72 protein-coding genes are annotated in these 85,553 nt (G+C 40.8%); 38 read left to right on the forward strand and 34 right to left on the reverse strand.

What is annotated here, in order from left to right; translation table 11 throughout:
* Together BM266_RS12680 and rocD are read right to left on the reverse strand one after the other, a co-directional pair.
* Nucleotides 1-278: transposase (locus tag BM266_RS12680; RefSeq protein WP_139220641.1), on the reverse strand; the 278-nt coding region annotated here is incomplete at its 3' end.
* Between the two features lie 87 nt (nt 279-365).
* Nucleotides 366-1,610 (reverse strand): ornithine--oxo-acid transaminase, encoded by a 1,245-nt coding sequence (gene rocD / locus BM266_RS12685; protein WP_093410477.1) that lies wholly within the window; start codon nt 1,608-1,610, stop codon nt 366-368.
* A gap of 166 nt (nt 1,611-1,776) precedes the next feature.
* Here rocD and rlmD point away from each other — a divergent pair, with 166 nt between their 5' ends.
* The 3 genes from rlmD (at nt 1,777) to BM266_RS12700 (ending at nt 4,503) form a co-directional block, all read left to right on the forward strand.
* On the forward strand, nt 1,777-3,207 hold the full coding sequence (rlmD, locus tag BM266_RS12690) for a 23S rRNA (uracil(1939)-C(5))-methyltransferase RlmD (RefSeq protein WP_093410349.1): 1,431 nt from the start codon (nt 1,777-1,779) through the stop codon (nt 3,205-3,207).
* 95 nt (nt 3,208-3,302) lie between these two features.
* A complete protein-coding gene (locus BM266_RS12695) occupies nt 3,303-3,833 on the forward strand; it encodes a DUF6452 family protein (protein WP_093410352.1) in 531 nt (176 codons plus the stop codon).
* Complete coding sequence (locus tag BM266_RS12700; protein ID WP_093410354.1) at nt 3,799-4,503, forward strand: DUF6048 family protein; 705 nt, start codon at nt 3,799-3,801, stop codon at nt 4,501-4,503. The genes BM266_RS12695 and BM266_RS12700 overlap by 35 nt, the downstream gene beginning before the upstream one ends.
* Nucleotides 4,504-4,690: 187 nt before the next feature.
* On the opposite strand, the gene BM266_RS12705 is transcribed toward BM266_RS12700, so the two are convergent.
* A complete protein-coding gene (locus tag BM266_RS12705) occupies nt 4,691-5,842 on the reverse strand; it encodes a THUMP domain-containing class I SAM-dependent RNA methyltransferase (RefSeq protein ID WP_093410356.1) in 1,152 nt (383 codons plus the stop codon).
* Between the two features lie 178 nt (nt 5,843-6,020).
* Between BM266_RS12705 and BM266_RS12710 the strand changes: the two genes are divergently transcribed.
* The 3 genes from BM266_RS12710 to BM266_RS12720 all read left to right on the forward strand — a co-directional run bounded on the left by BM266_RS12710 (nt 6,021) and on the right by BM266_RS12720 (nt 8,301).
* Entirely contained in the window at nt 6,021-6,689 is a 669-nt protein-coding gene (locus BM266_RS12710) for a ZIP family metal transporter (RefSeq protein ID WP_093410358.1), read from the forward strand.
* Nucleotides 6,690-6,691: 2 nt separating this feature from the next.
* Nucleotides 6,692-7,120, forward strand: coding sequence for a DUF4268 domain-containing protein (locus BM266_RS12715; RefSeq protein WP_093410360.1), 429 nt, complete (start codon nt 6,692-6,694; stop codon nt 7,118-7,120).
* Between the two features lie 164 nt (nt 7,121-7,284).
* Nucleotides 7,285-8,301: a glycosyltransferase family 4 protein gene (locus BM266_RS12720; RefSeq protein WP_093410362.1), complete on the forward strand. Its 1,017-nt coding sequence runs from the start codon at nt 7,285-7,287 to the stop codon at nt 8,299-8,301.
* 661 nt (nt 8,302-8,962) lie between these two features.
* Here the strand turns inward: BM266_RS12720 and ltrA are convergent.
* Nucleotides 8,963-10,225: a group II intron reverse transcriptase/maturase gene (gene ltrA, locus BM266_RS12730; RefSeq protein WP_093410366.1), complete on the reverse strand. Its 1,263-nt coding sequence runs from the start codon at nt 10,223-10,225 to the stop codon at nt 8,963-8,965.
* A gap of 107 nt (nt 10,226-10,332) precedes the next feature.
* Entirely contained in the window at nt 10,333-10,527 is a 195-nt protein-coding gene (locus BM266_RS12735; protein ID WP_093410368.1) for a hypothetical protein, read from the reverse strand.
* Between the two features lie 422 nt (nt 10,528-10,949).
* Here BM266_RS12735 and BM266_RS12740 point away from each other — a divergent pair, with 422 nt between their 5' ends.
* The 3 genes from BM266_RS12740 (at nt 10,950) to BM266_RS12750 (ending at nt 13,232) form a co-directional block, all read left to right on the forward strand.
* The gene (locus BM266_RS12740) at nt 10,950-11,195 is read left to right on the forward strand and encodes an AbrB/MazE/SpoVT family DNA-binding domain-containing protein (protein WP_093410370.1); all 246 of its coding nucleotides are present in this window, start codon (nt 10,950-10,952) and stop codon (nt 11,193-11,195) included.
* Entirely contained in the window at nt 11,186-11,509 is a 324-nt protein-coding gene (locus BM266_RS12745; protein ID WP_093410372.1) for a type II toxin-antitoxin system PemK/MazF family toxin, read from the forward strand. The genes BM266_RS12740 and BM266_RS12745 overlap by 10 nt, the downstream gene beginning before the upstream one ends.
* A gap of 463 nt (nt 11,510-11,972) precedes the next feature.
* Nucleotides 11,973-13,232: an acyloxyacyl hydrolase gene (locus tag BM266_RS12750; protein ID WP_175494808.1), complete on the forward strand. Its 1,260-nt coding sequence runs from the start codon at nt 11,973-11,975 to the stop codon at nt 13,230-13,232.
* A 99-nt stretch (nt 13,233-13,331) separates the two neighbouring features.
* On the opposite strand, the gene BM266_RS12755 is transcribed toward BM266_RS12750, so the two are convergent.
* Nucleotides 13,332-14,519, reverse strand: a complete 1,188-nt coding sequence (locus BM266_RS12755) for an acetate/propionate family kinase (RefSeq protein WP_093410376.1) — start codon at nt 14,517-14,519, stop codon at nt 13,332-13,334.
* A gap of 4 nt (nt 14,520-14,523) precedes the next feature.
* Nucleotides 14,524-16,617 carry a phosphate acetyltransferase gene (gene pta / locus BM266_RS12760; protein WP_093410378.1) on the reverse strand — a complete coding sequence of 698 codons (2,094 nt, stop codon included), beginning with the start codon at nt 16,615-16,617 and terminating at the stop codon, nt 14,524-14,526.
* Between the two features lie 212 nt (nt 16,618-16,829).
* Here pta and BM266_RS12765 point away from each other — a divergent pair, with 212 nt between their 5' ends.
* The 3 genes from BM266_RS12765 (at nt 16,830) to BM266_RS12775 (ending at nt 19,156) form a co-directional block, all read left to right on the forward strand.
* Complete coding sequence (locus BM266_RS12765; protein ID WP_245760443.1) at nt 16,830-18,032, forward strand: CapA family protein; 1,203 nt, start codon at nt 16,830-16,832, stop codon at nt 18,030-18,032.
* 175 nt (nt 18,033-18,207) lie between these two features.
* The gene (locus BM266_RS12770) at nt 18,208-18,456 is read left to right on the forward strand and encodes a hypothetical protein (RefSeq protein WP_093410380.1); all 249 of its coding nucleotides are present in this window, start codon (nt 18,208-18,210) and stop codon (nt 18,454-18,456) included.
* A 10-nt stretch (nt 18,457-18,466) separates the two neighbouring features.
* On the forward strand, nt 18,467-19,156 hold the full coding sequence (locus BM266_RS12775; protein ID WP_093410382.1) for an aspartate/glutamate racemase family protein: 690 nt from the start codon (nt 18,467-18,469) through the stop codon (nt 19,154-19,156).
* Here BM266_RS12775 and BM266_RS12780 read toward each other — a convergent pair.
* The 3 genes from BM266_RS12780 to azu form a co-directional block, all read right to left on the reverse strand.
* Complete coding sequence (locus tag BM266_RS12780; protein WP_093410384.1) at nt 19,153-20,211, reverse strand: hypothetical protein; 1,059 nt, start codon at nt 20,209-20,211, stop codon at nt 19,153-19,155. The two genes, BM266_RS12775 and BM266_RS12780, sit on opposite strands and share 4 nt — an antisense overlap.
* Nucleotides 20,212-20,526: 315 nt before the next feature.
* Nucleotides 20,527-22,413, reverse strand: coding sequence for a phosphoglycerate dehydrogenase (gene serA / locus BM266_RS12785; RefSeq protein ID WP_093410386.1), 1,887 nt, complete (start codon nt 22,411-22,413; stop codon nt 20,527-20,529).
* Between the two features lie 296 nt (nt 22,414-22,709).
* Nucleotides 22,710-23,246 carry an azurin gene (gene azu, locus BM266_RS12790; RefSeq protein ID WP_093410388.1) on the reverse strand — a complete coding sequence of 179 codons (537 nt, stop codon included), beginning with the start codon at nt 23,244-23,246 and terminating at the stop codon, nt 22,710-22,712.
* A 222-nt stretch (nt 23,247-23,468) separates the two neighbouring features.
* Here azu and BM266_RS12795 point away from each other — a divergent pair, with 222 nt between their 5' ends.
* The gene (locus BM266_RS12795) at nt 23,469-25,577 is read left to right on the forward strand and encodes a M3 family metallopeptidase (protein ID WP_245760445.1); all 2,109 of its coding nucleotides are present in this window, start codon (nt 23,469-23,471) and stop codon (nt 25,575-25,577) included.
* Nucleotides 25,578-25,655: 78 nt separating this feature from the next.
* Here BM266_RS12795 and BM266_RS12800 read toward each other — a convergent pair whose 3' ends face one another.
* From BM266_RS12800 to BM266_RS12810, 3 genes are all read right to left on the reverse strand, one after another.
* Entirely contained in the window at nt 25,656-26,255 is a 600-nt protein-coding gene (locus tag BM266_RS12800; protein ID WP_139220642.1) for a hypothetical protein, read from the reverse strand.
* 179 nt (nt 26,256-26,434) lie between these two features.
* Entirely contained in the window at nt 26,435-26,854 is a 420-nt protein-coding gene (locus BM266_RS12805) for a nucleoside-diphosphate kinase (RefSeq protein WP_093410394.1), read from the reverse strand.
* Nucleotides 26,855-26,911: 57 nt separating this feature from the next.
* Complete coding sequence (locus tag BM266_RS12810) at nt 26,912-27,949, reverse strand: alkaline phosphatase D family protein (RefSeq protein ID WP_093410396.1); 1,038 nt, start codon at nt 27,947-27,949, stop codon at nt 26,912-26,914.
* Between the two features lie 83 nt (nt 27,950-28,032).
* On the opposite strand from BM266_RS12810, the gene BM266_RS12815 reads away from it, so the two are divergent.
* Genes BM266_RS12815 through BM266_RS12825 form a run of 3 tightly spaced genes read left to right on the forward strand, consistent with a single transcriptional unit; the run spans nt 28,033 to nt 30,728 of the window.
* Nucleotides 28,033-29,049, forward strand: coding sequence for a DHH family phosphoesterase (locus BM266_RS12815; protein ID WP_093410398.1), 1,017 nt, complete (start codon nt 28,033-28,035; stop codon nt 29,047-29,049).
* On the forward strand, nt 29,046-29,603 hold the full coding sequence (gldI, locus tag BM266_RS12820; protein WP_093410400.1) for a gliding motility-associated peptidyl-prolyl isomerase GldI: 558 nt from the start codon (nt 29,046-29,048) through the stop codon (nt 29,601-29,603). Before BM266_RS12815 ends, gldI begins: the two co-directional genes overlap by 4 nt.
* A 3-nt stretch (nt 29,604-29,606) precedes the next feature.
* A complete protein-coding gene (locus BM266_RS12825) occupies nt 29,607-30,728 on the forward strand; it encodes a peptidylprolyl isomerase (protein WP_093410402.1) in 1,122 nt (373 codons plus the stop codon).
* 63 nt (nt 30,729-30,791) lie between these two features.
* Here the strand turns inward: BM266_RS12825 and BM266_RS12830 are convergent, their stop codons facing one another.
* A complete protein-coding gene (locus BM266_RS12830) occupies nt 30,792-32,252 on the reverse strand; it encodes an aminoacyl-histidine dipeptidase (protein ID WP_093410404.1) in 1,461 nt (486 codons plus the stop codon).
* Between the two features lie 124 nt (nt 32,253-32,376).
* Here BM266_RS12830 and BM266_RS12835 point away from each other — a divergent pair, with 124 nt between their 5' ends.
* The 16 genes from BM266_RS12835 (at nt 32,377) to BM266_RS12910 (ending at nt 54,413) form a co-directional block, all read left to right on the forward strand.
* Nucleotides 32,377-33,471 carry a DUF3810 domain-containing protein gene (locus BM266_RS12835; RefSeq protein WP_093410406.1) on the forward strand — a complete coding sequence of 365 codons (1,095 nt, stop codon included), beginning with the start codon at nt 32,377-32,379 and terminating at the stop codon, nt 33,469-33,471.
* A 65-nt stretch (nt 33,472-33,536) separates the two neighbouring features.
* Nucleotides 33,537-36,506, forward strand: a complete 2,970-nt coding sequence (locus BM266_RS12840; RefSeq protein WP_093410408.1) for an amidohydrolase family protein — start codon at nt 33,537-33,539, stop codon at nt 36,504-36,506.
* Nucleotides 36,507-36,518: 12 nt separating this feature from the next.
* Nucleotides 36,519-37,820 carry an amidohydrolase family protein gene (locus BM266_RS12845; RefSeq protein WP_093410410.1) on the forward strand — a complete coding sequence of 434 codons (1,302 nt, stop codon included), beginning with the start codon at nt 36,519-36,521 and terminating at the stop codon, nt 37,818-37,820.
* Nucleotides 37,821-37,908: 88 nt separating this feature from the next.
* Nucleotides 37,909-38,718 (forward strand): TrmH family RNA methyltransferase, encoded by an 810-nt coding sequence (locus tag BM266_RS12850; protein ID WP_093410412.1) that lies wholly within the window; start codon nt 37,909-37,911, stop codon nt 38,716-38,718.
* Between the two features lie 18 nt (nt 38,719-38,736).
* Nucleotides 38,737-39,972, forward strand: a complete 1,236-nt coding sequence (locus BM266_RS12855; RefSeq protein ID WP_093410414.1) for a M48 family metallopeptidase — start codon at nt 38,737-38,739, stop codon at nt 39,970-39,972.
* A 38-nt stretch (nt 39,973-40,010) separates the two neighbouring features.
* A complete protein-coding gene (locus tag BM266_RS12860; RefSeq protein WP_093410416.1) occupies nt 40,011-42,221 on the forward strand; it encodes a RelA/SpoT family protein in 2,211 nt (736 codons plus the stop codon).
* Nucleotides 42,222-42,244: 23 nt separating this feature from the next.
* A complete protein-coding gene (locus tag BM266_RS12865) occupies nt 42,245-42,700 on the forward strand; it encodes a Fur family transcriptional regulator (protein ID WP_093410418.1) in 456 nt (151 codons plus the stop codon).
* A gap of 12 nt (nt 42,701-42,712) precedes the next feature.
* Entirely contained in the window at nt 42,713-43,984 is a 1,272-nt protein-coding gene (locus BM266_RS12870; RefSeq protein ID WP_093410420.1) for an adenylosuccinate synthase, read from the forward strand.
* A gap of 164 nt (nt 43,985-44,148) precedes the next feature.
* Complete coding sequence (locus tag BM266_RS12875) at nt 44,149-46,020, forward strand: OstA-like protein (RefSeq protein WP_245760444.1); 1,872 nt, start codon at nt 44,149-44,151, stop codon at nt 46,018-46,020.
* Entirely contained in the window at nt 46,017-47,213 is a 1,197-nt protein-coding gene (locus BM266_RS12880) for an aspartate aminotransferase family protein (protein ID WP_093410422.1), read from the forward strand. Before BM266_RS12875 ends, BM266_RS12880 begins: the two co-directional genes overlap by 4 nt.
* A gap of 91 nt (nt 47,214-47,304) precedes the next feature.
* Nucleotides 47,305-48,702 (forward strand): tetratricopeptide repeat protein, encoded by a 1,398-nt coding sequence (locus BM266_RS12885; RefSeq protein ID WP_093410424.1) that lies wholly within the window; start codon nt 47,305-47,307, stop codon nt 48,700-48,702.
* A 40-nt stretch (nt 48,703-48,742) separates the two neighbouring features.
* On the forward strand, nt 48,743-49,681 hold the full coding sequence (locus BM266_RS12890) for a polyprenyl-phosphate transporter (protein WP_093410426.1): 939 nt from the start codon (nt 48,743-48,745) through the stop codon (nt 49,679-49,681).
* On the forward strand, nt 49,668-50,696 hold the full coding sequence (locus BM266_RS12895) for a DUF368 domain-containing protein (RefSeq protein ID WP_093410429.1): 1,029 nt from the start codon (nt 49,668-49,670) through the stop codon (nt 50,694-50,696). Before BM266_RS12890 ends, BM266_RS12895 begins: the two co-directional genes overlap by 14 nt.
* Nucleotides 50,693-51,424, forward strand: a complete 732-nt coding sequence (locus tag BM266_RS12900; protein WP_093410431.1) for a shikimate dehydrogenase family protein — start codon at nt 50,693-50,695, stop codon at nt 51,422-51,424. Before BM266_RS12895 ends, BM266_RS12900 begins: the two co-directional genes overlap by 4 nt.
* Nucleotides 51,425-51,539: 115 nt before the next feature.
* A complete protein-coding gene (locus BM266_RS12905; protein WP_093410433.1) occupies nt 51,540-53,774 on the forward strand; it encodes a DUF349 domain-containing protein in 2,235 nt (744 codons plus the stop codon).
* Between the two features lie 12 nt (nt 53,775-53,786).
* Nucleotides 53,787-54,413: a class I SAM-dependent methyltransferase gene (locus BM266_RS12910; RefSeq protein WP_093410435.1), complete on the forward strand. Its 627-nt coding sequence runs from the start codon at nt 53,787-53,789 to the stop codon at nt 54,411-54,413.
* On the opposite strand, the gene mazG is transcribed toward BM266_RS12910, so the two are convergent.
* The 6 genes from mazG to BM266_RS12940 form a co-directional block, all read right to left on the reverse strand.
* Nucleotides 54,414-55,187: a nucleoside triphosphate pyrophosphohydrolase gene (gene mazG, locus BM266_RS12915; protein WP_093410483.1), complete on the reverse strand. Its 774-nt coding sequence runs from the start codon at nt 55,185-55,187 to the stop codon at nt 54,414-54,416.
* A 224-nt stretch (nt 55,188-55,411) separates the two neighbouring features.
* Nucleotides 55,412-55,714, reverse strand: a complete 303-nt coding sequence (locus BM266_RS12920) for a hypothetical protein (RefSeq protein WP_093410437.1) — start codon at nt 55,712-55,714, stop codon at nt 55,412-55,414.
* A 363-nt stretch (nt 55,715-56,077) separates the two neighbouring features.
* Nucleotides 56,078-56,911 carry an endonuclease/exonuclease/phosphatase family protein gene (locus tag BM266_RS12925; protein ID WP_217648160.1) on the reverse strand — a complete coding sequence of 278 codons (834 nt, stop codon included), beginning with the start codon at nt 56,909-56,911 and terminating at the stop codon, nt 56,078-56,080.
* Between the two features lie 360 nt (nt 56,912-57,271).
* The gene (locus tag BM266_RS12930; RefSeq protein ID WP_093410439.1) at nt 57,272-57,910 is read right to left on the reverse strand and encodes a class I SAM-dependent methyltransferase; all 639 of its coding nucleotides are present in this window, start codon (nt 57,908-57,910) and stop codon (nt 57,272-57,274) included.
* 132 nt (nt 57,911-58,042) lie between these two features.
* Nucleotides 58,043-59,077, reverse strand: coding sequence for a hypothetical protein (locus tag BM266_RS12935; RefSeq protein WP_093410441.1), 1,035 nt, complete (start codon nt 59,075-59,077; stop codon nt 58,043-58,045).
* Complete coding sequence (locus BM266_RS12940) at nt 59,070-60,041, reverse strand: ribose-phosphate diphosphokinase (RefSeq protein WP_093410443.1); 972 nt, start codon at nt 60,039-60,041, stop codon at nt 59,070-59,072. Before BM266_RS12940 ends, BM266_RS12935 begins: the two co-directional genes overlap by 8 nt.
* A gap of 1,365 nt (nt 60,042-61,406) precedes the next feature.
* Here BM266_RS12940 and BM266_RS12945 point away from each other — a divergent pair.
* The 4 genes from BM266_RS12945 (at nt 61,407) to BM266_RS12965 (ending at nt 66,060) form a co-directional block, all read left to right on the forward strand.
* Nucleotides 61,407-62,804, forward strand: a complete 1,398-nt coding sequence (locus tag BM266_RS12945; protein ID WP_093410445.1) for an outer membrane protein assembly factor BamB family protein — start codon at nt 61,407-61,409, stop codon at nt 62,802-62,804.
* Between the two features lie 2 nt (nt 62,805-62,806).
* Complete coding sequence (locus BM266_RS12950) at nt 62,807-64,033, forward strand: DUF5018 domain-containing protein (protein WP_093410447.1); 1,227 nt, start codon at nt 62,807-62,809, stop codon at nt 64,031-64,033.
* Between the two features lie 186 nt (nt 64,034-64,219).
* Nucleotides 64,220-64,936 carry a TlpA family protein disulfide reductase gene (locus tag BM266_RS12955; RefSeq protein WP_093410449.1) on the forward strand — a complete coding sequence of 239 codons (717 nt, stop codon included), beginning with the start codon at nt 64,220-64,222 and terminating at the stop codon, nt 64,934-64,936.
* A gap of 458 nt (nt 64,937-65,394) precedes the next feature.
* The gene (locus BM266_RS12965; protein ID WP_093410451.1) at nt 65,395-66,060 is read left to right on the forward strand and encodes a class I SAM-dependent methyltransferase; all 666 of its coding nucleotides are present in this window, start codon (nt 65,395-65,397) and stop codon (nt 66,058-66,060) included.
* Between the two features lie 26 nt (nt 66,061-66,086).
* On the opposite strand, the gene BM266_RS12970 is transcribed toward BM266_RS12965, so the two are convergent.
* The 3 genes from BM266_RS12970 to BM266_RS12980 all read right to left on the reverse strand — a co-directional run bounded on the left by BM266_RS12970 (nt 66,087) and on the right by BM266_RS12980 (nt 69,177).
* The gene (locus tag BM266_RS12970; protein ID WP_093410453.1) at nt 66,087-68,048 is read right to left on the reverse strand and encodes a DUF2779 domain-containing protein; all 1,962 of its coding nucleotides are present in this window, start codon (nt 68,046-68,048) and stop codon (nt 66,087-66,089) included.
* Nucleotides 68,049-68,131: 83 nt separating this feature from the next.
* On the reverse strand, nt 68,132-68,893 hold the full coding sequence (locus tag BM266_RS12975) for a DUF5995 family protein (protein ID WP_093410455.1): 762 nt from the start codon (nt 68,891-68,893) through the stop codon (nt 68,132-68,134).
* Between the two features lie 35 nt (nt 68,894-68,928).
* A complete protein-coding gene (locus BM266_RS12980) occupies nt 68,929-69,177 on the reverse strand; it encodes a peptidoglycan-binding domain-containing protein (protein ID WP_175494809.1) in 249 nt (82 codons plus the stop codon).
* Nucleotides 69,178-69,556: 379 nt separating this feature from the next.
* Between BM266_RS12980 and BM266_RS12985 the strand changes: the two genes are divergently transcribed.
* A complete protein-coding gene (locus BM266_RS12985) occupies nt 69,557-70,777 on the forward strand; it encodes a patatin-like phospholipase family protein (protein ID WP_093410459.1) in 1,221 nt (406 codons plus the stop codon).
* A gap of 20 nt (nt 70,778-70,797) precedes the next feature.
* Here BM266_RS12985 and BM266_RS17140 read toward each other — a convergent pair whose 3' ends face one another.
* From BM266_RS17140 to BM266_RS13030, 10 genes are all read right to left on the reverse strand, one after another.
* Nucleotides 70,798-70,938: a hypothetical protein gene (locus BM266_RS17140; RefSeq protein WP_175494810.1), complete on the reverse strand. Its 141-nt coding sequence runs from the start codon at nt 70,936-70,938 to the stop codon at nt 70,798-70,800.
* A 70-nt stretch (nt 70,939-71,008) separates the two neighbouring features.
* A complete protein-coding gene (locus tag BM266_RS12990) occupies nt 71,009-72,049 on the reverse strand; it encodes a PepSY-associated TM helix domain-containing protein (RefSeq protein ID WP_093410461.1) in 1,041 nt (346 codons plus the stop codon).
* Nucleotides 72,050-72,093: 44 nt separating this feature from the next.
* Nucleotides 72,094-74,448 carry a TonB-dependent receptor gene (locus BM266_RS17495; RefSeq protein WP_093410463.1) on the reverse strand — a complete coding sequence of 785 codons (2,355 nt, stop codon included), beginning with the start codon at nt 74,446-74,448 and terminating at the stop codon, nt 72,094-72,096.
* Nucleotides 74,449-75,144: 696 nt separating this feature from the next.
* Nucleotides 75,145-78,225, reverse strand: a complete 3,081-nt coding sequence (locus tag BM266_RS13000) for an efflux RND transporter permease subunit (RefSeq protein WP_093410465.1) — start codon at nt 78,223-78,225, stop codon at nt 75,145-75,147.
* An 18-nt stretch (nt 78,226-78,243) separates the two neighbouring features.
* Entirely contained in the window at nt 78,244-79,746 is a 1,503-nt protein-coding gene (locus BM266_RS13005) for an efflux RND transporter periplasmic adaptor subunit (RefSeq protein WP_093410467.1), read from the reverse strand.
* A gap of 15 nt (nt 79,747-79,761) precedes the next feature.
* A complete protein-coding gene (locus tag BM266_RS13010; protein ID WP_093410469.1) occupies nt 79,762-80,046 on the reverse strand; it encodes a hypothetical protein in 285 nt (94 codons plus the stop codon).
* Nucleotides 80,047-80,062: 16 nt separating this feature from the next.
* Nucleotides 80,063-81,247 (reverse strand): TolC family protein, encoded by a 1,185-nt coding sequence (locus BM266_RS13015; RefSeq protein WP_093410471.1) that lies wholly within the window; start codon nt 81,245-81,247, stop codon nt 80,063-80,065.
* Between the two features lie 72 nt (nt 81,248-81,319).
* Nucleotides 81,320-81,700 carry a hypothetical protein gene (locus BM266_RS13020; protein WP_139220643.1) on the reverse strand — a complete coding sequence of 127 codons (381 nt, stop codon included), beginning with the start codon at nt 81,698-81,700 and terminating at the stop codon, nt 81,320-81,322.
* Between the two features lie 406 nt (nt 81,701-82,106).
* Nucleotides 82,107-84,272 (reverse strand): TonB-dependent receptor, encoded by a 2,166-nt coding sequence (locus tag BM266_RS13025; protein ID WP_093410474.1) that lies wholly within the window; start codon nt 84,270-84,272, stop codon nt 82,107-82,109.
* A 33-nt stretch (nt 84,273-84,305) separates the two neighbouring features.
* Nucleotides 84,306-84,629, reverse strand: coding sequence for a DUF6660 family protein (locus BM266_RS13030; RefSeq protein WP_093410475.1), 324 nt, complete (start codon nt 84,627-84,629; stop codon nt 84,306-84,308).
* A gap of 268 nt (nt 84,630-84,897) precedes the next feature.
* Here BM266_RS13030 and BM266_RS13035 point away from each other — a divergent pair, with 268 nt between their 5' ends.
* On the forward strand, nt 84,898-85,140 hold the full coding sequence (locus BM266_RS13035) for a hypothetical protein (RefSeq protein WP_139220644.1): 243 nt from the start codon (nt 84,898-84,900) through the stop codon (nt 85,138-85,140).
* A 136-nt stretch (nt 85,141-85,276) separates the two neighbouring features.
* Here the strand turns inward: BM266_RS13035 and BM266_RS13040 are convergent.
* The coding region (locus BM266_RS13040) for a transposase (RefSeq protein ID WP_139220645.1) at nt 85,277-85,553 on the reverse strand (277 nt) is incomplete at its 5' end.

An 85,553-nucleotide genomic window follows, 5' to 3' on the forward strand; every position in this document is an offset into this window, starting at 1 on the left:
ATAAAGTGAACATTCTCCCGCAGGGCTTGTTCAATTTTTCGGGAAGAATAAATGTTGCGTAAATAGGCATAGATAACAACTTTGAGAAGCATCCGCGGATGATAGCTTGAAGTGCCACCACCTTTATAGCTCTTCTCCAAAGCAGAGATGTCTATATGATCAATAATTGTATTTACTATTCGTACGGGATGATTCTTGGGAACTAAATCATCATAACTGGGAGGAAGAAGACTTAACTGGTCCTGTTGGTAAGTCTTGTATACTACTTTGCTGCTCATGCTTAAAAATAAACATGATCACTTAATTATACAAAAAAGAGGCTGCCTTTTTAGACAGCCTCTTCATTATAAAATCATAACAGAATTTTACTTTTCAAATTCCTTAAGAGTAGTAGTAATTATATCAACACAATCTCTTAGTTGTTCCTCGTTCATCACCAAAGGTGGCGCAAAACGAATGATGTTGCCGTGGGTTGGTTTTGCCAGGAGCCCGTTTTCTTTTAGGGCCATACAAATATTCCAGGCAGTATCTCCTTCAGGGGAATCGTTGATAACGATGGCGTTCAAGAGACCTTTTCCTCGTACCAGGTCTACAATTTTTGAATCCCTAATGTAATCATTAAGCAATCTTCGGAAGAGTCCCCCCATTTTTTCGGCATTTTCTTCAAGTTTTTCATCCCTTATTACTTCAAGTGCTGCAGTAGCAACAGCTCCGGCCAATGGATTTCCTCCAAAGGTAGAACCATGTTGTCCCGGTTTGATCACTTCCATCACCGTATCATCGGCCAAAACAGCAGATACAGGATATACTCCGCCTGAAATCGCTTTTCCGAGGATAAGGATATCGGGTTTTACTTCTTCGTGGTCTACCGCCAGTAATCTTCCGGTACGGGCGATGCCAGTTTGCACCTCATCGGCGATAAACAACACGTTATATTTTTCACAGATTTCTTTTGCGCGTTTCAGGTAACCTTCCGAAGGCACAAAAACTCCGGCTTCACCCTGAATTGGCTCCACCATAAATCCTGCGATATTTTTATTGCTTTTCAGCGTTTCTTCCAGGGCTTCGAGGTTATCGTAAGGAATCTTCAGGAATCCGGGAGTATAAGGTCCAAAGTTTTTTCTGGCTCCTTCATCATTGGAGAAAGAGATGATAGTAGTTGTCCTTCCATGGAAATTATTCTCGCAAACCACGATCTGGGCCTGGGTTTCCTCTACACCTTTTTTCTCATAAGCCCATTTTCTGGCGATCTTAATAGCGGTTTCAACCGCTTCTGCACCTGTATTCATAGGCAGCAGCTTGTCGAAATTAAAATATTCTGAAGCAAACTTCTCGTAAGGCCCCAACACATCGTTGTGAAACGCGCGGGAAGTCAGCGTAAGTTTAGCTGCCTGATTGCAAAGCGCCTCAACTATCTTTGGGTGACAATGCCCCTGGTTTACCGCAGAGTAAGCTGAGAGAAAATCGTAGTATTTCTTTCCTTCTACATCCCACACATGCACGCCTTCGCCACGGCTTAAAACCACAGGCAGCGGGTGATAATTATGTGCTCCGTACTTGTCTTCTAATTTAATCGCTTCTTCTGAAGTTGAAATTTTGGTTAATGGCATTTTAAATAATTTTATATTACTTTTTTGCAATTCCTTCTTTAAGCTGAAAGACTTCAGATTCGGAGAGAAATCATCCAAATTTTGAATTCCTGCAAATTACTAAATGTTTCCTGAATTTTTCAAAAGCCGGGCTAATAAATCTTAGCAATTATCCTATTTTTGCGCTATGGCAAGAAGGAATAAAAACAAGCTCTTTGAAGCTGTTGAAGTTATAGATGCCGGTGCTAAAGGCAAGAGTATCGCCAAGGCCCCGGACGGAAAAGTAATCTTTATAGACAATGCAGTTCCCGGCGATGTCGCCGATGTGCAAACCACTAAAAAACGCCGTGCCTTCTACCAGGGCACCGCGGTTAATTTCCATACTTTATCTGATAAACGCACCGAGCCGGTATGCCAGCATTTCGGGGTTTGCGGAGGCTGCAAGTGGCAGAATATGGAATATACGTACCAACTGGAATACAAGCAGAACGAGGTATTAAATAACCTGCAGCGCATAGGAAAGATCGAGTTACCGGAAGTCACTCCTATCCTGGGCAGCAAAGAGATATATTTCTACCGGAATAAAATGGAGTTTTCCTTTAGTGACAGCCGATGGCTTACTATAGAAGAGATCCAGAGCGGGAAGAACATTAAGGATAAGAACGCTTTAGGTTTTCATATTCCGGGGATGTGGGACAAGATCCTGGATATTGAAAAATGTCATTTACAGGAAGACCCCAGCAATGCGATTCGGAATTTCGTAAAGGAATTCGCTACAGAAAACGACCTTCAATTCTTCAATACCCGGGAACAGAGTGGCTTGTTGCGTACCCTGATGATACGTACCACTTCTACCGGAGAACTTATGGTATTGATTCAGTTTTTCAAAGAATACAAGGTAAAACGGCAGTTGCTTCTGGATGCCCTGGCCGAAAAATTTCCGGAGATCACTTCGCTTCAGTATGTGATCAACGGAAAAGGGAATGATACCATCTACGACCAGGAGGTTATTTGTTATAAAGGACGCGACCATATCTTTGAGGAGATGGAAGGCCTTAAATTCAAAATAAACGCGAAATCCTTTTACCAGACCAACTCGGAACAGGCTTACGAACTTTACAAGGTTACGAGAAACTTTGCCGATCTAAGCGGAGATGAACTGGTTTACGATCTTTACACCGGGACAGGAACCATCGCCCAGTTTGTGGCTAAAAATGCTAAAAAGGTAATCGGAGTTGAAGCAGTTCCGGAAGCTATTACAGATGCCAAGGAAAATGCCGAACGTAACGGAATTACCAACACCGAGTTCTACGTTGGGGATATGAAGAAGGTCTTTACCGAAAGCTTTATTAATGAACACGGGCATCCTGATGTTATCATCACCGATCCGCCGCGGGACGGAATGCATAAAGATGTGGTAGCCCAAATAATTGGTATCTTGCCAAAGCGAATTGTGTATGTGAGTTGTAATTCGGCTACCCAGGCGAGGGATCTGGCAATGCTGGACGATTATTATAAGGTAACTAAAGTGCAACCCGTAGATATGTTTCCGCAAACTCACCACGTAGAAAATGTGGTATGTTTAGAAAGCCGGCCGGGAAGCTCCCGGAGGCAATAAGGGGTGAAGTTTAGGCTAATGTTTAAAAGCATTTGGCAATCTGCCGGATGCATACACGGATAAATCTCAACCTAATAAGGCTAATATATGTTTAGATGAAAAAGGTCTTTTTAAATATCATTTTTGTTGGCTTAGGAATATTTTTTGTTTCTGGCTGCCAGCGTGATGATCTATGTCCTGCCAGCACCAACACCACTCCCCTGCTTATCATAAAATTCTTTGATGTCCAAGAACCGGAAGAAACCCGGTCTCCTACTAATTTACGCGTTTGGGACCAGGAAAGAGATACCATTCTTCTCAACAGGGTAAATGTTGATAGTATCGCAATTCCGCTAAAAACCTTTGAAGATAACACCGAATATGCATTTACCATAAATGCCAGGGAGATCGATGAAGATGAGGATGAGGATGATCCAAATATCCTTATCCCAAACACCGATATTTTAAGATTCACCTATGGCCGGGAGCAGGTTTATGTGAACCGTGCCTGTGCTTATAAAGTGATTTATTCCGGCCTTAGGCTGAACATAGACGCCGGCGACGATGAGCCCTGGATTCAAACCTATACTATAGAACAAACCGAAGTTGAAGATGAAACAAACCGCCATATCTCTATTTTCTACTAGCCTGATCTTTTTGCTGGCAACAGGCTTTTTGTTCGCTCAGGAACCTACAGCCCTTGATACCATAGATCAGCGGGAAAAATACGGCATACGGGTAGGAACCGACCTTAGCAAACTGGCCCGTAGTTTTTTTCAGGATGATTATGATGGCTTCGAGATCATGGGGGATTACCGGGTATATGATAATTTCTATGCCGCGGCCGAAATCGGGACGGAAAGCCTTCCTTTTTCTGAAGATAATATCAGCGTGGTCTCTACCGGTCAATATGTCAAAATCGGGGTAGATTACAACGCTTATGAAAACTGGACCGGGATGGAGAATATGATCTTTGCCGGTTTGCGTTATGGGTTTTCCACTTTTAAACAGGAGTTACACGAATACACCATTTACAACACTTCCCAATTTTTCGGACCCGATGTGCGAAATGAAATGATAGAAAACAGCGGACTTAACGCCAGCTGGATAGAATTAATTGGAGGTTTGAAGGTTGAGATCCTTAACAATCTTTATCTCACGGCGAATGTCCAGGTAAAACGCAGGCTTTTTCAAAAAACGCCGAATAACTTTGACAACCTCACCATTCCCGGCTTTAACCGTACTTACGACGATAGTAACTTTGGGGTGGGTTATGGTTATGGAATTTCTTATCTGATCCCTATTTATAAGAAGTAGTCGTTAGTCTTTTGCCTTTAGACGGTAGAGGGTTCTCGGTTGTGGGTGGTTTTTCTCTCTATTCTCCTTCTAATTCCCTCTTTTCACTCTACATAATCCCTTAATTTCTAACACCCAATCAGGATGAAATCCTGGATCAGGTCCGGGATGACATGCGAATTAAAAACTAAGGACTAAAGACCAAAAACTACATTCGCTTTCGTTTTTTGGTTCCAGGGTAGATCTGGTATTTTAGAAGCTTAGACTCCAGGGCGCCGTTGTATAGTTTTATTTTTCTTGAGGGTCGCAGGCCTACGTGCTTAAGAGCTTCCAGATTGGAGGTGATAAACCAGGCATCGGTATCGGGGTAGCCTTGTTTAAGGGTGTCTCCTATAGCTTTGTAGAAAACAGGCATATCTATATCCAGCCTTTCGCCATAAGGCGGATTAAATACCATATGAAGATGCCGCTCTCCTTCTTTTTTAGATTCGAAGAAATCCTGTCTTTCCACTTTTATGAATTCTGAAAGATTAGCATTTTCAATATTATCTATGGCCTTATGTACGGCTGATGGTGCCTTATCGTAGCCTTTAATGCTGAAGTGGAATTCCCTCACCTTTTTAAGCACAGAATTTTCTATTTGTTCAAACAGGGCTTCATCCCAGTCTTTCCATTTTTCGAAGGCGAATTCCTTTCTATTCAGGTTTGGCGGAATATTACAGGCGATCATTGCCGCCTCGATGAGAATGGTTCCGCTTCCGCACATGGGATCCAGGAAATCGCATTGACCATCCCATCCTGAATGCAGTAACATCCCGGCGGCCAGAACTTCGTTGATGGGGGCGATATTGGTAGCAGTTTTATACCCTCGTTTATGGAGAGATTGCCCGGAGCTATCGAAAGAAACATTACAGAAGTTTTTTTCGATATGCACATTGATGCGCAGCGTAGGGAAATCGAGATCTACATCGGGGCGTTTTCCGAATTTATCCCGAAATCGGTCTACGATAGCATCTTTGGTTTTTAGGGAAATATACTGGGAGTGCGTAAAAATTTCAGAGTGAACGGTAGCATCGATAGCCAGGCTATCGTCTACGCCCATAAATTCTTCCCAGGGCAGCGCATAGATGTTTTTATAGAGTTCTTCTTCAGAATTGATCCTGAAGCTGCGATAAGGTTTCAGGATCTTAATGGCGGTACGCAGGCAGAGATTTGCCTTATACATAAAGCCCAGGTCGCCGTAAAAGCTCACGTTTCGGGTGCCTTCTTTAATATCCATAGCACCAAGACTCAGCAATTCTTTAGCCAGAATTGGCTCAAAACCATACATGGTCTTGGCTATCATTTTAAAATTATCCATATCGCTTTTTTAGAGATGGCAAAAATACATTAATTTTGGCGGATGTGCCGAAGAACGGGAAAGGAATGAAAGGGCTGTATCTTTTACATTTTAAGCAGCAGCTAGAGAGAAAAATGGAGTCGGTGCCGCGTAATTTTCAGGAAATAAACCGACAAACATCTAGCATATTCAGCAATTAATGATCTACTTACTACCCTTAGTTTCGGTTCTTATCGGCTATATTATTTCACGTTTTATGAATCCGGGAACTTCTACCGGGTTTAAATTACTGCTGAGCTTTAGTGGGGCTTACCTCCTATCGGTAACCGTTTTTGAATTGCTGCCCGAAGTTTATGCAGAAGCAATAGACGGGATTGGCATTTATATCATGCTGGGCCTATTACTGCAGATCCTACTGGAATTTGTTTCCAAAGGGGTGGAACACGGGCATTTGCATACCACCGATAAAAGCACCGCTTTCCCCTTAATGTTACTGGTAAGTCTTAGTATTCACGCGCTCCTGGAAGGTGTGCCGCTTGATGAAAAAGGACATTTATTGCACGGAGTGGTGATCCACAAGATTCCGGTAGCCGCAATTTTGTCGGTTTTCCTGATACATTCAAAACTTGCCAAATGGAAGGTTTTTCTGTTTTTGGGGATCTTTGCGCTTATGACTCCGCTGGGTAGCTTTTTAAAGATGAATGTTCCGCTTATCGAAGAGAGTTCGGTGTATCTTAATGCGATAGTGATAGGAATTTTTCTGCACGTCTCCACCACAATCCTTTTTGAAGCTTCAAGAAATCATAAGTTTAACGCCTCGAAATTGTTGGTGATCGTTGCCGGTATCCTGCTGGCCTATTTTATATAAGAATGTTCAGTAAGGAAGAAAGTAAAAAATTACGGCAGCAGTTCTGGACAAGTTTCGGGATAGTTTACAGGACGAAGTGGATTCTCTATGATACCAAACAGAAGGAGATTCAGCTTAAATTCACCTTCAACCGCAAATTTGCGCAGGTCTCCCTGGACGTTATCGACCCCGATGAACTCTTTCGCGCCTATTATTTTGAAAAACTGCTTAGCTTAAAGCAGATCCTCAGGAATGAATATCTACCGGAAGCCATCTTTGAAGAAGATTATGAACTGCCCGAAGGAAAGACGATTTCCAGGGTTTATGTGCAGCTGGACGGGGTGAATATTCACAACCGGCAGCAATGGCCCGAGGTGATGAAATTCTTAAATGAGCATATGCTTCAGCTGGAATCTTTCTTTGAAGAATACCGCGATTATCTTAGCGCGTAGAATCTTACGTCATTTTTAAAGGATAAGGGGCCCACATTCTCCTGGCCATAGCATTCAGAAAATTCTGCATTCTAAATTGTATCTTGCTGTAGTATTAACTGTGTTCTTAAGTTCTGCATAAACCTTACTAATCATTGTTTAATAATTTACACAAGGTATAGAAAATGAAAATCGCACTTCTATCTCCTATCGCGTGGCGAACGCCCCCGGTAAAGTACGGTCCCTGGGAGCAGGTTGCTTCAAATATTGCTGAAGGGCTTGTAGAGCGAAACATAGACGTTAGCTTGTTTGCTACCGGAAATTCCATTACAAAAGGCAAACTGGAATATGTTTCAGAAAATGCCTGGGCTGAGGATCCACAGATGGATCCCAAGGTGTGGGAATGTCTTCACATCAGCAATTTGATGGAGCAGGCAGGCAAATTTGATTTAATACACAACCACTTCGATTTTCTTCCGCTTAGCTATTCCAGGCTCATTAAAACCCCTATGCTTACCACCATACACGGGTTTTCTTCAGAAAAAATTCTCGAGGTCTATAAAAAATATAACAAGACAGGTTATTATGTTTCCATCAGCAATTCAGACCGTAGTCCGGAGCTTGATTATACGGCCACTGTGTATAATGGTATTAACGACAATGAATTTACCATTAAGGAAAGATCAGAAAATTATTTGTTGTTTTTTGGCAGAATTCATCCCGAAAAAGGTACTCTCGAAGCTATTGAGATTGCCAAAAAATCGGGACGAAGGCTGATCATTTCGGGCTTAATCCAGGACCAGGAATATTTTGACAGCAAGATAAAGCCGTTGATTAACAATGATGATATTGTATTTGTAGGCAATTCGGGGCCGAGGGAAAGAGATCAACTTATGGGGGGAGCTTATGCCCTGTTACACCCCATAAGTTTTAAAGAACCTTTTGGTTTAAGCGTAGCCGAAGCTATGATGTGCGGAACCCCGGTTATTGCATTCAACCTGGGCTCTATGCCTGAATTGATAGTTCACGAAAAAACCGGTTTTCTCGTGGATAACATTGCGGAAGCCGCAGAAGCAGTTAGTAGCATATCTTCGATAAGCAGAAAGTTTTGCCGGGAATGGGCGTTTTCAAAATTTAGCAGAAAAGAAATGATCGATGGCTATTTAGCGGTATATGAGCGCATATTAAACCCAGGAATGTAGCGCCTGATACCACGTATTATCTGGGCTCAAACACGAGGTGACCTAGTAGGTATTTAACAAATGATCAATAGCGTGCTAAGATTTCGGCCAACAAGCTTCCTTAAATTCTTAAGGGAATCGTATAAAAAGCAGCAAAACCTGCGTTTATCCCGAATTTATTTATGTTAAAAGTGTATATTGCTGCGGATATAACGAGTTGTAAGCCATTAATTGCCACTTATCCTTAATAAGGACTAATTAAAAAAGAGCCTTAAGCAATCTGACCAAATGAAACTCTTATGATTCCGACTGACCACGAATTTTCTCTACTTTATATGATGTATGGGATGTTATTAGCTTTTCTAATAATTAAGGCGATAACGTCTGACTATAAAATGCATCTTATATTTCTATCTATTTATACCGCCTTTTTAATATTTATCTTTTCCGACAGATCTAATTTTGAAGGCGGCAGCTCTTTGGGTGTTTTATTGCTGGGAGCATCTTTTGTGGGATTGCAATTATTGATAATTATAACTATTAAAATATACAAGGAACTAAGGAAGACCGCAAATTAAAAACGGCTTACAATCGAGTAGACGGCTCCGCCGTTAATTGACGGAGTGCGCCTCTCACACCACCGTACGTACGGGTCTCGTATACGGCGGTTCGATAATGGAACTTATCGATTATAGTATTCGATTAAACTAACATAACCTTTCATCTTTAAGCGTTTTATGGTAATGGTGGTACGCAAAATGGGACTTTGAGCTACCGCCCAGCCACCCATTCGGGTACGACTCCAGGCATAGGCTTGATCTGGATTAATTCCCAATCGAATAAGGTTTTTCCTCTTCCTCTCGGGCTTTTTCCAGTGATGCCAAATGCAATACCGTAAACGATTCCTTAGCCATTCTTCCAGCTTTTTAAGCTTTCCTTGAATGGATGCCGGTTTGAAGTAATTTATCCAGCCCCTTAGCAATAAGTTAATTCTGTGGATACGCTCTTCAAAGCTTGCAGGAATTGTCTTTTTGGTAATATATTTAAGTTTTGACTTAAATGTATCCCATTTGGATGCTTCTGCCACAAGCTGATACTTGGCCTTTTCTCTTTTCTTGTAGGTTGGTACAAAACCAAATCCCAGTACCTGAAAGGTTAAAGGCTTACGTATGCCACTTTTCTCCCTATTGATCGGGAGTCGGAGTTTGTCCCGAAGAAATTTGTAGATACTATTGCCTACGCGTTTCGCAGCGGGTTTACTTCGAACGTAAATACTAAAATCATCGGCATATCTTACATAGCGGTGCCCTCGCTTTTCCAGTTCTTTATCCAGCTCATTGAGCAGGATATTGGAGAGCAAAGGACTTAAGGGAGAACCTTGCGGAACTCCTTTTCTACGTTTATGCAATTTGCCGTTGATTTGTATCGGTGCTCTTAAAAATGATCGCAAAAGCTTCAGGCTTGCCCTACACTTTACCTTTTTGAATATCAGTTCTAATAGAATATCGTGGGCCACTTCATCAAAGAAACTCTTTAAGTCAATATCCACGATGTGCCTATAACCTGAATTTATATTTTCCAGGCTCTGTGCAACCGCCTGATGGGCATTGCGGTTTGGTCTGAACCCATAACTGTGTTTTTGAAAGTCTGGCTCAAATACTGGTTGCAAAACCTGATGTAATGCTTGCTGAAACACCCTGTCAACAACTGTAGGAATTCCGAGTAAACGTTTCTTCCCGTTGCTTTTTGGAATTTCCACACCCAGTATGGGAGACACCTGATATTCCCCTCGTTCTATCTGCCCGGCGTATTGTTTCCCGTGAGCTTGTAAGATAGATTGTAGTCCTGTTATTTGGACATTATCTATCCCTGCTGCTCCTTTGTTACGATACACCTGGCGGTAGGCTTGGTTTAGGTTCTTTTTACTTGTTAATTCTTTAATCATTAGTATTAAAATGGATTTGCTGTCTCGCTTGATCGAAGGCTATTATTCTATTGGAAGACTATCCGTAACATAAAATAACTCCAAGGTTCATTAAAGACCATTATCGTTCAGTCCTTCACCAGCCTATCAGGTGGCTGGCTACTACGACTTCGGCTGACTTCTCCACCAAGCCATCCCGTGGCTATGGAGATCTCCCCAGGTAAGAACATCTTCTTTCCCCTGATTCCTGCCGGATCTACTACTTCGGTATTCATTTCAGAAGAAATGTTTAGGACATCACAATGATGTGCTTGCTCATCCAACCTTGTAGCCTCAAATCCGGTTCCTGTTCGTCAGTACCAGGGTTTGTAGACCCGCTTCCTTCAGTTCCAACTTCACAGTTGGCAACCTTGCAGCTTACTAATGGTTCAGGGCGTCACCCCGGCCCATAAGGGACTTGCACCCTCTAGATTAATAATATATCTTCGATATATTAAAAGATGCCCATGCTGGGCACACACAGTATATAAAAACAATGCTAAAACCTGTCTCGAATTGAAAGTCGGTGCTCGCTTGCTTAGCGGATTGTGCTGCGCTGTTCCCTTCGGTCGGAACCTGCGGACAAGCAGGCTGGACAGCTCGCAGAGTTTTTATACGGGACGTTGTTATTAATACTCACAAAATCCGAACTTAATTTCATGAATTAATAAAAAGTAATAACTTTGTATTTACAAAATATAAAGTTATGGAAACTTCGATTATCAAAATTGGAAATTCAAAAGGACTAAGATTGAGCAAAACAATCCTCGAAAAGTATCATATAAAAGATAAAGTAGAACTGATTTTGGAAAAAGAACAAATCATACTTCGACCTATAGAATCCCCAAGAAAAAATTGGGAAGATAAATTCAAGGAAATGGCAGATAATAAGGATGATGAACTTCTTATGAATGATGTTTTTGAGGATGAAAACTTTGATGAATGGAACTAAAGCAATATTCAGTCATTCTCGTAAATCTTGATCCAACAGTTGGCAGTGAAATTAAGAAAACCAGACCTTGTGTAATTATTTCGCCAAACGAAATGAATAAATATTTGAGAACTATTGTGGTAGCTCCATTGACAACAAATCTCAAAAAATATCCAACCCGAATTTCGATCAAAAAAAATGACAAAAAAGGAATGATAGCAATTGACCAAATTCGGACAATTGATAAGCAAAGAATTATAAAAGTCTTTGATTCTCTAACCAAACCTGAGATTCGAAAATGTAAAGAAGTACTGAAAGAAACATTTGTAGACTAAAAAGTACTGAAACTCCAACCGCCTGACTGTTAAATTCAACTACGACAGAGGAAGGGCCTTTCAAAAATCAAGAAATTAAAACCAAATAAGACAAATCTGTATCTTAACCACCACAACTGTTGGTTATAAGGACAAAACTAAATTAGAAAATAATTCTTAGCTTTATAGAAATAGAAACCTTTCGAATCGATATATGAAATCCTAAAGCTAAAAAACTTCTTAAAGATCTGGCAGACTCCAATAAGGTCAAAGTTAAAAAGACTAAAGAACCTGACTTTTCTACAATTCTTACCTAGCTAAAATAAAAGAGGAAATTAGTCTCAAAGAAATCACCAGAGAAGTGCTAAGCGTGAGAAAATCACGATATGAGACCAGCATGCGTCTGGACCAAAAAATGGCAACGTACAGGAGTAGAATTATAAACCTGTGCCTATTCCTAATCCTGGTTGAAAAATATAAACAGATGAAAACTAAGAGAACTATTCCTGACACTAATCTTTGGATTAGCTTCATGATATCTAAAAACTTCATCGAAATAGGCTACTTAAATGCCGGAAGATGGAATCGGTCTTTAGCGAGGCAGGTATCGGCACGGCTATGGCTTTGGGTAGTTATTTCTTTTGCATGTGCTACACTCCAGGCTGTTGCCCAAACAGATACTGTAGCAGTAACAGAAAATACAGCTAAGCAGAAACCGCTTTTCTCGATTGGTCTGGGGGCACAGCATGGCTTTATTTTCGCACATTCTGAAGAGGTGCAAAATACCAGGGGAGCACGGCCAACCGGAATAGAAACTATACTTAGCTGGCAGCGCAACGATTCCGCTACCTATGCCCTCTGCCGATGCTATCCCCGTCAGGGAGTAATGCTGGCATATTACGATTACGATGTTGATTTATTGGGCAAAAGCGGCACCGCAGCTTACTTTCTGGAACCCACCTACCGGATTAACAACAGGGTGCTTTTCTCCTTTAAAGGCGCAGCAGGACTTTCGTACCTAACAAATCCATATGATAGCATCGCCAACCCCGGGAACCAGTCGTACAGCACCCACGTGAGTACTTATTTACTTGTTGGTGTCGGCGCCTGGGTAAGGCTATCAGACCGGTGGTGGCTCAACCCCAGTGTGAATTATCAGCACATTTCTAATGGGGGCAGCCGCGAACCGAACAAAGGCATAAACTGGCCCACTGCCGGAATTGCGGTAAGTTACCAGCCTTCCTCACGCCCATGGTACACCGGCACTCCGAGTACTGAAAAATACTGGAGAAACTATTCTACGCGCTACGATGTCGCTTTGCTGGGCACCATGCGCAATGGCTATGATGAAGCCGGTGATCGCAAAAAGTACTTACTGGGCGGGCTAGCGGTGCAGGCCGGAAGGCAGGTAAGTAGTCTGAGCATGCTCACGGTGGGAGCCGAAGCCTACCAGGATGAAGAACTGAAGGACAAACTTCGCAGAGAAGGACTTAATTCCAGTCCGGTGAAAGCGGGGTTGATGCTTGGGCACGAGTTTTTGTTGGGCCGGTTTCAGTTTAGCCAGCGCCTGGGCATATACGTGTTTGACCAAACACCTTACTACGACCGCATCTTTCACCGCTGGGGTTTGCAGTACCGCATAAACCGCCACTTCAGTGCAGGCTTTAATCTACTGGCCCACCGGCATATAGCAGAGTTTATAGACTTCCGGCTGGCCTATACTTTTCAAAAACGGGATAAATAGGAATCACGCAAACAGAATTATCCGGGATTATACGGGGGCAAACGTCAAAAAGAAAAGCCCGCGAAATCCGGCGGGCTTTTGATATAATATTTTCAATTTTCAGGAGATAAGTTCCAGGGTTTGCTGGGCGATCTCCAACTCTTCGTTGGTTGGAATCACGAGCACTTTCACTTTAGAGTCTTCCGCATTGATGTACCTCAGCTCTTTAGAGCGTTCTTTGTTCTTTTCCTCGTTCAGTTTAATTCCGAAGAAATCCATATCCCGGCAAACCAGGCCACGAATCACATCGCTGTTCTCCCCTATTCCGGCGGTAAACACTATTGCATCAACCCCATTCATCGCTGCGGCATAGGCCCCGATGTATTTTTTAATGCGATAGGCATTCATATCCAAAGCGAGCTGACACTGACGGTTTCCCTTTTCGGCCTGCTCTTCGATATCACGAAGATCACTATAGCCCGTTAGGCCCATCATTCCACTTTTATGGTGCAGGATGTCGCTCACTTCCTGTGCGGTATACCCCAGTTGTTCGATCATATAAAATATCACCGACTGGTCTATATCTCCGCTACGGGTACCCATTACAAGTCCGTTAACCGGTCCGAAACCTAAAGAGTGATCTATGCTTTCCCCATCTTTTACCGCGGTAATACTACAACCGTTACCAAGGTGCACACTAATGATTTTTGAGCTCTCTTTTTTAAGTTCCTTGTTCGCCTGTTGGGTAACATACTTATGGCTGGTGCCATGGAAGCCATAAACCTGAATGTGGTGATCCTCGTAAAAAGAGGTTGGGATGGCATACTGGGCAGCGCGGGAAGGAATAGTTCTGTGAAAAGCCGTATCAAAAACCGCTACCTGTTTTGCCTGCGGAAAAAGTTGCTCGGCTACCTCAATTCCTTTCAGGTTAGGTGGGTTATGCAAGGGAGCAAGAGAGAAATATTCCCTGATCTTGGCTTTCACCTTTTCATCGATAATGATGGTTTTGGAGAAAGTATCGCCTCCATGTACAACTCTGTGCCCTATCGCAGGAATTTCAGAAGCTTCTTTTATCACTCCTTTTTCTGAATCCATTAAAAGCCCTGTAATCGCTTTTAAGGCTACCGCGTGATCGGGAACTTCCAATTCCTTTGAAACTGTATTGTCAGCGCTTTTATAATGAAGCCTGGCGCCATTTAACCCGATGCGTTCTACAAGCCCTGAAGCCAGCACAGTCTCGTCGGGCATTTTTATAAGCTGAAATTTTAAAGAAGAACTCCCTGAGTTTATTATTAATATATTTTCCATTTGGTTAAATTCCTTGTGCCTGGATGGCTGTTAAAATTACCGTGTTATAAACGTCATCTACCGTACAACCACGGCTAAGATCATTTACCGGTTTGTTGAGGCCTTGAAGCATTGGTCCAATTGCCAGGGCTCCGGTTTCTCTTTGCACGGCTTTATAGGTGTTATTCCCTGTATTTAAATCTGGGAAGATCAGCACGTTGGCCTGCCCTGCAACCTCTGAATCCGGCAGCTTAGATTTTCCAATGCTTATATCCACCGCGGCATCATACTGGATAGGGCCTTCAATCTTGAGGTCTGGGCGACGGGATTTCACCATTTCGGTGGCCTCGCGTACCCGGTCTACATCTTCTCCTTTTCCTGAACTTCCTGAGGAATAAGAAAGCATCGCGATCTTGGGTTCGATTCCAAATGCGGCAGCACTTTCTGCTGAAGAAATGGTGATCTCAGCAAGTTCTTCGGCTGAAGGATTCGGGTTAATGGCACAATCTCCAAATACTGAAACCCTATCTTCCAAGCACATAAAGAATATGGAAGAAACGACCGAAACACCCGGTTTGGTTTTGATAAACTGAAGTGCCGGCAGGATAGTGTGCTGCGTGGTGTGAGCCGCTCCCGAAACCATTCCGTCTGCATGGCCTTTGTGGATCATCATTGTTCCGTAGTATGAAACATCGCTCATCCTGTCTTTAGCCATATCCATATTCACTCCCTTATGTTTTCTTAGTTCATAGAAGGTTTCCGCATAATCCAGGAAATTAGCCGAATTCACCGGATCGATGATTTTCACCTTGTCAAAATTAAGATTAAGCCCCAGTTTGGCTGCTGTTTTCCTGATAGTTTCTTCATCTCCCAAAAGGGTGATATCCACCAGGTCCATATTGATCAGTCGGGCTGCAGCAGTAAGGATCCTTTCATCGGTTCCTTCAGGCAGCACAATATGTTTCTTGCTCTGTTGCGCTCTTTTAACAAGATCATACTGGAACATCCTTGGGGTTCTTCCCTGAGGCTGATAATTAGTGAGTTTTTCTACTAAAGGATCAAAGGAAACATAACGCTCAAAAATGCTGATGGTGGTTTGTATTTTCTGAATACTGTCGGCGTAGATATTGGATTTTATGGCCCCCACCTTGTTGGTAACAATAAAGGTCCCTTCTTCTACCGAAATGATAGGCACAATATCTGAAAGTCCTTCGATAAGCTTTATAATAGATTTTTCAGGAGTTAGTCCACCGGTTAGGATGATTCCCGAAATACGCGGATAGTTACTGGAAATATTTGCCTGTAAAGCGCCAAGGATAATATCTGCCCTGTCGCCGGGGGTTATCACCAGGCTTTCGTTTTTCAGGGTATTCAGGTAATTGCGAAGCTGCATTGCTCCCACCCCGAAATTTCCGGTTTGGTTATCAAGAAATTCCTCCCCGAACAGGACTCTTCCATTGAGGGCTTTAAGAATTTCCTTCAGGGTTGGGTTGTTCAGGTTATCGATAAGCGGGATAGAGAATACGTGTACCTCTTCGGGTAAAAAACCGCGCATATTCTTTTTAGCCGGCTCCAGGTTCTCTTCCATTATTTTATTACTCACCATAGCCATAACCTGCACGTCTTTATCTTTAAAGGCACGGTAGGCCATTTGCTGGTTACCAAGGAGTTCTTCCCAGGTTTTATTCTGGCCGCTAACCACAATTATCACTGGGATACCCAGGTTTTTCGCGATCACTACGTTTACATCAAATTCAAATACGCTGCCTTCACCCGAAAAATCACTACCCTCTACCAGCACAAAATCAAAGTTCTCTTCGAGTTTTTTATACTTACTAATAATGGTATCGATCACCTCTCCGGCCTTACCTTCATTTCTTTTCTGAATAACCTCACCTCTGGTGTAAGCATAAGTATCTTCATAAGGGATTTTAAGATCGAAATAGCTTAAAACAGTGTCTATATGATTATCTTTTTCTCCCACGGGCATATCGTCGATAATAGGCCTGAAATAGCCTACTTTAACCATTTTCCCAAGCAGGGTACGCATAAGTCCAAGGCTGATCATCGATTTCCCGCTGTGGGATTCCAGGGTAGCAATGTATATTCCTTTGTTCATGATTTTTTATTTGTTGCACAAAAATAGGGTTTATAAAAAACCCCGACTGCTGTTGACTCTCAAAAGATCAGAAAAACTGATTAAAATCAAGTTTAACGCAAGTTAAAAGATTGTAAAAAATTGTGTGGGAAACTCTGAAAAAATGATTGAAATAGAATCTTAGTACTACAGATATTCTTATCTTAAGGGATGTGATTGAAAGGAGGTTCGGGATGAATAATTATCAAAGGGTGATGGTGTTGACAAGCCTGCTTTTATGGGCTGGAACTGCTGCAATTTCACAAAACAAGGAAGAAAAAGTGGGGATAGAGAATAAGATAATAAAGCTTTTCCTTAGTGGTGATGTGATGACCGGCCGGGGTATCGATCAGGTGCTACCCGCTTCAGTAGACCCAATATTGCATGAAGCCTATGTGAAAGATGCCCGGGATTACGTCTTACTGGCAGAACGTGAAAACGGAAAAATAAAACAACCGGTTTCCTATCAGTACATCTGGGGTGATGCCTTCAAGCTCTGGAAACAGAACGCCCCGGACCTGAAACTCATCAACCTCGAAACCAGTATCACCACCAGTAATCAGGCCTGGCCTGGAAAGGGTATTCATTACCGGATGCATCCGGAAAACCTAAAAGTTCTCACTACTGCCGGAATAGACCAGGTAAGTCTGGCCAACAACCATAGCCTGGACTGGGGTAGGAAGGGCTTAGAAGAAACAATGAAAAGTCTGCGGGGCGCAGGGATATCTTTTTCAGGAGTTGGGAATAACGAAAAGGAGGCAGCTAAAGCCTCAATCCTGGAAACGGAAAAAGGCCGGGTGCTTGTATTCTCCTACGGGATGCCGAACAGTGGAGTTTTTGACAGCTGGGCTGCGGGAACCAATAACTCGGGTGTTAACTATCTGCCGGGAATGAGCGAAAAAGAATTAAGCAGAATAAAAGAGGATATTGCGCGACAAAAACAAGCCGGGGACCTGGTAATTCTTTCTGTACACTGGGGAGGGAACTGGGGTTATGATATTTCGCAACGGCAGCGGGAATTCGCCCATCAACTTATCGATCAGGGAATCGTGGATGTTATTTTTGGTCATTCTTCGCATCATCCAATGGGAATGGAAGTATATCAAAACAAATTAATTATTTACGGCGCCGGAGATTTCATCAATGACTACGAAGGCATAAGCGGTCACGAAGAATACCGCGGCGACCTCAGCCTGATGTATTTTCCTGAAATAGATATGAACACGGGGCAGCTTATAAGCCTGGAAATGTATCCGATGAAGATCAAAAATTTCCGTTTACATCGCGCTTCTAAAAAAGATGTTAAGTGGCTTCAGAAAACCCTGAGCCGGGAAGGAAAAAGATTGGGTACCAGCCTTAATATGGATGATGAAAATGCTCTCTGGCTTCAATGGTAATTAAAAATTATGAAAAACCTCAGTTTTCCTGATTTTGCTCATAAAATTTCTACCAAAAATTTCTGAAATTGGATCCTGACAATAAATTAGGAAAACAGTGTAACCGCTGTTACAGTTCAAAACCGTATAAAATCCTATATTCAGAAGATGGTGTAACTCTCTAAATTCAGCAATCATGAAAGCCAACATAATCGTAAAAAACCTGAAGAATAACGGGGCCGCTCAGATGATATTAAAGAAGGTCTCAGTTATTCCAGGTCTCAGTGAAATCAATATCGATACAGAGCGCTCAAAGATCTCTTTCAATTACCAATCAGATGACGCTGTTTTCAGCCTTCTAAATACCTTGAAGAATCTGGGACATCCATATATTGCAACCCGCCGTTCCATGGCAGCCAGGTTAAATAATGAACTATTAACTTAATCAATAAATAATGAAATTACTGGGAATGATAGGAGGCACCTCCTGGCACTCTACTATTGAATATTACCGGCTGCTGAATCAGTTAGCCGGAGAAAGGATTGGCGCCGATCAAAATCCGCCGCTCTTACTATACAGCCTCAATATAAAGCTAATGCGCGAGCAAAATCTGAAAGCCATAAACAGCGCTTATCTTGAGATCGCGAAAAAACTGGAAGCTGCCGGGGCAGGCGCTATTATAATTTGTGCCAATACCCCACATATGGTTTATAGGTATGTTCAGCCTAAAATTAATATTCCCATCCTTCATATCGCTGACGCCGTTGGTATTGAGGCTCAGAAAAAAGGTTATAAACGCCTGGGGCTACTGGGGAACAAGCCTACCATGACCAAGGGATTTTTACAAAACCGACTCAAAGATATCTACAAAATTGAAGTTATTATTCCGGAAGATGAATACCTTGATGATTGCCACGGCTTCGTATCGAAGGAATTAACCCAGGGCAAATTCACCGACGAAGCCAGAACATTTTTCCTTAAACAATTAGAGAATCTTCAGCAGAAAGGCGCTGATGCCATTATTATGGGCTGTACCGAGTTACCCATCCTTATACCGCAAGACAAAACCAGTATTCCTTTATTGGAAACCACCGATCTGCATGCGCAGATGGCCGTAGATTTTATTTTTGAAGACGAGGATTAGTCTTCTCCAGGCCCAAACAAGTCGGGAGAATCTGAATTGCTGCAGGCCACCCTAAAATGATAGGGATCCAGAGCTCCTGGCCCGTCAAACAGCGCACGAACATCCGCATCGGTAATAACTCCTGCTCTTATGAGTTCTTCTTCAGAATTACCCAAACCTGGGAGCAGATTTATTTCCATATAATATTCATCAAGCCCGGGCGCATCAGGCAATTGCATACATAATGTTGTAGCACCATAAGTAGCCTCTTCATTCTCAAAATCATCTTCCACCCAAATCGCGTTTTCAAGTCCGTTGTATAAATTGTCAGCTTTGGGGTTTTCCGGGTCACCGCTGTACTTCCATACATCTACTGAAAAATGGGCTGAATGATGTCTTCCATTCTCATCACAATAATTTCCGAAGATGCAGAATTCGATAATCTCCACACCTTGAATATCAAAAAAGATATAGCCATAGCGATTAACAATTCGATCGTCGAAGCAAATTACATCAAGAGGTACATAAGGCTTACCCCCGGAATTCAGATTAATACTTAGCGGTAATGGATTATCTACCAGATTGGCAAGGTTCCCTGAAGTGTCGTCCATTCGTGGGGCAAGCCAAACTATGTCTTCGTTGGAGTCCAGTACGGTAGCATACTCCAACTGATAAGTTCCCGGCGGTAACTGTAAGGCGGGTGATTCCTCTGTAAAATAAACGGGTTGGTCGTTGTCTCCGTTTGGATCATTGAAAGGGATTTGGTTAATAGGAATGCGAAGCGGGGTATCCATATCCCCGAGCATTATATTCCCTTCCCGGGAAAGGACAATATCCAGAAACGCAGGAATTGCACTCACACAGTTTTGCGTGAAATCTCCCTGCTCCGGAGTGGACTCATTATTTTGAGTTTGCTGCCCGGACTCAAGGAATAGCAAATCATTGAGCATAGGACCAAACTGCAAATTAATAAGTTCTTCAGCTACCGGCAGCTCTTCACTTAGCTCAGAATCTGTGGTACAGGAATTTGTAATAATAAAAATGCAAAATGCGGTAAGAAGATATAACTTTCTCATTATTTCCAAATTGGTTTAGTTAGTTATAAACTTTCCAAAACCAGGCATTGGACAGGGAGATCGGGGTGATCTAAAATAGATGGACTGAAGAATAAATATAAGAGATATCTGCGGAAATGAATATGGGGGGTTTCCCGTGACTTTAGGAAGCAAGGCGGCTAGAACCATACATCTGAAATGCATCCTTTTAAAGATGTATGAACTAATTTCAATTAAAACTAATAGGTTGAATACAAAAAAAGTATTTAAAATCAGGCAATTAAAAAAGGCACAGAGTTCCGGGAATCCTGTGCCTTTATTGATAATGAATTATTTCTAATACAGAACCCTGAAACGAATCGTTCCTATTAATCCTTTCAGGTCTTTTATTACAGCCTTGTCATATTCTTTATCGATATCGGTAATCACATAACCTACTGTTTCGTTGGTTTTAAGATACTGTCCAACGATGTTAATGTCGTGGTCGGCCAGGATTCGGTTAATATCAGCTAGAATCCCGGGAACATTACGGTGAATATGAATTAGCCTGTGTGCATTTTTCAGCACCGGTAATTGCAGGTTAGGGAAATTTACAGAATTGGTAGTACTCCCTGTATTGATATATTCAATTATTTTCCCCGGAACAAAATTCCCGATATTTTCCTGGGCCTCCTGGGTGCTTCCACCTATGTGCGGCGTTAGGATCACATTGGGCAATCCCCGAAGTTCAGATTCAAACTCTTCGTTATTGGTTTTTGGTTCCTTTGGAAAAACATCTATCCCCGCCCCCATTACTTTTCCTGATTCTATATTCTCTTTCAGGGCCTTAATGTCTACAACGTGGCCGCGACTAAGGTTCAGGAAAATAACGCCATCTTTCATCTGGTTGAATTCCTCTTCCCCAATCATATTGAGGTTTTCCTTACGGCCATCTACGTGAAGTGTCACTATATCCACAGTATTCAGAAGTTCCTTAAGGGAGTTACATTTGGTTACATTTCCCAGAGGAAGCTTCTCCTCGATATCGTAATAATAAACATCAAAACCAATAGATTCAGCTACTACCGAAAGCTGGGCGCCGATATTTCCATAGCCTATAATCCCCAGCTTCTTGCCGCGGGTTTCAAAACTATTGTTAGCCGATTTTTCCCATTTCCCATCGTGCATCAATTTCATTTTATCGGGAAGGTTTCGCATAAGCAAAATGATTTCACCAATAGCTAGTTCCACCACCGAACGGGTATTGCTGAAGGGCGCATTAAAAACCGGGATCCCTTTTTTAAGGCATTCTTCCAGATCGATCTGGTTGGTGCCTATGCAAAAAGCCCCCACGCCGATAAGGCGGTTGGCATTTTTCAGAACTTTTTTGGTTAAGTGAGTCTTAGACCTTATCCCGATCACAGATACATCTTTGATCCTTTCGGCGAGTTCATCCTCATCCATAGCGCCGGGATGAACGCTTACATTGTAGCCCTCCTCCTTCATGATATCTACGGCGTCCTGATGCACATTTTCAAGTAAAAGGACGTTTATTCTGTTCTTAGGGTAAGAAATAGCTTTGTTCATATTATGTACAAATAAAAATTCATCGAGACTCGGGGTAATATGATCGGCTTTTTGGAGCACATTTTCCCGTTCCACATTTTCAGTAAAAGCATAAAATTTATTGGCCAGTCCGGAGGCCTTGATCTCATAGTCGGTATAACCATCGCCAATAACGTAAACATCGCCTTGAAGATTTAGGTGTTTTAATTGTTCAACCTTTCCGTTATTTGAAGATAAGACATTCCCGCGGTCAAAACCAATGATCTTCCCGTTCTGATCAAATTCGAAGGTATTAGCAAAAACGTTTTCCGGGCGTACTCCGTATTCCTTAACTATAGGAACAATAAACTCCTTGAAGCCGTTGGAGATAATATAAATATTCTCGTGATACTCTTCAAAGAACTGACGGTTTCTCACAAAAGAAGAAGAAACACGCTCCCGAAGGTTTTCAATTAAGGGTGGCAGATGATCTTCATGAGCTTTTAAAAGCTGAAGACGTTCCTCCAGGGATTTCCTGAAGTCTATTTCCCCTTTCATTCCAAGATCGGTTAGGTTTTCAACTTCTTTGAGGTTCTTTTCCTTTTCTTCATCCCTTGCCAGAGAAATCTCTCCCAATACATCAAGGGCTTCTACCTGGGTAAAGGTGCTGTCAAAATCAATAACTATATGCCGTTCCATTCAAGATCGTTTAAGGCTAAAAAATAAAAGGCTAAAACTACAGCTTTTCAGACTTTTGAAAGCTCCGAAAAACTAAAAATTTATCGAGATCTGAGGCTAATAAAAAGGTTTTATAGTATTAATAATTACGCTTCAATATTCAGTCTGGATTTTAAGGAAATAACAAAAATCAAAGGTTGAAATTAGTTTATTCCTATTTCACATTTCAAAAAAAAATCATCCATAGAAACTAACGGAAACAAAAATGCCTGTCTTCAGCAATTGAAAACAGGCATTATATAATTAAAAATTTAAATTTACTCTACGATGAACTTTCCTTTCATTAAAGAATAGTGACCTGGGAACGAGCAGATAAAATCGTAAGTTCCTTTTTCAGGAGCTTCAAACTCGATAGTATCGCTTTCTCCCCCACCAAGCATTTTGGTATGAGCAATTACTTGATCGGTTCCTTCCGGGATATAATCGTTAGCTTTAGCATCCATCGCAGACATGCCAAATTCAGATATTTCTGTTCCCTGGGTTAAAAGTACCCAATTGTGCCCCATAGCGTTTTTGTCCATTTGGCCAACGTGTTTCAAGGTAAGACGTACAGTTTGTCCGGCTTTAACCTTAATTTCATCCATGTTGAAACGCATTTGGTCATCCCCCTCAATAGTGATCTCCACTACATCAGAATCGGCGGCATCTTGAGAATCGGCCTGACGGGTCTGAGTGGTTTCTTCAGTAGAGGTACCAATAGCAGTATTTTCCTCGGCGTCTTTTTCTTTCTTGTCACCACAAGCTATCATTGCCATAGCTCCAAAGATTAAAACAAATTTGCTTAAATTTTTCATTAGTAAATAATTTGTATGTTCATAATTAATTTGGTTTAGTTCCGCTCTTTAGCAAAACCAGGATCAAAGATAAAAGTATTTTTTATGGGGAGCATTAGTTTAAGGAAACTTTCAAGTAAAATGTTAAAAAAAAGGATAAGGCCAGATTCTAAAATCTTCGTATCTTCAGTGCGTTTAAATTAAAAATAATCTTTAATGAAGAAAGTTTTAAAAAACGCCGGAATGCTCGCATTGGCAACCATTTTGAGTTCCAATGCTCTGGCACAAGATAAGGATATGGATAATATTTTATTAGCCGAATGGGAAGGGCCCTATGCAGGGGTTCCTGCTTTTGACAAGATGGAAGTTGATCTTGTTAAACCCGCGATGGAAAAAGCCATGGAAATGCACCTGGCCGAAATAGATGAGATCGCCAGTAACCCGGAGGCCGCGACTTTTGAGAACACCATTGTTCCCATGGAAAAGGCCGGAAAAGAACTGAGAAGGGTCTTCACCTATTATGGAATTTTTAGCAGTAATATATCCAGCCCTGAATTTAGAGAGGTTCAAAAGGAACTTTCTCCAAAAATCTCGGAATACAGCTCTAAAATCTCCCAAAACGAGGACCTTTTTAAAAGAATTGAAAAGGTTTACAAAGACTCCCGTGAAAATCCATTGGATGCCCAGGAGCAAAGAGTAATTGATCTTATTTATGAGGAATTCGCCATGGAAGGTGCTGCCCTTAATGAAGACGATAAAAAGCGTTATGCAGAGATCAACAAGGAACTCTCAAAGCTCTACACCCAATTTTCAAATAACGTGTTAGCAGAAGAGGAGAATTACGTAGTATTCCTGGAAGATAACCAGTTAAGTGGCCTTCCGGAATCTTTTATAAAATCTTCTGCCAGCGCTGCTGAAGAACGAGGAGAACCTGGAAAATATGCGATAACCAATACTCGCTCTTCAATGGATCCTTTCCTGACGTATTCTGACGAAAGGGAATTGCGGGAGAAAGTATGGAATAATTATTATTCCCGTGGAGATAACGACGATGAGTTCGACAATAATGATGTGATCAAAAAGATCCTGAAACTTCGGGACGAACGCGTTGAACTTCTGGGCTATGATAATTTCGCCCAATGGAGATTACAAAACCGCATGGCCAAGAATCCTGAAAACGCCATGGAGCTTATGGAAGCAGTATGGCCGGCAGCACTGGCCCGCGTAGAACAAGAAGTTGCCGATATGCAAGCCATAGCCGATAAGGAAGGGGCTAATATCACTATAAAACCCTGGGATTATCGTTATTATGCTGAAAAAGTAAGAAAAGACAAATATGATCTGGACAGCGAAGAGGTAAAACAATACCTGGAACTTGGCAATTTAACCCAGGCCCTTTTCTTCACTGCCGGAGAGATCTTCAATTTTGAATTCACTCCTGTTGAAGAAGGATCGGTTCCTGTGTTTCACGAAGATGTGAATGTTTGGGAAGTAACCGATAAATCCACCGGAGACCTGATAGGCCTTTGGTATCTGGACCCATTCGCACGACAGGGAAAACGTTCCGGTGCATGGGCGACCACTTATCGCAGCTATTCTGAACTACAAGGCGGAGAGCCGGTTTTAGCCTCCAACAACTCCAATTTTATTGAAGCCGCCGAAGGCGAGCCAGTGCTGATTTCCTGGGATGATGCCACAACTTTCTTCCACGAATTCGGGCACGCATTGCATTTCCTGGCTGCTGATGTGAAGTACCCAACACTAAACGGAGGGGTAAGAGACTACACCGAATTCCAGTCGCAGTTACTGGAGCGATGGCTGTCTACCGATGAGGTGATCAACCGCTTCCTTCGTCATCACGAAACCAACGAGGTGATTCCTGATGACCTGGTAGCCAAGATCAAGAATGCCTCTACCTTCAACCAGGGATTTGAGACTACCGAGTTCCTTGCTTCAGCCTTAATGGATATGAAGTATCACACTACCGATCCCGACGAGATCGAACCCAGGGAATTCGAAAAGAAAACTCTGGAAGAACTGGGAATGCCAAAAGAGATCGTGATGCGTCACCGTTCTCCACATTTTGGTCATGTGTTTTCCGGAGAGGGTTATGCCACAGGATATTACGGTTACCTTTGGGCCGATGTACTCACCTCTGATGCTGCAGAGGCCTTTAGCGAAGCTCCGGGTGGGTTCTACGATAAAAATGTAGCCCAAAAACTGGTTAAATATCTATTCGCTCCAAGAAACGCTATGGATCCCGCTGAAGCTTACAGAAGCTTTAGAGGAAGGGATGCCAAAATTGATGCGTTAATGCGCGATCGCGGTTTCCCTGTACCTGAAGAAAAATAGATTTTGGAATAAGATTAAGCAAAAAACCTGCCTGGAAAATTATTTTTCAAGCAGGTTTTTTCATACAAATACCCCAAATTATTCAATTGCCGTAGCAACTAATTTATTTGGTCCATTAGGAAATCCATACAGGAATAAATTATCTTCCGTTATTTCTTCAAGAGGAACAGCGGTAATAATATTACCATGCCTGTAAATGACCAGGAAGTAAGTCTGGTCTATTTTCTTCAAAAAAGAATGTACAATTTTATTATCGGGATGGTTTTGAAAATCTATCTCAAAATTTCTTCCAGCCCGTTCTAAATTGTATTTAATTTGTTTGATCTCCTCACCACTCAACTTAGTTTTCGTAGGAACTAACCTTATATAATCTATAGGATTCTCCAACCTTTCAGAATAAATACTTAAGCGGTTGGGGTTCTTAAAACTGAAATCGGCAAAGGCCAGGGTATCTATTTTCAGCTTATTGTTTTCAGTTTTATAAGAAGTCTTAGTAATAAACTGATCAAAGTTATAATGTAATAACGAATCTTCGCTCACCTGCATCAGGTGTATTCCCGGAAAAGCTCCAAAACTTTTATTTCCGGAGATAATCCATTTTCCTTCCAATTCCTGGGCAGTAATTGAAGTGCTTAATAACAACGCGACTAAAACGAAACATCTAACTATAATTTTCATAATCCTTCTATTTGGATTCCGGTAAAATTTAAAAAGAACCTCCCTAAAAACCTTATTTATTCGACAGCATTCAAATTATTAGGATAAATAGTAAGAATTGAAGTATTTGTAGGACAATAAGGAATAAAAAAGCCATCAGCGTTTAACTGATGGCTTTTGGTATAAATCAAAATTTCTGCTTAGAACATTTCTCTCCCGGAAAAATGGAAAGCACCTTCAATAGCGGCGTTTTCGTCGCTATCGCTCCCATGTACAGCATTCTCACCAACAGAAGTAGCATATTTCTTACGTATGGTTCCTTCAGCAGCATCTTCAGGATTGGTAGCTCCAATTAAAGTTCTGAAGTCATCTACAGCATTATCCTTTTCAAGAATAGCGGCTACAATAGGGCCACGTGTCATGAACTCCACCAATTCGCCGAAAAACGGACGCTCCTTATGGATCGCGTAAAATTCTTCCGCATCGGTTTTGGTCATTTGAGTCATTTTCATCGCTACAATTCTAAAACCTGAAGCGGTAATTTGTTCTATTATTCCACCAATATGCCCTTTTTCTACTGCATCGGGTTTGATCATGGTGAATGTTCTGTTTCCTGCCATTTTATGCTTTTTAAAATTTGGGCAAAAATAAGTAAAAACCTTCCAAAAGCAAGTTGTTTAATGCTTTATATGTGGGTACTCCACTTTATGCTGCTGAAGAAGACGGTTCTTTTCTCCCCGCATTTCCATAAGCATCTTATTATTTTTAAGATCAAATTTAAGAAGCCCAAAGCTAAGATCGCTTACCACTTCTCCTATTCTATACCGGTTTGGTTCCCCGCTAAAACTGGTATAGCTGTGTGTAAGTCCGCTGGAGGTAAAATCAACCAGCGGATAGTTCAAACGATCCCGTTTCATTTCTGAAAATTCTGAAATATGGCGGTCACCACTTAATATGATGATATTTTTTGCTGAGGAATTCTCTATTAATTTGATAAGTCTTTTTCTTTCTGCTGGGAAATTACCCCAGGTTTCAAATCCGTGCTCCTCAGAAATCACCTGGATACTGCTTAGAATTATATTGAAAGTGGCCGCACTGGTATGCAATTCCTCTTCCAGCCATTGCCATTGCTGTTCTCCAAGAATAGTTCCTTTGCTGTTCTCTTTATATCTTTTACCCGGAACTGCATCTGGCTTCAGTTCATCTCTGAAATACCGGGTATCCAATATTATTAATTTAATATTTCCCTTCGGCGTTTCCAGGAGTTCACTGTGATAAACCCCTTCCCTTCCCCGTCGGGGGTCGTCTTCTGAAACTCCCATAAAATCAAGGAAAAGCTGCTGACTTTCTTCCTTAAACTCCCATTCTTTTCCGCCGTCGTTAACTCCATAGTCGTGGTCATCCCAGGTGCCGTAAACCGGGATGGAATTGGTAAGCCTTTTATACCCGGGCACATTATGTTGTATTTGGTAATACTCCTGCATCAGTTGCATATCGGGGGTATCGGCATAGATATTATCTCCGCCCCACATAAAGACATCAGGTTGGTTTTTCATTATTGGTTCCCACAGTGGCTGAGGAGCTTCCTGTTTGTTACAACTCCCAAAAGCAAGCACGAAATCGTATTTTTGTTCAGGAGATTTAGTAGCAGTTTCGGTAATAGTTCCACAGGAAAGAAGAATAAATAAGGGTAAAATTCTTAATATTAATTTCATTTTTTGTTGATTTGCTTCTGCATCAAATTTAATGGTTCATTTATTAGTAAAAGTTAATAAATTGTATCTTTAGCCCTTAGACTATGATAGAACAAAGCATTTTAGAGATTACCGCCGAACTGGCCAGGGCCAGAGATATAGTAATTGTACCCCATAAAGGTCCCGATGGTGATGCTATAGGAGCTTCCCTCGCGATGTGGCATTTCTTAAAGGATAAAGGCCATAATCCCCAGGTAATTGCACCAAACAACTACCCCGATTTTCTTAAATGGCTTCCGGGGACTGAAGAGGTGATCATCTATGAAAATGAACAGGAACGCTCTAACCAACTTATAGCGGATGCCGACCTGGTTTTTACTCTGGATTTTAACGAACTCAACCGCGCCGGAATTATGGTACAACCCCTAATAGATTCGCAAGCGGTTTTTGTGATGATAGACCATCACCAGGAACCCACCGATTATGCCAATCATACTTACAGTGATGCCACGATGAGTTCCACTTGTGAAATGGTGTACCACTTCCTGGAAAAACTAAGAGCTGCAAATCATATAAGTCCGGAGATTGCCACCTGTCTATATACAGGTATTATGACCGATACCGGTTCTTTTCGATTCAGTTCTGCCAGCAGCCTTACCCACCGGGTAGTTGCCGATCTTATTGATAAAGGCGCAGAAAACTGGAAAATACACAATAAGGTTTTCGATACAAATTCAGAAAAAAGGATGCAGCTTTTGGGTACAGCCTTAAGAAACCTAAAAGTGCTTCTTGAATATAAGACAGCATATATAAGCCTTTCACAGGAAGAACTGGATCGTCACGACTTCAGAAAAGGTGATACCGATGGTTTTGTAAACTATGGACTGGCCCTTGAAGGTGTAATATTCGCTGCGATTTTTATTGAAAACAAACAGGATGGCATCATAAAGATCTCCTTCCGCTCCAAAGGCGATTTCTCAGTAAATGCTTTTGCAAGGCAGAATTTTGAAGGAGGCGGACATATAAATGCGGCAGGAGGCAAAAGCGACCTCAGTCTGAAAGAAACTCTGGAACGTTTTGAGTCTCTTCTTCCGCAGTATAAAGATGATTTAATCCTATGAGAATCGCTTTAATTCTATTAACAATCCTGATGCTCGGGGCATGCAAATCGCCCGAAGCACGTTATCCCGTCAGCCAGAATTCAGGTTCTTATATTCGGGAATCGGTAGAGCGAAACCGGGAACTGGTGGCCGCTGAAGAAGAATACATTAAAGATTTAATGGAAGAGGACTCTGCAACAGAATACCTCGTTTCCAATGACGGATTTTGGTATTATTACAACAAAAGATCTACCGACTCCTCAAATACCGAAATGCCGGAATTCGGAGACCTTGTGAAATTCGATTATAGCCTTTCTACCCTTGACGGGGAACCTATTTATGAAGAAGGTGAAAAACCAACCAGGGAGTATGCCGTAGACCAGGAGGAACTTTTTAGCGGACTCCGCCAGGGTTTAAAGCTTATGAAAGAGGGAGAAACTGTTACTTTTCTTTTTCCTTCGCACAAAGCTTATGGATATTACGGAGACAAAAATAAGATCGGGACGAATGTTCCGGTTAAGGCAAAGGTGACTTTGCACGATATCAATAAAAATGAATCTAAAAACGAAGACTAAATAATGAAAACTACTAACATCTTTATTCTTTTGGCAATGGTGCTTACGCTCGTTGCCTGTAACGACGAATATCCCGATCTTGAAGACGGCCTTTATGCCGAATTCCAAACCAATAAAGGCAGCTTTGTAGCTGAACTTTTTTATGATCAAACCCCAATAACCGTAGCGAGTTTTGTTTCCCTTGCCGAGGGAAAGAACACTATGGTAGACAGCACCTATAAAAACAAAAATTTTTATGATGGAATCAGGTTTCACCGTATCATAGAAGGTTTCGTGATTCAGGGTGGGGATCCTACAGGCACAGGATCAGGCGGTCCTGGATACCGTTTCCCGGATGAGGTGAATAGCGAGCTAAGCCACGATTCTAAAGGCATACTATCTATGGCAAATGCAGGCCCCGGCACTAATGGAAGTCAGTTCTTTATCACCCTTGGTCCTACGCCTAACCTTGATGGAAGGCATACTGTTTTCGGTAAAATTGCCAAAGGCCAGGATGTGGTAGATTCTATTGGAAAAGTAGAAACCGATCCGGGCGATCGGCCCGTTGAAGAGGTGATCATAGAAAAAGTAAACATCATCAGAAAAGGTAATGACGCCAAAAAATTTGATGCGCCTAAGGTATTTGAAAATGAACTTAGTGAACTTAAAGCCGAAGAGGAAGCCGCTCAAAAACGCATGGAAGATGCTATGGCTGAGAATGCTGAAAAATTCAGCGTTCTAAAAGAAGAGGCTAAAGAACTTGAAAGCGGACTTCAGATCTATTTTGAAGAAGAAGGTGATGGCGAAAAGCCAGCAGACGGCCAAATGGTAGAGTTAAACTACGAAGGTTATTTCCAGGATGGAAGGATCTTTGACACCAATAATGAGGAACTAGCCCAGGAACTGGGACTATTCAGTCAACAACGAAAAGATCAAGGTGGATACGAGCCAATGACCATCCCATACGGTCCTGAAGCTCCTATGATTCCCGGTTTCAGAGAAGGAGTTCAGCAAATGAAGGTTGGAGACAAGGCCATTCTTTATATTCCTTCACACCTTGCTTATGGTGAAAACGGTGCTGGTGGCGTAATCCCTCCAAATACCGATCTAATCTTCAGAGTGGAGTTGGTTGGAATGCAGGAATAAAAATTCAGAAGTATTAAAAAGGCTGCCCGATCGGGCAGCCTTTTTTGTTTGTGAAAGTTCCTTTTATTTCTTCGGAATATTCTTTAGAACTTCAAGTAAGAACTGCCAGTATTTTTTAGCTGAAGAAATGCTGGCACGTTCATCGGGAGAATGGGCTCCACGAATAGTAGGACCGAAAGAGATCATATCCATTTCCGGATAATGATTTCCTATTATTCCGCATTCCAGTCCGGCGTGGCAGGCTGCGATATCAGCTTTCTCATTATTTTGCTTCTGATAGAGCTCGTCTAAAACTTTCAGAATAGCAGAATCGGGGTTTGGTGCCCATCCGGGATATTCTCCGGAAAGTTTTACTTTAAACCCGGCAAGCTCAAAAGCAGCTTGCAAACTATGGGCAAGATCATTTTTAGAAGATTCTACCGAGGAACGGGTAAGACAATTGATCTTCACCTTCCCATCGGCGATCTTTACACTGGCAATATTATTAGAGGCCTCAACAAGTCCTTCAATATCCGGGCTCATCCGGTAGACTCCATTATGGGCGGCAGAAAGTGCTCTTATCACATCCTGCTGATCTTCAACCTTCATTACCTTTGCAGGTACATCAACCTCTGTGATCTCGATATCCAGATTCGGTTCCAGGGAGGAAAATTCGGTTTTAATTTCTCTCACCTTCACTAAAGTTTCATTCAGAAAAGTTTCGGTATTAGATCGATCAATTGCTACTACGGCTTTGCTTTCGCGCGGAATGGCATTACGCAATCCGCCCCCGTCAAATTCAGCTAAACGCAGTCCAAAATCTTTATTGGAATCGTAAAGCACCCGGGTTAGCAATTTATTGGCATTAGCAAGACCTTTAATGATATCCATTCCTGAATGCCCGCCCTGCAAACCTTTAACAGTAATCTTGTAGCCTACAGAGTTATCTGGCGTGTCTTCGAGTTCATAATCACGAAGGGCAGTAATATCTACTCCTCCTGCACAGCCAATCCCAATTTCATCATCTTCCTCGGTATCCAGATTAAGAAGGATGTCGCCTTTCAGCATTGAGGGATTAAGGTTTTTAGCACCGGTCATTCCGGTTTCTTCGTCTATAGTAAAAAGAGCTTCAAGTTCAGGATGAGCAATTTCTTTACTTTCCAGGATAGCCATCATACTGGCTGCTCCCAACCCATTATCGGCGCCAAGGGTGGTTCCTTTAGCTCTAACCCAGTCTCCATCTACATACATTTCGATTCCTGAAGTATCAAAATCGAAATCGGTATCATTATTTTTCTGATGAACCATATCCAGGTGAGCCTGCAGGACGATCGGTTTGCGGTCTTCCATCCCTGCAGTGGCAAGTTTGCGAATAAGTACATTCCCGGTTTCATCAACCTGGGTCTCCAGCTGAAGTTTATTTCCGAAGTTCTTAATGAATTCAATAACGCGTTCCTCTTTTTTTGATGGCCGCGGCACGGCATTAAGATCGGCGAAATTATTCCATAATTCTTTAGGCTCCAGGCTTCTTATTTCTTCATTCATTGGTTTAATATTTGGTATATTCACAAAGGTATTGGTAATTAGGCAGGAAGGAAAATGAAAAACTTATTTTGACGGAAATTAACCAAAAAGCAAGCCTTCCGGGGATAAATGCTATTTTTGAAAAGTGAAAAGAAAAAGTCTCTATATACTTGCCGGCCTGTTACCGGTGCAAATCATAGTTATCGGTCTGCTGGCCGAATATCCCCTGTTTATTGAAAACTGGTATAGCCGGGGAATATACCCCTGGATCTCTCGATTTATGCGTTTTCCTCTGGGCTTCCTACCTTTCAGCCTGGGGGACTTTCTCTACGCGATTTTGGTTTTAATGCTTCTAAAATGGCTCATCCGAAGATTCAAAACCAGATTTCGTAGTCCGCGAAAGTGGATTATAGACGGCCTTGCAGCCCTTTCAGTAATTTACGCCTGTTTTCATCTTATCTGGGGTTTTAATTATTACCGGCTACCTCTCCACCAGGCCCTGGAATTAGATCCTGATTATACCACAGAAGAACTTATAATTCTTTCAGAAAATCTTATTTCTAGATCTAACGAGCTGCACGCCGAACTTTCTGCTGATGATTCCTTAGCTATAGAAATTCCATATTCCAAAAAGGAATTGTTTGAACAAACCATTCTCGGGTATGATCATCTAAGCGAGGAATATCCTGAACTCACTTATAAAAATCCTAACCTAAAACGATCGCTTTATAGTATTCCCCTTACCTATATGGGGTTTAATGGATATTTAAATCCGCTCACCGGGGAAGCCCAGGTTAATACCCAGATCGTGAAATTTAAGATCCCAACTACGGCCAGCCACGAAGTTGGTCACCAACTGGGCTTTGCAAAAGAGAATGAGGCTAATTTCATAGCCTGCCTGGCCACGATGAATCATCCCGATATTTATTTCAGGTATTCCGGTCATGCCTTTGCCCTGCGTTATAGCCTGAATGAATTATACCGTCGGGACAAAGAGAAATTTGAAGAACTCAAGGAAAAGATCCGGCCCGGAATCCTGGCGAATTACCGCGAAGTAGACGATTTCTGGTTACGCCACCAAAACCCTTTCGAACCCTTGTTTCTGGCAACTTACAACAGATATTTAATGGTAAATAACCAGGCTGAAGGTATGAAGAGCTACAGCTATGTGGTTGCCCTTCTTGTGAATTATTTTGCAGAAGAGAAAAATACCGGAGCAACAGGAACAGGTTTTTATTAAAATTTTATTATTTTACGGCCTTTTTCTAACAAAAATTTAGCATTCTTATTAAACCCTTACATTTTATGAAATTAAAATTTCTACTATTTGTATTCCTGGCAGGCGCCCAGCTTCAGGCCCAGGAGTACTTCCCCAAAAATGATGGCGTAAAGACCACAAAAACCGGTACTACCGTTTTTAAAAACGCCAGAATTCATGTAAACCCTACCACTATTATTGACAATGGGATGTTTGCTATAAAAGATGGCAAGATCAGCGCTGTGGGAAAAAATATTTCAGTGCCGGCCAACAGCCAGACCATAGACCTGAAAGGCAAAGAAGTTTATCCTTCCTTTATTGATCTATACAGCGAGTTTGGTGTTGAAAAACCAAAAGCTGCAGGCAATGGCAACGGCCAGCCACAATACGATGCGAGCAGAGAAGGCTATTACTGGAATGACCATATTCGTCCCGATAATGATCCGCTATCGGCTTTTAGCTTTGATAAGGATAAAGCCGGAAAACTGCATAAAGCTGGGTTTGGAGTGGTGAACACTCACCTTGCCGATGGAATTATCCGTGGGAACGGTATGCTGATCGCTCTAAATCCTGATGGAAGTGACGGTGACCGAATCCTTAAACAACGTTCTGCTCAATATTTGTCATTCGATAAAAGTGCAACTTCCAGGCAGTCCTACCCTACTTCAAAGATGGGTGCGATGGCGCTTATTCGCCAGGCCTATTTGGATGCTGAATGGTATGCAAAAGGAAAAGCAGAGAACAAGGATCTTGCTTTAGAAGCTCTGAACCGCAATAAAAATTTGTTGCAGATCTTCGCTACCGACAACCTTCTGGATGAACTCAGAGCCGATAAAATTGGTGATGAATTCGGGATTCAATACACCATTTTGGGAAGCGGATTTGAATATGAAAACCTTGATGAAATCAAGGAGAGCGATGCCACCTATATTGTACCATTGGAATTCCCTGATGCCTATGATGTGGAAGACCCATTTATGGCTTCAAAGGTAAGTCTGCACGATATGAAACGCTGGAACCAGGCGCCGGCCAACTTGAAAATGCTGGCAGAAAACAATGTTCCTTTTACTCTAACCACCGAGGGAATAGATGCCGAGAAAGATTTCAGAAAAAATCTTTTGAAAGCTGTGGAATATGGACTTAGCCAGGAAGATGCGCTAGCCGCCTTAACCACCGTTCCTGCCGGATTGCTTGGCGAGGAAAATAACCTTGGAACTATTAAAGAAGGTGCCTGGGCGAATTTTATAATTACTTCGGGTGACTTTTTCGATAAAGAGACCACGCTTTATGAGAACTGGGTTCAGGGAAAAAGATCGGTTCTTGAAAATATGAATGTCACCAACATTAAAGGTGATTATGACTTGGCTGTAGACGGGAATTCCTATGAAGTGAAGATTACCGGGGAGCCAGCTAAGCCTAAAGCAGAAGTGAAAATGGGTGAAACAAAAATAGGTTCAAAACTAAGTTTTGTTGACAACTGGATGAACCTGTTGCTCTCTTCTCCAGATACCACTAAAACCGAATTCATCAGATTGGTGGCAAATGTACCTTCAGAAACCGACAAAATTTCAGGAAAAGCTATTCTTGCCAATGGGAATGAAACCTCGTTCACGGCTACCAAAAAAGACACTGAAGCCACTTCCGAAGAAAAAAAGGATGAAGCTAAAGAAACCCCTGAAGTAAAACCGGTAAGCTTTCCGAATAATGCCTACGGCTTTACTGAGAAACCAAAACAGGAAGATATACTCTTCACCAATGCTACGGTATGGACCAATGAGGAGGAAGGAATCCTGGAAAACACCGATGTTCTTGTGAAGAACGGAAAGATCTCCAGAATTGGCCAGAATCTTAATGCCGGCGGTGCGAAGGTGGTTGACGCTACAGGAAAACACCTTACCTCGGGGATTATAGATGAACACACGCATATTGCAGCCTCTGCCATCAATGAGGCCGGGCATAATTCTTCTGCAGAAGTTTCTATGGAAGACGTGGTAGACCCTACTGACATCAATATTTATCGAAACCTGGCCGGGGGAGTTACTACGGCCCAGCTGTTGCACGGTTCGGCTAATCCTATTGGAGGACGTTCAGCGATATTGAGGCTTAAATGGGGAGAATCTGCTGAAGATATAATCTTTGAGGATTCACCTAAGTTCATCAAGTTCGCACTGGGAGAAAACGTAAAACAATCTAACTGGGGCAGCCGCTCCAGATTCCCACAATCGCGAATGGGAGTGGAACAGGTTTTCACCGATTACTTCACACGCGCCCGTGAGTACGAACAAAACAAGAAAAACGATAAGGACTACAGGAAGGATCTTGAGATGGAAACCATCGTGGAGATCCTCAATATGGACCGTTATGTTTCAGCGCACTCGTATGTGCAAAGCGAGATAAATATGCTGATGAAAGTTGCTGAAAACTTCGATTTCAACATCAATACTTTCACTCACATTCTGGAAGGATACAAATTAGCCGATAAGATGAAAGAACACGGTGCCGGCGGTTCCACTTTCTCTGATTGGTGGGCTTATAAATACGAGGTTAACGACGCGATTCCGTTTAACGCGCCAATAATGCACAGCCAGGGAATCACCGTTGCCATTAACAGTGACGATGCAGAGATGAGCCGTAGATTGAACCAGGAAGCAGCCAAAAGCGTAAAATACGGAGGAGTTTCTGAAGAAGATGCCTGGAAATTCGTCACCCTTAACCCTGCGAAATTGCTTCATATCGATGATAAGGTAGGAAGCATAAAGACAGGCAAGGATGCCGATCTGGTATTATGGAGCGACCATCCGCTTTCGGTTTATGCTAAGCCTGAAAAGACACTTATCCAGGGGACAGTTTATTTTGATATTGAAAGAGACGAAGAATTACGCGAAAGGATTTCAGAAGAAAGAAATGAACTAATTACCCAGATGCTGAAAGCTAAGAACAACGGCGTAAAAACCCAGCCGGTAACCAAAAAGGAAGAACAACACATTCACTGTGACTTCCTTGAAGAAATCCACTAAAATTAAAAGACAATGAGAATTACATATATATTCATATTCGTATTTATCTGTTCTTTGGGAACAGGGCTGGCACAACAAACCCCTGCCCCAAAACAAAACAATACCATTAGCATTGTGGGCGCAACCGCCCATATCGGGAATGGTCAGGTAATAGAAAACAGTATCCTTACTTTTGAGGAAGGCAAAATCACAGCTATTGGCGCTTCAGGAGATGTTGATCCCTCGGGAGAAATAATCAATGCTGAAGGAAAACACCTATACCCCGGATTTATCGCTGCTAATGCAACTTTAGGTCTGGTGGAAATATCTGCCGTTCGTGCTACCGATGATGAAGATGAAATTGGAACAATGCTGCCACACATTCGCAGTCTTATCGCCTATAATGCCGAAAGTAAACTAATAGAATCTATGCGCCCTAACGGAGTTTTAATGGGCCAGATCGTACCGCGTGGCGGAAGGATCTCGGGTACTTCCTCCATCATGCAATTTGATGCCTGGAACTGGGAAGATGCGGTAGTAAAAGAAGATGACGCGCTCCATATCAACTGGCCGGGAAGTTTTTCCCGAGGTCGCTGGTGGGCTGGTGAAGATCCCGGAATAAAACCCAATGAAGAATACCAGCAACACCTTAGAGGTTTGACAGAGTTTTTTAATTCTTCCCGCGCATATCTTGGCGGTGATCGAAAAATAAAGAACCTGCCCTACCTGGCTATGGAAAGCGTTTTTGACGGAGATAAAAAGGTCTTCGTTCATGTAGACGGAGAACGGGAGATTCAGGATGTGATCCAGTTTAAAAAAGACCAGAACCTGGATGAGCTTGTTATCGTAGGTGGTTATGAGGCTCATAAAATAAGCGATCAATTAAAGGAAAATAATATCTCTGTATTGGTTACCCGCGCCCATAGTACCCCGGATAATGAAGACGATGATTATGATCTTCCATACAAATTGGCTAAGCTGCTTCATAATGAAGGTGTTTTGGTTGGTTTGCAAAGCAGCGGCAGTATGGAGAGAATGAACACAAGAAACCTCCCCTTCTATGCAGGAACTACCGTAGCCTATGGGATGGATAAAGAAGAGGCTCTTTCCCTTATCACTTCTAATGTTGCCAAGATTCTAGGAATAGACGAGTTCGCTGGCAGCCTGGAGGAAGGTAAGGACGCGACTTTGTTCATCAGTGAAGGCGATGCCCTTGATATGCGCGGTAACATCCTGGACAAAGCCTTTATCCAGGGGCGGGAATTAAGCCTGAAGAGTCATCAAACCGAACTCTACGAGCGTTACAAAGAAAAATACGAGAGTCAGAGCGAATAATTCCGACATATAATTTTAGAGATTAAAGCTCCCGCAAATTCGGGAGCTTTTTCATTTGCTATTATTCAAATCTGATTAATTTTACCCTATGTACAAGCAAATAAGCAGTTCACAGAATAAAGAGATCAAGCATCTGCACCAGCTTCAGGAAAAATCCCGCCTACGCCGCAAAGAAGGCGTGTTTTTAGTTGAAGGTGTCAGGGAAACCGGCCTTGCTATCAAAGGAGGTTTTAAGCTGAAAAACATTTTCTTTTGCGAAGAACTTTTTTCAGTAGAAAAACTGGAAGATTTAATATCCGACCTGAATGAAAAACCGGAAATAACCGAATTGTCTTCTGAAGTTTATGAAAAACTGGCTTATCGCGGAAGTACGGAGGGCCTATTGGCATTATTTGAAAGTCGGGAGAATAGTTTGAGTGAATTAAAAATTCAATCGGAAAATCCACTCATTCTGGTTACTGAGGCCCCTGAAAAACCCGGGAATATTGGCGCGCTTTTACGCACGGCAGATGCCGCGGGTCTTGACGGAGTAATTATTGCGAATCCAAAAACCGATCTATTTAACCCCAACATCATCCGTTCCAGTGTGGGTTGTGTTTTTACCACTCCTATCGCCACAGGTAGTACAGAAGAAATCATTGATTTCTTAAAACAAAAGAATATTAAAATTTATGCCGCGGCGCTTCAGGCGTCTAAGGAATATACAAAAGTAGATTATGCCGGATCTTCAGCTATTGTGGTAGGAACAGAGGCTACCGGACTCGGGGATTCCTGGCTGGAAAATTCAGAAGAAAACATCATAATCCCGATGGGTGGCGAAATAGACTCTATGAATGTTTCAGTTGCGGCCGGAATTCTTATTTTTGAGGCAAAGAGACAGCGATCTCTTCAACAATAATTTCCAAAATTAAAGCACTTGAATCCTGAAACTCTATATTATATCATCATTGCGATAATCGTCCTGGATTTTCTTGTCGACAAAATTCTGGACAGCCTGAACGCAAAACATTTTGATGACCCGGTACCCCGGGAACTGGACGACGTTTACGATGAAGAAGCTTATCAAAAATCACAACGCTATAAAAAAGAGCGTTACCGTTTTGGTATTATCACTTCCTCTTTCACCCTGGTGCTTACTTTGGGCTTCATTATTTTGGGTGGTTTCCCCTGGGTTGATGGCATTGCAAGAAGCATAAGTGATAACCCGATTGTGATTGCGCTTATTTTCTTCGGGATAATTATGCTGGGAAGCGATATCCTTACCACCCCTTTTTCCTGGTACAGCACTTTTGTAATTGAAGAAAAATATGGCTTTAATAAAACCACTAAAAAAACTTTCTGGCTTGATAAATTAAAGGGCTGGTTAATGATGATAATTATTGGCGGTGGTATCCTGGCTGCGATTGTATGTTTCTACGAATTCGCCGGAAATGATTTCTGGTGGTACACCTGGATAGTGGTTGCCCTGTTTGCCGTATTCATGAATATGTTCTATGCCAGACTTATCGTTCCTATCTTTAATAAGCAAACTCCACTTGAAGAAGGCTCTCTTCGGAATAAGATAGAAAGCTATGCCAAAAGTGTAGGTTTTAAACTGGACAATATTTTTGTGATAGATGGTTCCAAAAGAAGCACCAAGGCGAATGCCTATTTTTCGGGATTTGGAAGGGAAAAACGAATTACTTTATTTGATACCCTGATAAACGATCTCGAGGAAGAAGAGATTGTAGCGGTGCTGGCTCACGAAGTTGGGCATTATAAGAAAAAACACATCATAGTTAACCTGTTAGTTTCTGTGCTTACAACGGGGTTTACACTTTGGCTTTTGTCTTTATTCGTAGATAGTCCTGTTTTATCTCAGGCTTTAGGGGTGGAGATTCCGTCTTTTCACGTGGGACTCGTCGCTTTTGGAATCCTGTACAGTCCAATTTCAGAAATTACCGGATTGCTAATGAACCTGATCTCGAGAAAATTTGAATACCAGGCCGATGATTTTGCACGGGAAACCTATTCGGCGCAACCGCTTATTTCAGGTCTAAAAAAGTTGTCGGGAAACAATTTGAGCAATCTCACCCCGCACGAAACTTATGTTTTCGTACATTACTCACATCCCCCACTCCTGCAGCGATACAGAAATTTAACCGGGGCCTGATTTTTGTTTCATATAAATCTTAATCGTATATTCAGGCTATGACAGAAGCAGCTTTAGAAAAAGAAAACAAACAAATTGCCAGGCAATATAAAGAGCTCCTGCGCATTAGTTACCGTAGCTTAAGCAATGAAGATAAAAAACAGATTAGGAAGGCTTTTGATATTTCGGTAGAGGCGCACAAAGATCAGCGTCGAAAATCGGGAGAGGCCTATATTTTCCATCCTATTGCCGTGGCAAAGATCGTGGCTTCAGAGATAGGATTAGATGCTACTTCTATTGTCGCTGCCCTGTTGCATGATGTTGTAGAAGACACCAAATACACACTGGAAGAGATACAGGAAATGTTTGGGGAGACCGTAGCTAAAATTGTTGATGGGCTTACCAAGATCTCCAGCCTAAAAAAAGATAAAGATGTGTCGCAGCAGGCTGAAAACTTCAGAAAAATGCTGCTTACCCTTAACGATGATGTAAGGGTGATTATCATCAAGATCGCAGACCGGCTTCACAATATGCAAACGATGGATGCGATGCGACCTGACAAACAGGAAAAAATCGCTTCGGAAACCCTTTACATCTATGCGCCCCTGGCCCACCGAATTGGTCTTTATAATATTAAAACAGAACTGGAGGATCTTGGATTAAAATATACCGAACCCGAGGTGTATAATGATATCCACACTAAAATAAAAGAAAGCAAAGAGGAACAAGACGCCTACATTAAAGAATTCTCCCGCGTCATTGAAGATTCTCTGAATCAGGAAGACCTGGAATATGAAATAAAGGGTAGACCAAAATCAATATATTCCATAAACCTTAAGATGAAGGCACAAAATGTATCTTTTGACGAGGTCTACGACAAATTTGCTATCAGAATTATTTACGATAGCGATCCTGCCAATGAAAAGTTCCTGGCCTGGAAAATCTATTCAATAGTTACAGATCATTTTCGCCCCAACCCTACCCGTTTGCGGGACTGGATATCTTCTCCCAAATCAACAGGTTACGAAGCCCTGCACATCACCGTTATGGGGCCAAAAGGCCGCTGGGTAGAGGTCCAAATAAGGAGTCGGCGGATGAATGAAATTGCAGAGAAAGGTTATGCGGCACACTACAAATACAAACAGGGAGATGTTCAGGATGACCACGGCATTGAAGAATGGCTGAATAAACTGCAGGAAGCCCTTGAAAATCCTGATGCGAATGCGGTGGATTTTGTAGAGCAATTCAAACTCAACCTATATTCCAAGGAGATCTTTGTCTTTACCCCGCAGGGAGACCTTAAATCCTTGCCCAAAGGTTCCACGCCGCTGGACTTCGCTTTCAGCATACACACTGAAATTGGTTTAAAAACCCGCGGTGCCAGGGTAAATAACAAACTGGTGCCTTTAAGTCACGAACTAAAAAGCGGAGATCAGGTAGAGATAATTACTTCAGAAAATGCCAAGCCCAATATCAACTGGTTAGATTATGCCACCACGGCAAGGGCCAGGGCTAAGATCAAATCATCTCTTAAAGAAGAAAAGAAAGAGATCGCCGAAGAAGGAAAGGCAATTTTGGCGAGAAAATTAAAGGCTCAGAAAATTCCGTTCAATGAGAAATCGGTGAATGAACTGGTGGTGTTTTTTAATTTAAAAACCAGTCTGGATCTGTTTTACCGTGTAGGGATTGGTAAGATAGACAACCAAAAACTTAAGGAATTTGCCAATTCCAGGAGTAATGCCCTGGTGAGCTATATTAAGCGTAAGATCAAGAAGCCTGTTATAGCTGAAGATCTCAATAAGGACGAGATTACAACCAAATATGATCAGTTGGTTTTTGGCCGGGAAGAAGATGAAACCCTTGAATACAAATTAGCCAATTGCTGCAACCCAATTCCGGGTGATAATGTATTTGGTTTTGTAACCGTAAACGACGGGATAAAAGTTCATAAAAAGGATTGCCCGAATGCCTTACAGCTTCAAAGCAATTATGCCTACAGGATCATTCCGGCTAAATGGATAGACTCCTCTCAGCAGGACTTCAAGGCTGTGATAAAACTTACCGGTTTGGATAATTTAGGTTTGGTCAGCGAAATAACACAGGAAATCTCCAGCAACCTGAATGTTAATATGAAGAAGATCAATTTTGAAAGTCTGGATGGGGTATTTAACGGAAGAATTACCCTGGTGGTAAAAAATAATTCTATTCTGAATAAGATCATCGACCGGCTTAAAAAAATTAACGGCATAGACAAGGTTAGCCGTGAATAATCCAATACCTTTGTAACCAAATTATGAGCAAAAAAGTTGTAAATAAAAACGATCAGGCTGTCGTAAAAAATGTCTTTACGAAATTCCTGGAGGAAAAGGGCCATCGTAAAACTCCTGAGCGCTTTGCGATTTTGCACGAGATATATAACAACGAAGATCATTTTGATATCGAATCCTTGTATATCAAGATGAAAAATAAAAAGTACCGGGTTAGCCGTGCTACGCTTTATAATACTATAGAATTGCTACTGGATTGTGGGTTGGTTAGAAAACACCAGTTTGGTCAAAACCAGGCCCAATATGAAAAATCTTATTTCGACAGGCAGCACGATCATATTATACTTACCGATACCGGAGAGGTTATAGAATTTTGTGATCCTCGTATCCAATCTATAAAACAAACCATAGAAGAGGTTTTTGATATAGAAATTAAAAAACATTCTTTATACTTTTACGGCAACAAAAAAACAACCACTTAACCTAATATTTCAATGGCGGTAGATTTACTACTCGGTCTCCAATGGGGAGACGAAGGCAAAGGAAAAATTGTTGATGTTCTTACCTCAGATTACGAGATTATAGCCCGGTTTCAGGGAGGCCCAAACGCAGGTCATACTCTTGAGTTCGATGGTCAAAAACACGTTTTACACACTATACCATCGGGAATATTTCACGAAAAAACCATCAACCTGATTGGAAACGGAGTAGTGATAGACCCGGTTATTTTTAAAAAGGAGCTGGAGAACCTGCAGAAACACAATATCGATTATAAATCGAAACTTTTTATTTCCAGAAAAGCCCACTTAATTCTACCAACCCACCGTTTGCTTGATGCGGCTTCTGAAGCTTCAAAAGGAAAAGCGAAGATAGGTTCCACTCTCAAGGGAATTGGTCCTACTTATATGGACAAGACCGGTAGAAACGGAATTCGTGTGGGAGACCTGGAACTGGAGAACTGGAAAGATAAATACCGTGCGCTTGCAGATAAGCACGAAAAGATGATTCAATTCTACGATGTAAACGTACAGTATAATCTCGCTGAACTTGAACAGGAGTTCTATGATGCCGTAGATACCTTAAAGGAACTTCAGTTTATAGATAGTGAAGCTTTTTTACACCAGGCCCAGAAAGAAGGAAAAACTATCCTTGCTGAAGGTGCCCAGGGTTCTTTGCTCGATATCGATTTTGGAACATATCCGTTTGTAACTTCCTCTACTACTACTGCTGCCGGAGCCTGTACAGGTTTAGGAGTAGCTCCCAATCAAATTGGGGAAGCCTACGGGATTTTTAAGGCTTATACCACCCGTGTTGGTAGTGGACCCTTTCCCACTGAACTCTTTGATGAGGACGGCGAAACTATGGGCCGGGTAGGAAATGAATTCGGTGCTACCACCGGAAGAGCCCGAAGATGTGGCTGGCTGGACCTTGTTGCTCTTAAATATGCTGTGCAGATTAACGGCATCACCCAACTGATAATGATGAAAGGAGATGTTCTAAGTGGATTTGAAAAGCTGAAGGTTTGTACCGCATACAATTATAAAGGAGAAAAGATTAAGCATTTACCATACAATATTGAAGCTGAGAATATAACTCCGGTTTATACAGAACTTAAAGGTTGGGCAGCCGATCTTACCGGAATGACCAAAGCCTCAGAACTTCCAAAGGAATTTAATGATTATGTGGAATATCTTGAAAAAGTACTCCAGGTGCCTATAAAAGTGGTGTCTGTGGGACCAGACAGGAAACAAACTATTCTCAGGTAATTTGAAAATAACATTTTTTAAAGAAAGGCCGGTTAAAATTTAACCGGCCTCTTTTTTTGCTTCAAACCGGCGGAACCACGGCTTTTAGACGCAAGTTTTATAAATAACAGGAATTACAATCATTTCTTTCTATTTTCGTTATTTTTGATGAAAATTTCTTCAGCTTGAAAAACTTTTTCATTTATTTCTTTATCGCATTTCTTTCCGCAGGAACCCTCCATGCGCAGGAGGGCAGGAAGATCGATTATACCAGCGACCGGACCCTCAAGAACGAAGAACGTTATCCCGGGGCTATTATACTGGGAAAGGTTGAAAATCAGGTTTATTTTATTCACGAAGGAATCGAGATCTGGTGCGACCAGGCCATTCATTACGATCAGGATAACTTTTTTAAGGCCTACGGAAATGTAAGAATGCAGCAGGGTGATACCGTAAAGATGCAAAGCGATTATGCCGAGTATAACGGGAATACTCAGTTTGCCTTTGCCAGCGGAAAAGTAAAAATGGAGCGACCGCAAACCACCCTGGAGACCGACAGCCTCTTCTTTGACCGAAAAAAACAGCAGGCTTATTACCGGAGCGGTGGAAAAGTAACTGATACGGCAAGTGTACTTACCAGCAATATAGGCAGGTATTTTTTGGAAGAAGATAAATATTCTTTTGTTTCAGAGGTTGTTTTAACCAATCCGGAATATGTGATCAATTCAGAACAACTGGATTTTTATTCTGATAGTGGGCACGCATATCTCTATGGGCCTACTACAATAGAAAGTGAGACCAGCACGGTTTACTGCGAGCGTGGATTTTACGATACCCGGGGAGATACGGGTTATTTTGTGAAGAATTCACGCATAGACTATAACAACCGACGGGTGGAAGGTGATAGTTTGTTCTTTAACCGAAATACCAACTTTGCTTCAGCTACCAATAATATTAAAGTCACCGATACCATTAATAAAAGTCTCGTAACCGGCCATTATGCCGAGGTTTTCCGGGACAGGGATTCGGTATTTATTACCAAGAGAGCGGTTGCCGCCTCGGTACAGGATAACGACTCGCTTTTTATCCACGGTGATACTATTATGATTACCGGGAAGGCCGATCACCGTGTTATTAGAGGCTACTACGATGTAAGGCTGTTTAAAAGCGATATGAGTGGAAAGAGTGACTCCATCTACACCGACCAGGCTACGGGACTCACAAAATTGATTAATATTAGCGAAGGCCCGGTCACTTCCATCACTGCGAGGCGTAGCCCGATTTTATGGTCGGGAGAAAGCCAGATGACGGGAGACACTATTCACTTACAAAGCAATGTAGAAACCGAAAAACTGGATTCTCTGCGGGTTTTTAATAATGCGTTTTTAATTCAGAAAGATTCGATTAAAGGTTATAACCAGGTGAAGGGCCAGGATTTGGTGGGACTTTTTGAAGATAATGAACTTTTCCAGGTAGACATCAATAAAAATACTGAAACACTCTATTACAGCAGGAACAGTGAACAGGAGCTCATAGGGATCAATAAAACCCTTTCGAGTTCCATCAGGATCCTGATGAACGAAAGGCAAATAGACGATATTTATTATTATCAGAATGTAGATGGCACTTTGACTCCTGAAGAGGATTTTCCGATTAATGCACGGCAGCTGACAGGTTTCAACTGGCGGGGTGAAGAACGTCTGCTAAGCAAGGAAGATCTATTCAAAGGAAAGCCTGCTCCAAAATTAACCCCCATAAGAGGAATTCCATTGCCTGAGGAGGCTGAGGAGTTCTTTGAAGAGCGAGAAGAAGATGACCTACTGCTAAATGAGAATTCCAGGTTAAGGCCGGAAGATCTTCAAAATAAAAAAGATACCACCGCTACGGATCAGGATAGTTTAAGACTACCTGAAAGATTTCAGGATAAAGAAACAGATTCCGCAACCACCAGACGGGACAGCATTCCTGCGCCCGATTACAAGAAAAAAGAAGAGGAATTACTGGAAGAATTAAAGGAACAAAATCAGCAAGAGGAAGAAGGAGGAGAAGATAATTGAAAGAAGATTTTTTAAAATACCAGGCGCAAACCACGCCACATCCATTGGCCCTGGAAGTCTCTCATGCCAAAGGTTCTTATATCTACACTACCGATGGGTTAAAACATCTGGATTTTGTTGCCGGGGTATCTGCCTGTAGTTTGGGGCATTGCCATCCCCGGGTTGTAGAAGCCATAAAAGAACAGGCTGAAAAATATCTGCATGTGATGGTTTACGGGGAATACGCCCAAAAACCCGCCGTGGAACTCACCAAATTGCTGGCTCAACATTTCCCCGGATCGTTGGAGAAAACCTATTTAACCAACTCGGGTACCGAAGCTATTGAAGGTTCTCTAAAACTTGCCCGCAGGTTTACCGGCCGCACACAGATTCTTGCTGCGAAAAATGCTTACCATGGAAATACGATGGGCTCTTTAAGCCTTATGGATTATGAAGAACGACAAAAACCTTTCCGGCCACTGCTGGGAGATATAGGTTTTATCAGTTTTAATTCTGAAGCAGATCTTGGAAAAATTACAGAGAAAACTGCCGCGGTTATCGTAGAAACCATACAAGGCGGTGCAGGCATTATACTTCCAAAAGATAATTATTTGAAAAAGCTGAAGGAGCGTTGCAATGAAGTTGGTGCCTTATTGATCCTGGATGAGATTCAGCCGGGATTTGGACGTACCGGCAAACTTTTCGGTTTTGAGAATTTTGATGTGGTTCCCGATATCGTGGCTATGGGTAAAGGCATGGGGGGCGGAATGCCGATTGGAGCCTTTTCAGCTTCTTCAGAAATTATGGATAGCCTGAGCGATAATCCAAAAATGGGACACATTACCACCTTTGGAGGACATCCGGTAATAGCAGCGGCAGCCCTGGCCACTTTAAAAGAAATCACCGAAACTGACCTTATGGCAGAGGCACTTGAGAAGGAAAAATTAATCAGGGAAACGCTGGTTCACCCGTTGATAAAGGAAATTCGCGGGATGGGACTTATGCTTGCCCTTATCCTTCCTTCAGAAGAAATCGTCAATGAAGTTATATTAAGATGTAAAGAGCAGCAACTTATTCTTTTCTGGCTATTGTTCGAGAAAAAGGCTATTAGGATCACTCCTCCGCTTACAATTTCAAAAGAAGAAACTTTGAAAGCTTGTGGCATTATTCTTGACATATTGGATGAGATTGATAATCAAGAAACAAACTGTTAATTAATTTGTTAACAACAATATAAAATTTAGGGATTTTTGCCAGTAATCATTTATAAATTTAGAATTGTAGAAATCCCGTAATTCCCTGTCTATGCAATTAAGTCATAACGACGAAAATAATTTCTCTCTTACCCGCTTCGAATCTATGTTAAAAACAAACGATGTTTTGTTTTTTGATTCCAACGAATTTGAGAACATTATAAACTACTACCTGGAAAACGGTAAAATAGCTCTGGCCAAAAAAGCCATTAAGCTTGGATTGGCGCAACACCCAAGTTCTACAAACCTGAAACTTTTTAAGGTGGAGATCCTTGTATTTGAAGATAAACTGGATCTTGCAGATGGATTGCTTAACGAGCTTCAGGACCTGGAATCTTCTAATGAGGAGATCTATATCCAGAAAGCCCAGATCTTTTCTAAAAGAGACGAACACCTAAAGGCCATACAGATGCTGGAAATGGCCCTGGAAAATACCCTTGATGAGGCCGAAGTATATTCGCTAATCGGGATGGAATACCTTTTCCTCGAGGATTTCGAAAACGCTAAGTATAGCTTTATGCAGTGTCTGGAAGCCGATGAAGAAGATTATTCTGCGCTTTATAATATTATGTACTGCTTCGACTTTCTTGATCAAAAAGAAGATGCTATTGATTACCTGAATATGTACCTGGACAAAAATCCATACTGCGAGGTAGCCTGGCACCAGGTGGGAAAACAATATTTTGACCTGAAAGATTATCAGAAAGCACTTTCGGCTTTTGATTTTGCGATAATAAGCGATGATAATTTTATTGGGGCCTACCTTGAAAAAGGAAAAGTGCTGGAGAAGCTTGGGCGTTATAATGAAGCCATAGAAAATTACAAAATAACCCTGGAACTGGACGACCCTACTTCCTTTGCTTATTTGCGTATTGGAAAAAGCTTTGAAAAACTAGGTTTAGATGAACTTGCTTTAAAGCATTACAAGCAATGCGTTCACGAAGATCCCTTGCTTGATAAAGGCTGGATCGCTATAACCGATTTTCACATCAGGACCAAAAACTTTCAGAAAGCGCTTTACTATATCAATAAAGCGATAAGTATCGACGAAGAGAATGTGCTTTACTGGAAGCGTTATGCAAAGATCAATAACAGGTTGAAATTTTATGAAGAAGCAGAAATTGGCTACAAAAAGAGCCTTGAACTGGGGAATTATGAATTGGAAACCTGGATAAAACGTTGTGATATCCTTACCGATCTGGGCGAATTTGAAATTGCGGTTAATAACCTGAATCAGGCGCTGGAGTTTCACCCTGATTCTGCCGAATTAGAATTCAGGCTTGCGGGTTTATATTTCAACCTGAACGAAGGCGATAAAGCTTATTATCACTTAAATAACGGTCTTAAAATTGATGCTGAATATTATATCATCATCGAAGAACTTTTCCCACAAATCTTTCAGCGTAAAAGCGTAAAAGAAATTATAAATTCCTTTATAAACCTCTCTTAGTTATTTTGCTAACTTTGGATGGAATTTATAATTTTCAAGAATGCAAAGAGGCTTTTATGATTACCTTACTATAAGCTTAAAAGGAATGGCCATGGGTGCTGCAGATGTGGTTCCCGGAGTCTCAGGCGGAACAATCGCTTTTATTTCAGGAATTTACGAAGAACTTATCTCCACCATTAGTGGAGTAAAACCTTCTTTAATTAAAACCTGGAGAACAGACGGCTTTAAAGCAATGTGGAAGGAGCTCAATGGCCCTTTTATAATCGCTCTTTTCTCAGGCATTCTTATAAGCCTCTTTACCGTAATGCGGCTGGCCAACTACCTTCTGGAAAACCATCCTATCCTTATCTGGTCTTTCTTTTTCGGGCTAGTAGTTGCCAGTGTGTGGTATGTAGGAAGCCAGATACCAAGATGGAATTTTAAAGTAACACTCTCCCTTATAATAGGAGCAGCTATTGCCTTTTATATAGTTTCTTTACCTCCTCTGGGAGCAAATACCGGGAACCTCTTTATTTTCTTTGCCGGTGCGATTGCCATTTGCGCGATGATCTTACCGGGAATTTCAGGTGCATTTATCCTGGTTTTGCTGGGAGCCTACAAAACGATAACCGAAGCTGCACACGATTTCGATTTCAAAACCCTGGGGATTTTTGCCGTGGGTGCCGTGGTAGGACTACTAAGTTTTTCTAAATTGCTAAAATGGCTTTTTGTTCATTATACAAATATCACCCTGGCGGTCCTCACAGGATTTATCGCCGGTTCCCTGAATAAAATATGGCCGTGGAAAGAAGTGCTTGAAACCGAATTTTACGGTGACAAAGAGGTCGTTTTAAAAGAGGCCTCGGTATTACCATGGAATTTTGACGGAGAGGCTAATACCCTTTACGCCATAATATTAATGTTGGTAGGCTTTCTGCTAATCTTTCTTTTGGAACGCTTTGCCAGTAAAAACCCTGAACAGGAAAATGCAACAGACTAGAACCCTTACCGATAAAGTACTGCTGGTACTTAAAGGTTTGGCTATGGGTGCCGCCAACAAAGTTCCCGGGATTTCGGGAGGCGTGGTGGCTTTTGTGGCCGGGTTCTATGAAGAATTTATTTATTCGCTTCAGAAGATTAATCTGAAGGCTTTCAAATTGCTTATTAATGGTAGGTTTAGAAGTCTGTACCAATATGTAAATGGAAGATTTCTTGGGCTGCTTATCTTAGGAATGCTCATTAGTTATTTCAGCGTTTCCAAGCTTCTGGACCTGCTCATGCTGGAATATGAACTATTTGTGTGGGCATCTTTCTTCGGGATGATTATAGGTTCTATTTACTATATCAGTATGGATTTTGAAGAATGGAGCCAGCGTAGCCTGGCTTTTGTAGCTATGGGAATAATGGCCGGTCTGGCTATTAGTTTTCTGGAACCTGCAAGGGAAAATGACAACCTATGGTTCGTATTTTTCTGCGGAATGGTGGGCGTTTCAGGGATGACCCTTCCCGGCCTCTCAGGGTCTTTCATCCTTATCTTGCTGGGAAATTATGTCCTGTTACTCGTAGATTCGGTAAATGCGCTTTATGATACTATTGCTGATCTTTTCCTGCTGGATTTCAGCTTCCTGGAAAATGCCGAAAGAATGCGTCTTTTAAAGGTAATGACCGTTTTTGCCTTGGGCTCCCTTGCGGGATTGGTGAGTTTATCACATCTCCTGGGATTTGTCCTGAAACATTATAAAAAAGACACATATGCCACCATTATTGGTTTCATTACCGGATCGCTTGGGGTGGTCTGGCCCTGGAAGGAAAAGATCTACCAAATTGGGGCCGATGGAAATATTATGATAGACAGCACCGGGAATAAGGTTCTGGATAATTACGACCGATATTTTCCTTCTTTCAGTTTTTCAGAAACCTGGCTGGCGATTTTCTTTATTATCCTGGGTGCCTTCCTTGTTCTGGGAATGGCATGGTATGAAAAGAAAAACTCTAAAATAAAATCGGTGCAATGAAGACTTACGGCCTTGTTGGAAAAAACATAGATTATTCTTTTTCAAGAACCTATTTCACCAAAAAGTTCAATAGAGAGAATATCGCTGCGGAGTACAAAAATTTTGACCTGGAGGAAATAAACCAGTTTCCTCAAATTCTACAGAACAACCCGGGAATTTCAGGTTTAAATGTTACCATTCCATACAAACAGGCTGTTATTCCATTCCTGGATAAACTATCTGCCGATGCCGAAAAAATAGGCGCTGTAAACACGATTGAAATTGAAAAAGACCAGACATTAACCGGTCATAATACCGATTTTATAGGTTTCAAGGAATCGATCCAGGCATTGCTTGAAGCACATCATAAAAAGGCTCTTATTCTTGGAACAGGCGGCGCTTCAAAAGCTGTAGCCTATACCCTGGAGGATCTTGGAATTCAGTACAAATTTGTATCAAGAAAAGCAGGAAATGATCGGCTTGATTATGCCGCGATAGATAAGAAGCTTTTACAGGAGTTTTCTATAATTGTCAATTGTACCCCGCTGGGCACTTTCCCGGCAGTAGAAAAACACCCTCCGCTCCCTTTTCAATATATTAACTCTTCCCATTTGGTTTACGATCTCATTTACAATCCCGAGAGCACTAAATTGATGGACCTTGCCCGCAAACAAGGTGCAAGGGTTTCCAATGGCCTTAAAATGCTGGAACTTCAGGCCGAAGCTGCCTGGAGAATCTGGAACTCCTAAGCCTTATTCCCACAGTTTTTAATCTGTACAAATAGGGCTAATAGTTTGTCCAATTTTAGTGGAGTTACTATCTTTCAGCCTAAATAAATTTTGACGAACCTTAACATTGAAAGATATGTCTCAAGAAGAAAATGAAAACAGAAAGGAAGAGCTTTCTAACAAAAATCTGCAAAAGCCTGAAAATAAGGAGCAGAAAGAAAGCCAGGGAAATGTAAACGAGGAGAATTCATTTTCTAAACCCGAAGAAGAGGAAAAATCTGAAGAAAAAGAATCACAGCAAAGCATTTCAGAGAAAAAAGAAAGTGAACTGGAAGATGCTATGGTAGAAGAAGCTACTTCAGGAAAATCTTCAAAAGATAAGGAGGCCGCAGATAGTTTGGAGGAGTCGCTGATTGAGGAAGATAAGGCTTCAAAGGAGAAAGAAGAACCGAAAGGCGACACAGATAAAAAAGAAGCACCCACGGATAGCAATGTAGCTGGTTCAGAAAAAGATTCAGAAGAAAATTCAGATCAGGAAGAAGAAGAAGAAGAAGAAGAAAGCGAAACCAAAACTCCAAAAGATGCCCAGGAAGATGTAGATAACGCGGTAGCCGAAGATAGTGAAGACGAAAGTGCCGGAGAGCGACACAATATTGCGCAAAAGGATTATCACTCCATGAGCAAAGAAGAGCTTGCCGACGAGTTGGAGCATCTTATAAAGACAGAAAAGGTACAGGCAATTAAAGAGCACGTTGCAGAAATTCGTACTGAATTCAATGCGAAGTTCGATGAGGAACTGGAGGAGAAAAAGGAGGATTTTCTGGCCGATGGCGGAAACATTATAGACTTCCACTACTCTACCCCATTAAAAAAGCGCTTCAATTCTCTTATTTTTGATTATAAGGAAAAGCGCAATAAATATTACCAGCAACTTAAGCAGGATCTCAATAAAAACCTGAATACCCGCCTTAAGATTATCGAGGAATTAAAAGGCCTGATTGATGTTGAAGAGAATATAAACACCACCTATAAACATTTTAAAGAACTACAGGATCGCTGGAAGGTCGCAGGACCTATCCCACGGGATCAGTACAATAATGTTTGGAACACCTACCATCACCACGTAGAGAATTTCTATGATTTCCTGCATTTAAACAGGGAATTTCGCGATATGGATTTCAAACATAACCTCGAGCAAAAACTCAAGGTTATAGATCGCGCTGAAGAGTTATTACAAGAGGCAGATGTGAACCGTGCCTTTAGGGAATTGCAGATGCTTCACAAAATGTGGAAAGAGGAGCTTGGGCCTGTCGGCAAGGAATATAGGGAGGAGATTTGGGATCGGTTTAGTACTACCACCAAAAAGATACACGACAAACGCCAGGAATATTTCAGCAAACTTGATGAAGAGTTTGAGGAAAACTGGAAGAAGAAACAGGAGATCATTGAAAAGATCAGGCTAATTGCCGAAGAGAATTATACCACTCACAATAAGTGGCAACAAAAGATCAAAGAAATTGAGGCCTTAAGGGAAGAATTCTTCAAAGCCGGGAAAGTGCCCCGCAGTAAGAATGAAGAAACCTGGAGCCAATTCAAACAGGAAGTAAGAAAATTTAACCGTAATAAGAATACTTTCTATAAAAATCTTAAAAAGCAGCAATACGACAATCTGGAGAAGAAAAAGGAACTGATCAAAATCGCTGATGACAATAAAGACAGCGACGATTTCAAGACCGTAACCCCTTTGATGAAAAAGATCCAGGCCGATTGGAAAAAGGTTGGTCATGTACCCCGCAAAGACAGCGACAAGGTATGGAAGCAATTCAAAGCAGCCTGCAACCACTATTTCGACAGATTGCACGCCAATCGCAATGAAGAAAACCAGGAAGAATTTGAAGCCTACGACAGGAAAAAGGAAATCCTCGATAAACTAAAAGCTCTTGAACTTAGCGGAGATAAAAAAGAGGATCTTCCAAAAATCAAGGAGTTGATCGCTGCATGGAGGGAAGTTGGCAGAGTTCCTCAAAACAAAAGATTTATTGAAGGAAAATTCAACAAGACGTTGGATCAGGTCTTCAATAAAATCGATATGGACAAGACTAAGGTCGAAATGATGAAGTATGAAAATAAACTCCAATCCATCAATGAAGCCGAAGATGACCGAAAGCTGCAGAACGAGCATTATTTTCTGACCAAAAAGATAGAAGAGACCAAAGCTGAGATTCGCCAGTTGGAAAATAACCTCCAGTTCTTCTCAAATGTAGATGAGGATAATCCGCTTGTACAGGAAGTTCACAAGAACATCGCCGATCATAAGGCGCAGCTTGAGGTCTGGAAAGAAAAATTACGAAAGATCAAATCGCTCTATTAAAATTTCTTCAGAATGAATTGCACTTTATGCGGTGCTGAGACCAAAGCATTCTGGAAAAGTAAAAACCGGGAATTTGTTGCCTGTACTAATTGTGGAGGCATCCAGCTTTTATCTGAATTTTATATTACAGAAGTTGCCGAGAAGGACCGGTATTTAACCCATAACAATGATGTAGAGGATCCCCGGTATCAGAAATTCGTTAGCCCGATAACAACCCGGATTTTAAATGATTTTTCAGTTACAAAAACGGGATTAGACTATGGATGTGGCACGGGCCCGGTTGTAACCACCGAATTAGAAAAACAAGGCTTTTCGGTAGCGCTTTATGATCCTTATTTCTATCCGGATAAAGGTGTTTTGAAAAACTCTTACGATTTTATTATTTGCTGTGAAGTGATGGAGCACTTCTATGATCCGGCCGGGGAATTCCGGGAGCTCTCCGATAAATTAAATCCTGGCGGAAAACTCTATTGCAAAACTTCTCTGTATTCTGAAGACATCGGCTTTGACAACTGGTATTACAAAAACGATCCCACCCACGTATTTTTCTATACAGAAAAAAGTTTGCTCTGGATAAAAGATAATTTAGGATTCAGCAAGGTAGAGATAGCACCGAAGCTGATTGTGTTTAGCAAATAATCAGAGGGATTTAGCTTCATTCCAAAAAACGTCCATTTCGGCCAAAGTCATATCTTTCAAAGCCTTATTCTGTTCTTTAGCTTTACTCTCCAGATACTGAAAGCGCTGAATAAATTTTTTATTTGTTCGCTCCAGTGCGTTCTCAGGATTAACTTTTAAAAATCTGGCATAATTGATCATCGAAAAGAGCACATCTCCGAATTCAGCTTCTATCTTCTCCTGATTATGAGCATTAACCTCGTGTTGTAATTCCCCCAATTCTTCCTGTAATTTTTCAAAAACCTGTTGTGGTTCCTCCCAGTCAAAACCAACCCCGGCTACTTTATCCTGAATTCGATTGGCTTTTACCAATGCAGGCAAAGAGCGTGGTACGCCTTCCAAAACGCTCTTTTTACCTTCCTTTAGCTTAAGATTCTCCCAGTTTCGCTTCACCTCTTCCTCATCAGCTACCTCTACATCTCCGTAAATATGGGGATGTCTGGAAATTAACTTATCGCAAATACTATTGGCTACATCGGCGATATCAAAGGCCTTCTTCTCACTTCCTATTTTCGCATAAAACACCAGGTGTAACAACACATCTCCGATTTCCTTTTTCACTTCATCCAGATCATTGTCAAGAATGGCGTCTCCGAGTTCGTAGGTTTCTTCTATGGTAAGATGTCTAAGGGATTCCATGGTCTGTTTCCGGTCCCAGGGGCATTGCTCACGCAGTTCATCCATGATGGTAAGCAATCGATCAAATGCTTTAAGTTGCTCTTCTCGGGAATTCATAGTGATATTTTGAATTTGGGTAAAAATAGAATTTTTAAACCCAATGCTCAAGCCTGAGCTGCTAAGTTCTCAGAAATTAGAGATAAAAAAAAGCGAGGCTTCTATATCACTTTCTAATTTATGTCGTATAACAGGATTCACAAAGCTTGAAGAAGTTTCTTGTTTATGAACTCTCGCTTTAAAATTTTGGTAAAAATCACAAAAACCTGAAGCTATTTTGGAATTCAACCGGAAATTTCCAGGGCTTTTCTAAAGCTAACTGCTTCTTTAGCTTTCCTTAATAGAAGAAATTTTTCTTTATCTATTTTAGGGATTTTATATTTTATCCTTAATTGATAATTAACCTCTCTTTCCTTTGCATAGAATTCGCCATTGGAAGAATCAAATCCTCCAGATGCCGTATATGCAATGCTGATTATCCTGGAGTTAAATAAACCTCTTAGTTTCAAGGCATCCCTTGTATTAAGCTTATAATGCCTAACCAGTTTCCGCAATCCGGTAATATTAAATACAACCTCTTTTTTCATAATTCCTAAATTAGTTTTTAGTAGGTATAAGACAATATTTAGATCGGGAATACATTTATTGACTAGGGCTTAACTTCCCAAAGTGGACTCTGACTCATTTATAAATTTACAAAACAATTCTCCGAAGATTAAAAAAATCGATATAAACAATTATTAAAATTTTTGTTTTGTTTTAAATGAAAAGCAATGAAAAAATACTTTTAAAAAAGTCCCTTCATTAGGGAAGCTTTATCCAAAAATTCAATCAAAAATATTTATGGACTCACCTAAATTGAAAATTTAAATTAAACCCGATGGAAATAAAATCAAATCTTGGTTGACAGGCATATCCCCAAGGATATTAATGGTGCGGACTTGGTTAAATTATTTTAATAATTCAATTAGGGCAAAAACTGGCCGATGGTCTGAAGCATATTTTTCGTCAATGACTTTGTGAGCTTTTGTCCTGAATTTTTGTTGAGGATGATTATAAGCTATAAAATCAATGGCCTTGACAGGTTCTATTACGGGTATAGTTGGCGGACAGTTACTACAGGTTAACTGAAAAGCCGATGCTAACAGATCTATAGTTTCAGAGCCTGGTACATCGTTAAAATCCCCGGCCAGGATTACAGGTTGATCCATTTCCTTCAGAATTTCAAGAACCCTCTTAATTTGCCGAATTCTACTCGGCGAGTTTTCTTTATAATCTAAATGAGTGCTGCCGAAAATAATTTCATTTCCTCCAGGTAATCTTATTTTTCCTGTAGACATCACGCGGTCTTCAGTATTTGCTTCCGGTTCATTCGGCAACTGGTAAGTACTTCCTTCCTCTATTGGAAATTTGGAAAGTATGGCATTTCCATATTCTCCTCCGTTATAATTAAGTGCCTTTGAAAAATAAAAATACATATTTAATTTCTCTGCAATCAAGGCTGCCTGATTTCCTTCTCCCGACCTTTCCATGCCGGAATCTACCTCCTGAAGCGCTACTAAATCGGCATCCTGATCTTTTATTACCCGAACAATCGCATCTATATCGATAGAATCAGGTTGTGAAGGAGGATTGGCGTGATGAATATTATAGGACATAACTTTTATTTCCTCTAAAAGCCTGATTGTATCACTTATTTTAGGTTGAGCAGAAGTGGAACTAGTCAGAAAAAATGTGCTGAGAAGCAATAGCATATTTTGAAGATTCAGCATTCTGGCAAACATTGAGATTTGATTATATTGAGTTTTGTAGCTTAATTTTGAAAACTTTGATCTATTTAACTGGAATTATTAGCACCTCCAAGTTAATTAATTATCAGCACGGATTTTATTCAAAATCCAGGTATTTTTCCATAGGTTATATAATAACTCAAATTTACCTTATAACTCGAAACTTCAATAGTTAAGCATTCCGACTTTAGTAAGCGCAGGGCCTCTTCCCGTTTTATAACCCTGTTTATTTCAAAGCACCAATTATCGAGAGATGTAAAAAAACAAGAAAGCTGCCCCATAAATGAGACAGGTTCTTTTTATTCTCAGAATTGCCGGGCAGCAATGATATAGAAGATTTCAGCCCCCTGATATTTATTTTTTTGTTGCTCTAACTACCACAAAAGAACCTTCTCCCGTTCCTTCTTTAGGTTCTTCGGTTTTTTGAATTTTTTCCAAATCTTCAAAAAGAGTTTGTGAAAACACCGGATTTTTAAACCCGGAGGCTTTTAATAAGTCTTCAACTTCTGATGTTAAATAAAATCGTGCATTTTTATAAAAAGTACTTCTTCCTTTCTTCTCCTCATATTCAACCCCGATTTTACTTCCCTTATCGATAAAGGCTATAATTACGTGCCCGCCTCTTTTTATAACCCTGTTAGCTTCCTTTAGGGCTTTGGGAAAACTTTCCAGGTGGCAAATGGTAACAAACAAAACAAAATCAAAATGTAAATCTTTGTAAGGCAGATGTTCGGCCGTAGCTTTTACCACTTCCAAACCTTTATCTAAGGCGAGATTGCGCATGCTCGTGGCCGGCTCTACCCCTTCTTTAATTCCCAATGCTTTGGCATACCTGCCAGACCCCATTCCTACTTCAATTCCCAGAATATTTTCCGGTAATTCCTGAAAATGCCTTCTAATAGCAAGAATCTCCGATTCAAATACCGCCGGAAATCGATCAAACCAAGCCTCGTATTCTGCTACATTTTTTTCAAAAGCTTCTGTATTGGCCATTATTTTATAGATTAAAAGTTATTTTTTTTCTCAAACATTCTAATTAAAGATATGAAGTTCTGTTCCTTTAATAAATGATTTTTATCAATTCAGGCCATTGCACTATTTCCCCTGGCGTCGAACAGGAAGTTTTTAATGAAGACGTTCGGCATATTTTTGTGCCAGGTCAAGAAAATTTTGAGCACGTTTTTTCCATTTTGGATCGTTTTTATAACGCTCTTCTTTAATATGCCAAATCGCAAAACGCGTTCTTTGGCTTGCCTGTATACTTTTATAAAAATTGATGAGAGAATCCTGAACTTCATCTTCGGTTATTTCCCGGTAAATTTGAAAAAATAATTCTCCCAACTTTTCGTTTCCTAACAATTCACATTCAATAGCCAGAAACGATAATTCTTCGGCTGTGTCAAGAATTCTTAGATCCTTATTAAATTCCAAGCAATCTATTATTAAAGGCTCCTTTTTTAGGCATACATGTTCCGGTTTAAGATCGCCATGAGCTTCAATAACTTTCCCTTTCAACACTCTTTCTTTAAAAACTGCAGCCTCTTTTTTAAGATAAGCATATTGCAGGGAAAAAATTTCTTCTAATTGTTCCTGAGACAAATCAAAATCAGGATCTAATAATTCCTTTTGATTAGCCCTTATCTTCTCTTTTATCTTTTTAAGGTATTTCTCAGGATTTTCTTCGGCCGCAGTACTGCTTTTATAAAACTCAGAAAGTTTACTTATAGCTTTATTTAAATATTTTTCATTTAAGCTATTATTTTTTAAAGCGAAATCCAACATCTGCTCTTCATCCAGGCGTTTCATCTTCACAAGCCAGTCTACAGCCTTTCCTGTTCCACCTAAGTCTAATTTTCCCTCTGTAGTTAAACTTAGGGGTAGCACCTCCAGATAAATTTCTTCTGCAAGCCTTTTATTGAGGCGCAATTCCTCCATACAATTGAAGCGTCTGGCTTCCAATGTCCTGAAATCGGCCAAATCATACTTAACCGGCTTTTTCATTTTATAAACATGCTGCGCGGTAAGAAAAAGAAAAGACATGTGGGTTTCCTTCATTTGGAAATCTTCAGTGTTTTCTTCATAATTATCCCTATCCTTCAGAAAATCAACTTTTCTAGAAGTACTTACCTCACCCGCTCCGGTATTTTGCTTTTTAATCATCTTTTAGAAGGTCTACAAGTGAACCGCCGGTATGAATTCTTTTAATGGCTTCAGCAAAGAGTGGAGCCACCTCTATAACCTTTATCTTTTGTTGCAATTTTTTATTTGATAATTGCAACGGAATAGAATCGGAAACGACAATTTCCTCAATGGCATCATCGATTAAAATTTCACTGGCCTGGCTGGAAAATGAGGCATGAGTAGCAGCGGCATAAACTGAATGAGCTCCTAATTTAAGGCAAGCCTTAGCAGCTCTAAGCATGGTACTGCCTGATGCGATGAGGTCATCAATAATAATCACATTTTTCCCTTTTACATCGCCTACTATAGTTTCCCCGCTTATAATACCTTTGCTCCGCATTTTTTCCATGATGATTAACGACAGGGTTTTTCCTGAATTCTTTTCTAAAACTTTCCTGAATTCATCTGCTCTTTTTACCCCTCCAAAATCAGGAGACATTACGGCAATTTCTTTATCCCTGAGTTTTTCCAGGAAATAGCCTGCAAAAATATTTTTGGCTTCCAGGTGCTCGGTTATGCACCGGAAAGCATTCTGAAAGGCCTGAAGATTATGCACATCTATATTTACAATCCTATCTATCCCCACGGCCTCAAATAATTGAGCTACATAACGAATTGTAACAGGATCACGAGCTTTGGTTCTTCGGTCTTTTCGGGCATAGCATAAATACGGCACAACTACACTTATACTATTGGCAGAAGCATCTTTTACCGCACCTACAAAAAACAATAACCGGCAAAGCACATCATTAACACTTCCATGGCTCCCACCATGCAAGGATTGAATAATAAAAACATCCTGGTTCCTTACATTTTCAAGGGGCCTGCTTTTATGCTCCCCATCTTCAAATTCCCGCTCTTCATGCTCTGAAAGCACAATATCTAATTCCCTGCCAATATTTTCTCCAAATTCCCGGCTATTCTCAAGGGCGAATACTAACATATTTTCTTTGCTTTTGAGTTGGAAGGAAATTCCTGAAATATATAATTCAGAAATAGCCTTTTCCTAAAAATACTCCACTTAGATATAAATTACAATGAGAAAAATCATTGTAATTTTTGATGACCCGGAAGAAGTCATGAGTTCCCTGGCGAATCTCAATAGGTTTACCGATGAGGAGCTGGAAGATGAGAGTGTTTGAATACGAAGGTGGAGGGATGAAGTTAGCACTAGTGAATTCGTGAATTGGGGCTTCGATAGCCTTCCGGAGGGGAATTGGTTTACATTAATTTTCAATTTCCACTTATCAAATTAATGTAAACTATACCATCCTTTAAATCTCACCACTTAGCTCAAAACAAGTTTAACTTTGCTATGGCCCAGGTATGGAGTAAATATGGAGTATCCATAGGGTATCTATGGAGTATCTACGACATACAAGTAGATTTGAACCGTCCTGAATTAACTATACAGGTTAATATTTAAATCCTGATATAATTATACTCTCTTATTTAATCCTGAAAGGGCACTACAATTATTTAGGAGGCCATTTAATATTCTGTTGATAGATTCTTTCAGGAATTCTGACTGAGGAGGAAATTGAGATTGTTGAGGGGAATTTGAGGTAAGAGATTATTGTAATCCCTGGGAAAATAGAGTCTAAAGAAATACTTAGTAGATTATATAACGAGTTAGCTGTAATTAAAATTTTCTAGTTTATTTATTACATGAAAAAAATGATAAGATTAATAAGAACTCTTTACTCGCTGGTATAATAGGAACAATAATATTTATTTACCTATTGCAACCAATATTAGAATTCTTTCCTTTGTTATAAAATCTATATCATCAAGTCTATACGACAGAATATTTGAAGAAATAGCAATGGGAAACTGACCATAGTTTCACTTTAATGATGCTAATTAATTCAATTTTTTTAGGACTTCTGTCTGGAGTAATTTATTTTTTGATGAAAATAAAAAAGAACTAATAATTTCAGATTTTTCTCAAATGAAAAACTACGAAGATTTTAAAATAATTAATGAATACGTTGACCAAGTTATTTCAGAGAATAACTTATCTACTCCAGATACTAATTCTCACATATTTTAACTACAGCTAACAACGATTCATCCCAAATAGCGGGTTTTATCCAAAAAGTGTAATTTTAAAAAACCAGGAAAGAAAATAACTAAACCGACAAATCCGCGTCCCCTACTCCGCCAACTTGTGTTATGCGCAGCGGTTGTATAAAAAATCTCCAACAATATCCCGGTAAAACCATAAAGAGTAAAAGTTAAAAAATTGTGAAAATGTGTTAATATATTCTTATATTTAAATCCTTAATTATCAAACTCCCATTTTTTAATGTTTAAAAATTTATTTAAGGTAATCACATTGTTAATAATTTGGCTCCCATTTTTTTCATGCTCTAAAGAAGATAAGCCCAAAGAAAATCGACCTCCGGGGGAATTTAAAATCGAATCGATCCAATACGAAAATCAAAATTATACTGTTAATTGGACTAGCCCATCTGATCCTGACGACGATTTAATAACCTTTGATATTTATATAGATAACGAAAAGATTGTTTCTAAAACAATAAATCAATCTATTGATGGCATTTTACCTTACAATTCAACTCATTCCGGAAGAATCATTGCTACAGATAGCCATGGTGGAAATTCAGAAACTAATTTTACCCTGGAAATGCCCACTAGTGAAATCTTATTCTTTGCAGATATAGAGGCCAACTTTTATGCATTTGATATCAGAACTAGGGAAGTTCTATGGACTGACAAAATGAATGCCCAATTAAGACAACTACACTCAACAATTGGTGACCAGATTTTTATTAATTATGAAGATCTTAGTTCTCAAGATATTCTTACAGGAGAAATCAAATGGAAAAAAGAATCAACATTTCATATTCAATACGATAGTTGGAATATATCAACGGATGGAAATGCAATATATAGAAAACTGCATGATAATGGTGCAGAAAGACTTGATCCTGAAACCGGTGAAATTAAATGGTCTGTTTCAGTTTTGGAGAGTAAGGGCCCTATGGGTTTTGATGATAAGAATGTATATCTGATTGACAGAAATGCCCCAGATTTAAAAGTATATGATAAAGTTTCTGGAGAGCGTAAATGGTCTTTTGTTATTCCTTACGAGATCGATGAATTTGGAGAACAATTTGGGCATACTCCTATAATTCATGAAAATAAAATATACTTAAGATCTACCTCCGGATTCTTATATGTTTTATCTAATGAGAGCGGAGAACTTCTTTGGAAAAAAAGGCTAACTAGTCATATTTCCAATTATCACGGAAATGAATCTGTTCCAATTCTTAATGATAATGATTTATTTATTGTGGCATTGGATAAAATTTATTCTTTAGATAAAGACACAGGAAATACAAACTGGGTAAGAAACCTTGGAACAAGGGTTTATTCAAGTCCTTTCCTATATCAAAACCATATTTATTTCAGTAGCGATGAAAATCTTTTTTGTTTAAATGCATCCACAGGTGAAATAAAATGGACCAGGAATATGCCAACTTTTTTACAAATTTCACCTATTGTTTATGAAAACATAATCTATACTGGTGGAAATGGATTTTATTATGCGCTAAATACTAACGATGGAAGTGATGTTTGGCGTCACCCAATTGATACTTATTCGGTTACCAGTCCTACCCTGGTTATTGGTGAATCTGAAGAAGTAATTTATCCATCACTTAACCCATCCACAAATTAGAAATGAAAAAATTTACATTTAATTTTATTTTAATCCTTCTTACATTATCAATTTTCTCTTGTAATAAAAGCGATGATTCCCAAGAGCCAAAAATATTAAGTAATGAAAACCAGATATTGGATTTCCAATTGCCATTTGACGGAACTTATATTTCTGGAGAAATAGATGAAAATTCTAAAACAATTTCCTTTAATACCGAGGGGCAAAATCTGGAACAGTTAACTCCTAAAATCATTTATTCCGATAAAGCCAGTATTAGTCCCGCTGAAAATTTACCACAAGATTTTTCTTCAGAGGTTGCATATACGGTTTATGCTGAAAGCGGAGTTACGGAGGTGTACAGAATACAGGTAAATAACAGACCACTTTCATCTGAAAAGAAAATTCTTTCTTTCAATGTGAATGTTAACGGTACTGTTAAGCAAGCAGAGATTAATCATGACAAGCATGAAATTTATCTGGATGCCGGTGATTTCATAAATAGCATTGATCCTGAAATCACTGTTTCAGAGTATGCATCATGGGAATTGACTGATGAAAATCCTGATTATTCTAAACCTGTGAAGTTTAGAGTGAATGCGGAAGATGAAACATCCGTTATCTATGAATTTCATGCTAATAAACCAGAATTTGGAATGGTAAGAAGCATGGTAGAAAGATTACTTTTCTATCCAGGTGCCAATATTCAAATTTCGGGAAAATTTATAGATCTCAGAGAGGCTGATGAATTTTATCTAATAAATGAAGATGGATCGAAAATATTTCCTGAAATAATCTCGGAAGAGTCCTTCTATTATGAAGAGGAGCATATTAGGTATTACTCAGCAACCTTAAAAATACCGTACTCTGCTTCTACAGACGTTTATAAATTAGTCGTCAAGATTAGATCCTATAGGGTAGAATTTGATGGAATTGATATTCTCGGGGAAAATGTTCCTAGGGTTTCTTCCACCGATAAGAATGAGTATGAATTGAACGATACATTGATATTATATGGAGAGAATTTGAAGCCTTATATTATGATTCCTCATGATGGCAGCCATTATCTAATCTTCGATACGGGCTCAGGTCTTGTTAACATAGATGTTAATGAATCGCAGACAGAATTGCGGTTTGTGTTGGATTATCGCTGGGATCATTTTTTCTGGCCAAGAAATGTCTCGAAAAAAGTTTATCTGATGGATGAAGATCGTAGAGTTGGGGAGAGTATTGAAGTCATTTTTAAATAATTTTTTTATATATCGCTCCTATATTCCACAACGCTTAATCGCCAATAGCCGGCAGCCTTAGAAAGAAAATAATTAACTTGACCAACAAACCGGGTCTAAGCCGCCATCCCGATAGCTATCGGGAGCGTTCCCTACTCCACCAACTGACGGTAATCCAGCCCGTTGGCGGCAAATAAAATAATTTTTATGACAAAAAACATTTTTATTTTATTGCTTCTGATTTCTTTTAAAATTAAAGCACAGACAAAAGTATATACAGTAGATAATGAGGAGCTAATTACTGAAACTGAGTTAGACAAAAGGCTTGATAAAATGCAAAAGTTGATGAATAGAACTTCTAAGAAAACAAAATTCGTCAATCCTACTATTCTGGATTCTACTATCACTAACGATACTATAACTTATTACGTAAAGTTTTTTGTCGAGGAAAAAAAGAAAAATCTTGCGATTAAAGAACAAGCACTAGCCTCATACATTAATAAAAAACTATTACAATTTGAATTAGAGAATCTAAATGGAAAAAAAGTAACTCTTGAAGACTTTAATGATAAACCAACTTTTATAAATTTTTGGTTTATTAATTGCCCTCCCTGTATAAAAGAATTACCTCTATTACAAAGTCTTCAAAAAGAGTACAAAAATGATTTTAATTTTATTGCGATTACTTTTGACTCCAAAGAAAAGGTTTTAAGGTTTCTTGAGCATAGGGAGTTCGATTTTAACCATCTTATAAATGCCAAGAATTATATTGATGAACTCGGTATTTCAATGTATCCGGTATCAATCTATCTTGATAAACAAGGAATAGTGAGATATTCAGATGAAAGCTATAAGATTGGCAATCCTAAGGATTTAGAAATAATTAAAAATAAGATCATTAATAAATTATCATCACTAAATTAACTGTTGCCAAAAAAAACCGTGTCTCATAAGTCTGCGCCACTTGTTTTTATTCGAGACCTTTTGCAATAATTAAAAATGAGATTACAAACAAAATGAAAAAAATCACCCTACTTATTTTAAGCATCGTATTTCTTATATGAAAAGTGGTTATAAAATTCTGTGAACTGACCACTCTCTTTTTGAATAATCTCTAAAAATCCAGAACTATTTCAGGTTTCCGGAAAGAGGGAAAATATTAGAAGAGTTGTAGTAGCCAGATTTAATACTTTATACTATCGCATAAATAATGATTCAGTAGAAATATTATCCTTCTTTTCTAACAGACAAGATTCTGACAAAATAAGGCTTTAAGAAAACCGCCGCATAATCGATGGGACGACCGGTCTGGGTCCAGGATTTGATGTCTTATTTTGACTGACACACTTCTCTAAAGTAACAAACCGATTTCTATCTTTTTAATGACAGAAAATAAAAGAATAAAAAAGCCATGGCCCACTAAAGATGCCATGGCGCAGATCTATGAAAACAACCTATGGGGCGGTGATGAATCTGAATATTACTCTGGTTTAGGCTCACATCATCCTGAAACGGTCAATCCATATATAGCTGTAGTATCCGATTTTTTAAGAGATTTTGAAACTCCACTGGTAGTTTGTGATCTGGGGTGCGGGGATTTTAATATTGGTAAAGAACTGGTAAAGTATTCCAAAAAGTTTATCGCACTAGACATAGTTCCGGATCTTATAGCGCATAACAAACAAGCATTCAAAACAGATCATTTAGAATTTCAAGTTCTGGATATAGCAATGGATGAATTGCCTGCGGGAGATTGCGCGATTTTAAGACAGGTTTTACAGCATTTATCTAATGCGGAAATAAAAAGTGTAGTAGAAAAATTATATGATTTCAAATATGTAGTTCTAACCGAGCATTTACCGGAAGGGGATTTTCTACCCAATAAGGATATTATCTCCGGACAGGGAATCAGACTAAAAAAACAGAGTGGCGTAAATCTTTCCGCATCACCGTTTAACTTCAAGGTTAAAGAAGAAAAACACTTATTATCTGTTCCATCTCCCGGTTTTAAAGGAGTTTTAGTAACTACATTGTATAAGCTAAGATAAAACCGACAGAGGTTTTAGAGCATATTCTAAAGATCACAAACCTCTCTGAAATATTCATAGATCATCACCATCGCCAAAGTATCCAGCTCGCAGTAGCGAAGCAGGGCTTTGTTGATGGCTTCTCTTTCGGCGGCGGAAAGATCGGGGAACTGTAGTTTCTGGTAGGCAAAAAGGGCTGCTCCCCCATCGGCTATTTCGGGAATACTTTCCGTGATCTGTTCCAGCTTATCACTGTCCCAATTGTCAAACACAGGAGGTAAAGCTTTGTAGGGACTCACGGCTTTTCCGTTTTCCAGTCTGAGAAAGATATGTTCCGGGTCAAAGTTTCTGCTGCTCACTTTAGTTTCCGCCAGAGGCTTTTGATACTTCTCCTGCAGATATTCACTCGACTGCAGCACCGCGGGCAAAACAGCTTTAATGGAATTGGAACCATTGGTAATAGGATCGTAATAATATTTGACCACCGTTTGCTGCAGGTCGATCATATCCCTCTCCCCTTCCCAGGAATTTGCATTTTTACCGGTATTATGACTGATACTTTCAATGAAAGCTAACAGCTCTTCCCTATCCGGTTCCGTAGAATTCCGAAGTTGATTATAGATCATATTCACTATGGTGTTCTCATGATTGTGATACCTGAAAATACTCCCATCATTCCCTCCCAGTGACTTCTTCAGGGCGCGGAAAAAATCGAAATTTGGATATTCTCCCGGCCCGGTATTCAGGTATTCATTAAAATGCTCTACCCTGCCATCTTCATGAACTATATGATGACTGAACTGGAAAGCCAGCTGCTCATAAGGCCTCATCCCTTTAAAGAAGGGAAGAGCCACCGCGGTAGTTTCAAAATCGATGAAATTTAAGGGGAACTTCCAGGAATTCAGTTCTGCTCTCAGGTTTTCCAGGTCAAAATAAGGAGTGTTATCATTTTGTAGTGTTTTCTCGATTTGCAGCCATTGACGTTCAGATCGGCTTAGTTTCCCGGCTTCCGGTTTTATGGTGAAATCTTCTTCAGAGATCTCCTTCATAAAATATTTTCCTTCCTCCAAAAGTTTTCTTGCCGGATTGTACCAGACATCATAGACCTTGGGTTCATCGATTTCAGCAAGCGGAAGCTTGAGTTCTTCTGCCCAGCATTCGTGGAACCCGCTTTTCTTTTCTGAAGCCTGTTCCGCTTTAAACTCACAGCCCTTGCAATGGGCTCCTATCCCTAAAAATATCTTGTTGTCCTCGCGATAATTCTCCCGGTATAGGTTTATCATTTCTTCAAAACCCAAGCTCTCATCTATTGGATTCTCCTCGAGGATTAGTTTGACTTCAGCATTTATATCAACCTCACAGAGAATAGAATCTCCCAGGTCTTCTTGGGTAAGTCCTTCTTTCTTTTCGATTCCGGTGCGCAGGTTGGAGTCTGCCACTACTTTAAAACATTGGTGGAGTCCGTCGACCGTGGTAACAGCATCCTTATCGACCAGCTTCAGGAAGCTTGAGATCTGCCATTCGGGATAACAGGATTGCATCACATATTTCTGAAAAGCAACATCATAGAGGTAGTGGTCCATCCCACCTTTTAGTTTATTCCCTTTTGAATTGAGGTAAGAACCATGCCCCTCCCCTGACACAGATTTTGCCTTTACCTCCAGCAGCCGTACTTTATTCCCTTTTTTAACCAGGATGTCTACCCGGATGAAAAGTCCGTTGATCAAGAAAGCCGATTCAAATATAGTGACCTCCTCGCGGGTCAAAAGGTTTCGGGTTTCATCAGCCAGTTTCTGATAATCGTAATCATCACCAAGGAGTGCAATCCCACCGGGATGCTCCATTCGTGCCAGTTCTTCTACCTGGAATCCGCCCTGGGCGAGTTGCTCCAGGAAGCTATCGGCCTCGGCAGCGTTTTCATATTCCGGTTTCCGGGTGTAGTAGAGTTTGGTAGGACAATCGAGGGCGAGTTTAAATCGAGATTTGGTGAGGTAACGGGGAGATTTCAATAGATAAGTTGTTTTGGGTTTCTAAAATACGATTTAATATAGTAGGTGCCTTGTAAGCCCTTAACCTTTAAAATGTAAAGTGATTACCCCCCCTGCTCTGCTCTGTTTTTGAGCTTTTGAATTTTATACCTGACAGAACCTGTTTCCCCCAGTCTTATCAGCCTAAGCAATAATTGTATCCTGGGTTTATGGTTTGTGATGATATCAGCAACCTTTACGACTGCAATATCTCTTTCCATTATACATTCTTCATAGGTCTTTTCTCCCGGTTTATGCAGAACCTGGGCGAACCTCCAGGCCCCATCCCGGGCCAGTTTCATACTAAAATCTGTCATCAGGTTATCCAGCTGACCGGTGTGTTTTAATATATAACGCAAGGGTGGCCAGATAGTGGCCAAATTATGTTGGACCTCTTCCACAAGATTCGCCAGGATCCTGTTAATTCTATAAAAATCATCACCTAATTCCTCAATACTTCTTCCTTCGGAAACTTTTGCAGCAGCGATTCCCAGGTCAAGGTTTATATGAGCATTCATTCCTATTAATAAATGCTGAAAAGTAATAGGCCAGAAATCAGAAGCGAGCTCAAAGGCCCGCTGCCACGATTTTGATACCGGTAAGTTTTCCTTATAATTATAATAGGCGTCGATATACCTTTCCGCAAAGACCACATCCAGTTTCTCCATCCTCTTAGGGTCCTCGAAATAACCAGTTTCCAATCCCTCTTTTACCTTCCAGGTTACCCGATGATATAATACCGCGAAATACCCCAGTACGCTATTCTCTTTTTCTGTTTCCTCTATGATCTCGCTTAGGCTTTCTAATACCTGATCTATATTTTGCATAAAAAAACCGATTCGGTTGAACCCCAAAAATAGGATTAATCTGAATTTAAAACGTTGGCCATGTTTTCACGACTGTCCTTATCAAAAATTCCAGTGACCGCCAGATCCATATTAGTGGCCTGGAATTCCTTAAGTGCTCTTTCAGTCATAGGTCCAAATTTACCATCAGAGGTTCCGCAATCGAAATCCAGGATTTTCAAAGCATCCTGCAGATATACCACATCCTCACCGGTATCTCCCCTCTTCAGTATTTTCTTACTAAAACTTATTTTAGTTGTCGGCACCAGTCTTCTGAACCCCAGTAACTTATTGGTTGGATAGGCAGTTAGGTCTCAGAACTCCGAAAGATCGTTTAGAACAAAGTTCTTCTTTGTCATAACTACTGCTTTTCGGAATTGGTTATTCTTTTCAATTCTTCCTGCAATGGCTTTCTAACATTCTTTTCAAAAATATCTGGATATTTACTTAATTTTTGATTTATATTCGAAAAAGGGCTATCAGGAACCAAATCGTTTAACCGCTTTTTTAGATCAATAAAATTCAGATTGGACATAGCGAAAAGTATTTCCTGACTAAGCTATTTCAAAAAAATACATATAGAAAGGGGAAAATACCCCTTTTTTTCTTCTGGTATTTAAAAGTAACTTGGTAAAAAAAGAGAGAATGGCCAATAGGTTTATAGAAAATTCCCGGGTCCAGGATTTAAAATTACAGGCTCAGGAAATAAAAAAATCAGGGAAATTTTTTTCGGATGTTGTAGATGACCAGGGTAACCAATATGTAGACCTTGTACAGGAAGGTGGTGGGGTTTTGGGTATAGCCCTTGTTGGTTACACCTATATCCTTGAAAATGCAGGAATTCGTTTTTACAGCCTTGCAGGTACCTCAGCAGGTTCAATCAATACCATCTTAATGGCGGGAATAGGAAAACCCGGCGAACCTACCGCTGAGAAAATAATAGAAATTATCGGGGAAAAGAACTTTTTTGATTTTGTTGACGGGGCATCCGGTATAAAAAAGCTCATACAGAAAAAGATAGAAAATAGAGGCAGTATCTTCTGGAATGTCATATGGAATGCTTCAAAGATCTTTAAGCTTTTAAAATATAAATTGGGGATTAATCCTGGAGATCATTTTGAAGAATGGCTTACACAATCATTGGAGAAATACGGCATTCATAATTTTTCTGACCTGGACTCTCGACGAACCCAAATTCCAAAGCTAAAGAATTTACGTAATTCCGATTATGAATTTAAAAAACCTGGCTTAGCCATTATTACCTCTGAGATATCTACTCATAGTAAAGTAGAGTTCCCGAAGATGAGGGAACTCTACTGGGCAGATACAGAGAATCTTCAGCCTGCAAAATTTGTACGCGCTTCCATGTCAATACCTTTCTTTTTCTATCCCTTTACGGTAAAGAATATTCCAAATGCCGGAGAGAATAAAGTAGTCAAATGGGAGGAACATGTAAGTTACAGCGGTCCTGTGCCCCAGGAAGTCAGGTTTGTCGATGGAGGTATGTTATCCAACTTCCCCATTAATACTTTCCACATTCCCCATGGTATACCTTCACGGCCCACCTTTGGGGTCAGACTAAGTACCTTTAGAGAGTCCTATTCAACAACAGACAACACTTTTGGGTATTGCGGTGCTATGATAAGCACCATGCGGCAAATACATGATTATGATTTTATACTTAAAAATCCTGACTACAAAAAGTTAATCTGCCGTATTGATGCGGATGAAGAATATAACTGGCTCAACTTTGGAATGTCTGATGAGAGGCAATTAGAGCTATTTATCCTGGGTGCGCAAAAAGCCCTTGAATTTTTAGAATCATTTGACTGGGAAGCTTATAAGAAAATTAGAGCAAAGCCCTGATTTTTGCAGTTTTCCACAAATTACTTCATTTGGGGAGTGACCATCGCTACCAAATTATCTATGGAAGAAGCAGCTTTCCAGTTTCCGGGATGTTTTTCGAATTTAATATAATCTGAGCTTAGGTTATTGGCGGAAAGCTCCATCCTGCATAAAATAATCATCTGAAGCCTTAATTAATCCCGGGACAGAGTATATTTACACCACTAAATTACACCTTGTCTTAACCGCCTCTTATCTCCTTTTTCTTTTTCGTTTCTGCCAGATAAAAAAGCCTGATACCGATAAAAACGGACCGGAGAGTCCAATCAGGCAATACAGGATCTTCATAGGCAGACCACCAAATTCTGCATAATGCAAAGGCATTACCGTGCTGGCGAGTTTATCTGAAAATGAAGCTTCTGCAACCTTCTTTACTGAACTGATCTCAGCGTTGCGATAATCCAACCGGATATAATTATAAAACTCACTGTAAAAAAAAGCATCTCCTGAAAATTTGCCAAAAACAGTAATGTCAGCATCTTTATTAAGAGGGAGTCGGATATAAGTCGGAGTGAAATCGGGGAAATCTTCTTTTAATTCTTCAAGACTATTCTTTATGGAGATCTCCACCTGTGGTCCGGAAGGTGCCGGCAGCGGGTTTAATCCTGACTGCGCTACCGCATAGGCAAGTACTATTCCTGTAATCACCAGCACGAGATTCAGCAATAATGACCAAACTCCTACATAGCGATGAAGGGAAGAATAGAAATTCCGGCTATTTTTGCGGTTCAGTTTGACCCGGAAAGCAAAGGTTTTAAAAATTGACTTTCGATAAAGAATGATCCCGCTAAGCAGAGAAAGGAAAAAGATAATGCCAAATAGTAACACCAGAATTCGTCCAATGGCTCCGGCGTGAAGGGAGTAATGCAATTTTAAAAGCCAGGAGGTGAAATGGGTGTTGGCATTAGTTTCTTTCTGTATCTCACCGGTATCGGGCGCCACAAAAACATATCGCCTTTCTTTTTGATTTCTCAAGTCAAAGACCAGCACTTCTCCCGCTTCAAACTGCTTTAATCGTGTATCCCAACCCGGATAAACCTTCTGCACATTTTCCACAGCTAAATCCAATTGCTGTGTTCCCGAAAACTTCTGTTGAAGTTGGTCTTTGAAAAACCAGGAGTCCAGTTGCTTATGAAACACCAGTATGCTCCCGGAAAGGCCCATCAACAACAAGAAAAGTCCGGCGATAAGGCCGAACCAGGAATGGTATTTCAGTAGTGTTCTGTTTTTCATATAAAAAAACTGCAGCCATCCCTCGATGACTGCAGTTAAAGATTTTAAAGTTCCACCTTCAGGGAAAGGTTAAATCTTGCCCCATTAGCCTTGATATAATTAGAATCTCTGGCACCCCATTGTGAAATTAGATTATAGTAATCTTCATTTAACAGGTTTTCTATTCCAAGACTCAGACTGGCACTTTCGGTCAAACGATAACTGGAGTTAAGGTTCACCACATTAAAGCTTTCCACCGGCCCTTTTCCGTAGATATAGTTTCCATTGGCATCAGGATCAAAGTGGTCACGGCTTCCGCTATAAAGATGTGATAAGCGTGCATTCCATCTCTCGTTAATGTCATAAGAGAGATAAGTAAGTGTCTTCAAAGGAGGGATACGGTCACCATTCATATAAGTATTATAATCTCCATTGTTTCCCGAATCCAGTTTCCCTTCAGTCCAGGAAACAGAACTTCCCAGATTAAGACCACGACTTATCCTGGTATCAAAAGAAAATTCAAATCCGTAGACCTTCTCAGGCTGTCTAGCTATTTGAAAAATACCATCTACTTCCCTGTAGGTTGCCCCCAAATCTGAAGTACTGATGAAATAGGCCCCCTTGAATCGGGTCTCCCCAATATCACTGTTAAACCCAATCTCATAATTATTCGCAATAACCGCTTCTGAAGAGATTAAACTTACAGTATTTTCAGTAGCGGTTCTTAATGTACGCCCAAGATCGGCGATAGAAAAACTCTGGGAGAAACTCACGAATGGTTTAAACTCCTTTATTCCATTATAGCGAAGTCCCACATTAAAGGTTGTGGCATCATAGGTTAACTCTCCACCATCTACATCAACACCACCGTTAGGGGTTTCCCCGGCATATGGAAAGATATAAATGGTGCTGTAATCGGGAACATCTATGTTGATATTTTCAAAGCGTAATCCGGCCTTAAGCACAAAATTCCGGTACATAGTCTTTAACTGGGCATAAGGAGCCAGGTTAGTCATATCCATTTCCGGAGCCCATATCCTTCCATCAATAAGTTTCTGAGATGTCTTGTCGTTGAGAACATCAATCCCGTAGAGCAGGTCTCCGTAAATTTGATCGCCAAGATCATATGGAGTCTTAAAGTTAAGCCGAAGCCCTCTTTTGGTCGATTCCACAGTAGACTGCCCACCCTCATAACCTTCTTCGGCGTTGTAGAAATAGTCACTAAAACCATACACAGTTTTAAAATCCTGCATATAAAGGTTGAACTTTAGATCGGTATTTCCAATGAGATCTGTTGCATCATAAGTAAGCTGTGCGTTATGATTAAATCTGTTTCCCTGGTCTACTCCAGGCACCTCTCCAATCACCCCAATTGCCGGACGTTCTCCATAAACACCGTTCTGGTTCACATATTCGGTATCCTGGTTACTGCTGAAATAGTTATACATCACTTCTACGGAATGATCTTCTGCCAGAGCATAGTTTAATTTCCCGAATAGACTGTATTGGTTGGTTTCCCCGAGACCATAGGTGGGAGAGACCACTTCTCCTTCGGCATCCCTGAAGATTCCGGTTTGCTGAAAATTCCCGGAAAACACATAGCCGAGTTTTTCGGTACTACCAGAAAAAGTTTGCGATAGTTTAGAGCCAAGACTATGTTCGGTATTAACAAGCGATCCCTGGGTACTGAGCTCTGTGGTACTCTTAAATTTCCCTGCAGTTCCCGGGCTTTTGGTGATGTAATTAATAATGCCACCATCAGCCCCATTCCCGTAAATTGCGGTAGCTCCTTTGATCACCTCAATACGTTCTATGGTATTGGGGTCTATAGTATTAATATCGCGTCCACCACTCCTTAAAGGGGTCGATTGCGGAATCCCGTCAATTAGTACCAGCATATTGCGTCCCCTTAAAGTCTGCCCCGTATTACTGGTTTGATTGGTACTTAAAGATATCCCGGGGATTTCGGCTAAAAGTCCTGCTACCGAGGTACTGGTTTGGCTAAGCCGTTCTATCTCTCCAGTAGTAAGAACAGATACCGAAGAGGGAACTTCATCCAGGGTTTCCCGGGTGCGGTTGGAGGTAATTACTATCTCACCCAGATCCTGCTCGTCTCTTTCTAAGGTGATATTAAGCGTTTGCATCTTACCACCATCAAAAATTACTTCGCGGGTTAAGGTTTCATAACCAATTGCTGAAAATTTTATGATTTGAGTTCCGGGACCGATGTTCTCCAATTTATAATTGCCATCAACATCAGAAGTTGTTCCCGTGGAAGATTTTTCCAGTAAAATATTTACAAAGGGGATTGGACTATTGGTTTCATCAGTGATTTTCCCCTGAAGGGATACTTCTTCCTGTTGCGCGTAACCGGTAATTCCCGCCAATATCATAGCACATAGCAAGGTGAAATGTTTCATTTTAGACTGTAGTTTTTATTTAGACTGGTTTTAAATAGATAGCAAATGTAGAATCATTCTAAATAAAAAACAACTGGATTTTTAAGAGACTCTCCCATAACTCCCAATGAAATTGCCTATTTATACTGATTAATAAGTCGTTATAAATGAAATAATCCGAAAAAAAATTGAAAAAAGTTGTACCACACTTAAAACTCTACGAATTAATGCACATCAAAATCACAAAAAGCTCTTTTGATTCTTAAAAAAAGAAACCGAAGGTAAAGCGCAGGTCAAGCTCTCCCCCTCCGGGTTTCAGCGGAAATGTCCATCCACAAACAAAAGTCTATTAAACAACATCTCTAAAATACGCGGATAGTATTTCCGCTGAAAAGCTTGCCTGCTGGCTGCGCATTTTGTTAGAACAACTTTCTTTGTTTCGTTTCTGCTACTATCCTTTCAATAGAAAAGATTATCCCAGTCAAAATTGTAAATTTCTTTAACTAAACTGCCAAATGATTTCAGAAATTGAAATCAGGCAAGAGGCTTAAATAGGAAAGCATAGTTAACCGATTAATGCCCCCGCTAATTTTATATCCTTTTCTTTTAATATCATTTGATCACCAGGTCCGTTTCGCATTTCACAAATTCCTTTAGTCTTCCTCCCTTCTTTATGGTATAAATAATATCTGTATACCAGTTTTTGACTGAGCGAAACTAATCCTTTCGGCTAACCAGATCGTACACACAGGGGATTACAACCAAGTTAAGAATCGTTGCCGAAAGTAAACCACCCAGGATTACGACGGCCATCGGGCTCTGAATTTCACTTCCGGGTTCACCTCCTTTTAAGGCAAGTGGAATAAGGGCCAGACCTGTTGTGAATGCTGTCATCAATATAGGATTCAATCTGTCGAGTGCCCCGGTTTTGATGAGATCATAACCTTTCAGGCCTTCTTTTCGCAAATCTTCATATCTGGAAACCAGCAATATTCCGTTTCGCGTAGCGATTCCGAACAGACTGATGAAACCAATCGTAGATGCAATACTTACAATCCCGGAAGTAAAGTAAACAATCAAAATCCCACCGATTAGCGCTAATGGCAAGTTAATCAGAACAACAAATGCAAGTTTTACGTTTTTAAATTCAAAATAAAGCAACAGAAAAATAACGAAAACAGCCATTATAGCGGTTATCAGAAGCATTTGGGATGCTCTCGATTCACTTTCAAACTGTCCGCCATATTGTATTCTGTAAGCTTCAGGAATACTCACCGAAGAGTTTACGGTTTCCTGTATCTCTTCCACCGCACTCCTTAGGTCTCGTCCCTGAACATTGGCTGCTACCACGATCTTACGCTGCACATCCTCCCTGCTAATGGTATTGGGGCTGCTTACCGAGGAAACAGTTGCAACCTGTTCTAGTGGTACCTGTGATCCATTTGGAAGACCTATTAAAGCAGTTTTGATATTCTCGATGCTGTTTCTAAAATTTTCTCCATATCGAACTACGAGGTCAAAATACTTCTGACCTTCATAAACCTCGCCTACCTCGTGGCCGGCAAAGGCAATATCTACCTGCTCCATAAGTTGCCCGACGCTCATTCCGTAAGCCGACAAAATCTGGCGTTTTGGAGTGATCTTGATTTGCGGAACTTCGATCTGCTGATCTACCGCGACATCGGCTAGTCCATCGATAGGAGTGATGTTCTCCTCAACACTTTTACCTATTTCGTACAGTTGTTGCAGATCTGGTCCGAAAATTTTGATCGCAATATTGGCCCTCGTACCAGATAACATATGGTCGATCCGGTGAGCGATAGGTTGTCCCAAAGTGATATTCACCCCAGGTACTATGCTCAGTTTTTCCCTGACGTCTTCAAAGAATTCTTCCTTTGATTTATCATCCAAAGTAAATGGCACGTCAATCTCGGCCGCATTCACGCCCTGGGCGTGCTCGTCCAGCTCTGCTCTACCAGTCCTTCGGGTAACCACAGCCACTTCAGACATTTCAAGCAACAATTCCTCCACCTGTTTCCCGGTCTTATTGCTTTCCTCAAGTGAAATTCCCGGAGGTCCAACCACGCTGATAACCATGGAACCCTCATTGAATTCAGGAAGGAAACTTCTTCCTAATTGGGTAAAAATTGCAATGCTCAGTAAAAAAGCAATTACGGTTACCGCAATTATGGTTTTAGGAATTTTCAATGCCCGATTAAGAACATCTGCATAACTTTTCTGCAACCATCTTTCAACTTTTGTCCCTTCAGCTTGCTTCTTAAGCATTTTTTCATCCTTCAGAAGATAAGAACATAATACCGGAGTGACTGTTATTGCCACCACCAGAGATGTCAATACCGAAGTGATAAAAGCAATGCCGAGTGGTTCGAGCAATCGTCCTTCCATTCCTCCAAGGAAAAACAGCGGCACAAAAGAAACGATAATAATAAGCGTTGCTATGATGATGGAGCTTCGAATTTCAACCGATGCATCTCTTACTACCGTGATCACCGATTGTCTTTCAGCTTTTGGTTTTCTAATATTCTCCCGCAAGCGTTTATAAACATTCTCCACGTCAATAATGGCGTCATCTACCAGCGCCCCTATTGCGATCGCCATACCTCCCAAACTCATCGTATTAATGGTGTATCCCAACCATTTTAAAACAATAATGGAAACCAGTAATGATATTGGAATGGCCAGTAATGAAATAAAGGTTGTACGCCAGTTCATCAGGAAAATGAACAGCACAATGACTACAAAAAAGGCACCTTCGAGCAGGGTCATATTCAGGTTGCTGATGGATGCATCAATAAAATCTGCCTGGCGGAAGATCTCACTCTTGATCTCTACGCTTTTCGGCAGACTCGTCTGCAATTCAGCAATCGCTTCATCCAGTCTTTCAGTAAGCTCCAGGGTATTTACATCTGGCTGCTTGGAAATGGTCAGGATAACAGCCGGTTTGGCATTCAGGGATCCGTCACCTATCTTATCGGCAGCGCCGATCTTCACTTCAGCTACATCCTTGATCTTGATGCTCTGCCCGTTCACCTGTTTTACAACAGCCTCCTCAAGGTCTTCCACTGCATAAGCCCTGCCATTGCCTTTGATGATATACTGACTTCCATATTGGTTAAAGAAGCCACCAGGGGCGTTGACATTCGCCTGCTTTACTTTTTCAGTTATTTCAGCAAGGCTAACGTTGTAATATTTCATCTTTCCGGGAGCGGCAAAAACCTGGTATTGCTTGTAATCTCCACCGATTACCACCACGTTTGCAATCCCTCCGATTGCTTTGATCCTTGGACGTATTTGCCAGTCAGATAAGGTTCTTAGCTCCATTGGGTTCAGACTATCTGAAGTAACTCCCAGCAGCATTACTTCTCCCATAATAGAAGAGATCGGGGCCATGGTAGGAGCTCCTATTCCGCCTGGTAGGTTTTCACGAACCATTGGAATACGTTCACTCACTATCTGTCTTGCCTTGTAAATATCAGTTCCCCAATCGAATTCGACCCAAACGATGGAGATTCCCGCGGCTGAAGAAGAACGGATTCTTCTCACATTCGGCGAACCGTTCATCGCGGTTTCGAGTTGGTAGGTTACCAGTTTTTCAACCTCTTCCGACTCCATTCCGTGGGCTTCAGTAAGTATGGTAACAGTAGGCGCCGTAAGATCCGGGAATACATCCACGTTCATAGTACGTGCAAGATAAAACCCGGTGAGGCTTAGTACTACCGCTGCCAGAAGGACAAGAAGCCGGTTTTGAAGCGAAATTGATAATATTTTATTTAACATCTAATCTCATTTTCAGTATTAATGTTCATGACCGTGTCCCGGAGTTTGTCCAGACATTGAAGCCATTTTCACCTGGTAGACACCTGTTGTGACCACCACATCTCCGGCCTCAAGTCCACTTAACACCTGGACGCTCTTTCCGTTTCGCTCCCCGATCTTTATAGGTCTTCTTTCGAAACTCTCGCCTCCGGTTTGTACGATGACAGAATAATTGCCATAATCCTCGAGTAAGGCAGCTTCAGGAACTATGATTCCGGTTTCAGCTTCCCCAAGAGCGATCTGCACTTCTGTGAAACTTCCTTCCGGCATTTCAACAACATCGCCTACTTTAATATATACCGGGATCATGGGGTTCCCGTCTTCAACTTCTTTGCCTACAGAAATCACCGAACCACCTGCACCCTCAACTTCCTTCCAGTTTCCATTCTCATTCTTATACCAAACATTAGCAATTGATTTTTTGCTGGGATTATGAGACGCACTCAACTGTGTTTTTAGCAACCGTGAATTATCCGTCCCAATCGTAATCAGATTTGCTCCTTGCTCAACATAATCTCCATTGGAAGTGTTGATCGATTTGATGAATCCGTCAAAAGGGGCTCGAATCTGCTTCCCGCCTGCTCCATAATTGGAGGCAAGCGCGCGGAAATTCGCTTCGGCGACGCGAAAATCGCTTTCCACCCTTTCGAACTCCGATTTGGGAACGATCCTATCCTCATAAAGTTCTTTTTTCCGCTCATATTCAGCTTTCGCCTGATCGTACCTGGCTTTTGCCTGGGCAATTTCAGCTTGAGTATTATTTGAAGAAAGGCCTTCACTGCTCAAATTCATCAAAAGCTGGCCTCTTTTTACCTCAGTGCCTTCAGTGAGGTTTTCTAAAACGAAATTTACCATCCCGTTGGCTCCGGCTGCAAGAGTTTTATAGGTTCCGGGAGCGGCTTGCCATACTCCTGAGGTATGAACAATATCATAGACTTCACCCTTTGTAACCGGTTCTGTCTGAAAATCGATCTTCCAGGCCTGTTCCTTTAAAAAACTGATCCCTGCTTCTTCTCCTTCATTTACATTTTCTGAAGCTGCTGCAGCTGAGGCATAAACCTGAATGTCATTGATCACGATCCTGTCTGAATATTCAGGGGGTTTCAAATCAAAGACAAGGTCGTATGTTCCCGCTTCCTTTGGTTGCAGGGCCAGAGAAAAGATTCCCGGAAATGATGGCGCTGATGCCGTATGACGGATTCCGCTTTTTCCTTTAATAAGACTAACTGTTACCGAGCCTTCACGAACCGGCTGATGTTTGTCCAAAACGGTGAAATGCGCCGCAAATTTGCTGGTTTTCCCCTCCACCAGGGCCGGAAATTCCACGAAAAGTTCCGTCTGGTCCGTCCAGACGGTTTTACTAATTACTGGAACTTCTGTGCTTAGGTGATTTCCTTCTGCATCGTGCGCGTGGTCTTCCTCCTCGTTATTTCCGCAGGAAAAAAGGAAAAGCGAGATGCATACTATAAAAATATATCTCATATCTTAATGTAAATTTTAATGATCGTCGTGTTCGGTTCCGTCATCGTGAGTATGATGATCTGATTCCTGATGATGATCCAGTGAATCTTCACCAACTTTAAACTCTTCCTGTTCGGCATGCTCTTCGTTCATATGCCCGCCATCTTCATCATGTGGATGACCGTTTGCTCCTTCCTCCTCATGAGCATGAGCTTCAGTTCCCTCTTCATGCTCGTGTCCGTGGTCATCATTAGCTATTTCTCTACAAGCTGAAAAACTGAAAATTAATATTGCTGCAGAAAATAAAATCTTGAAATTCATAATGTTTAATTTTAAATTATAATTGATGTTTTAAAAGTTCGGCTTTTAGCTGAAAAAGCTCTCTTTGCATTTCCAGCATTTTGTTATACGCCTGGCGGTAGAATTCAATTTCCCGGTAATAATCCAGAAAAGACAATTCCCCAAGCTCATAAGCTTTAAATAAAAGTTCTTCGGAATTCAGGTCCTTAAAAGTCTCCTGATATTCCTCGTATTTACTTTTTAATAACTGGTATTGCCGGTAATTTTCCTGAAACTCTGAATAAAGTTCAGCAGTTTCTGCGTCTGTATCAGCTTGCGCATACTCCAGATTAACTTTGGCTGTTTTCACCTTATTATTGCTGTTCCAAAGGGGAATGGAGAGTCCGCCTAAAAACCCCGAATAATTACTGGAATTCACCCCCTGGTAATTATAACCAATGGTGAGATCAGGGAGAATCTTATTCTTTTCCAGTTTCATCTGTTGTTCAGCAAGGGATTCCCGGGCTTTAAGCATCTGAAGCTCGGTGCCTTCGGAAAGTTTCTCTTCCCAGAGGGTCTTCATTTCGGCTACTTCCGGATCTACGAGGAACCTGTCCTGATCTGTTTGAATGGGGTTCCCGCCATTTAGTTTTTGAAGATCCATTAGCGTATTTTTAATACGGATCGCTATTTGATCCCGTTCAAACTGATCCTGCAACCAGGCAAGCTTTGCCTTGTTCAGTTCCAGGATTCCGATCTGTTCCGCATCGAATAACCGCTGGATCTGTATATACACTTGCTTTGCCTGCTCAACTCTTTTCTCCTCCAGCTCTTTCCGTTTCTTAAGGCTTTGTAGCTCTAAGAGCTGTTTTTTGGCCTTCAAAAGAACTTCCTGGCGCATCATTTTGTATTCCAGTTCAAGTAACTCCTTCTGTTTATCGATTCGTTTGTTTCGGGCACCGTAAACTGTAGGAAATTCCAATCGTTGAGAGATCTGGTATTCATAATAATCACCGGTTTGATGTTCTCCAAACGGGAGATAAAATGCCGAGACCTGTGGATCCTCCAGGTTATTCTCTGTCTTGTTGCCAAGATTTTTACCGGCGATAAAGGACTGATAAGCCTTTAGTTGCCTGTTATTTTGGCTTATCTCCTTTAGAATATTTTCCATTCCGGTATTCTGAGCAAATGAGCCAATAGAGATAAGGAATCCGCAGACAGCGGAAACTATATATCTGTACATAATATTTAATTTTAGTTTAATCTATATGATAAGGTCGGCCTGTTGCATTCAAACAAAGGCCCGACTTGGTGATCAAACCAATTGGGGAGGTCCCCGGAGGGATAGATGTGATAAGTAAGGATTGAAATATTTTGGTGGTGGCTGATAATTTCCAATAAGATAAACAAGCTGATCTTCTGATATTACAGGTTGGTGCAAGGAAATCTGAAGAATCGACTTTTCGCCTTTTACCTTTTTAGGGGTAATATGTTCAATGGAAATTTTAACAACAGGAACTTCAGAATTACTCCCTCCATGTGAGTGGAGGGCCAGCAGGACAGTAAAAATATCCTGTGAGCTTTCAGATTGCTTTTCTTGCTGGTTTTCCTGGGAATGGGTGTGTTCCGTTAAGCCATGATCGTGCGCTTCCTGGTGTACATGATGCAGATGGGGAATCATTTGATGTAAGAGCATCAGAGAAAATAGTCCCAGAAAAATAAAAGCTTTTATTTGATGTTTCACCTGCACCGACCAAATATATAAATAAATACCTGTTTTCCTAACTATGTTCAACTTTCAATAGAGCCTTATTCTGATTCATTGGGAATCTCCGGGGAATCACCCCATTTTTCCAAAATATAATAATGGCAAAACTGTATACACGAGGTAAACCAGCAAAAGCTTTGTGCAACGCCTAACAAAGAATTTTTTGAACTCAGGCACAAGTCGACGCATTACGCCCGAGGCTACCGCGTCAGGCTTCATTACCCCCTCCTTGAATCTGTTACAACGGATTAAATCCACCCCCTCGTATAACTGTTGTGCCGACTCGCAACGACTCGTGCCTATTATTTACCCGTCCTTATTGCTCAGAACTCCTCTAAAGGAATAATTTAAACCCTCCATTTACCACAAAACCGTCTACTGGAGCATAAATATCCCTGAATTCCGGATTGCTCACAGAACCGGTAAAAATGGAATCAAATCTGGTTTGCCTGGTGTCGGTGAAATTTTCAAAATTTAAAAAAATAGAAAAATCTTCCCATAGTTTTTCCATCATCAGTCCAAAGATCCAGTAAGATTGTCCGATTGCACCATCGCTTAATTGTTGTTCGCTAAAATAATAGCCCTCCAACCCGATTTTCAAACTTTCCTCAAGTTCATACATCAAAACATTATTCAGCCTGTGTTTGGAGACCAAAGGCATAAGAGTCTCAACTCCATTTTCTGTTCTGGTTACATCTGCAAAAGTATAGCCGGTAAAAAGTTTGAAATCCCTGTACCCCAATTTCAGGTTTGCTTCCAAACCTTTGCTTTCGACATAGCCCTTGGGTTGCACATATTCAAACATGCCTCCGGTTGGCTGCAGGATGATAGGATTATCGATTTTGGTATAAAAGAATAGAGTATTGCTGGTAAAATTTATAAGATCAAAAAGTTCCGTGCGATAGTTAATATCGAAATTACCTCCCAGGGAGTTTTCAGCTTCAATGCTGGAAACATCTATAGGCAATACATTTCTAAACTGAAGCCTTTCAGCATCTTCCGTAAAAACCGAAGGGGCCTTGTAACCCAGGCCTCCACCAACCCTGCTGGTAATAGCATCGGAAATATTAAACATTGCTGAAATTCGGGGTAATACAAACCAGCCGTATTCATTCTGATAATCGGTTCTGAGTCCCGTTTCCAATTGAAAAAAATCACTGGCTGTCCAGTTGTTCTGAAGGAACAGGCCATAAGTGTAATGCTCATAATCTACCACAGGACGATCATAGAGCTGATCCTGATCAAAACGATCTACCCATAAATTAACTCCGGCAATCCATTCGGAAGTCATCTTTCCCATATTGATGGAAACCTCATTATAAGAGGCTAACTGATTTCCGGCGAATTTAAAATCTCCGGTTTCCAGGCTACGATCAAAAAAACTAAGGCTATGTTTAAAGTTCAATCGCTTGTTGTCACTCCAATTATGTTCGAGTCCTGCCTGCAGGGTATATCTTTTAGTTTTATTTCTCTCGAAATAAGGATCAGTTACGGACTCCCCGTTTAACCAATCTATATCACCTCCAGTACGTTCCTCCAGGGTGGCATTAATCCCAACATCCATTTTAGTATTCTCGGTGAAGTCATAAAATATACGGGGATTAAGGGTAAATCGGTTGAATTCAGGAATTGCGGTAAGTCCGTTATCAGCAGGATCATATGGGCTCCCCATATTGTAGGAAGCAAATACAGTTGTACCGAGTTTACCATAGTCCTCAGAATAGAATCCACTAAGGTCCAATCCCAGCGCCGAAGTTCCATTCAGCATAAAGTTTAATTCCCGTTCTTCCCCCGGAGTTTTGGAAATAAGGTTTACCAGCCCCGCAATAGCGCCCCCGCCGTATAGCGTAGAAGAAGAACCTTTAATTACCTCTACCTGTTGTAAATCCAGGGGTACAATTTGGAGTAAACTAAGTCCTCCTGAAAATCCTGAATATAAAGGATAACCATCCTTAAGCAATTGGGTATATTTCCCATCCAGGCCCTGAATACGAATACTTGAATTATACGAGGTAGCCGATGTTTGCTGGGTTTGAATTCCCGTGGTTTCATTTAGTAACATTCTAATATCGCCGGGTTTCATATTACCTTTTTCTGCCAGCTCTTCACCTGAGATCACCTCAACCCGGGTAGGTAAATCGGCAATGGTTCTCCGGGAACGGGTAGATCTGATGAGCACTTCCTCCATTTCTTCACCTGAAGGCTCCAGGTATATTTGAAGCACTTCGCTGGAAGCTCTGGGGAATTGAAGTTCAATTTCTTCGGACTCGAATCCTAAAAAACTAAATTCAATAATTTGATTCCCATCCGGAATGTTTTCTAATCGTATTTTTCCATCAATATCCGTCGTGGTCCCGATATCAGTTCCTTTAACGATTGCATTAGCTCCTAAAAGCGGAGTTTTTTCTTCGTTGTTATAAATTACAGCTTCAAGAGAGTTTTGTGCATTAACACCAAGTGCGATACAGCATACCGCAAGACTTAAAAATATGTTCTTCATTGTATTTTTTATTTATTGATCGAATAGAATAATTTAGCAGGAAGAAAAGCCACGGGGCGGCTGCCATAATCGATCAATAAATTCCCTCTCAGAAAAGGAGGTGTAAGTTTTTATATGTTTCCTGGGGTCATTTGAGAAGGTTTCAGGTTCCTCCGGGGAGGCAGAGAAAGAGATGACAAAGCCCGGGCAGGCCCCACAGCTCATGAAAGGAGAGCATAGATCAGAATCCTCATTCTCATCCTCAGCTTCTATTTTGGTATTTTGTTCATGAGAATCTTCACAGGAATCAATACTACAACACGGAAATCCGGAAAGCAGCATACCTATCACCGCGAAAATGACCACTAAAATTTTCATGCTTCAAAAGTAAGGATTATCTGGTTCAGACAAAATTGAATTCAAACCATTACCTATTTGATTTCATTCTCGACCTCAACTCCAGGAACTTCTTTTCAAAGTTCCCTTAGGTATTCGTTTCTACTTCAACTTTGAGCAGAAGTAAACAACCTACCCTGGTAATGAATTGATTATAAAACTAAATCATTTAAAACGTGATCACGGTCATTTTTCTTCTCCTGTTCCTGATCGATTTTTGCTACCCGATTATCAATTTATTAATAAAAAAATGAGATCTACTCAAAAACTTATTGAACTTATTAAAAAACGTGATGTCTTAGCCATCCTAGCTGAAGATTCTTTAGTAGAAGACTTCAATGAACTTCTCAAATATGAGTTAATTGACATAGTAGATGACAAGGTCATGCTAACCCCTAAAGGTGAGAAGGACAGGAATATTGGTTTAGATGAAATATTGACAAAATTCAGGATTCAGGAGCAAAATATTTTTTCAGCAAAGCGAAATCATTAAGAATGTTAAGGCTAAAAGATCCTTTATCGAAAAAAATAGATGAGTTTACTTGTTTTTAATGATGGTAGCAGGAACGGGAGTGTTAGCTCAACTCTGTCTCCTTCCTCCTCCGGGGGTACCCCCGGAGGAGGAAAATTTAGCTTTTCGTTTTATTGGTTGCTAAATCCAACTCCAGTCGGCCTTCAAATTTAATGGCTAATTGTTGAACTACCAAGCCCCAATTCTGCAGTGGAGCGTTCCATTTCTTTTCAATTCTTTGGGTAGCCAGATAAACCAGCTTCAATAACGCCATATCATTAGTGAAAGCTCCTTTGGTCTTGGTTACTTTTCTTACCTGCCGGTGAAAACCCTCTACGGCATTAGTAGTATATATGAGCTTCCTAATGGGCGCCGTATACTCAAAATAGGCACTC

It is taken from the genome of Salegentibacter flavus (assembly GCF_900115145.1).
Classification (GTDB): domain Bacteria; phylum Bacteroidota; class Bacteroidia; order Flavobacteriales; family Flavobacteriaceae; genus Salegentibacter; species Salegentibacter flavus.

What these genes read in the sequence shown, in the direction of transcription:
- BM266_RS12885 (WP_093410424.1), top strand. Translation starts at nt 47,305, where the DNA reads ATGCAATTAAGTCATAACGACGAAAATAATTTCTCTCTTACCCGCTTC.
- rocD (WP_093410477.1), bottom strand. Translation starts at nt 1,610, where the DNA reads ATGCCATTAACCAAAATTTCAACTTCAGAAGAAGCGATTAAATTAGAA.
- BM266_RS13010 (WP_093410469.1), bottom strand. Translation starts at nt 80,046, where the DNA reads ATGAATTTCAAGATTTTATTTTCTGCAGCAATATTAATTTTCAGTTTT.
- BM266_RS12830 (WP_093410404.1), bottom strand. Translation starts at nt 32,252, where the DNA reads ATGAATGAAGAAATAAGAAGCCTGGAGCCTAAAGAATTATGGAATAAT.
- BM266_RS17140 (WP_175494810.1), bottom strand. Translation starts at nt 70,938, where the DNA reads ATGATTATTTTATGCAGGATGGAGCTTTCCGCCAATAACCTAAGCTCA.
- BM266_RS12745 (WP_093410372.1), top strand. Translation starts at nt 11,186, where the DNA reads ATGGAACTAAAGCAATATTCAGTCATTCTCGTAAATCTTGATCCAACA.
- BM266_RS12975 (WP_093410455.1), bottom strand. Translation starts at nt 68,893, where the DNA reads ATGCAAAATATAGATCAGGTATTAGAAAGCCTAAGCGAGATCATAGAG.
- BM266_RS12780 (WP_093410384.1), bottom strand. Translation starts at nt 20,211, where the DNA reads ATGAGAAAGTTATATCTTCTTACCGCATTTTGCATTTTTATTATTACA.
- BM266_RS13030 (WP_093410475.1), bottom strand. Translation starts at nt 84,629, where the DNA reads ATGAAAATTTTAGTGGTCATTTTCGCGGTGATAGGTATGCTGCTTTCC.
- BM266_RS12765 (WP_245760443.1), top strand. Translation starts at nt 16,830, where the DNA reads ATGAATAATTATCAAAGGGTGATGGTGTTGACAAGCCTGCTTTTATGG.
- BM266_RS12815 (WP_093410398.1), top strand. Translation starts at nt 28,033, where the DNA reads ATGATAGAACAAAGCATTTTAGAGATTACCGCCGAACTGGCCAGGGCC.
- BM266_RS13005 (WP_093410467.1), bottom strand. Translation starts at nt 79,746, where the DNA reads ATGAGATATATTTTTATAGTATGCATCTCGCTTTTCCTTTTTTCCTGC.
- BM266_RS12805 (WP_093410394.1), bottom strand. Translation starts at nt 26,854, where the DNA reads ATGGCAGGAAACAGAACATTCACCATGATCAAACCCGATGCAGTAGAA.
- BM266_RS12865 (WP_093410418.1), top strand. Translation starts at nt 42,245, where the DNA reads ATGAGCAAAAAAGTTGTAAATAAAAACGATCAGGCTGTCGTAAAAAAT.
- BM266_RS12695 (WP_093410352.1), top strand. Translation starts at nt 3,303, where the DNA reads ATGAAAAAGGTCTTTTTAAATATCATTTTTGTTGGCTTAGGAATATTT.
- BM266_RS12905 (WP_093410433.1), top strand. Translation starts at nt 51,540, where the DNA reads ATGTCTCAAGAAGAAAATGAAAACAGAAAGGAAGAGCTTTCTAACAAA.
- BM266_RS12910 (WP_093410435.1), top strand. Translation starts at nt 53,787, where the DNA reads ATGAATTGCACTTTATGCGGTGCTGAGACCAAAGCATTCTGGAAAAGT.
- BM266_RS12705 (WP_093410356.1), bottom strand. Translation starts at nt 5,842, where the DNA reads ATGGATAATTTTAAAATGATAGCCAAGACCATGTATGGTTTTGAGCCA.
- BM266_RS12965 (WP_093410451.1), top strand. Translation starts at nt 65,395, where the DNA reads ATGACAGAAAATAAAAGAATAAAAAAGCCATGGCCCACTAAAGATGCC.
- BM266_RS12845 (WP_093410410.1), top strand. Translation starts at nt 36,519, where the DNA reads ATGAGAATTACATATATATTCATATTCGTATTTATCTGTTCTTTGGGA.
- BM266_RS12850 (WP_093410412.1), top strand. Translation starts at nt 37,909, where the DNA reads ATGTACAAGCAAATAAGCAGTTCACAGAATAAAGAGATCAAGCATCTG.
- rlmD (WP_093410349.1), top strand. Translation starts at nt 1,777, where the DNA reads ATGGCAAGAAGGAATAAAAACAAGCTCTTTGAAGCTGTTGAAGTTATA.
- ltrA (WP_093410366.1), bottom strand. Translation starts at nt 10,225, where the DNA reads ATGATTAAAGAATTAACAAGTAAAAAGAACCTAAACCAAGCCTACCGC.
- BM266_RS17495 (WP_093410463.1), bottom strand. Translation starts at nt 74,448, where the DNA reads ATGAAACATTTCACCTTGCTATGTGCTATGATATTGGCGGGAATTACC.
- BM266_RS12920 (WP_093410437.1), bottom strand. Translation starts at nt 55,714, where the DNA reads ATGAAAAAAGAGGTTGTATTTAATATTACCGGATTGCGGAAACTGGTT.
- BM266_RS12800 (WP_139220642.1), bottom strand. Translation starts at nt 26,255, where the DNA reads ATGAAAATTATAGTTAGATGTTTCGTTTTAGTCGCGTTGTTATTAAGC.
- BM266_RS12720 (WP_093410362.1), top strand. Translation starts at nt 7,285, where the DNA reads ATGAAAATCGCACTTCTATCTCCTATCGCGTGGCGAACGCCCCCGGTA.
- BM266_RS12710 (WP_093410358.1), top strand. Translation starts at nt 6,021, where the DNA reads ATGATCTACTTACTACCCTTAGTTTCGGTTCTTATCGGCTATATTATT.
- BM266_RS12840 (WP_093410408.1), top strand. Translation starts at nt 33,537, where the DNA reads ATGAAATTAAAATTTCTACTATTTGTATTCCTGGCAGGCGCCCAGCTT.
- BM266_RS12770 (WP_093410380.1), top strand. Translation starts at nt 18,208, where the DNA reads ATGAAAGCCAACATAATCGTAAAAAACCTGAAGAATAACGGGGCCGCT.
- BM266_RS12795 (WP_245760445.1), top strand. Translation starts at nt 23,469, where the DNA reads ATGCTCGCATTGGCAACCATTTTGAGTTCCAATGCTCTGGCACAAGAT.
- serA (WP_093410386.1), bottom strand. Translation starts at nt 22,413, where the DNA reads ATGGAACGGCATATAGTTATTGATTTTGACAGCACCTTTACCCAGGTA.
- BM266_RS13020 (WP_139220643.1), bottom strand. Translation starts at nt 81,700, where the DNA reads ATGCTCTTACATCAAATGATTCCCCATCTGCATCATGTACACCAGGAA.
- BM266_RS12810 (WP_093410396.1), bottom strand. Translation starts at nt 27,949, where the DNA reads ATGAAATTAATATTAAGAATTTTACCCTTATTTATTCTTCTTTCCTGT.
- pta (WP_093410378.1), bottom strand. Translation starts at nt 16,617, where the DNA reads ATGAACAAAGGAATATACATTGCTACCCTGGAATCCCACAGCGGGAAA.
- azu (WP_093410388.1), bottom strand. Translation starts at nt 23,246, where the DNA reads ATGAAAAATTTAAGCAAATTTGTTTTAATCTTTGGAGCTATGGCAATG.
- BM266_RS13015 (WP_093410471.1), bottom strand. Translation starts at nt 81,247, where the DNA reads ATGTACAGATATATAGTTTCCGCTGTCTGCGGATTCCTTATCTCTATT.
- BM266_RS13035 (WP_139220644.1), top strand. Translation starts at nt 84,898, where the DNA reads ATGAGATCTACTCAAAAACTTATTGAACTTATTAAAAAACGTGATGTC.
- BM266_RS12990 (WP_093410461.1), bottom strand. Translation starts at nt 72,049, where the DNA reads ATGAAAAACAGAACACTACTGAAATACCATTCCTGGTTCGGCCTTATC.
- BM266_RS12955 (WP_093410449.1), top strand. Translation starts at nt 64,220, where the DNA reads ATGACAAAAAACATTTTTATTTTATTGCTTCTGATTTCTTTTAAAATT.
- BM266_RS12860 (WP_093410416.1), top strand. Translation starts at nt 40,011, where the DNA reads ATGACAGAAGCAGCTTTAGAAAAAGAAAACAAACAAATTGCCAGGCAA.
- BM266_RS12895 (WP_093410429.1), top strand. Translation starts at nt 49,668, where the DNA reads ATGCAACAGACTAGAACCCTTACCGATAAAGTACTGCTGGTACTTAAA.
- BM266_RS12825 (WP_093410402.1), top strand. Translation starts at nt 29,607, where the DNA reads ATGAAAACTACTAACATCTTTATTCTTTTGGCAATGGTGCTTACGCTC.
- BM266_RS12750 (WP_175494808.1), top strand. Translation starts at nt 11,973, where the DNA reads ATGAAAACTAAGAGAACTATTCCTGACACTAATCTTTGGATTAGCTTC.
- BM266_RS12715 (WP_093410360.1), top strand. Translation starts at nt 6,692, where the DNA reads ATGTTCAGTAAGGAAGAAAGTAAAAAATTACGGCAGCAGTTCTGGACA.
- BM266_RS13000 (WP_093410465.1), bottom strand. Translation starts at nt 78,225, where the DNA reads ATGTTAAATAAAATATTATCAATTTCGCTTCAAAACCGGCTTCTTGTC.
- BM266_RS12900 (WP_093410431.1), top strand. Translation starts at nt 50,693, where the DNA reads ATGAAGACTTACGGCCTTGTTGGAAAAAACATAGATTATTCTTTTTCA.
- BM266_RS12935 (WP_093410441.1), bottom strand. Translation starts at nt 59,077, where the DNA reads ATGATTAAAAAGCAAAATACCGGAGCGGGTGAGGTAAGTACTTCTAGA.
- BM266_RS12950 (WP_093410447.1), top strand. Translation starts at nt 62,807, where the DNA reads ATGAAAAAATTTACATTTAATTTTATTTTAATCCTTCTTACATTATCA.
- BM266_RS12925 (WP_217648160.1), bottom strand. Translation starts at nt 56,911, where the DNA reads ATGTTTGCCAGAATGCTGAATCTTCAAAATATGCTATTGCTTCTCAGC.
- BM266_RS12870 (WP_093410420.1), top strand. Translation starts at nt 42,713, where the DNA reads ATGGCGGTAGATTTACTACTCGGTCTCCAATGGGGAGACGAAGGCAAA.
- gldI (WP_093410400.1), top strand. Translation starts at nt 29,046, where the DNA reads ATGAGAATCGCTTTAATTCTATTAACAATCCTGATGCTCGGGGCATGC.
- BM266_RS12700 (WP_093410354.1), top strand. Translation starts at nt 3,799, where the DNA reads ATGAAACAAACCGCCATATCTCTATTTTCTACTAGCCTGATCTTTTTG.
- BM266_RS12890 (WP_093410426.1), top strand. Translation starts at nt 48,743, where the DNA reads ATGCAAAGAGGCTTTTATGATTACCTTACTATAAGCTTAAAAGGAATG.
- BM266_RS12945 (WP_093410445.1), top strand. Translation starts at nt 61,407, where the DNA reads ATGTTTAAAAATTTATTTAAGGTAATCACATTGTTAATAATTTGGCTC.
- BM266_RS13025 (WP_093410474.1), bottom strand. Translation starts at nt 84,272, where the DNA reads ATGAAGAACATATTTTTAAGTCTTGCGGTATGCTGTATCGCACTTGGT.
- BM266_RS12740 (WP_093410370.1), top strand. Translation starts at nt 10,950, where the DNA reads ATGGAAACTTCGATTATCAAAATTGGAAATTCAAAAGGACTAAGATTG.
- BM266_RS12940 (WP_093410443.1), bottom strand. Translation starts at nt 60,041, where the DNA reads ATGTTAGTATTCGCCCTTGAGAATAGCCGGGAATTTGGAGAAAATATT.
- BM266_RS12755 (WP_093410376.1), bottom strand. Translation starts at nt 14,519, where the DNA reads ATGGAAAATATATTAATAATAAACTCAGGGAGTTCTTCTTTAAAATTT.
- BM266_RS12930 (WP_093410439.1), bottom strand. Translation starts at nt 57,910, where the DNA reads ATGGCCAATACAGAAGCTTTTGAAAAAAATGTAGCAGAATACGAGGCT.
- mazG (WP_093410483.1), bottom strand. Translation starts at nt 55,187, where the DNA reads ATGAATTCCCGAGAAGAGCAACTTAAAGCATTTGATCGATTGCTTACC.
- BM266_RS12985 (WP_093410459.1), top strand. Translation starts at nt 69,557, where the DNA reads ATGGCCAATAGGTTTATAGAAAATTCCCGGGTCCAGGATTTAAAATTA.
- BM266_RS12775 (WP_093410382.1), top strand. Translation starts at nt 18,467, where the DNA reads ATGAAATTACTGGGAATGATAGGAGGCACCTCCTGGCACTCTACTATT.